At 69.8% G+C, this 115,343-nt stretch carries 95 protein-coding genes and 1 pseudogene (1 of these 96 running past the window's edge); 42 read left to right on the top strand and 54 right to left on the bottom strand.

The annotated features are described in order from the left end of the window. The 3 genes from MMF94_RS11720 to MMF94_RS11710 form a co-directional block, all read left to right on the top strand. Nucleotides 1-141: the 3' end of a Gfo/Idh/MocA family protein gene (locus MMF94_RS11720; RefSeq protein WP_241036387.1), read on the top strand. The gene continues 960 nt to the left of window position 1, outside the view; 141 of the gene's 1,101 nt are visible here — the last part of the coding sequence; the start codon falls outside the window, past its left edge; it ends in the stop codon at nt 139-141. Nucleotides 142-223: 82 nt separating this feature from the next. Next, entirely contained in the window at nt 224-556 is a 333-nt protein-coding gene (locus tag MMF94_RS11715) for a hypothetical protein (protein ID WP_241036386.1), read from the top strand. 82 nt (nt 557-638) lie between these two features. Continuing rightward, entirely contained in the window at nt 639-1,070 is a 432-nt protein-coding gene (locus tag MMF94_RS11710; protein WP_241036385.1) for a hypothetical protein, read from the top strand. 15 nt (nt 1,071-1,085) lie between these two features. Here the strand turns inward: MMF94_RS11710 and MMF94_RS11705 are convergent, their stop codons facing one another. Beyond that, complete coding sequence (locus tag MMF94_RS11705) at nt 1,086-1,658, bottom strand: three-helix bundle dimerization domain-containing protein (RefSeq protein WP_241036384.1); 573 nt, start codon at nt 1,656-1,658, stop codon at nt 1,086-1,088. 372 nt (nt 1,659-2,030) lie between these two features. Here MMF94_RS11705 and MMF94_RS11700 point away from each other — a divergent pair, with 372 nt between their 5' ends. Further along, the gene (locus MMF94_RS11700; protein WP_241036383.1) at nt 2,031-3,260 is read left to right on the top strand and encodes a phosphodiester glycosidase family protein; all 1,230 of its coding nucleotides are present in this window, start codon (nt 2,031-2,033) and stop codon (nt 3,258-3,260) included. A 155-nt stretch (nt 3,261-3,415) separates the two neighbouring features. Here MMF94_RS11700 and MMF94_RS11695 read toward each other — a convergent pair whose 3' ends face one another. Next, on the bottom strand, nt 3,416-4,513 hold the full coding sequence (locus MMF94_RS11695; protein WP_241036382.1) for a hypothetical protein: 1,098 nt from the start codon (nt 4,511-4,513) through the stop codon (nt 3,416-3,418). A gap of 617 nt (nt 4,514-5,130) precedes the next feature. Continuing rightward, nucleotides 5,131-5,262 carry a CGNR zinc finger domain-containing protein gene (locus MMF94_RS43740; protein WP_379660451.1) on the bottom strand — a complete coding sequence of 44 codons (132 nt, stop codon included), beginning with the start codon at nt 5,260-5,262 and terminating at the stop codon, nt 5,131-5,133. A 276-nt stretch (nt 5,263-5,538) separates the two neighbouring features. On the opposite strand from MMF94_RS43740, the gene MMF94_RS11685 reads away from it, so the two are divergent. Then, nucleotides 5,539-5,847, top strand: a complete 309-nt coding sequence (locus tag MMF94_RS11685; RefSeq protein WP_241036380.1) for a hypothetical protein — start codon at nt 5,539-5,541, stop codon at nt 5,845-5,847. Nucleotides 5,848-5,860: 13 nt separating this feature from the next. Here MMF94_RS11685 and MMF94_RS11680 read toward each other — a convergent pair whose 3' ends face one another. Next, nucleotides 5,861-7,516 (bottom strand): AMP-binding protein, encoded by a 1,656-nt coding sequence (locus MMF94_RS11680; protein ID WP_241036379.1) that lies wholly within the window; start codon nt 7,514-7,516, stop codon nt 5,861-5,863. 198 nt (nt 7,517-7,714) lie between these two features. On the opposite strand from MMF94_RS11680, the gene MMF94_RS11675 reads away from it, so the two are divergent. Further along, complete coding sequence (locus MMF94_RS11675; RefSeq protein WP_241036378.1) at nt 7,715-8,569, top strand: hypothetical protein; 855 nt, start codon at nt 7,715-7,717, stop codon at nt 8,567-8,569. Nucleotides 8,570-8,583: 14 nt separating this feature from the next. Here the strand turns inward: MMF94_RS11675 and MMF94_RS11670 are convergent, their stop codons facing one another. Continuing rightward, complete coding sequence (locus tag MMF94_RS11670; RefSeq protein ID WP_241036377.1) at nt 8,584-9,195, bottom strand: CGNR zinc finger domain-containing protein; 612 nt, start codon at nt 9,193-9,195, stop codon at nt 8,584-8,586. Between the two features lie 42 nt (nt 9,196-9,237). Here MMF94_RS11670 and MMF94_RS11665 point away from each other — a divergent pair, with 42 nt between their 5' ends. Then, nucleotides 9,238-10,425 (top strand): MFS transporter, encoded by a 1,188-nt coding sequence (locus MMF94_RS11665; protein ID WP_241036376.1) that lies wholly within the window; start codon nt 9,238-9,240, stop codon nt 10,423-10,425. On the opposite strand, the gene MMF94_RS11660 is transcribed toward MMF94_RS11665, so the two are convergent. Next, the gene (locus MMF94_RS11660; protein ID WP_241036375.1) at nt 10,364-11,641 is read right to left on the bottom strand and encodes an erythromycin esterase family protein; all 1,278 of its coding nucleotides are present in this window, start codon (nt 11,639-11,641) and stop codon (nt 10,364-10,366) included. The two genes, MMF94_RS11665 and MMF94_RS11660, sit on opposite strands and share 62 nt — an antisense overlap. Before the next feature lie 132 nt (nt 11,642-11,773). Here MMF94_RS11660 and MMF94_RS11655 point away from each other — a divergent pair, with 132 nt between their 5' ends. Continuing rightward, entirely contained in the window at nt 11,774-12,490 is a 717-nt protein-coding gene (locus MMF94_RS11655; RefSeq protein WP_241036374.1) for a MerR family transcriptional regulator, read from the top strand. Here MMF94_RS11655 and MMF94_RS11650 read toward each other — a convergent pair. Next, nucleotides 12,487-15,279, bottom strand: a complete 2,793-nt coding sequence (locus tag MMF94_RS11650; RefSeq protein ID WP_338104193.1) for an ATP-binding protein — start codon at nt 15,277-15,279, stop codon at nt 12,487-12,489. The genes MMF94_RS11655 and MMF94_RS11650 overlap by 4 nt on opposite strands. 209 nt (nt 15,280-15,488) lie before the next feature. On the opposite strand from MMF94_RS11650, the gene MMF94_RS11645 reads away from it, so the two are divergent. The 4 genes from MMF94_RS11645 (at nt 15,489) to MMF94_RS11630 (ending at nt 18,212) form a co-directional block, all read left to right on the top strand. Beyond that, a complete protein-coding gene (locus tag MMF94_RS11645; protein WP_241036373.1) occupies nt 15,489-16,208 on the top strand; it encodes an SDR family oxidoreductase in 720 nt (239 codons plus the stop codon). A gap of 37 nt (nt 16,209-16,245) precedes the next feature. Then, the gene (locus MMF94_RS11640) at nt 16,246-17,103 is read left to right on the top strand and encodes a DUF427 domain-containing protein (protein ID WP_241036372.1); all 858 of its coding nucleotides are present in this window, start codon (nt 16,246-16,248) and stop codon (nt 17,101-17,103) included. Continuing rightward, complete coding sequence (locus tag MMF94_RS11635) at nt 17,103-17,543, top strand: VOC family protein (RefSeq protein ID WP_241036371.1); 441 nt, start codon at nt 17,103-17,105, stop codon at nt 17,541-17,543. The genes MMF94_RS11640 and MMF94_RS11635 overlap by 1 nt, the downstream gene beginning before the upstream one ends. Nucleotides 17,544-17,627: 84 nt before the next feature. After that, the gene (locus tag MMF94_RS11630) at nt 17,628-18,212 is read left to right on the top strand and encodes a TMEM175 family protein (protein ID WP_241036370.1); all 585 of its coding nucleotides are present in this window, start codon (nt 17,628-17,630) and stop codon (nt 18,210-18,212) included. Nucleotides 18,213-18,372: 160 nt separating this feature from the next. Here the strand turns inward: MMF94_RS11630 and MMF94_RS11625 are convergent, their stop codons facing one another. The 7 genes from MMF94_RS11625 to MMF94_RS11595 form a co-directional block, all read right to left on the bottom strand. Continuing rightward, nucleotides 18,373-21,090, bottom strand: a complete 2,718-nt coding sequence (locus tag MMF94_RS11625; RefSeq protein ID WP_241036369.1) for a LuxR C-terminal-related transcriptional regulator — start codon at nt 21,088-21,090, stop codon at nt 18,373-18,375. Between the two features lie 669 nt (nt 21,091-21,759). Continuing rightward, complete coding sequence (locus tag MMF94_RS11620) at nt 21,760-22,350, bottom strand: hypothetical protein (protein WP_241036368.1); 591 nt, start codon at nt 22,348-22,350, stop codon at nt 21,760-21,762. A 107-nt stretch (nt 22,351-22,457) separates the two neighbouring features. Beyond that, complete coding sequence (locus MMF94_RS11615; protein WP_241036367.1) at nt 22,458-23,513, bottom strand: TerC family protein; 1,056 nt, start codon at nt 23,511-23,513, stop codon at nt 22,458-22,460. A 14-nt stretch (nt 23,514-23,527) separates the two neighbouring features. After that, nucleotides 23,528-23,845: a hypothetical protein gene (locus MMF94_RS11610; RefSeq protein WP_241036366.1), complete on the bottom strand. Its 318-nt coding sequence runs from the start codon at nt 23,843-23,845 to the stop codon at nt 23,528-23,530. Next, nucleotides 23,814-24,620: a fumarylacetoacetate hydrolase family protein gene (locus MMF94_RS11605; protein ID WP_241036365.1), complete on the bottom strand. Its 807-nt coding sequence runs from the start codon at nt 24,618-24,620 to the stop codon at nt 23,814-23,816. Before MMF94_RS11605 ends, MMF94_RS11610 begins: the two co-directional genes overlap by 32 nt. An 8-nt stretch (nt 24,621-24,628) precedes the next feature. Further along, nucleotides 24,629-27,592: an FAD-binding and (Fe-S)-binding domain-containing protein gene (locus MMF94_RS11600; RefSeq protein WP_241036364.1), complete on the bottom strand. Its 2,964-nt coding sequence runs from the start codon at nt 27,590-27,592 to the stop codon at nt 24,629-24,631. 64 nt (nt 27,593-27,656) lie between these two features. Further along, the gene (locus MMF94_RS11595) at nt 27,657-28,823 is read right to left on the bottom strand and encodes a pyridoxal-phosphate-dependent aminotransferase family protein (RefSeq protein WP_241036363.1); all 1,167 of its coding nucleotides are present in this window, start codon (nt 28,821-28,823) and stop codon (nt 27,657-27,659) included. A 279-nt stretch (nt 28,824-29,102) separates the two neighbouring features. On the opposite strand from MMF94_RS11595, the gene MMF94_RS11590 reads away from it, so the two are divergent. Together MMF94_RS11590 and MMF94_RS11585 are read left to right on the top strand one after the other, a co-directional pair. Beyond that, a complete protein-coding gene (locus tag MMF94_RS11590; protein ID WP_241036362.1) occupies nt 29,103-30,557 on the top strand; it encodes an SLC13 family permease in 1,455 nt (484 codons plus the stop codon). Between the two features lie 104 nt (nt 30,558-30,661). After that, the gene (locus MMF94_RS11585; protein ID WP_379660452.1) at nt 30,662-31,420 is read left to right on the top strand and encodes an IclR family transcriptional regulator; all 759 of its coding nucleotides are present in this window, start codon (nt 30,662-30,664) and stop codon (nt 31,418-31,420) included. 92 nt (nt 31,421-31,512) lie between these two features. Here MMF94_RS11585 and MMF94_RS11580 read toward each other — a convergent pair whose 3' ends face one another. Together MMF94_RS11580 and MMF94_RS11575 are read right to left on the bottom strand one after the other, a co-directional pair. Continuing rightward, nucleotides 31,513-32,262 carry an IclR family transcriptional regulator gene (locus MMF94_RS11580; RefSeq protein ID WP_277398701.1) on the bottom strand — a complete coding sequence of 250 codons (750 nt, stop codon included), beginning with the start codon at nt 32,260-32,262 and terminating at the stop codon, nt 31,513-31,515. A 204-nt stretch (nt 32,263-32,466) separates the two neighbouring features. Beyond that, a complete protein-coding gene (locus MMF94_RS11575; protein WP_241036360.1) occupies nt 32,467-33,534 on the bottom strand; it encodes a Gfo/Idh/MocA family protein in 1,068 nt (355 codons plus the stop codon). 465 nt (nt 33,535-33,999) lie between these two features. Between MMF94_RS11575 and MMF94_RS11570 the strand changes: the two genes are divergently transcribed. Both MMF94_RS11570 and MMF94_RS11565 read left to right on the top strand, forming a co-directional pair. After that, nucleotides 34,000-34,812: a serine hydrolase domain-containing protein gene (locus tag MMF94_RS11570; RefSeq protein WP_338104198.1), complete on the top strand. Its 813-nt coding sequence runs from the start codon at nt 34,000-34,002 to the stop codon at nt 34,810-34,812. Next, complete coding sequence (locus MMF94_RS11565) at nt 34,809-35,174, top strand: hypothetical protein (protein WP_241036358.1); 366 nt, start codon at nt 34,809-34,811, stop codon at nt 35,172-35,174. Before MMF94_RS11570 ends, MMF94_RS11565 begins: the two co-directional genes overlap by 4 nt. Here MMF94_RS11565 and MMF94_RS11560 read toward each other — a convergent pair. From MMF94_RS11560 to MMF94_RS11510, 11 genes are all read right to left on the bottom strand, one after another. Next, on the bottom strand, nt 35,088-36,242 hold the full coding sequence (locus MMF94_RS11560; protein ID WP_241036357.1) for a LacI family DNA-binding transcriptional regulator: 1,155 nt from the start codon (nt 36,240-36,242) through the stop codon (nt 35,088-35,090). The genes MMF94_RS11565 and MMF94_RS11560 overlap by 87 nt on opposite strands. A 63-nt stretch (nt 36,243-36,305) precedes the next feature. After that, nucleotides 36,306-39,218, bottom strand: a complete 2,913-nt coding sequence (locus MMF94_RS11555; protein WP_241036356.1) for a glycoside hydrolase family 2 TIM barrel-domain containing protein — start codon at nt 39,216-39,218, stop codon at nt 36,306-36,308. Between the two features lie 49 nt (nt 39,219-39,267). After that, nucleotides 39,268-40,962, bottom strand: coding sequence for a dihydroxy-acid dehydratase (locus tag MMF94_RS11550; protein WP_241036355.1), 1,695 nt, complete (start codon nt 40,960-40,962; stop codon nt 39,268-39,270). Continuing rightward, a complete protein-coding gene (locus tag MMF94_RS11545; RefSeq protein ID WP_241036354.1) occupies nt 40,959-41,894 on the bottom strand; it encodes a dihydrodipicolinate synthase family protein in 936 nt (311 codons plus the stop codon). Before MMF94_RS11545 ends, MMF94_RS11550 begins: the two co-directional genes overlap by 4 nt. After that, nucleotides 41,891-43,327 carry an NAD-dependent succinate-semialdehyde dehydrogenase gene (locus tag MMF94_RS11540; RefSeq protein WP_241036353.1) on the bottom strand — a complete coding sequence of 479 codons (1,437 nt, stop codon included), beginning with the start codon at nt 43,325-43,327 and terminating at the stop codon, nt 41,891-41,893. The genes MMF94_RS11545 and MMF94_RS11540 overlap by 4 nt, the downstream gene beginning before the upstream one ends. A 1-nt stretch (nt 43,328) precedes the next feature. Beyond that, nucleotides 43,329-45,116 carry a GH39 family glycosyl hydrolase gene (locus MMF94_RS11535; RefSeq protein WP_241036352.1) on the bottom strand — a complete coding sequence of 596 codons (1,788 nt, stop codon included), beginning with the start codon at nt 45,114-45,116 and terminating at the stop codon, nt 43,329-43,331. A gap of 1 nt (nt 45,117) precedes the next feature. Next, complete coding sequence (locus MMF94_RS11530) at nt 45,118-46,008, bottom strand: carbohydrate ABC transporter permease (RefSeq protein ID WP_241036351.1); 891 nt, start codon at nt 46,006-46,008, stop codon at nt 45,118-45,120. Beyond that, nucleotides 46,001-46,942 carry a carbohydrate ABC transporter permease gene (locus tag MMF94_RS11525; RefSeq protein ID WP_241036350.1) on the bottom strand — a complete coding sequence of 314 codons (942 nt, stop codon included), beginning with the start codon at nt 46,940-46,942 and terminating at the stop codon, nt 46,001-46,003. Before MMF94_RS11525 ends, MMF94_RS11530 begins: the two co-directional genes overlap by 8 nt. After that, nucleotides 46,939-48,219, bottom strand: coding sequence for an extracellular solute-binding protein (locus MMF94_RS11520; RefSeq protein ID WP_241036349.1), 1,281 nt, complete (start codon nt 48,217-48,219; stop codon nt 46,939-46,941). The genes MMF94_RS11525 and MMF94_RS11520 overlap by 4 nt, the downstream gene beginning before the upstream one ends. Before the next feature lie 596 nt (nt 48,220-48,815). After that, nucleotides 48,816-49,256: a histone-like nucleoid-structuring protein Lsr2 gene (locus MMF94_RS11515; RefSeq protein ID WP_277398699.1), complete on the bottom strand. Its 441-nt coding sequence runs from the start codon at nt 49,254-49,256 to the stop codon at nt 48,816-48,818. A gap of 790 nt (nt 49,257-50,046) precedes the next feature. After that, nucleotides 50,047-51,255: a cytochrome P450 gene (locus MMF94_RS11510; RefSeq protein ID WP_241036348.1), complete on the bottom strand. Its 1,209-nt coding sequence runs from the start codon at nt 51,253-51,255 to the stop codon at nt 50,047-50,049. A gap of 104 nt (nt 51,256-51,359) precedes the next feature. Between MMF94_RS11510 and MMF94_RS11505 the strand changes: the two genes are divergently transcribed. Next, nucleotides 51,360-52,022, top strand: a complete 663-nt coding sequence (locus tag MMF94_RS11505; protein WP_241036347.1) for a TetR/AcrR family transcriptional regulator — start codon at nt 51,360-51,362, stop codon at nt 52,020-52,022. Nucleotides 52,023-52,063: 41 nt separating this feature from the next. On the opposite strand, the gene MMF94_RS11500 is transcribed toward MMF94_RS11505, so the two are convergent. The 6 genes from MMF94_RS11500 to MMF94_RS11475 all read right to left on the bottom strand — a co-directional run bounded on the left by MMF94_RS11500 (nt 52,064) and on the right by MMF94_RS11475 (nt 57,959). Next, nucleotides 52,064-53,548: an MFS transporter gene (locus MMF94_RS11500; RefSeq protein WP_241036346.1), complete on the bottom strand. Its 1,485-nt coding sequence runs from the start codon at nt 53,546-53,548 to the stop codon at nt 52,064-52,066. Further along, on the bottom strand, nt 53,545-53,994 hold the full coding sequence (locus MMF94_RS11495) for a MarR family winged helix-turn-helix transcriptional regulator (protein WP_241036345.1): 450 nt from the start codon (nt 53,992-53,994) through the stop codon (nt 53,545-53,547). Before MMF94_RS11495 ends, MMF94_RS11500 begins: the two co-directional genes overlap by 4 nt. A 139-nt stretch (nt 53,995-54,133) precedes the next feature. Beyond that, nucleotides 54,134-55,036: a sugar phosphate isomerase/epimerase family protein gene (locus MMF94_RS11490; RefSeq protein WP_241036344.1), complete on the bottom strand. Its 903-nt coding sequence runs from the start codon at nt 55,034-55,036 to the stop codon at nt 54,134-54,136. A 42-nt stretch (nt 55,037-55,078) separates the two neighbouring features. Then, a complete protein-coding gene (locus MMF94_RS11485) occupies nt 55,079-56,164 on the bottom strand; it encodes a Gfo/Idh/MocA family protein (RefSeq protein WP_241036343.1) in 1,086 nt (361 codons plus the stop codon). Next, complete coding sequence (locus tag MMF94_RS11480) at nt 56,161-57,225, bottom strand: aldose 1-epimerase family protein (RefSeq protein WP_241036342.1); 1,065 nt, start codon at nt 57,223-57,225, stop codon at nt 56,161-56,163. Before MMF94_RS11480 ends, MMF94_RS11485 begins: the two co-directional genes overlap by 4 nt. Beyond that, nucleotides 57,222-57,959 carry an SDR family NAD(P)-dependent oxidoreductase gene (locus MMF94_RS11475; protein ID WP_241036341.1) on the bottom strand — a complete coding sequence of 246 codons (738 nt, stop codon included), beginning with the start codon at nt 57,957-57,959 and terminating at the stop codon, nt 57,222-57,224. The genes MMF94_RS11480 and MMF94_RS11475 overlap by 4 nt, the downstream gene beginning before the upstream one ends. A 242-nt stretch (nt 57,960-58,201) precedes the next feature. On the opposite strand from MMF94_RS11475, the gene MMF94_RS11470 reads away from it, so the two are divergent. The 5 genes from MMF94_RS11470 (at nt 58,202) to MMF94_RS11450 (ending at nt 64,248) form a co-directional block, all read left to right on the top strand. Then, nucleotides 58,202-59,422, top strand: a complete 1,221-nt coding sequence (locus MMF94_RS11470) for a CaiB/BaiF CoA transferase family protein (RefSeq protein ID WP_241036340.1) — start codon at nt 58,202-58,204, stop codon at nt 59,420-59,422. Then, a complete protein-coding gene (locus MMF94_RS11465) occupies nt 59,419-60,534 on the top strand; it encodes a type 2 periplasmic-binding domain-containing protein (protein WP_241036339.1) in 1,116 nt (371 codons plus the stop codon). Before MMF94_RS11470 ends, MMF94_RS11465 begins: the two co-directional genes overlap by 4 nt. Then, nucleotides 60,531-61,331, top strand: a complete 801-nt coding sequence (locus tag MMF94_RS11460; RefSeq protein ID WP_241036338.1) for an enoyl-CoA hydratase/isomerase family protein — start codon at nt 60,531-60,533, stop codon at nt 61,329-61,331. Before MMF94_RS11465 ends, MMF94_RS11460 begins: the two co-directional genes overlap by 4 nt. 82 nt (nt 61,332-61,413) lie before the next feature. Then, nucleotides 61,414-62,454, top strand: coding sequence for a LacI family DNA-binding transcriptional regulator (locus MMF94_RS11455; protein WP_241036337.1), 1,041 nt, complete (start codon nt 61,414-61,416; stop codon nt 62,452-62,454). 237 nt (nt 62,455-62,691) lie between these two features. After that, the gene (locus MMF94_RS11450; protein WP_241036336.1) at nt 62,692-64,248 is read left to right on the top strand and encodes an AMP-binding protein; all 1,557 of its coding nucleotides are present in this window, start codon (nt 62,692-62,694) and stop codon (nt 64,246-64,248) included. A gap of 100 nt (nt 64,249-64,348) precedes the next feature. Here MMF94_RS11450 and MMF94_RS11445 read toward each other — a convergent pair whose 3' ends face one another. The 3 genes from MMF94_RS11445 to MMF94_RS11435 are packed head-to-tail and all read right to left on the bottom strand — an operon-like array spanning nt 64,349 to nt 67,921. After that, nucleotides 64,349-66,523 carry a xanthine dehydrogenase family protein molybdopterin-binding subunit gene (locus MMF94_RS11445; protein ID WP_241036335.1) on the bottom strand — a complete coding sequence of 725 codons (2,175 nt, stop codon included), beginning with the start codon at nt 66,521-66,523 and terminating at the stop codon, nt 64,349-64,351. Then, complete coding sequence (locus tag MMF94_RS11440) at nt 66,523-67,482, bottom strand: FAD binding domain-containing protein (RefSeq protein WP_241036334.1); 960 nt, start codon at nt 67,480-67,482, stop codon at nt 66,523-66,525. Before MMF94_RS11440 ends, MMF94_RS11445 begins: the two co-directional genes overlap by 1 nt. Then, nucleotides 67,469-67,921: a (2Fe-2S)-binding protein gene (locus MMF94_RS11435; protein WP_241036530.1), complete on the bottom strand. Its 453-nt coding sequence runs from the start codon at nt 67,919-67,921 to the stop codon at nt 67,469-67,471. Before MMF94_RS11435 ends, MMF94_RS11440 begins: the two co-directional genes overlap by 14 nt. A gap of 226 nt (nt 67,922-68,147) precedes the next feature. Between MMF94_RS11435 and MMF94_RS11430 the strand changes: the two genes are divergently transcribed. Then, the gene (locus tag MMF94_RS11430) at nt 68,148-68,726 is read left to right on the top strand and encodes a TetR/AcrR family transcriptional regulator (protein ID WP_241036333.1); all 579 of its coding nucleotides are present in this window, start codon (nt 68,148-68,150) and stop codon (nt 68,724-68,726) included. Here the strand turns inward: MMF94_RS11430 and MMF94_RS11425 are convergent. Next, nucleotides 68,714-69,952, bottom strand: a complete 1,239-nt coding sequence (locus tag MMF94_RS11425; protein WP_241036332.1) for an MFS transporter — start codon at nt 69,950-69,952, stop codon at nt 68,714-68,716. The genes MMF94_RS11430 and MMF94_RS11425 overlap by 13 nt on opposite strands. A 63-nt stretch (nt 69,953-70,015) precedes the next feature. Then, on the bottom strand, nt 70,016-70,846 hold the full coding sequence (locus tag MMF94_RS11420) for a hypothetical protein (protein ID WP_241036331.1): 831 nt from the start codon (nt 70,844-70,846) through the stop codon (nt 70,016-70,018). A gap of 155 nt (nt 70,847-71,001) precedes the next feature. On the opposite strand from MMF94_RS11420, the gene MMF94_RS11415 reads away from it, so the two are divergent. The 6 genes from MMF94_RS11415 (at nt 71,002) to MMF94_RS11390 (ending at nt 78,990) form a co-directional block, all read left to right on the top strand. Continuing rightward, nucleotides 71,002-71,952, top strand: coding sequence for a lactate/malate family dehydrogenase (locus tag MMF94_RS11415; protein ID WP_241036330.1), 951 nt, complete (start codon nt 71,002-71,004; stop codon nt 71,950-71,952). A gap of 156 nt (nt 71,953-72,108) precedes the next feature. Then, the gene (locus tag MMF94_RS11410) at nt 72,109-73,434 is read left to right on the top strand and encodes an ABC transporter substrate-binding protein (protein ID WP_241036329.1); all 1,326 of its coding nucleotides are present in this window, start codon (nt 72,109-72,111) and stop codon (nt 73,432-73,434) included. Nucleotides 73,435-73,533: 99 nt separating this feature from the next. Continuing rightward, a complete protein-coding gene (locus MMF94_RS11405; protein WP_241036328.1) occupies nt 73,534-74,463 on the top strand; it encodes a carbohydrate ABC transporter permease in 930 nt (309 codons plus the stop codon). After that, nucleotides 74,460-75,281 (top strand): carbohydrate ABC transporter permease, encoded by an 822-nt coding sequence (locus tag MMF94_RS11400; protein ID WP_241036327.1) that lies wholly within the window; start codon nt 74,460-74,462, stop codon nt 75,279-75,281. Before MMF94_RS11405 ends, MMF94_RS11400 begins: the two co-directional genes overlap by 4 nt. Before the next feature lie 49 nt (nt 75,282-75,330). Then, a complete protein-coding gene (locus tag MMF94_RS11395) occupies nt 75,331-78,159 on the top strand; it encodes an alpha-L-rhamnosidase (RefSeq protein ID WP_241036326.1) in 2,829 nt (942 codons plus the stop codon). A 45-nt stretch (nt 78,160-78,204) separates the two neighbouring features. Further along, on the top strand, nt 78,205-78,990 hold the full coding sequence (locus MMF94_RS11390; protein ID WP_241036325.1) for a nucleotidyltransferase domain-containing protein: 786 nt from the start codon (nt 78,205-78,207) through the stop codon (nt 78,988-78,990). Here MMF94_RS11390 and MMF94_RS11385 read toward each other — a convergent pair whose 3' ends face one another. Together MMF94_RS11385 and MMF94_RS11380 are read right to left on the bottom strand one after the other, a co-directional pair. Then, the gene (locus MMF94_RS11385) at nt 78,991-81,591 is read right to left on the bottom strand and encodes a glycosyl hydrolase (RefSeq protein WP_241036324.1); all 2,601 of its coding nucleotides are present in this window, start codon (nt 81,589-81,591) and stop codon (nt 78,991-78,993) included. Nucleotides 81,592-81,665: 74 nt separating this feature from the next. Then, the gene (locus MMF94_RS11380) at nt 81,666-82,100 is read right to left on the bottom strand and encodes an Rrf2 family transcriptional regulator (protein WP_241036323.1); all 435 of its coding nucleotides are present in this window, start codon (nt 82,098-82,100) and stop codon (nt 81,666-81,668) included. Between the two features lie 130 nt (nt 82,101-82,230). Here MMF94_RS11380 and MMF94_RS11375 point away from each other — a divergent pair, with 130 nt between their 5' ends. Beyond that, the gene (locus MMF94_RS11375; RefSeq protein WP_241036322.1) at nt 82,231-82,986 is read left to right on the top strand and encodes an SDR family NAD(P)-dependent oxidoreductase; all 756 of its coding nucleotides are present in this window, start codon (nt 82,231-82,233) and stop codon (nt 82,984-82,986) included. 22 nt (nt 82,987-83,008) lie between these two features. After that, nucleotides 83,009-83,290, top strand: a pseudogene (locus MMF94_RS43735) (hypothetical protein); the annotation flags it as partial. Between the two features lie 40 nt (nt 83,291-83,330). On the opposite strand, the gene MMF94_RS11370 reads toward MMF94_RS43735, so the two are convergent. Both MMF94_RS11370 and MMF94_RS11365 read right to left on the bottom strand, forming a co-directional pair. Beyond that, nucleotides 83,331-84,704 carry an amidohydrolase family protein gene (locus MMF94_RS11370; RefSeq protein WP_241036321.1) on the bottom strand — a complete coding sequence of 458 codons (1,374 nt, stop codon included), beginning with the start codon at nt 84,702-84,704 and terminating at the stop codon, nt 83,331-83,333. A gap of 25 nt (nt 84,705-84,729) precedes the next feature. Then, nucleotides 84,730-84,924, bottom strand: coding sequence for a hypothetical protein (locus MMF94_RS11365; protein ID WP_241036320.1), 195 nt, complete (start codon nt 84,922-84,924; stop codon nt 84,730-84,732). Between the two features lie 50 nt (nt 84,925-84,974). On the opposite strand from MMF94_RS11365, the gene MMF94_RS11360 reads away from it, so the two are divergent. Continuing rightward, the gene (locus MMF94_RS11360; protein WP_241036529.1) at nt 84,975-85,133 is read left to right on the top strand and encodes an SDR family oxidoreductase; all 159 of its coding nucleotides are present in this window, start codon (nt 84,975-84,977) and stop codon (nt 85,131-85,133) included. Nucleotides 85,134-85,166: 33 nt separating this feature from the next. Here MMF94_RS11360 and pdxR read toward each other — a convergent pair whose 3' ends face one another. Further along, nucleotides 85,167-86,762 carry a MocR-like pyridoxine biosynthesis transcription factor PdxR gene (pdxR, locus tag MMF94_RS11355; RefSeq protein ID WP_241036319.1) on the bottom strand — a complete coding sequence of 532 codons (1,596 nt, stop codon included), beginning with the start codon at nt 86,760-86,762 and terminating at the stop codon, nt 85,167-85,169. A 47-nt stretch (nt 86,763-86,809) separates the two neighbouring features. On the opposite strand from pdxR, the gene MMF94_RS11350 reads away from it, so the two are divergent. Then, the gene (locus MMF94_RS11350) at nt 86,810-87,298 is read left to right on the top strand and encodes a carboxymuconolactone decarboxylase family protein (protein WP_241036318.1); all 489 of its coding nucleotides are present in this window, start codon (nt 86,810-86,812) and stop codon (nt 87,296-87,298) included. 267 nt (nt 87,299-87,565) lie between these two features. Next, entirely contained in the window at nt 87,566-88,846 is a 1,281-nt protein-coding gene (locus MMF94_RS11345; RefSeq protein ID WP_241036317.1) for an MFS transporter, read from the top strand. A 33-nt stretch (nt 88,847-88,879) separates the two neighbouring features. Here the strand turns inward: MMF94_RS11345 and MMF94_RS11340 are convergent, their stop codons facing one another. Then, the gene (locus MMF94_RS11340) at nt 88,880-89,464 is read right to left on the bottom strand and encodes a helix-turn-helix domain-containing protein (RefSeq protein ID WP_241036316.1); all 585 of its coding nucleotides are present in this window, start codon (nt 89,462-89,464) and stop codon (nt 88,880-88,882) included. A 122-nt stretch (nt 89,465-89,586) separates the two neighbouring features. Here MMF94_RS11340 and MMF94_RS11335 point away from each other — a divergent pair, with 122 nt between their 5' ends. From MMF94_RS11335 to MMF94_RS11315, 5 genes are all read left to right on the top strand, one after another. Continuing rightward, nucleotides 89,587-90,180 carry a class I SAM-dependent methyltransferase gene (locus MMF94_RS11335; RefSeq protein ID WP_241036315.1) on the top strand — a complete coding sequence of 198 codons (594 nt, stop codon included), beginning with the start codon at nt 89,587-89,589 and terminating at the stop codon, nt 90,178-90,180. Nucleotides 90,181-90,408: 228 nt separating this feature from the next. Next, nucleotides 90,409-91,476: a lactonase family protein gene (locus tag MMF94_RS11330; protein WP_241036314.1), complete on the top strand. Its 1,068-nt coding sequence runs from the start codon at nt 90,409-90,411 to the stop codon at nt 91,474-91,476. 98 nt (nt 91,477-91,574) lie between these two features. After that, nucleotides 91,575-92,786 carry a D-mannonate dehydratase ManD gene (manD, locus tag MMF94_RS11325; RefSeq protein ID WP_241036313.1) on the top strand — a complete coding sequence of 404 codons (1,212 nt, stop codon included), beginning with the start codon at nt 91,575-91,577 and terminating at the stop codon, nt 92,784-92,786. 207 nt (nt 92,787-92,993) lie between these two features. Further along, nucleotides 92,994-95,420, top strand: a complete 2,427-nt coding sequence (locus tag MMF94_RS11320) for a GAF domain-containing sensor histidine kinase (RefSeq protein WP_241036312.1) — start codon at nt 92,994-92,996, stop codon at nt 95,418-95,420. 344 nt (nt 95,421-95,764) lie between these two features. After that, the gene (locus MMF94_RS11315; protein WP_241036311.1) at nt 95,765-96,787 is read left to right on the top strand and encodes a DUF4331 family protein; all 1,023 of its coding nucleotides are present in this window, start codon (nt 95,765-95,767) and stop codon (nt 96,785-96,787) included. 51 nt (nt 96,788-96,838) lie between these two features. Here MMF94_RS11315 and MMF94_RS11310 read toward each other — a convergent pair whose 3' ends face one another. Next, the gene (locus tag MMF94_RS11310; RefSeq protein WP_241036310.1) at nt 96,839-98,185 is read right to left on the bottom strand and encodes an LLM class flavin-dependent oxidoreductase; all 1,347 of its coding nucleotides are present in this window, start codon (nt 98,183-98,185) and stop codon (nt 96,839-96,841) included. 418 nt (nt 98,186-98,603) lie between these two features. Here MMF94_RS11310 and MMF94_RS11305 point away from each other — a divergent pair, with 418 nt between their 5' ends. Beyond that, a complete protein-coding gene (locus MMF94_RS11305; protein WP_241036309.1) occupies nt 98,604-100,097 on the top strand; it encodes a GMC family oxidoreductase in 1,494 nt (497 codons plus the stop codon). Nucleotides 100,098-100,175: 78 nt separating this feature from the next. On the opposite strand, the gene MMF94_RS11300 is transcribed toward MMF94_RS11305, so the two are convergent. The 8 genes from MMF94_RS11300 to MMF94_RS11265 form a co-directional block, all read right to left on the bottom strand. Further along, complete coding sequence (locus tag MMF94_RS11300) at nt 100,176-100,379, bottom strand: hypothetical protein (RefSeq protein ID WP_241036308.1); 204 nt, start codon at nt 100,377-100,379, stop codon at nt 100,176-100,178. 289 nt (nt 100,380-100,668) lie between these two features. Beyond that, nucleotides 100,669-101,916 (bottom strand): NAD(P)/FAD-dependent oxidoreductase, encoded by a 1,248-nt coding sequence (locus MMF94_RS11295; RefSeq protein ID WP_241036307.1) that lies wholly within the window; start codon nt 101,914-101,916, stop codon nt 100,669-100,671. Next, nucleotides 101,913-102,116 (bottom strand): hypothetical protein, encoded by a 204-nt coding sequence (locus tag MMF94_RS11290; RefSeq protein WP_241036306.1) that lies wholly within the window; start codon nt 102,114-102,116, stop codon nt 101,913-101,915. Before MMF94_RS11290 ends, MMF94_RS11295 begins: the two co-directional genes overlap by 4 nt. Nucleotides 102,117-102,138: 22 nt before the next feature. After that, nucleotides 102,139-104,853 (bottom strand): helix-turn-helix transcriptional regulator, encoded by a 2,715-nt coding sequence (locus tag MMF94_RS11285; RefSeq protein WP_241036528.1) that lies wholly within the window; start codon nt 104,851-104,853, stop codon nt 102,139-102,141. Nucleotides 104,854-105,066: 213 nt separating this feature from the next. Next, entirely contained in the window at nt 105,067-105,426 is a 360-nt protein-coding gene (locus MMF94_RS11280) for a cupin domain-containing protein (protein WP_241036305.1), read from the bottom strand. A gap of 293 nt (nt 105,427-105,719) precedes the next feature. Then, nucleotides 105,720-106,205: a sigma-70 family RNA polymerase sigma factor gene (locus MMF94_RS11275; RefSeq protein WP_277398698.1), complete on the bottom strand. Its 486-nt coding sequence runs from the start codon at nt 106,203-106,205 to the stop codon at nt 105,720-105,722. Nucleotides 106,206-106,315: 110 nt separating this feature from the next. Beyond that, the gene (locus tag MMF94_RS11270) at nt 106,316-106,981 is read right to left on the bottom strand and encodes a nitroreductase (protein WP_241036304.1); all 666 of its coding nucleotides are present in this window, start codon (nt 106,979-106,981) and stop codon (nt 106,316-106,318) included. A 150-nt stretch (nt 106,982-107,131) separates the two neighbouring features. Beyond that, complete coding sequence (locus tag MMF94_RS11265) at nt 107,132-109,963, bottom strand: helix-turn-helix transcriptional regulator (protein ID WP_420852428.1); 2,832 nt, start codon at nt 109,961-109,963, stop codon at nt 107,132-107,134. Nucleotides 109,964-110,350: 387 nt separating this feature from the next. On the opposite strand from MMF94_RS11265, the gene MMF94_RS11260 reads away from it, so the two are divergent. Then, complete coding sequence (locus tag MMF94_RS11260) at nt 110,351-113,113, top strand: ATP-binding protein (protein ID WP_241036303.1); 2,763 nt, start codon at nt 110,351-110,353, stop codon at nt 113,111-113,113. A gap of 67 nt (nt 113,114-113,180) precedes the next feature. Here MMF94_RS11260 and MMF94_RS11255 read toward each other — a convergent pair whose 3' ends face one another. Continuing rightward, nucleotides 113,181-113,489, bottom strand: a complete 309-nt coding sequence (locus MMF94_RS11255; RefSeq protein ID WP_241036302.1) for a WhiB family transcriptional regulator — start codon at nt 113,487-113,489, stop codon at nt 113,181-113,183. Nucleotides 113,490-113,894: 405 nt separating this feature from the next. Here MMF94_RS11255 and MMF94_RS11250 point away from each other — a divergent pair, with 405 nt between their 5' ends. Beyond that, entirely contained in the window at nt 113,895-114,845 is a 951-nt protein-coding gene (locus tag MMF94_RS11250; protein WP_241036301.1) for a sigma-70 family RNA polymerase sigma factor, read from the top strand. Nucleotides 114,846-115,343: the final 498 nt, after the last annotated feature.

The raw sequence follows: 115,343 nt of genomic DNA, 5'->3' as shown, positions 1-115,343 counted from the left end.
GAGCTGGCGTATCACGTGCTGGACGTGATGATCTCCACCAGCGAGGCAGCAGACCGCGGTGCGCCGGTCGAGATCGCGAGCACGGTGGAACCCACGCCCGCGTTGCCCGAGGACTGGGACCCGCTCGCCAGAACCCTGTGAAGCTGCTTTCGTCATCGCACACATCACAGTCCCTGCGGGGAAGCCTGGGCGGTTCGTCGTGTCGTGCCCTACCGTCCGAGGCGTGAGACACGAGGGGATCAACGCCGCCGTCAACACGGCCATGGGGGCCATCCGGCTGGTCGTGGCCGAGCACGAGGACATGCTCGAAGGCTCCGGCAACGCGGTCGTCGGGCTCCTTCAGGCCCTCGCCAAGGAACACGGGCACCGCACCGTCGAGATCACCGCCCTCTTCCTAGCCCAAGCCGCAGCCGCAGGTTTCGAGAATCTCGCGCGCTCGCAGGGAGATCCCGTCGAGGACGTGCTGGCTCAGTACCAGGAGCACTTCGAGACGAACGTGGACTTCACATTGATCACCGCGCAGTTCGATGAGGGCGGGCGAGCTCCGAACGCGTGACCCCGGGCCCGGCGGCTAGTGCGCGCGGCCGCCGTCTTTATGATCAACGGGTCAACGCGGCGAACTGGTATCGGGGGAAATCATGAGCTGGGAGAAAATCCGGGACTTGCACGTCGAGTTCCTCGCTGAACAGGGGTTCCGGCCTAAGGTCGACGACGAGGGCGACATCCATTTCCGGTACGAGGGCCGCCACCACTTCATCATGGAGACGCAGGACGAGCACTACTTCCACCTGCTCTTCCCGAACTTCTTCCCGCTCTCGAACAAGACCGAGGTCGACGAGGCGGCGGTCGCGGCTTCCACCGCGTCGCGCTCCACGAAGGTCGCGAAGGTCTACCTCAACCCGGCACTCGACAACGTGAGCGCCTCGGTCGAGCTGCTCGTGAGCGACCCGACCGAGGTCCACGCGCACCTCGTGCGGTGCCTGGGCATCATCGGAACGGCAACCGGCACGTTCCTCGAGGAGATGAGCGCCCGGCTCGCGGCAGCCGCGCCGAGCGACCGCAATTCCTGAGGCGGCGGAACGGAGTCAGCCGCGCGCCGCCTCGTTCGGATCGAGCAGGCGGCGCACGGCCCGCTCCACCAGAACCGGCAGGTAGTCGCGCACGGTGGCCGAGTCCAGGACCCGGCGCTGGTGCGCGATGTGCTCGAGGACGGCCTCCACCTCGGCGCCGCCGCCGGGGGCGAAGTCACGGCAGAGCCGGGCGGTGACGTCCTCCCACTGCTTGGCCATGCGCTCCTCGCGCGCCCGGGCGAGGAAGTCGTCCTCGTCATCGGGTGCCCCCGCCGCAGCACCCGCCACCACGGTCCGCGGGGACGCCTCGGCGGGCGCGGGTGCTGCGCCCCCCGCAACGTCGACGCCGGCACGGGCGCCGGCGAGCTGCACCAACCGCGCCATCAGGGTCGGCGCGCCGGGCAGGATCGGGCGGTCCGACCGCGGATCGACACGGGGTGTGTTGTCCACGAGCGGCCCGCCCGACTTCAGGTTCCGGTCGATCTTGCGGTGGACGAGCTTGAGGTTCTCGTCGGTCCGCCGCGGAACGGGCTGAGCCCACCGGGACGAGGGGCTGGGGCGCTCGTGGGCGGATCCGGACGCGGTCACGGGTTGCGGTCCTCCGGTCAGGTCGGCTCGGCGCAAATGATGATCATCCGGCAGGCTACCGGACCCGCTCCGGGTGAATCATCCGTCGTGCCGGCGGGCGTCCGTAGGTTTCCTCGTGGGGGCTCGAGTCCATATCGGACTCCGAACACATAAGCCCCGACACGGCTCGGCAGAACCATGTCGCCACCGCCGGCCCACCGATCCCCGCGGCGATCGGAGGACCAGAAGTTCTCCTGGCGAGCACCTCGTCGTCTCACTTACTTCACTCAATGTTTGATCTTTTAACACTCTGTCGAGTGATCCCGCTGCGAGCTTTACGGGGCCGCTTCGTTTCGCCCGACAGGAGACTACGTGCATTTACGCTCCCTTTTCGTGGTCGTTGTCGTCAGCGCTTCGGCGCTGACCGCGTCGATCTCGACCGCCGTGGCTGCAGAGCCCTCCGCTCCCGCTCCCCCGATCCCCCAGGGCTGGCCGGTCGTCTCGTCCGCCTCCGCGACGCGGCCGGTGGAGATCGCCCCCGGCGTCACCGAGCACTCCGAGACGTACGTGACCGCCGACGGAACCGAACAGACACAGGTGCTCGAGGTCGACCTGGGCCTCGGTTCGGTGCGGGTCGACACGGTGGAGTCACACGACCGCATCGTCGATCCGCCCGATGAACGGCCCACGTCGATGGGCGATCGCACCGGCGCCGTCGCCGGCATCAACGGTGACTTCTTCGCCATCCACGCCTCGGGTGCCCCGCTCGGCGGCGTGGTCCGGGACGGGGTGCTGCTCAAGACACCGCGTCGGAAGTTCGCCGGGGAGCTCTCGATCGTCGACAACCGCGCCTCGATCGGCGAGGTCGACTTCACCGGCCGGATCACGCTCGGCGGTGCCTCCGCGACCATCGAGTCGGTCAACACCGTCGAGGACGCCGCACCCGGCAACTCCATGGCGATCACGTCCGACCTCGTCTCCAGGCTGGCGAAGCCCGTGGCCATCGACGGCATCACCGAGATCACCCCGGGCCTCGGTCCTGTTGCGACGATCCCGGAAGGCACGCTCGTCATCGCGCACCGCAGCGGCACCAGGGCTGCGGTGATCGACAAGGTGATCCCCGCCACGACATCCGTGCCTGCCCTGTCCTCCGACCAGATCGCCGTGCTCGGTGGGGGCGCCGGTGCGGACTGGCTCACCCAGCACGCCACCACCGGAGCGCGGATCACGCTCACCGACAGCCTCTCGCGCAAGGGCGTCGACACCCTGATCGGCGGGGCGACCGTGCTGGTGCGCAACGGCGCCGTCTACCACGATCCGACCGGTGCGCCGCCCAGCGGCCGCAACCCCGAGACGATGGTCGGCGTCAGCGACGGCGGGCGCCGCCTCACCATGGTCGTGATCGACGGCAGGCAGCAGTCGTCGATCGGCGTCACCCCCGCGGAGGCGGCGGAGTATCTCGTCGCGCACGGCGCGGACAGCGGGCTCCTGCTCGACGGCGGCGGTTCGAGCACCTTGGCCGCACAACTGCCCGGCTCCACGCACCTGACCGTCCTCAACCATCCGTCCGACGCCGCCGGTGAGCGGCCCGTCGCCAACGGGCTGTTCGTCTACGACACATAGCGCCGGCATCGGTCGGTCTCCACCTCCTCCGCGAGACGCGGAGACCGACTGCCTGTCGCACCGGCATCCGCCGCGTGACTGATGGCCGCCACCCAGCGGTGCTCACGAGTAGGGACAGAAACCCCGCGCTGGGCGGCGACAACGACGATTCCAGGTCAGAACGAAAATGTCGGCAACGGATTACCAGAGTTACCAGCGGACGCCGCGGTGTCGAGGTCGACGACCCGCTCCACGATGTAGGTGTTCTTGAACGGGTTCGCGAAACCAGGTTTGACCTTGCGAGTCCTACCTTCAAGAAAGTCGCGAATTTCAGGCTTTCCAATGAGCAATGCTGCGTGATTCTCGTCCTCCACAATCTCCAGCATCTTGCGCCCTATCCAGTCCCTACTCCTGGCATTCACATCGTATCCAGTGGTGTGGTTCATCCGAAGCTGTTTCTCGAGATAGTTGGAGAAATCTCGCCAGCTCCGAGGATCCGCCGTACTGAACGATGAAATGAACGGCGTCTGCACCTCTCGCTCAAGGTCAGGATGGCGATTGCCGGCTCCATCGATGAGAAAGTTGAGGTTGTCGTCGATGGCGTCCCTCCAGGTGTCGCCGCTATTGGCGAGCTCGAAGTTGACCTTGAGCGAGTTCAGGTCCGCCTCGATCACAGTCGCCCATTCGTCCCATTCAATGGCGAGCGCACGCGCGGCCACGTAGTACTTCTGTGCGCGCGCCTGCTCGAGTGTGGGCATGGGCGGGCCGCCCATCGAGCGGGGGAGGTGCGGGGCGAACGTGCTGCCTGTACGCACGGCCTCTCCCCGGTTGAGGGCGTTGTGCATCTCCCACATGAGATTGCTCCGCAATGCGTTGGGATGCGCCCCGCCGGCAGGAGCCATGATCGCATGCTGGTTCCCGACGTAAGCGACGGCGCCCCGCTGCCGACCGAAAAGCTTCAGGGAGTCGATGAGCCGAATCTGCCCGTGCGACTCCGCCAGCTGGGCGTCGAGCATTCGAAATGTCTGGGAGCCCGTCACCAGTTCGTCATAAATGGCCTTCAGATCTGGGTCCGAATCGTCCCTGGCGGCCCGCTGGATCGTATAGGGGTTCGCGTGCGCCGACAGGGCGGTGGACGAAACCGACGTCAGCGGCCCGGACCGGGCCCCATGCTCTGACGACGACGCGGCAGGGCCGTCATCCCTCGTGCCTTCGAGCGCCCACATCGCGGCGACGACAGCGGCATTACCCGCCGATCGCGGCAGACCCAGCATCCGATAGAAGCGATCGGATTCGCTCCGACCCCTCCGGGGTGTCGCACCATTGCGATGCGGCGCTCTCTCCGCACTACGCTGTATGCGTTCTATCGCCATAAATATACGCACCTTCCGAGCGTTGCCGTGACTCATCTGCCGGTTCAGTGCCGGTACAAGAGATGTTGCTGGTGGCGTGCCGGCGGGGGCCTGCCACACTCCTACGAACGCCGCACAGCCCCGCGACCAGGACATCCTGAGACCACAACCAGACTGCATCGCACGGCCCGCGCCATTGCAGGACAGGGCTTCGCCTCACTCGGCACTATCTGGCGTGTCCTCCACACTTCGGCGAACAGGAACAGCCAGCAGTCGGCTGCCCGCCGGCCAATCATCGCTTCCCTCTGGCGACAGACTTTCGACGGCGCACCGTCCGGTTAGCGTGTGAGCCTAACATGATCTTGGGTCGCACGACAGGAAGAAAGATCTTCATGGAAGCCGTCACACAGCGGCGGCGACGCCACGATCCATGCCCGAACCGGTCATTACTGCCGTCATCGGATACTCCGCGCAATCCCCACGGTCGCCGACAGTATTCGATCCTGGCCGGCCACGCAGGTCTGACGGGGGCGCCGCATTCACCGCGCCTGCGGCGGATCCTGGCGCATCTGGGCGGCGCGGGCGCGGTGGGCGGCAACTTCGGCACGGTTTCCGCATTGTGCCTTCGAGCACCACCGCTGTTCTCGCCCGACGGGCGACAGGAGAATCATCCGGCATTCTTCGGAATGGCATTCATGGAGGCGAGCGCGAAGCTCCGGGCTGCCGAGCACGTGCGCGAAATCCCGTGCGATGGCGGGGAGCACAACCTCGATGGACAGACCCGCCGGTGAGCGGCCCGTCGCCGACGGACTGTTCGTACGACACGTAGCCCCGGCATCGGCCGGTCCCCGCTCCTTCGCAAGAGACGGAGATCGGCCGCCTGTCGCACCAGCATTCGCCGCGTGACCGATGGCCACTACCCGGTGGTGCTCACTAGCGTGAGTCCGATGAGCGGATCACGAGTTCGGTCCTTCCTCGCCGGCGTACTGGTGGCCAACAGCGCCCCGCACCTCGCCACTGCGATCACCCGCCGCCGACACCTCACCCCGCTGGCCGGACGCCGCTCCGGACCGGGGGTCAACGGACTGTGGGGCCTGCTCAACCTGCTCGGGGGTCTCCTCCTGCTCACGCCGGACGCGCATCGTTCACCGGGAACGTGGGACGACGACCTCGTGGCGTTCGAGGGCGGCGTCCTCGCGCTCGCGGCCTGGATGACCGTCTCCGAACGGGTGCTGCGGACCAACACCGCACGCTGACGAACCCACCGTCTCAGCTCTGGGGGAGGTCGGCCTCGCCGCGCAGCCATCGGCGCAGCAGGTCCTTCTGCACCTTCCCGGTGCTGGTGCGGGGCAGCGCGCGCACCCGCTCGAGGCGGGTGGGTTGGTACCACTCGGTCATGGTGATCGCATCCAGGTAGTCGCGGACCTGTTCGATGGTCAGCGCGCCACGGGCCACGACGACCGCGCACGGCTTGTCGCTGTTCTCGCCGTAACCGACCAGCGCGGCGTCGTCGATGTCGGGGTGGCCCCGCAGCGCGTCCTCCACGTCGGCCGCCGGGATCATCCAGCCGACGCCGATCCGGTCCACGGCACGTCCGACGACCCGGATCCCACCGCGGCCGTCGGGCACCACCAGATCGCCGGTGTCGTACCAGCCCTCGTCGTGCTCGCCGAGCACGACGACGTCGCCGGATTCCCGGTCGATGGTGGCCAGCGCGACTCCCGCGCCGCGAACGAAGAGCTCGGCAGGCCGCTCACGGGAGATCTCACCCCCGGCGCTGCGCAGGTCGATCTCCAGAGCGGGACTCGGGCGCCCGTCACTGTGCGCGGACCAGTCCGGCGGGTCCAGCTTCGGGTCGGTACGGACCGCGGCCGCCACCTCGGTCATCGCCCACCCACCCTGCATGACGACCCCGAAGGCGTCGTGGACGTCCGTCCCGAGCTTCACCGGGATCGAGCCCCCACCAGCAACGATGACCCGCAGCGCGGGAAGCCCGGTGTTCCGCTTGTTCGCTTCGGAGACCAGGGCGGACACGTAGTTGGGATGCCCGCAGAAGTAGGTCACACCGGCCGCCTCGACCAGCGACGTGCCCGACTCGTTCTGCCAGGAGTCGGTCATGACCGCCCGGCCCCCGGTCTGCAACGGCAGCAAGTTGCCGTAGGCCAGGCCGGCGGCGTGCGTCAGCACGTGCGGCGTGAACGTCACGTCGGCGGAGGTGACGCCGTCGCGAAGAGCCGTCTGCGACAGGCCCGCGTACCACTGGTTGTGGGTGAGCAGAACGCCCTTCGGCTTACCCGTGGTGCCGGAAGTGAACAGCACGATGCCGACGCTGTCGGGGTCCTCGGCGCTGGTGTCGACGTCGCCGTCGCGGGCAGCGGACGAGCATTGCTCGAGCAACGTCTCCAGGTCGACCTGGCCGTTGCCGACGTGTTCGCCGAGAACGACCTGGTGACGCAGTTGCGGGAGCTGCCGGGCGATCTCGGCCACGGCGGCCGCATGGTCGAAGCCCGCCCAGCGGTCGACCGTGACGCACACCGGCGAGCCGAGCCGCGCCAGCATCCGTTGCAGCTCGCGCGGCCGGACGGACGGAGCGATCGTCGCCGCGGCCGCGCCGAGGCGGGCACAACCCAGCACGAGCGCATTGACCTGCCACCAGTTGGGCAACTGGATCGCGACCGCCTGGCCCGGGCCGACACCGAGCTCGCGGAGGGCAGCGGTGAACCGCTCCACCTGCTCGGCGTACTCGGCGTATGTCACGTGCAGGATCCCGGAATCGCCCCGCGCGGCGGTGATGGCGATGGCGTCCGGGGTCTCGCGGGCCCACCGCCGCAGGTCGGCGGGTGGGGACTCGTCCCGCCACAGCCCCAGATCTCGGTACTTCCGCGCCAGGACGACACTCGGTCGCAGCAGCAGCGGATCAGTCATGTGCTTGCTCTTTCGAGCCCATGAGTTTCCACCGTACGACGATGGTGCACCGCTCGACATATCCGAATGAGCACCGTCACTATGCGGAAATTCGATGCCTTCCCTGCAGATCGTGATTCTGTTGCAATACCGCGACCGGCCATGAAGGATCGTGCGACAGTCACAGGTATCCGACCGATCGCGGGTTGTGAGGTGGACATGGAGACAGCCGACCTGGAAATCATCGAGGACTTCCCATTTCCGGTGTTCTCGAGCAGGGGTGGGTCCCCCAGGGCACGGTCCGTGGCGGCCCGCTGCGACCGGGCGATAGCGTGGCTGAGTTCCTATCTCGAGATGCCGCCCACGCCGCCCCTGTTCGTGCTCGGTCGTCAGGACTGGCGTCGCATCGCGCTCATACCGCAGTACGGACTCCCGCACACGTCACGCAGACAGATCGTCATGGGCCAGGAACCCAGCGACATCTGGCCCACGATGACGAACAGGGTCTGGCCGGACCTCTCCGACGCCTCACAGAAGCGGCTCCACGACGTCTACGGCACGCCGCCGGACCTCGGCGCGTTCGCCGACCTGGTGGTCGCCCACGAGATCACCCACCTTGCGGACAACCCGGCGTGGCTGGACGAGTGGGGGCCGGGATCGGAGACGTTCTGGGGCAACACCCCGCGCCTTCTGTGGTTCGTCGAACTCTTCGCGAACGTGGGGCTGCACGGCTACATCTGCGAATGCGAGCCCGAGTCCCTTCCGACGCTGGAGACGGTGTTCGACGTCATCTGGCACACGTCGCCGACTCGATGGCCGATCACCGACCTTCACCGGATGCACGAGTCCGCAACCGAGGCGGACGCCGATGGCACGAACTATGTCTGGTTCGAGTTCGGCCTGCAGGTACTTGCCAAGCATCTCTGGGAGGAGTGCGGGGCCAGCGCGCTGGAGCTCATCAGCTCCACGCTGCACGGCCCGATGCTCTCCGACGAGCAGATCGTCGGCGTGCTCGAGGAGATGGACCCCACGGTCGCCGACAGCATTCGATCCTGGCCGGCCACGCAGGTCTGACGGGGGCACCGCATTCACCGCGCCTGCGGCGGATCCTGGCGCATCTGGGCGGCGCGGGCGCGGTGGGCAGCAACTTTGGCACGATTCCCGCATTGCGCCTTCGAGCACCACCGCTGTTCTCGCCCGACGGGCGCCAGGAAAATCATCCGGCATTCTTCGGAATGGCATTCATGGAGGCGAGCGCGAAGCTCCGGGCTGCCGAGCACGTGCGCAAAATCCCGTGCGATGGCGGAGAGCACAGCCTCGATGGACAGACGCACCGGCGCGAACCCGACTTCGCCGGCCACAGCAACGAGACACGGGGCGGGCGTGGGGAATCGTGCAACCGTGTTGATCGCCTCCAGGTCGCGCTCATCCACTCCCTCTGCACGGATGACGGCTCGGGTCAGCGCGTAAGCCTGCTCCCGCAGGTGGCGGATCCGCTCGAGAAGCTCAGCGTCGTCGACGCCCTCGTCCAGGTCGAGCCGGGAGGTCCGGCACCACGAGCGCAGCGACGCCGTGTCGGGAAGCCGTTCGATCCGCCGGCTGCCGCGACGCCCGACCGTTGCGATGAGGTTCAGTGCGAGCGAACCCGCGTCGAACCGTTGAGCCCGCAGGGCTGCGGTGACGCGCGTCCTGGGAGCCATGTCACGATAGTAACCCCGCCGAGGGTTACTAACCTAGCGCCCATGGGATCAGGTCCGGGACGACCGGCGCCGTGGATGCGCGTCGCCGTCGCGATGCTCGCCGTCGGCTGGGGTGCGAACCAGTTCTCCTCGCTCCTGCTCGTCTATCGCAGCACCTCACACCTGCCCGACACGTTCGTCTCGCTGGCGTTCGCCACCTACGCGCTCGGACTGATTCCGGCCCTGCTGGTCGGCGCGGCCCTCGCAGACCGCGTGGACCGACGCCTGCCGCTGCGACTCGCCGTGGTGCTCGCCGGTGTCGGAACGCTGCTGCTGGCCGCCGGCTCGGAGAGCTCCTGGCTACTGCTGGCGGGACGATTCGTCTCCGGCGTCGCCTCCGGTGCCGCCCTCGCTCCTGGCAGCGCGTGGATCGCCGAACTCTCCCACCACGACGGGCCGGGCGCCGGCGCGCGGCGCTCCACCATCGCCCTCTCGATCGGCTTCGGCTTCGGGCCGCTGGTCACCGGGGTGATCGCCCAGTGGGCGCCGCTGCCGGAGCTCACGCCGTACTCGGTGCACGTCGTCCTCACAGTGATCGCGCTGCTGGCGGTGTGGAACGTTCCGGACGAGCCCGGAGTGACTCGGACTCGAGCGTCCAGCCGCCGCGCCGAGATCCGCGCAACCTTGCTCTCCCCCGCGTTTCTGCGCACCACCCCGGCCACGGCCCCCTGGGTGTTCGGCACTGCAAGCACCGCCTTCGCGATCGCCCCGAGCATCCTCACCGTCCCCGGCTACGGCGTGGTGGTCAGCGGCACCGCGGCGGGGCTGACCCTCGGGGCCGGCGTCGCGATCCAACCCCTGGCCAAACACATGGAACGACAACGCCCTGGCCTGGCCCGCCGCACGGGATTGGTCCTGACCGCCGTCGGCCTCCTGATCGCAGCAGCGGCGTTCGAGGTGCACGTCGTGTGGCTGATCGCACCGATCGCGATCGCGCTCGGCGGTGCGTACGGACTGCTCCTGGTCTCCGGCCTCAGGCGGGTCGAGGACCTTGCCCACCCCGACGACCGGGCCGCGGTCAACGCGTTCTTCTACGCGCTCACCTACGTCGGCTTCGCGGCGCCGCTCGTCTTCTCCGAGCTGACTGCACACCAGCTCGGCCCGTCCGCCCTGATGATCGGCGGTGCCGTCATCGCCGCGGCGACGTCGGCTCTTCGACAGCGGCCCGCGGAGCCCGAGCCACGGGCGTGATAGTGCGCAGGAACAGGACCTGATCGATCTGACCGAGAAAGGTGTCGTCGATCGGGACGTACCGGAAGTTCGGGCTGCGGCGTGTCGTGCGCCGCTGTCGGAGAGGCTGTAGCGCGGGCGCGGACAGGAGATGGTTCCCGGGCGGCAGGCCGTGGTGAAGGTCGCCTTCGATGGTGTCCGGCGCCGGCTCCGGGATGTCGTGGTGGGTGGCTTCGCCCAGCGCGCAGGCAATCACGCGGTAGCCGTTGCCGAGGCGGTCGGCGAGGTGTGCGCCGGCGGTTTGCCACCGCAGCGTCATCGGGCCGAACGACATCGAGCTGGTTCCGGTTCGCAGGTGCTCGTTGTGGGCGGACACGAGGGTCGGGCCACGGTCGGCGATGGCGTGGAGGTTCTCGGCCATCATCGTGTCGCGGATGGCGGCGAGGCGTTGCCAGCGGTGGTCGGTGTCTCGTGCCATGGCCCTGTGATAGGCGAGCAGGCCTGCGGCGGTGCGGCCCGCGAGGAGGGCGTCCTCGAGGTCGTCGGGGCCGGTCTCGCGGCGCAGGCGAGGGATCTCGCTCGTGAGGGTCCAGCGCAGGTCGTCGGTGATCGCGCGCAGGGCAGGGACCCGGGGGTCGGTGCCGATCGAGCGGGCGGGTTCCATCGCTGCGGCTGGTTCGATCCAGGGCTCGTCGGGGCCGAGCAGCAGGTCGATGGTGTCCCACGGTGGGAGGTCGAGTTCGCTGCCGGCGCGAGTGCGCAGGAAGTCGTGCAGCACCCGGAGCGCCGCGCGCGGGCTGGGTGCTTCGGTCATCTCGGTGGGAGCATCGAAACCCGCGAACCGTAGGTGCGCGGCCTTCGGGCGGAGTCGGTTCTGCTCGCGCATCCACCGGATCAGCATTCGGTTGGCGGGGAATTCGCCGAATCCGTGGGTGAAGCCGGCGGCCATGATGTCGTCCTCGACGCCGTCGCCCCCTCTGATGTAGGCGTCGACGATACGACCGTGCCAGGCGCTGGTTTCGAGTGCGATCGACGTGAAGCCTGCCTGCTCGACGAGGGCGGCGAAGACGGTGTTGCGGAGTCGGGGGAACTCGTCCTCGCTGTGCATGGGCTCACCGAACCCGAGCAGTCGTGGCCGGTGCGGCAGGTGGGTGATCTCTGCGGCGATGGCGTCGCCGAGCGTCTGATGGTCGGCGCTGTCGGCGCTGATCACGGGGGTGGGGACGGCGCTGGTCATGCGGGGCCTTCCAGTCTGTCGGTGAGCGCGTTGACCAGCTCAACCGTATCGTTGAACAATCAATTGAAACTTCAGAAGCGCTAGCGGCAGGTGAGCGCGAAGAAACCTTCAATCGGACGGTAAGGCAGGCGGATGCGGCCGATCGATCTGGCGCGGACACACAGGCTGTCGACTCAAGCGGTGCGCAACTACGAGGACGCAGGTCTGCTGCCGCCGGCCGCGCGAACCGCGTCGGGGTACCGGCGCTACTCCGAGCGCCACGCGCTCGCCCTGGCCGCCTTCGTGGCCCTGGTCCCCGGTCACGGCCACCCCGCTGCCCGCGCGATCATGGTCGCCGTCAACGCAGACCGCTTCGACGACGCGCTCGACCTGATCGATCGAAGCCATGCCTCGCTCGTCTCGGCGCGCGCGATCGTCGATGCGGTCGAAACCACCCTGAGAGACATCACCGTCCAGTCGTGGGACGGTGCCCCGGTCCCGATCGGGCCGCTGGCCCATCAGCTGGGTCTGCAGCCTGCGACATTGCGCCGCTGGGAACGAGACGGGCTGTTGCAGCCTTGCCGCGACCACCAGGGTCACCGGGTTTATGTCGCCGGCGATGTGCGCGACGCTCACCTCATCGGCCAGCTTCGACGGGCCGGGCATTCGATCGCCGACATCCGGTTGTTGCTCGACGAGCTGCGGGATACTCGTGACCCCGCCCAGGTCACCCGTGCGTTGGCCGATCGGCGGCAGGCTCTGAATGCTCGGTCGCGAGCGATGCTGTCCGCAGCAGCGGCGCTGAACCGGTATCTCGACGCGTGGCCCCGCCAGAACGAACTGGGGAAGTCGAGCTCCACTGCCACCTAGCGTGGTCGCTGGACGGTGGCCGGGCTCCCCGGCAGAACGCGGTCGAGCTGGCTGCGCGAGGTGATACCGAGCTTCGCGAACACCTTGCGCAAGTGGTACTGGACGGTGTGTGCGCTGATGAACAGGCGGGTGCCGATCTCCGGGTTCGACAGCCCGTCGCGCGCCAGCCGGGCGATCTGGGCCTCCTGGGCCGTGAGTTCGTCATGCCCCTCGATCAGGGTGCGCTTGTGGGCGGTCTCGCCGGTGGCCCGCAGTTCTCGCCTGGCCCGCTCGGCGAACGCACCCACGCCCATCGCCTCGAGCATGCCCAGGGCCGTGCGCAGCTGCTCGCGAGCCTCGCCACGGCGACGCTCCCGGCGCAACCATTCCCCGTAAAGGAGGTGGGCGCGGGCGCGATCGACGCGGAGCCGGGTCTTGCCGAACCGGGCGATCGACTCGCGGTACAGGCGCTCGGCTGCGGTGCCCTCACTCACCAGCGCGTGCGACCGTGCCTGAGCCCCCAGCGCCCAATCGGTGCCACTGGCACTGGTCATCTCGGTGAGCCGGCGGCAGGCCTCGGTGGCGGTCTCCGTCATCCCGCATCGTGCGGCGGCCTCGGTCAGCTCGACCAAGGACCAGCACAGCGCGGCAGGCTCCTTGTCGTACGCGGTGGCACGCCGACCCGCGGCCGCCGCCTTGTCGTAGTGGCCGAGGCCGTTGTTCAGTGTGGCGTTCGCCCACTCGGCGAAGGTGATCCCGATGCCCTCCCCGCGCCTGGTCACGTCCTCGATGGTGGCCTCGACCAGCGCTGATGCCGCGGCTTCGTCGCCGCGCAACGCAGCGAGTCCCAGCGCGCCGTAGGGCGCGAGGCCGCTTCCGGTCGCTTCGGTGACCGCCTGCAGTTCGTCCGTCAGCGACGCCGCGGAGGTCAGGTCGCCGGCGAGCAGGAGCGTGAACGTGCGCGCGGTGAGGGCGAGCGGAAGCTCGCTGAGCGTGCCGGTCTCGCGCGCGAGCTGGACGTACCGGGCGGAGAGCACGTCGCAGCGATGGTCGTCCCAGATCCGCATGGCCGTGATGCACGCCAGAAACATCCGGCGCAGTTCCTCGTCGACGGACATACCGGCACCGAACCGGGTCAGGGCCCTCCGCAGGATCGGGACGCCCGCCGCGTACTCCGTATGAAGGGCCGCCGCCGTGCCGTCGAGAAGGAGATCGGGGGCACGCGGGTCGCGCCGCGGCGGAGGTGCCGCGCCGGCCGCGCGGGCCACCTCCACGACGTCAGCGCCGGGGTTGGCCAGCCGGCCGGCGAAGGTGGCGGCGAGCAGCGCGTCCAGATAGGTCGCACGGGAGAGATCCACGTCGATGGGCTCGAGCCGCCTGGCTGCCTTCAGCAGTAGTGCCGCGGCCTCACTGCCCCGGCTGGTGACGAACGCGAGCTGGGCCTTCATCACGTCGACACTCGCCTGCTGGACCTCGCTGAGCGGCCCGGATTCGGCCATGGCCAGCAGGTCCCGCGCCACGTCGAAGACGCCCGCCTGCGTCTTGGCCTGCGCGGCGGCCAGCGCCCGCCCGGCCCGTTGCGCAGGGTCGAGTGTCAGCGTCGCGGCCTGCCTCAGGAACGCGGCTGACGCGGCCAGCCCGCCGCGCGCCTGCGCCCGTCCGGCCGAGCGTTCGAGCTCGACCGCGATGTCCTCGTCCGGCCCTGGCGATGCCTGCGCCCGGTGCCAGGCGCGCCGGTCGGGATCGAGCCGCGGATCGGTGACCTCCGCCAAGGCGCCGTGCGCCTGTTGCCTGTCCTGCGTCGACGCCGACCGGTAGGCCGCCGAGCGGGCCAGCGGGTGACGGAACCGCACCCGCGTGCCGAACTCGGCCAGACCAGCATCTGCCGCGGGGGCCGCGGCGTCGGCACCGATCCCGAGCCGGCCGACGGCCCGCCACACGAGGGCCGGGTCGCCGGTCGGGTCGGCCGCCGCAAGCAGCAGCAACTGCCGGGTCCGGTCCGGAAGCGCGCTGACGCGCCGTCGGAAGCTCTCCTCGATGCTGCCTTCGAGCGGGACCGCACCGGGGAGCCCGAACCCGCCGGCAAGTTCCGCCACGGTCAAGCCCCGCGGCAGCTCCAGCAGCGCCAACGGGTTGCCCCGCGTCTCGGCGACGATCTGGTCCCGCACCCGCCCGTCGATCGGCCCGGTCAGCACCGAGTCGAGCAGCGCGCGGGCATCGGCCTCCCGCAGACCCCGGACCGCCAGCTCCGGCAACCGCGCCAGGGCCCCGCCCGGTACCCGGGCAGCGAAGACGAAGCCAACCGATTCCGCCCCCAGCCGGCGGGCGACGAACGCGAGGACCTGCGCCGATGCGTGGTCGAGCCACTGCTCGTCATCGACCAGGCACACCAGCGGCTGCTCCTCGGCGACATGGGACAGCAGGCTCAGTGCAGCCAGACCGATCAGGAACCGGTCCGGGGCCGGGCCCGCATTCATGCCGAACGCGGTGCGCAGTGCATCTCGCTGCGGCAGCGGCAACGCCTCCGGCCGATCCAGCATCGGCGCGCACAACTGGTGCATCCCGGCGAACGCCAGTTCCATCTCCGACTGGACGCCGGCGGCGCGCACCACCCTGCAGCCGGATGCGTGCCCGGCCAGGTAGTCCAGCAGAGCCGTCTTACCCACGCCCGGCTCGCCGTGCATCACCAGGGCGCGGCTTTCACCAGCGCGGACAGCGTCCACCAGCCGGTCCAGCACCTGACACTCGGTGTGACGGCCGGCCAGTTCCGCAGTGCACCGCCACATCGGCGAGCTTCCGGGCAGCTGCACGGGAGCCACGTTATCCGCGCGGCGGGCCCACTACCCATGACGACCAGCAACCAGGGGATACGAGCCCGGCCCAGGCGGACACAAGCTTCTTGCCTGACGCCTGCAGCCGGGCGCGCGGCTCGGCCGAAGCAGGGATAGGGAGCACAGATGACCACTTTCCGTCACCTCGCTGCGGTCGCTTCAGGCCTACCTGCGGAAAGGACACCGTCATGACCGGGCCCTTGCACGACCAGACCGTGCTGGTCATCGGGCGCGGCAGCGGGATCGCTCGCGCTGTCACGATCGCCGCCCGAGACGCGGGAGCGCGCGTCATCGCCGCCGGCCGCAACCGGGACGACCTGGCCGACGCCTACGCCGGAGAGCCCGGGATCACTGCCGAGTCCGTCGACCTCACCGACGAACCCTCCATCGCCGCCCTCGGCGAACGGCTCGGAGCCATCGGCCACGTGGTGTCCACAGCCTCGGCGCGCGCCCGCGGCCTCCTCGCCGACCTGGACCGCGACGCGATCCGGCGCTCGTTCGACACCAAGGTGATCGGCCCGCTCATGCTGGTCAAGCACCTGGCACCCCTGATGCCGGCCGACGGATCGATCGTGCTCTTCTCGGGCGTCGCCGCGTCGAAGATCGCGGTCGGGACGATGGGTGTTGCCATCACCAACGGCGCCGCCGACGTGCTGGCCCGCTCCCTGGCCCTGGAACTGGCCCCGATCCGCGTCAACGCCATCTCCCCCGGCGTGATCGACACCGGCGCCTGGGACGACTTCGGCGAGCAGCGCAAGGCGAGCTACTTCGCCGACATCAGCGCCCGCAACCCCGTCCAGCACATCGGGACCGTCGACGACATCGCGAACGGCGTCCTGTTCGCACTGACCAGTCCCTTCCTCACCGGCCAGACGCTGCACATCGACGGCGGCGAGCCACTGACCTGACACCTCCGCACCCGCGGGCTCTCCGGAAAGGAAAACGATGGGTCTGTCCTGGCAACAAGGACCGCTCGCGCCGGGCGCGATCGGCCGGTTCCTCGTGCCCGATCCGCTGCCCGAGCGACTGTTGTTCGCCGAACCGCTGCGCCGCCGTATGCGCGTCCGGTTCGGTGGCGCGTGGGTGGCCGACAGCGAAGACGTCGTTCTGCTGCACGAGCCCGGCCGCTACCCGGTGGCCTACTTTCCGCTCGGCGACATCACCGATGGTGTGCTTCAGCCCAGCACGCACACCACCCGGCACGCGGATCTCGGGGCAACAACCTGGTACACCGTCGAGGCCGGTGGGCGCAGCAAGCCACGCGCCGCGTGGCAGCACACGGAACTCGCGGCCCACGCGAGCGACCTGACAGACCGGGTCGCGTTCGCGTGGAGGGCCATGGACGCCTTCTACGAGGAGGACGAGCGCATCGTCGGTCACGCCGCCGACAGTTACCACCGCATCGACATCCGCCGGACCAGCCGGCACCTCCTCGTCCGCCACGGCGACCGCGTCGTCGCCGACACCAGACACCCTCTCGCCCTGTACGAGTCCGGGTTCGCGCCCCGCTGGTACGTCCCGCGCGCCGACGTCGACGAATCCGCGCTCACCCCCGCATCGGGCCAGACGTTCTGCCCGTACAAGGGCCTGGCCAGCTACTACGACATCGGCGACGCACATGGTGCGGCCTGGTCCTACCTGGACGCCTGGCCCGGGGTCACACGCATCTCCGGGATGGTCTCGTTCGAGCCGGACAAGGTCGAGGTGCACCTCGACGGCTCCCGGCTCCGGCTCGAGCCCGGTCAGTCCGTCGTCGCGCACGGCGTCGACCGCGACCTGACCACCGACGAGGTGTTCAGCTGATGGAGTACCACCTCGAAGTCGTCACCCTGCCCGTGAGCGACGTCGACCGGGCTGCCGCCTTCTACGTCGAGAAGGCCGGCTTCATCCTCGACGTCGACTATCACCCGAGCAATGAATTCCGTGTCGTGCAGCTGACGCCCCCGGGCTCGGCCTGCTCGATCCAGATCGGCACCGGGCTGACCGAGGCCTCACCGGGATCGACACGCAGCACCTTTCTGATCGTCGCCGACATCGAGGCGGCCCATCGCGAGCTGCGCGGACGCGGTGTGAATGTCAGCGATCTCCGGCACAAGGCCCCGATCGACGGCTGGAAGGGCGGCTGGTGCCCCGGTCCCGACCCCGAGCGCCGCGACTATGCCAGCTTCGCCGACTTCACCGACCCGGACGGCAACACCTGGGTGCTCCAGGAGATCGGCCATCGCCGGCCCGGAGGCACGTAGCACGCGGCTGCGGATGCGATGACGCCGTCCGTGTTGCGGCTCGGGCCGAGTGCGGCTCGTTCGAGAGCAGGGAGGGGACCGAGGATGACTCGGACGCCGAGCACTCCGCACCGGCTCCACCTGTTCTCGGACGCTGTTTTCGCGGTGCTCATCACCGTTCTCGTACTGGATCTGAGGCCGCCGGCGGAGCACTCCTTCTCGGCGCTCCTCTCGCTGTGGCCGACAGGGGTCAGCTACGCGGTCAGCTACCTCTTCATCGCAATCGTGTGGGCCAACCATCACCACCTGATGAGCTTCGCGCAGACATCGACACCGCGACTGGTGTGGGCGAACTTCGCCCATCTCTTCACGGTCTCGCTCGTGCCGTTCTCCACGGCCTGGGTCGCCGACTCCAGGTTGGCGGCGTCCCCCGTCAGCTTCTACGCAGCCATCTTCTTCCTGGTGGACGCGACGTACCTGGTCCTGTACTGGGAGGCGTTGGACCGGCCGAAGCTCGGCGATCCGGCCATGCGGCACGTCGTTCGAACGCGATCCTGGGTGACCCTGGCCCTCTTCGCAGCAGCAACTGTCGTTGCCCTCTTCGCTCCGGCAGTGGGCATGGCCCTGATCGTCTTCTGCTTGCTCCTCTATATCAAGCCTGAGCCCCGATTGACAGCTCCCGAAAATTAGATCAGGCACGTCGCCGCTGACGACGAACAAGGTTTCTTCGCACCTCTCGGGTCGCATCGACCGGGGAGGTGGCAGGTGCGTTCACGGGTGCAGGCCGGCGCTCGCGGCGCGACAGTTGGGCCTGCGCACCGTCGGCGGTGCAACCGGACCCGTGCGACGTTCACGGCCCCGGCCATAGCGCTGACCGGCGTAGCTGCCTGCGTGATGCGATGTTGAGCTTCCCGAAGATCTTGGTCAGATGCCACTCGATGGTCCGTGGACTGAGGAAGAGCCTGGCGGCGATCTCGGGGTTCGTCAGACCCGCGGCTACGAGCCTTGCAATCTGCTCCTCGCGTGAGCTGAGTCCGCAGTCGGTATCAACGGAGCGCCTTCGGACCGGCTCTCCGGCCGCCTGCAGCTCGCGCGCGGCGCGGCGGGCGAACGCTCTGGCGCCCATCACGGTGAACATTTCGTGGGCGAGGCGAAACTGCTCACGCGCATCAGCCTGCCGGCGCTCGCGGCGCAGCCATTCGCCGTAGAGCAGGTGGGCGCGGGCGAGCGCCCCGCGGACGTGGGTGCGGCTGAGCCGGGAGATCGCCTCGCGGTAGAGCCGATCGGCCGCCTCGTGCCCACTCACGAGGGCTCGCGAGCGGGCCTCGACCCCTAAAGCCCAGTCGGTCCCGCTGGCGCGGGTCGTCTCCGTGAGTCGTTGGAGGGCGGCGTGGGCGTGCTCGGGCCTCCCACTGCGGGCGGCCGCCTCGACGAGTTCGACCAGAATCCCCCATGCCGACAGGCCCAGCTCCGGTGGGGACACGTCACCGACCTGACTGGCCGCAACGAACGCATCGTCGTGTCGGCTCAAGCTGTTGCAGAGCAACGCTTCCGCCCACCGGGCGACGGTCAGACCGAAGCCTTCACCCCGGATCGCCACCTCTGCGACCGTGGCGTTGATCAATCTGAAAGCTTCGGCCACTCGGCCTCCCCACGCAGCGACCAACATGGCAGCCATCGGTATAGGGGGGCTTCCGGTTGCTTGAGTGGCCTCCTCCGCCTCCTCGATCAGCGGTGCTGCGGCCGGCAGCTTGCCGAGGAACGTGTAGACGACGGTTCGCAAGGTCAAGGCGAGTGGAAGCACCGCGAGCGCACCGCCGTCCCGGGCAAGCCGGACGTACCGATCGGCGAGGACAGCCCAGGTCCCGTCGTCCCACGTGTGCGCGGCTGTCGTGGAAGCGAGCCAGAGCCAGCGCAGCCCCTCGTCCTCGGGAAGGTTGGAGCCGCGGAACGCGTGGAGCGCTCGCCTCATCATCGGCACTCCCGCGGCGTATCCGTCCGTGAGCCGAGTCGCCACGGCATCGAGGAGAAGATCGCCTGCGCCCGGGAACTGCGTGGCGCGCGGTGCGGCTCGTGCGGCCTCGGCGATCTCCCGCAGGCCGGCACCGGCGAACATTGCCGCCGAGAGGCCTTCGAGGTAGGTCTCACGGGCCAGCCTGACGTCGAGCGGCTCCAGCCCCCTCGCCACCTTGAGCAGCAAGCGGGGCGCGTCGCCCCCGCGGCGCTCGGTGAACGCGATCTGGGCACACAGCAGCTCCGCCCGGGCACGCCGAAGATCGTCCAGCGGTTCCGATTCGGCCAGTGATAACAGGCCCCGGGCGGCGCCGGTCATCCCGGCCTGGTGTCTGGCCTGCGCCGCGGCCAGCACACGCTCCGCCTGGCGAGCCGGCTCGAGCGTCAGTTCGGCCGCCCGCTCGAGTAATGCCGCGGCTGCGGCTGGGCCGCCACGCGCCCGCGCCCGGCCGGCCGAACGCTCGAGCTCTGCAGCGATCTCCTCGTCCGGCCCGGCCGCCCCATGACCTCGGTGCCAGGCGCGGCGATCGGGATCCGTCCCCGAATCGGTGACCTCTGCCAACAGCCGGTGTGCGTGCTGCCGCTCCTCCAGGGACGCCGCCTGGCAGACCACAGCGCGAACCATCGGATGCGGGAACCGCACCCGAGCGCCGATCTCGATCAATCCGGCCGCAGCCGCCGGCGCCACAGCGTCGGCGCCGATCCCGAGCAGCCCGGCGGCCCGCCAGACCAGCACCGAATCACCCACCGGTTCCACCGCGGCCACGAGCAAAAGCCGCCGCGTCTCCTCCGGCAGCGCCACGATCCGTTCCAGGTAGCTCGCGTCGATCCGCCCTGGCAGCGTCCCTCCGCTCAGCAGCCCGCTGGCGAGCTCGGCCGACGTCGCTTCCCGAAGCAGCTCCAGCAGCGCCAGCGGGTTGCCCCGGCTCTCGGCAACGATCCGGTCGAGCACCTGCTCGTCCACCGGACCGCGCAGAGCAGAGCCCAGCAGCGCCCGTGCCTCCTTGTCGGGCAGCCCGCCGACGACGAGCTCCGGCAGACCGGACAGATCCAGCTCGTGGGGCTCGCGGACAGCCAGGATCACAACGACCGACTCGACGCCCAGGCGCCGGGCCACGAACGTCAACGTCTGAACAGACGCGGTATCCAGCCACTGAGCGTCATCGATCACGCACACCAACGGCCGTTCGCGGGCCACCTCGGCCAGCAAACCCAGCACCGCAAGGCCCACCAGGAACCGGTCCGGTGCTGGTCCGTCCCCCACCCCGAACGCCGTGTACAGCGCACCACGCTGCGGACCTGGCAACCGCTCCGCCCAGCCCAGCATCGGCCTGCACAAGTGGTACAGCCCCGCGAAGGCCAGCTTCAACTCCGACTGGACACCGACCACGCGCTCCACCCGACAACCCGACGCCCGTCCGACGAGGTCATCCAGCAACGCCGTCTTGCCCACACCCAGCTCACCGCGCACCACAAGTGCCCGGCTCTCGCCTCTCGTGACGGCCTTGAGCAGCCGGTCGAGCACCTCCCGCTCGTCGCTTCGGTCCAGCAGCACCAGCTCACCATCCCCGGCCACCCCGGCGCTTCGACCGCGTGGAAGCCGCCAGCGGTCGTGGACAGGCGCCGCCGGGACGGGTCGAAGCCAGTTTGGTAGGTGATCATCGGCCCGATAGCTGTTCACGAACACGGCAGTAGTTCCTGTTCTGTTGGCAGTCTGGGCGAGGCACGAGCGACGAGCAGGCCAGCCGATCCGGACAGTCCTGACGCACACGCCACACAACCGCTCTCGGCCGACACAGCCGCCCCCTGATGAGGCGACCTCCGCTGAGCATCACGCTGCCGCAGCGGAACACTCATCAATCCCGTAGAAACCCCCGGTCTCCGGCCCCGGTGGGGCCTCCAAGCGCCTCGGCGTCTGCGACGATTGCGGACCGGGCGCTCAGCTCCCGGAGGTGCTCGACCACCCGCGCAAAGCCTGCCCGCGGTAAACCCCGGCTGAGTCCGCCTATGTCTCCTGCGCTGCGCCGCTGGGTATAGAGGCCCGCTCCCGTGCGTTGCTGAGCGACGGCAAGGCTGCCGAGGGCGCATACCGCGAGTCGATCGACCGCTTCGGTCGCAGACGGACCGCCGAGACAGCCAGCGGTCTCACCAGCCAGGAGATGCAGATCGTCGCAGCCCTTTCGCTGATTCGGGCTCCCCTCCCGGCGCGAGTGGCGGTCGTCCCTCACGCTCCCACCGGAATCCAGGGCGACACCCGATCCCGGTCGAGGAGATCGGGCCGCCCCAGCGAACCCAGCATGCTGTGCACGGCGACCTCGGCGTCCCGAGTCCAGTCGTGGCACTGCTGCTTGGACCGGCACAGCAGCGGCGCACGGCCCTGTGCGGCGGCGACGATCGCTCCGGCGTCGGCCCTGACCTGCTCGTTCTCGGTGGCCGGGTCACGAAGCTGCATGCCCGCCGAGGCAACGATCTCCGCGACATCGGACAGGCGGGTCTGCAGCCACTCCCACGGCGCGGCCTTGACCGCCTTGTCCCAGTGCCGCTCACACGGCTCGACCCCCACGAAGTGCGGGTGAAAGTGCGCCGCCTCGAACGCTCCGGGGCTGCCGTCGAGACGATCGAACAGGTCCGCCCGCCACACCGGCTGATCGACCACGATCACCTGAGCAGCCGACTCGGAACCACGGCGCGGTTGGGGGGCCAGCAGGCGAATCTCGACGCGCGCACCGTGCTCCATGTGGCTGTCGGTGAGGTCGATCTCGAACCAGTGCCGTACGAGAACGGCAACCTCATTGAAGACGAAGGCATGCTGCACGTGCTGCTCCTGTCAGATCGCCGGGTTCTCCGGTTGCGGATACCTGCCTACCGCCCCGGCAGGCCGGTGGCCAGTGGCGTGATCGTGATCGACGACAGCCGACGGGTCTACGCCGACCGACCGGAGCGGCATGCCGCAGAGCCTTCTGCGGTCACCTGGGAGTCCGCGGGATCGCCGCCGTGCCCGGCCAGACTCGGGTTCAGCCGGACGGCGACCAGACTGGCGACCGTGGTGATCGCCAGGACCCCGACAATGACCAGCAAGGACACCGCGATGCTGACCTCGGAGACCGGGATCGGCTGCCCGGCGTTGAGGAACGGCATCTGGTTCTCGTGCAGCGCATGCAGCACCAGCTTCACGCCGATGAACCCGAGGATGACGGCGAGGCCGTACGGCAGGAAGACCAGTTTCTTGAGCAGCCCGCCGAGCAGGAAGTACAGCTGGCGCAGCCCCATCAGCGCGAACGCGTTGGCGGCGAACACCAGGAAGGACTCCTGGGTCAGGCCGAAGATCGCGGGGATCGAGTCGAGGGCGAACAGCACGTCGGTGAACCCGATCGCGATCATCACGATGAGCATCGGGGTCACCCAGCGCTTGCCGTCGAGCTTCACCGTGGTCTTCGAGCCGTGGAACCTCCCTGTCACCGGCAACACACGGCGCACCAGCGAGACGATCTTCGGTTCCTTCCACTCCTCGTCGTCATCGCCCATACCTTGCCGGACCATGTTGGCTGCGGTGTAGATCAGGAACGCGGCGAAGATGTAGAAGACCCAGCTCAGGGCGTTGATCGCTGCCGCGCCGACGGCGATGAACGCGCCACGCAAGATCAGCGCGATCACGATGCCGAGCAGCAGCACGCGGTGCTGATGGACCGCCGGCACCGCGAACGAGGACATGATGATCACGAAGACGAACAGGTTGTCGACCGAGAGCGAGTACTCGGTGATGTACCCGGCGAAGAACTCGCCGGCGTACTGCGCGCCGGCGAAGTACCAGATACCCAGGCCGAAGAGCACGGCGAGCGCGACGTAGAAGAGCACCCAGCGGGTGACTTCGGAGATCGTCACAGCGTGGGGTCTTCGCGAGACGATCAGAAGATCGATCAGGATGATGGCGAGGAGGCCGCCGACGGTGGCGAACCAGAGCCACAGGGGGACGTTCACGGGGACTCCAAATGTCATGTCGAGGGTTGCCCGAGGTCTCCCCCATCGATCCCGATGACCGGCGCCGGCGAGGCGTCCCGGAAGCCGGGCGCAGCGTGAGCCCCGACGAGCGGGGCGCACAGCGTGCCGGTGAACCTGTCCGGAGCCACGAGGATCCGTTCGGCGGGTGGGGAGTTCATCGCCTCGATCCAGGTCGATGGGCTGGGGGCGTCGAGCGCGGGGTCGGAAAGATCCTCGAACTCGACGATCCCGTCGATGTCGAGGCGCATCGCGATCTTGGTGATCCTCTCAAGGATGATCTCAACGACGACCGGCGCCCGGTGTTCGGTCATGAGCTCGGCGTAGGGCGACAGGATTCGGCAGCGAGCCGATTCCGTCGATCTCGACCGTCACCCGGTCACCCGGGACCATCGGGCCGACACCGGCCGGACTGCCGGTCAGCACCACGTCACCGGGTCGAAGCGTGATCCACCGCGTCACGTAGGCGAGGATCGTGTTCACCCCGAAGATCATCTGCTCGGCGCCCGACTGCTGCACCGCCCGGTCACCGAGCCGCGTCGTGATGGTGAGGGAGCCCGAGTCCGGAGGCTCGGTCTCGATCCAGGGGCCGAGCGGGCAGAACGTGTCCGCGCTCTTGGCCCGCGCCCACTGGCCGTCGGCCCGCCAGTCGTGGGCGGTGACGTCGTTCGCGCAGGTGAAGCCGAGAACGTGGTCCATCGCGTTCTCGGGCCGGACCGCCCGGGCGAGTTTTCCGATCACGACGGCCAACTCCCCCTCGTACTCCAGCCGCTCGACCTCGGGCGGCGCCTGGATGGCGGCCTCGGGACCGATAACGGAGTTGGGCGACTTCAGGAACAACGCCGGACGATCCGGCCAGGGACGTCCCTTCTCCTCGACCTGGCTGGCGTAGTTGCTTCCCACACAGACGATGGTTCGCGGGTCGCAGGGCGCCAATAAGGTCACCTCGTCGAGCCGGGCGATGACGGCTCCCGCGGTGTTGTCGCCCTTCTCATCGGAGCCGAGCGCGCGGACGAGGTCCCCCGTCGGTGAGGGCTCGATGACACCCCGGCCCTCACGGCCCTCGATGTCGTAACGGACGATGCGCATGAGGTCTCTCAGTCCCGTGGCGCCGCACCCGCGAGGGCCTCGCGGACCAGCTCGAGTGGGTGCCACGCAGTCCGGCCGACCCCGTGGAAGATCTGCTGACGACACGAGACGCCCGTTGCCGCGACGATCGTGTCCTCGGGTTCCGACTCGATGGCAGGGAACAGCCGGTCACGACCCACCGTCATCGAGGTCTCGTAGTGCTCGGCCTCGAACCCGAACGATCCGGCCATGCCGCAGCAGCCCGACTCGATCTCGACGACCTCCAACCCCGGGATGCGTCGCAGCAGCGCCATCGTTGCGGCCGTGCCCACCTCGGCCTTCTGGTGACAGTGGCCGTGGAACACGACTCTCCGCCCGCGGAGCCACGAACTCTCGTCGAGCCGGAGCCGCCCCTCGTCGATGGCCGCGGTGAGCAGCTCCTCGACCTGCCGTACCCGCTGCTTGACCTGCGCGACCTCCGGCATGTCCGAGAGCAGCGCGACCGTCTCGTCGCGCAGAGTGAACACACACGAGGGCTCGCATCCGACGATCGGCGACCCGGGCACGGTGTCCCGGGCGAGCGAGGTGACCAGGCCTGCGGCCTTCTTCCGTGCGTCGTCGAGCAGCCCCTTCGACAGGCTCGACCGGCCGCAGCAACCGCCGCCGGCCATCTCGACGTTCCACCCGGAGGCCTCGAGCAGTTCGATGGCGGCCTTGCCGATGTGCGGTTCGGTGAACGTCGTGAAGGAGTCGGCCAGCCAGTTCACCGTCCCGACCGTGCCCGCCGCCGGCCGGCTCCGTCGGCGACCGCGGCGCTTGTTCCAGCGAAGGAGGTTGTCGCGGGCGAACTCCGGCATCGGCCGCGCCGCGGCGAGCCCGACCGTGCGCTCCATGAGCGCGCGCATGACGCCCCACCGTCCCGGCAGGTTGGATATCGGGGCGGTGGCCGAGCCGAGCCGGTTGAGCAGCCGGATGGAGCCGAAGATGCGCGACCGCATCGGCGTGCCGTGCACCTCGTGATGGTGATGCAGCGTCTCGGCCTTGAGCGCCGCCATGTCGACACTCATCGGGCATTCGCTCTTGCACGCCTTACACATCAGGCAGAGATCCAGGATCTCGTGCAGCCGTTCGCCGGCAAGCGCGGCGTGGGGGTCGGGCTCCGACAGGGCCTTCACCAGCGCGTTGGCCCGCCCTCGGGTGGAGTGCTCCTCCTGCAGGGTCGCCTGGTACGAGGGGCACATGACCCCGGCCGCGGTCTTGCGGCAGACGCCGATGTTCATGCAACGGTCGGCCGCGTCACGCATCCCGCCACCGACGACCTCGAACCGCAGCATCGTCTTCAGCGGGGGCGCCGGCGTGAGCGCGTCGCGGTCCCGGAGGTTCTCGGTCATGGACGGGGCGTCGACGATCTTGCCGGGATTCATCAGCCCGGCCGGGTCGAACAGCCGCTTGACCATGCGCATGGCGTCGTAGAGCTCGTCGCCGAAGATCTCCCGGTTGAACTCGCTGCGCGCCAAACCGTCGCCGTGCTCGCTCGAGTTGACCCCGCCGTACTCGCGGACGAGGTTCTTGATCTTCTCCGCGACGTGTCGCATGGTCTCGACCTGCGCCGGGTCGGTGAGGTCGACGAACGGCCGGATGTGCAGGCAGCCCACCGAGCAGTGCCCGTAGAAGCCGGCCTCGAGCCGGTGCTCGTCGAGGATCTCCTTGAAACGCTTCGTGTACTCGGCCAGGTGCACCGGTGGCACCGCGGTGTCCTCGATGAACGCCAAGGGCCGTCGTGTCCCCTCGCCTGCGGCCATCAGCAGCCCGAGACTGGACTTTCGGACCTTCAGCAACGCGGCCTGCTCGGCCGCCGTGACGGCCTTGAGCGTGTGATAGCCGTGTCCGTTGCTATCCCACAGGGACGCGAGGTTGTCGAGCTTCTCGACGAGCTCGGCCTCATCGTCGCCCGAGAACGACACGAACAGCAGCGCCGCAGGGTCGCCGACGAGATGGTGTCCCAGGTCCGCGTACTCGATCTTCCTCCGGGACAGGTCGAGGATCGTCTTGTCCATGAGCTCGACCTGGTGCGGGTGACAGCTCAATGCGTCCTCTGTCGCCGAGATCGCCGCGTGGGTGGTCTCGAAGTGGCCTACCGCATAGACGGTCTTCCTGGGCTTCGGCACCAGGTCGACCAGCGCGCGGGTGGCGACGACAAGGGTTCCCTCCGCTCCGACGACGAACTTGGCCAGGTCGAACGGGTTGGCCTCGCCGTAGCCTGCCAGCCGATCCAGCCGATACCCGCAGGCCCTTCGCCAGAACATCGGCATTCCGGTCGCGATGGCCTTCTCATTGGCCGTCACCAACTGGGGCAGCTCGCGGTAGATGCGGCCTTCGAGGGTGTCCGCCTCGGCCCGGCGCAGGCGCTCGTCCTCGTCCACGGGCTCGAAGCGGGCGCACGACCCGTCGGAGAGGACGACGTCGAGGGCACGGATGTGATCGATCGTCATGCCGAAGGTCAGCGAGCCACTACCCGCCGAGTTGTTCCCCAGCATGCCGCCGATGGTCGCGCGGTTGCTCGTGGACGTATCGGGCCCGAACATCAACCCGTGCTCTGCGGCGGCCCTGTTGAGCTGGTCCTGTACGACCCCGACCTCGACGACCGCGGTCCGGGCGTCCGGGTCGATCTCGAGGATGCGATTCATGTGGCGGGAGAAGTCGAGCACCAGGCCGGGCCCGACGGTCTGGCCCGCGAGACTGGTGCCTGCACCGCGGGGAACGATCGGGACACCGAAGTCGGCGGCCGTCCGCACCACGGCCACCACGTCGTCCTGATGGCGCGGGAACACGACCCCGGCAGGCACGATCGAGTACATGCTCGCGTCCCGCGAGAACAGGTGGCGGGTGTAGTCATCGAAAGCGACCTCGCCCGCGACACGGGACCGGAGGACGCGCTCCAGATCGGTCCCGTACTCCGCTCGACGGGCGCTGTCGATCAGCTCGGCGGTCATGATGGTCAACCTCTCGCGTCGAATCGGGCGGGCCGGCAGTGCGACGGCGTCGGGCGCACGCCGGTCAGCCGGCCTGCAGGCGCTCCAGCGCAGCATCGAGGCCGCGCGGATCGGCGGGGATCCCCGCCAGGTTGAGCCCCATCTGCACACCGGCGAGGGTCCCCGCGAGCGTGAGGTCGTTGAATGCCCCGAGGTGACCGATCCGGAAGACCTTTCCGGCGAGCTTGCCCAGACCCGCTCCCAGCGACATGTCGAACGTGTCGAGAATGACCGCACGAATCTTGTCTGCGTCGACTCCCTCCGGCACGAGCACCGCCGTCAGCGAGCCGGAGTACTCACGTTCGTCGAGGCAGAGAACCTCCAGGCCCCAGCCACGCACGGCCGCGCGAGTCGCTTCCGCGTGACGGGCGTGGCGGGCGAAGACGTTCGGGAGCCCCTCCTCGTCGAGCAGGCGCAGAGCCTCCTTGAGGCCGTACATGAGGTTGGTGTTCGGCGTGTACGGAAAGAACCCGCGCTGATTGGCCGCAAGCATCGGCGCCCAGTCCCAGAACGTCTTGGGCAGGGTTGCCGACCTGGACGCCTCGAGAGCCTTGTCGCTCACGGCATTGAAACTCATGCCCGGCGGCAACATCAGCCCTTTCTGGGATCCGGCGACCGTGACGTCGACGCCCCACTCGTCGTGGCGGTAGTCGATCGAACCCAGCGACGAGATGGTGTCGACGAGCAGGAGGGCCGGGTGCTCGGCCGTGTCGATAGCCGCACGGACGTCGGCGACCCGGCTCGTGACGCCCGTCGACGTCTCGTTGTGCACGATGCATACGGCCTTGATCGTGTGCGCGGTGTCCGCAGTGAGCTTCTCGGCCACCACCTCGGGGTTGGCCCCGTGCCGCCAGTCCCCGGGCACGAAGTCCACCTCGAGCCCGAAGCCACGTGCCATCTCCTGCCACAGGGTGGAGAAATGACCGGTCTCGAAACAGAGGACCTTGTCTCCCGGACTCAGCGTGTTGACCAGCGCCGCCTCCCACGCTCCGGTGCCTGTGGCCGGGTACATGATCACCGGCTTCGTGGTGGCGAAGACCCGCTTGACGTCGCGGAGCAACTCGAGGCCGAGGGCTGCGAACTCGGGCCCGCGATGGTCGATCGTCGGCGCCGACATCGCCCTCAGCACCGAGTCCGGGACGTTCGTCGGGCCTGGGATCTGCAGGAAGTGTCGGCCTGTGGCAGTGGTCATGTCTGTCCTCCGGACTGCGGACGTGAAGCTGGCTCGGCCTAAATCCGCATAGCGGAAAAGTTATACCGTCTGGCGAACTGTAGCCGTAGCCTTGCTTCGCGTCGAGACCCGTCGGCCGCCCTGCCGTTCGGACGGCAACGACGGGCGGCACCCGTCTTGACGGGTCGGCGTCACGTCGACGATACTCGATCCCGGAATTGTTTTTCCGCATCGCGGATCAAATGAGGTTCTCTCGCGCGCTCCCCGACATCGCGTCACCGCCGACCCCAGGGGGATCACATGTCGATACAACTCGTCACGATCGTGGCGTTGGCTCTGGTCTTCGTGATAGCCACGGTGCTACCGGTCCACATGGGCGTGCTGGCGTTCGTCGCGGCGTTCGTCGTGGGGATCGCCTTCGCCGGTCAGAGCACCGACGACATCGTGGCGGGCTTCCCCGGCGATCTGTTCGTCATCCTCGTGGGGGTGACGTTGCTCTTCGCCATCGCCAAGGGCAACGGAACCGTCGACTGGCTGGTCCAGGTCGCTGTCCGCGCGGTGGGAGGCCGGATCGCCCTCATACCGTGGGTCATGTTCATGGTCACGGCCGCCCTGACGGCCGTGGGCGCGGTCGTACCCGCCGCCGTCGCGATCATCGCCCCGATCGGCATGGGTTTCGCGACGCGGTACCGGATCAACCCCATGCTGATGGGCCTGCTGATCATCAACGGAGCCAGCGCCGGCGGATTCTCGCCGATCAGCATCTTCGGCAGCATCGTCAACGGTGTCGTGGGACGGAACGCCCTGCCGAGCGACCCAGGCCTGCTGTTCCTGTCCTCCTTCCTGTTCAACCTCGTGCTCAGCGGCATCGTGTTCTTCCTCTTCGGCGGTCGCGAGCTGATGAATCGCCAAACCCCCACCATCAGCATCGTCCCCGCGCGCGACAAGGCGGACATGCTGCAGGTCAGCGCGTCACAGACCGCGCACGTCGAGCACGTCACGCGTACCGCGACCGCGGTTGGCACCGGCGGCGCGGGCACGCCGAGCAGTGGCGGCACCGGAACAGCACCGGACGCGTCCGAACCGACTCCCATGAGGGACATCCCCGCCGGTACCGAGCCCGGGAGCCGGGACGAGACCGATGAGAAACCTGCCTCCCTGACGCGCGACCACGTCCTGACTCTCCTGGGCCTGGCCGCCCTTGCGATCGGAGCCCTGGCGTTCGGACTCGACGTGGGTTTCACCGCCCTCACCGTGGCCGCGCTGCTGTCACTCGCCTCGCCGGCGTCGGCGAAGGCCGCGATCGGTCAGGTGGCCTGGCCGACGGTGCTGCTGATCTGCGGCATCGTCACGTTCGTCTCGCTGATGGAGAAGGTCGGGACGATCGACTGGCTCGGCCACTTGGTCACGACGATCGGCGCACCCCTACTGGCTGCGATCATCATCTGCCTCATCGGGGCCATCGTCTCCGCGTTCGCCTCGACCACAGGCATCCTCGGGGCGCTCATCCCGCTCGCCGTGCCATTCCTGCTGGCAGGCCACATCGGCGCGGTCGGCCTGATCATCGCGCTGTCGATATCGGCGTCGGTGGTCGACTCGTCTCCCTTCTCGACGAGCGGGGCACTCGTCGTCGCCAACTCCCCGGAAGCCGGGCGCGAACGGGTCTTCCGGGGATTGATGGTGTGGGGCTTCAGCATGTGCGCCCTCGCTCCGATCGCGACATGGCTGATCTTCGTCGTCCCGGGATGGTTGTAGCGCGACCCCGGCGGCGCGGCTCTGCTCCCCGGAGCCGCGCCGCTTCGGCTTGTAGGCTCCAGCTCAGTGGCCCTCGGCTCGGACATTCGGAGGGGAACGACGTGGTGCGACCCGCCAGCAGCAGTGGCTCGAACGGAGTCCAGTCGATCGATCGCGCCTTCGTGCTCCTCGACGTACTGGCGCAGGCCGGGAGCGCCATGGCCGCAAACGAACTGGTCACCGCATCCGGCCTCCCCCAGCCCACCGTCCACCGCCTGACCCGCACGCTCATGGAGTCCGGCCACGTGCGCCAGCTGGACAACCGTCGCTACACGCTGGGCCCGCGGCTCATCAGCCTCGGCGAGGGCGCAGCACGCATGCTCGGGGCGCGGGCGCAGCCGGATCTCGCTGTGCTCGCCGTCGAGATCGGAGAGACGACCAAGCTGGCGCTGCTCGACGGCGAACGCGCCGTGTACGTCGCGCAGGTGCCGGGCCGTCACTCGATGCGCATGTTCACCGAGGTCGGTCGCCGGGTCTACCTGCACAGCACGGGCGTCGGCAAGGCAATCCTCGCGCAGCTACCCGCCGAGTCGGTGCGGAGGGCGCTGCTGGCCGCCGCGACGCCGCGGCTGACCGACCGGACACTGGTCGACGTCGAGGAGATCCTCGAAGAACTGGAGAAGATCAGGCAGACAGGGTACGCCGACTCCGACGAGGAGCAGGAAGTCGGCCTTCGGTGCATCGCAGTGGCGGTTCCAGGCGCTCCGACGCCGGCCGCCATCTCGTTGTCGGGCCCCACGTACCGGCTGACCCCCGACAGGACAGCCGAAGCCGTCCGTCACCTGCACTCCACAGCTCAGCGAATGTCAGAATACTTCTCGTGAGACCGCCCTACCCGGCCCTCGACATTCCGGGTCACGAGGTAAGCGGTCGGAATCAGCTTGCTGTCACCAGAATCGGTCTCGCACTGGCGTTGTCAGGCGAAACGTTTGGCCACGGCGGTTGCGGTCGCGCGCAGTAGCGGCACCACTCTCTCCATCACTTCGGCAGTGAGTCGACTTTCCGGCCCGGACACCGAGATCGCCGTCAGCGTCGGCGCGTCGGGTACGGGAACCGCGACGCAGCGGACACCGAACTCGTGTTCTCCGTCGTCGACCGCGTGGCCTCGTTCGCGGATCTCGGCCAGGACCTGCAGGAGAACGTCGAGATCGGTGATCGTCCGATCCGTCATCGCAGGCATGCCGGTCGAAGTCATGATCCTTCGTACCGCGGAGTCGGGCATCTGCGAGAGCAGCGCCTTGCCCACGCCCGTGGCATGAAGGTGGACACGGCGTCCTAGCTCGGTGAACATGCGCATCGAGTGGTGCGAGGGAACTTGGGCGACGTACACAGCCCGATCCCCGTCGTACAAGGCCATGTTCGCTGTCTCGCCAGCGACATCAGCGAGCTCCCGCAGATCGGGTTGGGACCCGGCGGCCAGCATTCGCGAGGCGCTTTCACCGAGTCCGACAAGCCGAGGTCCGAGCGTGTACTGCCGTGAAGCGTTCTGCCGTACATGGCCGGACTCGGTTAAGGTGCGAATGATTCGGTGGATCGTCGGCAGCGGTAGGCCTGACGCCGCGGCTAGTTCACTGATGGACATCTGGCCTCCGGCCTCTGACATCAGATGCAGCAGGTGGAAGGCTCGCCCGACCGACTGCACTCCGACCGACGTTTCCGCGGCCAATTGTTCCTCCGATCGGGTGCGGAGGAGCTGACGTCTCAATAACTCCTCGGCGGAAGTCTACTCGTGCCGCTCCTACCGACTACTGGTCCGCCGCGAGTCCTCCTGAATCCGACGAGCACCGCGACGACGGTCATGCGGGACGAGTCCTGCCCGCAGCAGCCGCTTCCCGCATGGCGGAGTCCCGGGACGGGCTGATCCGGATCATCAGTCGATGCCGGGAACCGGGACGGGTCGCGATCCGATCGCCAGCGACTGGGCGCCCATGACGCCGACGAGCGATGCCGCCACCGCCGGACGCACCGGAACCAGCGGCAGCGCACCGTGCTCGATCGTGGCGCGGAACGCGGTGAGCATCAGCGCCGTCCCCTCGGCGCGCCTTTCGACCTTGTCACCCGCCAGAAACAGCGGCGGCGGTGTTCGCTCCTCGTCGCGGACCTCTCCGTCGTCGCTCGCCCAGCCCTCGGTTCGAACCCGGATCGACCAGGCCCGCTCTCCCGGGCCGCGTCCGGACTCGACCAGCCCGCGGCTGCCCCGCACCGACACCCAACTCCAGTGGCTGTCCGCTTCGCCCTGCAGGAACCCGTGCCGGGTCACGGCCAGCGCTCCGGTGGACAACCGGACCATCATGACCACCGCGGCGCGTCGGTTCGTCTCGTCCACGGCGAATGCGCTGACCTCCACGGGTCGCGCCCCGGTGATCGCCAGCACCGGGGACAGCGTGTGGGTGCAGTACGCGGTGGCTGCGATGCGCCCCCTCCAGTGCGACGGGTCCCCGATCAGCGCGTCCACCATCTCCGGTGACATGCCGTGCAGGTAGTCCGCCTCGATCAGCTCGACCCTGCCCACCTCGCCGCGGTTGACCACCTCCCGGATCGCGCGAACGTGTGGGTGGGCGACGTAGTTCTCCGCCAGTGAGTAGGTCGCAGCCGAACCGTCGACAGCCTCGATGAGCCGGCGCCCCTCCTCCGCGGTGGTGCAGGCTGCGGACTCGGACAGCACATGCACACCCTGTGCGAGGAACGCCATCGCCGGCGGCGCGTGCGCGTCGAAGTCGTTCGCCAGCACCACACCGTCGAGGTCGAGGGTGAGCAGGTCCTCCCACCGAGCGGTCAGGTCCGCATCGGGCAATCGGGCCGCCGCAGCGGCGCGGGTCTCGGGGTCGCGATCACAGCCGGCCACCACCTGCAGACCGACGCGCCGCGACCAATCCGCCAGGTAGAGGCCCATCTTGAGACCCACGACTCCCAATCGCGGGCCACTCGCCATCGTCATCGGATCCGCACCGTCCCCCCGCTGCGACATGCGTGGCGGACCAGGGTGCCAGGTTCACCGTCCTCCGCGAGCTGATTGGGAACGCCCCCAGAAGTCGGTTGCAGCGATTACGTAAATTCGTAATATCGGCACCACTAGGGGGAGGAAGCACCGTGACCAGCTCATCGACCATCTCGCCGCACGCACCACCACCATCCCGGCCCCGCTCCAGAGCAGCTGCTGTCGTCGTGGCGGTGTGCGCCGCGCTGGCTCTTGGGGTCGGGCTCGTGGCACGGCCCGCCCCGACCCGGCTCCCCGACCACCACGTCGGGGACGCGGCGCTCGCGACGCTCGCCCGTGACGTCGTCGGAGAGGAGCAACCGGCGCTCGCCGTCGCCGCCGTCACCAGGGACGGCACGCGCACCGTGGCGATAGGCGCCGGTCTCGACGACCGATTCGAGATCGGATCGATCAGCAAGGGCCGGCCTGCTGTTCGCCGACATGATCGGGCGCGGCGAGGTCACGGCCGACACGCGGCTCGGCGATCTCGTCCCGGTCGACGGACCGGTCGCCGGGGTGACCCTCGCCCAGCTCGCCACGCACCACTCGGGCCTGCCCAAACAGCCACCGACCGTCGCGCAGTATCTCCGGGGCGCCTGGAACGGGCTCTCGGCCGGGAACCCGCACATCGCGACGCTCCCGCAGCTCCTCGCCGAACTCGCCGGCGTCGATCCCGACGCCCCGCCTGCCACGTACTCCAACGTCGGTTTCGAGTTGCTGGGCGCCGCGCTCGCCGCGGCCGGCGGGGCGCCCTACCCACAGCTGCTGGCCGAGCGCGTGCTCACCCCGCTCGGAATGGACGACACCATCGTTCCCGTCTCCGCCGCTGAGCTGGGCCCGCGCGACCTGCGGGGCGAGACGGAAGGCGGCCGCCTCGCCGACCAGTGGCTCGGCGAGGCACTCGGCCCCGCAGGCGGTGCCAGGGCTCACATCACGGACATGGCCGCCCTCGCCCGAGCGCTGCTCGACGGCAGCGCGCCCGGCATCGGCGCCCTCACCTCTCGAAGCACCTTCGACGCCGAGGACAGCATCGGATGGGCCTGGTTCACGAGGCCCATACCCGCGACCGGAACCACGGTCGTCTGGCACAACGGAGGCACCGGCGGGTTCTCCTCGTTTCTCGGGATCGACCGGGAGGCGGGCGCCGCCGTCGTGGTGCTGTCCGCCGCGGGGGAATCGCTCAACCGGCTGACAACGACGGGGTTCGCCCTGCTGGAGCGCATCGGAGGCGAGGCATGATCGCGGTGCTGGGAATCGGGCTGTGGTTGTTCGCAGGAATCATGATCGGCATTCAGGTGCTGCGGGCGTGGTCCCGGGGGGCTTTCGCGGCGCCCAGCAGATTCGTGCTCGTCAGTTCCACCGTGGACGCCGTCGTGGCGCTGGCGTTCATGCGTGCGGTCGTTCCGCCGCCGGGCCTGCTGTCCTGGGTGTGGGTGATCGCGGCGGTGGCTGTCGGGATCGGGATCGCCGGGGTGATCCTGCGCTGGCCCACGGTGGGCTGGGACGCCCCGACCTCACGTCCCTCGCGGCCGGCCATGCGGGCGGTCCTCACCGGCATCTACGCGGCCGCCGGCGCCGGGCTGGTCGTCGTGCTCGCCTGACCCGACCATCGGCGATGGTGGTGCGGTGCTCCGGCGCACCACGAGCCGGTTGGGAACGATCGTGAAGCCGTGCTCGGGCTCGTCGGTGCGGATCTGCCGCAGGACGCCTTGTACGCACTGGCGGCCGACCTCGGCGAAGTCCTGGTGCACCGTCGTCAGCGGCGGGAAGAACGAGGCCGCATGCGGAATGTCGTCGAATCCGACGACGCTGACGTCGCCGGGCACCGCACGGTCCCGCTCGTGCATCGCGCGGAGCACCCCGAGCGCCATCTCGTCGTTCGCCGCGAACACCGCCGTGCAATCGGCTTCATCGGCGAGGCGGAGCCCCGCGCGGTATCCGGACTCGGGGGTCCAATCGCCGCGGACCACCGGGGGTACGTCCAGCCCAGCGGCTCGGAGGGTCGCCTCCCAGGACTCCTCGCGGCGCTGCGCGGCGAAGGACGCAGCCGGGCCGGCGACGTGCCAGACCGTGCGATGACCGAGGTCCAGGAGGTGCTGCACGGCGGCACGTGCTCCGCCCGTCTGGTCGGTGTCGACGACGCTGTATCTGGCACCCGCGTCGTAGTCGCCGACGACCACGGGCATTCCCCGCGGCAGGTCGATGGCGGCGCTGTCGAGGAGGTGCATCTCCATGACGATGATCACCGCGTCGACCGCCAGCTCTTCGAGGCGGGTGAAGGCACCGCGGAGGCTGCCCTGCGTCGGCACCGCGACGGGCAGCAACGTGATCGCATATCCCGCTTCGGCCGCCGACGTGGCGATGCCCTCCACGGTGCGCGTGCTTCCCGTGGTGGACAACGAGAAGACGATGACACCGATCGTGCGGAACTCCCCGCGTTTGAGGGCGCGGGCCGCGCTGTTCGGCCGGTAGCCGAGTTCGGCCATGGCGGCCAGCACCGTGTCCCGGGTCGACTCGACGACGCCGGGGAAACCGTTCGAGACGCGGGAGACGGTCTGGGCGGACACCCCGGCGCGGCGGGCGACGTCGGCTATCGACACCCGCCGCCCGCGCCGCACGGGCGGCACGACCGCGGCGCCGTCCACCACCGTCAGCTCGCCGTCGTTCATGCTCGGAATTCTCGACCCTCCCCTCGTCGGGCGATCCGCGTGGCCGGACACGCCCGCACGACGTCACCGCATCGCCGCCAACGGCAGCAGCCGTAACGAGAAGGTGGTGGGGGCCGCCATGAGCAGGTGCTCCGGCGACGGGCCAGGTCCACACGATGCCGACCCGAGCCCGCTCTGCCCGACGTCGAGGTTCACCCACAGCCGGTCACCCGCGACCAGATCGTGCGGGTGCGCGGCCGCGTCGAGCTGCTCGCTGGTCCACCGCCGGGCGGTGAGGTCGATCGTCGGCAGGCCCTCCACCCGCAGCCCGCCTTCCGGGCCGGTCAGCTCCGCCCAGCGCACCCCACGCCGGTTGCCGTTCTCCTGCGGGTGCACATACGGCGTCTGGAGCTCGGCCACGGTGGCCCGGAACCGGCCGACCCGCACCGCTTCGCCGCTGTCGGCGTAGGACTCCCCTGGGCCGGTACCGAACCACGTCACGGTGTCGAGCGCGGCAGGCAGGCCGGTGCGCAGGCCCAGCCGGGGCAACGGCACGTCCCACTGCCCGTGCGGCTCGACGGTGACGTCCAGGCGCACGGCCGTCTCGGCCTTCTCGCCGTCGGCGGTCCACCGGTACCGGACCCGCATCGCCACGTCCGTCGCGGCTGCCCCGACCCAGGTGGTGACGACGAGCGCGCCGTCGGCGAGCCGGACGTCGTCGACCCGGTGCTCCAGGCGGTCGAGGCCGATCGCCTGCCACCGAGCGAGCAGCGAGGCACCCTGCCCGGCCGCGGCTCGCTGCGGATGGCCGCGGTCGTTGTCGGTGGGCGCTCGCCACAGGTCCAGGCAGAGCCCGCCGACGGGCAGGTTCCCGACCCGGCGCAGCGCACCGTCGGCATCGAGCTCGGCCGGCCCGACGAGGTGTTCTCCACTATGGACGGTTGCCGCCCACCGCGCAGGGGCACCGGCCGGCGGTGCCGGCGCAGCAGGCGTGACGAGCAGTTGGCCCTGGCCTAGGACATGCCCGGCAGGCGCCCACGGTTCGTCGGCAGTGAGCTCCGCCCGGACGGTCAGCCAGCTCTCCCCCGTGGTGAGCGGCAGGTCCGGAACCTCCAGCACGGCGGTCTCCCCCGGATCGAGCGCAGGGGTGGGGAGCTCGCCCTTGGCGATCTCCGCTCCCTCGGTCTCCAGCGCCCAGCGCAGGGTCACGTGGGTGAGATCGCGGACGTCGTACCGGTTGGTGACGGCGATGCCCGAGCCGGACGCCGGGGTGATCCGGACCGGGGCGATCACGGCGGCCAGCTCCATCAGCCCGGGCGAGGGCGTGCGGTCGGGGAACAGCAGCCCGTCGGCGATGAACGTGCCGTCGTGCAGGCGTTCGCCGAAGTCGCCGCCGTAGCCGAAGAACTCGGTGCCGTCAGCGGTACGGGTGCGCAGCCCGTGGTCGATCCACTCCCACACGAACCCGCCGTGGCAACGCGGGTAGCGCTCGAACAGCGCCTGGTACTCGGCGAGGCCGCCCGGCCCGTTGCCCATGGCGTGTGCGTACTCGCACAGCACGAACGGCAGCGTGCGCCTGCGGGCGTCGGCAGCGTGATCCGGATGCGGTTCCTCGGCGCGGCGCCCGATCTGCTCCACTTCGGACGGTGGCGCGTACATCCGGCTGTAGACGTCGGAGTTCACGGCGGAGCGGTCGTGCTCGTAGTGCAGCGGGCGGGAGGGGTCGATCGACCGGATCTCCGCCGCCATCGCCGCGAGGTTGACTCCGCTGCCGGCCTCGTTGCCCAGCGACCACATCACCACCGAGGGGTGGTTGCGGTCGCGGTGCACCGTCCGACGGGCGCGGTCCAGGTACGCCGCGCGCCAGCGGGGGTCGTCCGACGGGTTGTTCCGCCACTCGACCAGGACGAACCCGTGGGTCTCGAGATCGCACTCGTCCACCACGTAGAGGCCGTACTCGTCGCACAGTTCGAGGAAACGCGGATGCGGTGGATAGTGGCTGGTCCGCACGGCGTTGACACCGTGGCGTTTCATCAGGAGGACGTCGGCGAGCATCGTGCCCTCGTCCACGGCGCGGCCCGTGTCCGGGTGGAACTCGTGCCGGTTGACGCCTCGGAAGAGCAGCCGCCGGCCGTTGACGCGCAGCTCGCCGTCCTCGATCGAGGCGGTACGGAAGCCGATCCGCAGCGGCACCCGCTCGGCGGCCGTCGCCAGCTCGCCGTCGTAGAGCCGGGGCACCTCGGCCGACCACGGCTCCACGCCGGGCAGCGTGAGCTGCTCGCCGGCGGGCACGTCGACGCCCAGTTCGGGCACCCGCAACCGCGCCGGCGCTCCGCCGCCGGTGACCGCGTCCACGCGCAGCTCGCCCGTGCCCGTCGCGGAGTCGAACCCAGCGTGCACGGCCACGTCCGTGATCCCGCCCTCGGGACGGGCGAGCAGGGCGGCCTCGCGGAAGATCCCGGACAGCCACCACATGTCCTGGTCCTCGAGATAGCTACCGGCCGACCACTGCTGGACCCGCACCGCGAGCAGGTTGCGCCCCGGCCGCAGCACCGCGGACACGTCGAACTCCACCGGCAGCCTGCTCCCTGTGGACCAGCCCACCTCGGTGCCGTTGACCCACACCTGCACCCGCGAGTCGACGCCCTCGAATCGCAGCACCGTGGTGCCCGACGGCCACTCGGCGGGCAGCTCGACCCAGCGTCTGTACTCGCCCGTCGGGTTCTCCAGCGGCACCCGCGGCGGATCGACGGGGAAGGGGTAGGCGACGTTGGTGTAGGCCGGGCTGCCGTGACCGTGGAGCTGCCAGTGCGCGGGCACCGGCAGGTCCGTCCAGCTCCCGTCCCTACCGTCGTCGGCCGGGTCGGCGCCCGTGTCGGCCCGCGGGAACAGCCGGAACCGCCACGACCCGCAGAGGTCCAGCCGGGGTGCGTCGGAGCGGAACCAGGCTCGCGGTTCCAGCGCGTGCGCCAAGGGCTCGTACGGATCCGGCGTCATCGGCAAGTATCCCTTCAGCGGGTCGTCCGGTTCGGCGACGGGCGTGCCGTCAGGCACGGGGGATGCAGAAATCGAAGTCGCAGCCACGGTCGGCGCCCGTGACGTGCTGGTGGAACAGCTTGCGGTATCCGGTCATCGGCGCTGGCGGGGGCGACGGCAGCTCTGCCTGGCGGCGCGCCAGCTCCGCGTCGTCGACGAGCAGGTCGAGGCTCGCCTCGCTGACCGACAGCCGGATCCGGTCCCCCGTCCTGACCAGCGCGAGCGGACCGCCGATCGCGGCCTCGGGCGTGACGTGCAGGACGATCGTGCCGTATGCGGTGCCGCTCATTCGCGCATCGGAGATGCGGACCATGTCGCGCACGCCCTTGCGCGCCAGCTTCGCGGGAATGGGCAGATAGCCGGCCTCCGGCATCCCGGCTCCGCGCGGGCCGGCGTTCTGCAGAACGAGAACGTCCGACTCCGTCACGTCGAGGTCCGGGTCATCGACGCGCTCCGCGAGGTCCTCCAGCGACCGGAAGACCACTGCGCGTCCGGTGGTCTCGAACAGCGCCGGATCCGCGGCGGACCGCTTGATCAGCGCGCCGTCGGGCGCCAGCGAGCCGCGCAACCACACCAGCCCGCCCTTGTCCCGGCTCGGTTCCGCGGCTGTCCGTACGACGCTGCGGTCGACCCAGTCGGGCCCCTCCCCCAGCACCTCACCGAGCGTGGCGCCGGTGACGGTGGGCGCGGACAGATCCAGCAGGTCCCGCAGCTCGTGCAGCACTGCCGGGAGTCCACCGGAGGCATGCAGGTCCTCCATGTAGTGCGCGCCCGTCGGCTTGAGCTCGACGAGCACGGGCGTCGTCTCGCTGAGCGCGTTCAGCTCGTCCGGATCGATCGGGATCCCCAGCCGCCCCGCCATCGCCGTCAGGTGGACCAAGGTGTTCGTCGAGCCGCCGATCGCCAGCAGCACCCGCAGCGCGTTGCGGACCGATGCCGGGGTGACCACCTGGTCCGGCGTGCGCCCCGCTGCGGCGGTCTCGACCGCGGCCGTGCCGGTCGCCTCCGCGATCCGCAGCCGGTCGGAGTGCACAGCAGGTGCGGTGGCGCTGCCCGGCAGCGCCATCCCCAGCGCCTCGACGACACACGCCATCGTGCTGGCCGTGCCCATCACCGCGCACGTGCCCGCCGTGGTGGCGAGGTTCCGCTCGACCTCCGCGATCTCCTCGGCACTGACGTCACCGCCGCGGTAGTTCGCCCAGAACCGGCGGCAGTCGGTGCAGGCACCGAGGCGTTCCCCGTGGTAGCGCCCGGTCGACATGGGCCCGGTCACGAGCTGGACGGCCGGGCGCCCGGCGGAGAAGGCGCCCATCAGCTGCGCCGGGACGGTCTTGTCGCAACCACCGACCAGGACGACGGCGTCCATGGGCTGCGCCCGCACCATCTCCTCGACGTCCATCGCCATCAGGTTGCGGAACATCATCGCCGTCGGGTTCAGGAAGCCCTCCCCGAGCGACACCGTGGGGAACTGCATGGGCAGCCCACCGGCCGCGGTCACGCCGCGCACGACCGACGCGACCAGCTCCGGCATCGCGCGGTGGCAGGGGTTGAAGTCGCTCGCCGATGTGGCGATGCCGATCACCGGGCGTTCGAGCGATTCGGGCGCGCGCCCCGTCGAGTGCAGGAACGTCCGGCGTAGGTAGCGGGAGAAGTCCCGGTCGCCGTAGTTCGTCAGGCCACGGTAGAGCCCTCTCTCCTCCGTCATCCCTCCCTCCCGGACGCCGCTGCGCCCTCGAGCACGTCACCCGGGGTACTGCGCAGATGTTCCGCGAGCAGCTCGAGGATGCGCGGCGGGATCGCCCGTGCGGGCGGGCGCACCGCGTCGTGCCGGATCAGCCCACGCAGCACCAGGCTGTGCTTGCGCAGCCCGAGCGCGATGCCCTGCTGGAACTCGAAGTTCACCAGCGGCAGGTAGTCGCGCCACACGTCACGAGCGGCTCCGAACCCACCGGACCGATATGCCGCGACGCAAGCGAGCAGCCCCTCGGGCACGGAGAAGCCGGTCATCGCGCCGGCCGCACCGACCGCGAGCTCGTCGAGCAGGCACGTGCCGCCGAGCCCGCCGAACACGGGAACCTCGACACCCGCGACGAGCTCAGCCACGGCGGGCGGGCTGGGCGAGGACTCGGACTTCACCGCCGTCACCGCGTGCACTCGCCGGACGGCGTCGACCAGATCGCGCGCGGCGATCGAGACACCGCTCATGATCGGGTAGTCCTGGACGACGATCCCTTGTCCCGTCCGGTCGGCGACCGTCGTCAGCTGCCGGGCGAGCTCGGCCGGGTCGGGCGACGCGACCTGCACCATCAGCCCGGCCAGCCGCCCGTCCACCAGGTCGAGCACGTTGTCCGCCTCGGCGCAGGCCGCATCGGTCTCGAGCGCGCTGACCCCGACCACCAGCGGCAGCTGCGGGTCTGCCGCCACCACCGTCTCCACGACGGTCCGCCGCTCGTCGGGCGTGAGCCGGGCCGCCTCGCCGAACACGCCGAGCACGGTGAGCCCGGTGGCGCCGATCCGCGCGTAGTGCTGCACCTGGCGGGCGAGGGACTCGGTGTCCACGGCGGATCCGTCGGCGCTCAGCGGCGTGGCCAGCACTCCCCACACCCCGGCAGAAAGCGGTTCCCTGCTACTGCTCACGGCCTTCCCCTCGATGTCACTGCGGTGGCGACGGTGTACGCCTCGATGCTCTCGGTGCCGCCCTCCCGGCCGTAGCCAGAGAGCCCGACTCCTCCGAACGGTGACGCGGCCGAGGCGAGTGCCGTCTCGTTCACCCCGATCATGCCCACGTCCAGGCCCGCCACCGCGGCGTCGGCGCGACCGAGGTCGGTGGTGTAGACGTACGCCGCGAGCCCGTACGGCACGTTGTTGGCACGGTCGAGCCCTTCGTCCAGGGTGCCGAACCGCAGCACGGGAAGGACCGGCCCGAACGGTTCGTCGCGCAGCACGGCGGCGTCCGCGGGAACGTCGGTGAGCACCGTGGGCAGGAAGAAGAAGCCCGGCCCGTCCGGCGCCCGGCCGCCACACCGCACGGTGGCTCCGCCGGCCGCGGCCTTCTCGACCAGTTCGGCCACGGCGGCGCGCCGCCGCGCGTTGGCGAGCGGGCCGACGTCGCTGCCCGGGTCGGTACCTGGCCCGACCCGCAGCTGCCCGACCAGCCGTTCGACCGCGGCGACGAGCCGGTCGTGGACGGCGTCCTGCACGAAGATCCGGCTCGGCGAGATGCAGACCTGGCCCGCGTTGCGGAACTTCGAGCGGACCACCGCGGCAGCGGCGCGGTCGACCGCCTCGTCGTCCAGATCGTCGAGAACCAGCACCGGGGCGTGGCCGCCGAGCTCCAGCGTGAGCGGTTGGAGCCGCTCGGCGGAGAGCCGCACGAGCTGCCGGCCCACCGGCACCGAGCCGGTCAGGCTGATCTTCGCGATCACGTCCGACTCGATCAGCCGCGCACTGACGCGGGGCGGCTCGCCGGTGATCAGGTTGACCACGCCGTCCGGCACGCCGGCGTCGGCCAGGGTCGCCACCAGCTCCATAGCCGTGCGCGGTGCCTCCACAGCAGGGCACACGACGATGCTGCAGCCGAACGCGACGGCGGGCGCAAGCTTGCGGGCGGGCAGCGACGCAGGGAAGTTCCACGCCGTGAACGCGGCCACCGGGCCGACCGGCCGCCGCTCGACCCACGACCGGCGCCCCGGCTCGGTGGCGAGCACCCGCCCGTAGGCGCGCACGGCCTCGCCCGCGAACCAGCTGAACTGCTCGGCGGACTGACGCACCTCCGCCCTCGCCTCGTCGAGCGGCTTGCCCTGCTCCTGGGTCAGGACGGCGGCGATCTCCTCCGTGCGCTCCAGCAGCAGCGATGCCGCGCGGGCGAGCACCTCGGAGCGCTGGGTAGGAGACGCACGCCGCCATGTGTCGAACCCCGAGTCCGCCGCGGCGAGGACGGCGTCGAGGTCGGCGTCGGATGCGTCCGGCACCGTGGCCACGACCTGCTCGGTGGCCGGGTCGAGGACGTCGATCGTGCGGCCGTCCGACGCGTCCCGCCATTCACCCCCGATGAACAGCTGGTCGGGCACGTCAGGCGCCCTCTCCCGGGATCAGCACCAGCAGGCTGAGCGAGGGCAGAGGGAGCTGCACCTGCAGCGTCAGCGCGCCGCCGTCGGCCGTGACACGCACGTCGTCGGCGAGCCGCTCGAGCCCCTGCCGCTGCGTGATCGTGGCGAGTTGCTCCGCCGTCGGGTCCTGTGGGGCGCCGACGCTCTGCCACACCGTGTGGCTGTTGCTGTGATCACGGTCGATCCGCCAGTGCTGCAGCGTCCAGGCACCCGGCGTCAGCCCGTCGACCTGCAGGTCGACGACGGTGGGCGCGTCGTCTTCCGCGTACTGGTCGTCGGCGTGGCGCCAGACGAGCACCGCGACGCGGCCGTCGGCCGACGACCTGCCGGCCAGCACGTCGACCTCCTCCGCCAGACCGGCGCCGACGACGGTCAGGTCGTCCACAGCCACGGCAGCGTCCGACGTGGCCCCGATGCGCCGATCACCGAGCTGGGCGAACGCCCGGTAGGCGTTCATCAGCGGCTTCTCGATGCCCGACGCGGTGACGAAGCTGCGGGTGCCCTCGAAGTAGCGCTCGCCCTCCATGGAGAAGCTCCACGTGGTCGCCTCCGCGACCTGCGCAGCGTGACGCGCGTTCAGGTCGAGGACCTTCTTCATCAGCTTCGCCTGGAACACCGGGTAGTACTCGTTGTTGCGATAGGCGAAGTTCGCGTTGTCGTAGATCCCCCAGTGCGCGGGCACCGACGCATCACACTCGTCCACGATCGCGGGCAGCCCCGTGTAGGCCGGAAACTCCTCCATCACCGCGAGCATGCGATCGATCTCCCGCAGCATCTTCGCCATCGATGGCGACTGCTTCGTCGGTGCCGGCGCGCCGATCGGCCCGTAGGTGCGCCACGGCGAGAACGCCGCCCCCTTGGTGTGGAACGAGACGAAGTCCAGCGGCAGGTCCCGCTCCGAGCACGCGGTCAGGAAGCCACGCAGGAACGTGACCCCCTTGTCCCCGCCGGTCACGGTGGGCCCGCCGACGCGCGCGGTGGGCAGCACACTGCGGATCGCCTTCGCGGCCACCTCGTACAGATCGTGGAACTCCTCGGGGGTGCCGCGCCAGTAGGAGATGTCGGGCTCGTTCCACAGCTCCCACAGCCAGTGCGACATCTCCTCCTCGCCGTAGCGCTCCAGGCAGTGCTGCGCCAGCGCCGCCACGAGCCCGCCCCACTTCGCGTAGTCCTTCGGCGGGTAGGACCACCAGCCCGCCTCGTACTCGCTGTAGAGGGTGGGGCTGCTCTCGAACGCGAACTCCTCCTTCGCCCTGTCCGGCACCAGCGCGCGCGGGGTGAACGCCAGCTCGACCAGCGGGTGATGGCCGGTCCCGACGATCGTGTCGTAGGTGAGATCGGCGATCGTGAAGTCGTAGAACGGGTTGCCGTCCGCGTCCTCGTGGTAGACGTTCCCGCTCCCCCAGTGCAGGAGACCGAGGCCCGTGCCGCTGTTGAAGATGTAGTGCGGGCGGACGTGGTAAGGCGTCTCGGCGAAGCCGCCGATCGTCCCCAGGGTCCGGCGGCCCTGCGGGGTGTAGGTCCAGTTGATCTCGTCGTAGCCGAGGCTCGCCCACGGACGGTCGAGCACGCCGCGGTCGTCACCTGCGTCGACCGTCACCCGGGCCGTGCGCACGTGCGGCGCGTCCGGGTCGGCAGGCGTGTAGGGCACGGCCTGGACGCCGCTGCCGGAGGTGTTCTTCTCGGCGGCAGGATCGGCGGCCCCGTTGCCGGAACCGTCCGTGTCGATCTGCTGCGGATCGGAGGTCATCTCAACCCTTCAGTCCTGTACTGCTGATTCCTTCGATGATGAAGCGCTGTGCGAAGAGAAAGACCAGTAGCGGCGGCGTGATCGCCAGAATCGTCGAGGCCATCACCACGCCGTAGTCGATGTCGCCGTAGGCCGACCGGAAGGTCACGAGCGCGAGCGGGAGGGTCTGCATGGCGGGCGAACTGGTGGAGATCAGCGGCCAGAGGAAGTCGTTCCAGGCGCCGAGGAAGACGAGGATGCCGAGCGTCGCCATGGCCGGGCGGATCAGCGGCACCACGATGTAGCGGTAGGTCTGCCACGCGTTGGCGCCATCGATCCGGGCCGCGTCGGTGAGGTCGTCGGGCAGGTTCACGATGAACTGCCGGATCAGCACCACACCGAGGAGCGACACGATGTGCGGCAACGCCAGCGCGCCGTAGGTGTTGAGCAGGCCGAGCTGGTTGAACTGCTGGAACAGGGGAACCAGCACCACCTCGTTCGGGATCAGCATCGTCACCAGGAGCAGCCCGAACACCACACTGTTGCCGCGGAACGGCAGCTTCGCCAGCGCGTAACCGGCCATCGAGCAGACCAGCAGCGCAAGGACGGTCGAACTGACCGCCACCACCGCGCTGTTGAAGAACGCGACGAAGATGTTCACCGCGCGCCCGCCCGGGTCGACGAGCATCCCCCAGTTGTCGAGCGTGGGGCTCTGGGGCACCAGCCGGTTGCCGTCGTCGTCGGCCGCCTCGAACGAGGAGGACAGGGCCCACAGCAGCGGAAGCGCCCACAGCACGGCCACCACGAGTGCGGCGCCCGTGGCGATCCACCGGGCGCGACGCCGGGCGGCGGGTGGCACCTGCACCCGCCCTGCTGCGGAAGCCGGACGCGTCATGCTCGCGGTGTCAGCCATTGCCCGAGCTCCTCCGGGTCAGGATCTGCTGGACGATCGCGACCACGAGGATCACGAGCGCGAGCGTCCATCCGATGGCGGCGGCGTATCCGGTACGGAAGTCGCGGAAGCCCGTCTCGTAGAGCATCTGCAGGACCACACGGGTACTGCCGCTCGGCCCGCCCTCGGTGAGCAGGTAGACCTGCTCGAACACCTTGAACGAGTCGATCAGCCTCAGCAGGATCACGAGCCCGAGCACCGGCGCGATGCCGGGCAGCGTGACGTACCGGAACTGCTGCCAGGGGTTCGCCCCGTCGATCCGGGCCGCCTCGTACAGCTGCTTGGGGATGTCCTGCAGCGCGGCGAGCAGGATCAGCAGGGGGAACCCGACCCGCCACCACAGCGTCAGCAGCACGACCCCGCCCATCGCCTCGCCTGGCTGGGAGAGCCACTGCTGTGCGGGCAACCCGATCGCCTGCAGCACGGTGTTGAGCGAGCCGTTGACGGGGTTGAGCACGAGATTCCAGATCAGGGCCACAGCAGCGCCGGGCAGGAGATAAGGCGACACGAACGCGGCCCGGATCGCGTTGCGCCCACCGAGGTCGCGGTTCAGGAGCAGCGCGAGCACCAGCCCGGCCGCCACGAGCACCGGCACGTTCAGCACGACGAAGAGCAACGTGTGGCCGAACGCGGCGTGGAAGTCGGAGTCTCCGAACAACGTCACGTAGTTGTTCAGGCCGACGAACCCGCCGGTCCCCTCGGCCACGTTGACGTCCGTAGCGCTGAGGTACAAACCGTGCACCACCGGCACCGCCCACAGCAGCAGGTAGAGCACGGCGAACGGCGTCAGGAAGAGGACGGCGGCTCGCCACGGACGCCTGCGCCGATTCCTGCGGGTCCGCGCCCCGGTCCCGTCTCGGGTGGTCGCGCCGATCCCGGTGGTGACGGCACTCACGACGGCTCCTTCATCGTCTCGGTCGCCCGGGCCGTCGCGGAGCGGAGCTCGGATGCCACGTCTGCGCCCTGGTAGACGATGTTGTCCATCGCGTCGTTGAGGTACTGGAAGGCCTGGTTCCAGCGGTAGGCGTAGGGCGCGAAGTGCGCGTACTTCGCCTGGTCGATGAAGAGGCTCATCTTGCGGACCACCGGGTCGGTGCTCGCGGCGATCGGCGCGGCGGCCGCCGTGCTGGCCGGCGCCTGCGCACCCGCCCAGTCGACGCTGCCCTCGCGGAACAGCCAGCTGATGAACTTCTGCGCCTGGTCCCGGACCCAGTCGTCGTTCGTGCGCTGAATCGGGATGGTGTAGATGTGCGAGGTCGCGATCATGGCCCGCGGCCCGTTGAAGAATTGCGGCAGCGGTGCAACGTCGAGCTCCATGCCGGTCTCGGCGTTCGTCTCCAGCAGCTGCTGGAGCCCCCAGGGGTACGTGCAGACCATCCCCACCTGCTGGGCGCGGAACATCTGCCCGACCTGGAGCCCGTCCACCAGCTGCTGCGGCGACACCTGGTAGCGGTGCACGAGGTCCTGCTCCAGCTGCGCCGCCGCAATGCCCGCCTCGCTGTCGAACATCGCACGGCTCTCGCCGTCGATCAGGTCGCCGCCGCCTTGCCAGTTCATGCTCTGCCAGGGCATGTACGTGCCGGTCTCCCGGACGAAACCCCATGGTCCGGACGCCTTCAGCGCCTGCGCGGCCACGAGGAACTCCTCCCCAGTGGCAGGCGGGCGGTCGGGATCGAGGCCGGCCTTCGCGAACAGCTGCCGGTTGTACCCGAGCGCCTGCGGCCCCGTGCTCATGGTGACGCCGTACAGCTCGCCGTCGATCTCAGCGAGCTCTCTCGTGCCGTCGACGAAGTCCGGCTCGGCGAGCCCGAGATCCCCGAGCCGGATCGTGTGGAGGAAGCGCCGCAGCGGCTGGATCTCATAGCTGTGCAGCGCGACGATCGCGGGCGGTGCCCCGGCCAGTGCGGCCGTGAGGACCTTCGTCAGGTAGTCCCCGCCGTAGGCGGGCGCGCTGAACCGGACGAACACCTCGTCCTGCGAGGAGTTGTACCGATCGACGATGGACTGCATCAGGTCGCCGTCGCCACCGGTGTAGAACGTGACGAACTCCAGGACCCGACCGCCTCCGCGGGTGGTCTCGTCGAATGGCGATGAGCAGGCGCCGAGCGCGACACTCGCGGCGCTCCCGGCCGCAAGCGCCAGCAGCCGGCGCCGGGACAGCGTGGGCAGCATCAGTCTCCCTCAGACATCGATGTCGTGGGCGGGTGTACTGGGCTGGGACCCCTCACGGGGACGGGTCAGCGGGCGGCCGAGCTTCCGAGCACGAAGTACGGCTGATTCGACAGATCAGCAGCAGGGCTGGGATGTGGGGGCGTCGATACCGGGCGGGTGGATCTCCACCCGTGGAACGGCCGTGGCGATCCGGACGGACCGCGAACATGTGGACGCCCGGCACGCGCTGCTCGCCTCGCCCGCCGCGAACGGGCCGAGCGCGATCTTGACAGGGAGTTCATCGACCAACCGATCACGCATCCCCCTCGACACGTTGTTAGCGCTCACAATGTTAGCGTTAACAAGGTTTGTCAACCGGGAGCGCCGGCGAACTATCGATCGTCAGGCGATGGGGAGGCCGAGCCTCGCCGGCCCGCGGGTTCGTTCGGTCTGGCAACCGCGGCGTCGCAGCCCGCCGTGCATCGTCACAGCAGGCCGGCGCACTGCGAGGTCACCCCACGTGCTGCGAGGTACGAGGCGCCAGGTGGCGTGGCCGAAACAACACGGCGAGGGTCCGGAGTCTTCGACTCCGGACCCTCGCCGTGTCTGGGTTGAGATCAGTTGCCGGTCGCGAACGGGTTGGCAACCTTCTTGCGCGGCCGACGCTGCTTCGGCTTGGCTTCGGCCTCGACTCCGGCCGCTTTCTTCGTCGCAAGGGCCGCTGTCGCGCCCCGGTTCTCATACGCCTGGATGACCGCGGCGGAGATACGACCTCGCGCCGAAACCTGGTGGCCATGAGCAGCGGCCCACTCCCGAATTGCAGCGGTGTCGTCTCGCCGAGGCGACGAGGCACCCGTGCCGCGCCGGCGGCGAATGGTGCTGCCACCGGCACGACGGGCTGCCCCTGCGTACGGAGCCAGAATGCCTCGCAGCTCCGCAGCGCGTTTCGCGCTCAGATCGATCTCGAAGCTCTTGCCGTCGAGGGCGAAGGAGACCGACTCATCGGCCTCGCCACCATCCAGGTCGTCGACGAGCCGTACACGCGTGACGCTTGCCATCTTTCACTTCCATCCATCAAGCCTTCAAGGGTCACGCAATTCTCCATGCCTGCCAGGAAATGTCAAACCACGCGAGGATGCGGAGAGCCCAGGGATCCCCCATCGGCGTGATGAATTACCGTCGATGGTCGGGCGGTACTCGAGAAACGAACAGCAACCGCCCGGTGACACGGCAGCCACCGTCTGTGCAAGGCAGCAGAACCCCAGGTAGATGCGGCGACCACGCCAGCCTTAAGCGCCGCCCTCAGCGGAGACGTCGGGTAGTCGCCAGGGTCGAAAAATGATTCGATCGGGTGCTCGAAGAGCCGTGCCATGCGGACGGCAAGGGGCAGGCCGGGGTCGTAACGACCGGTTTCCAGCGCATTGACGGTCTGGCTGGACACCCGAGCCGATCAGCCGACACGCCCCGGCTCCAGCCACGACCCCCTCAGGTCCCTGAGCCGATTCCTCACCGCCGTTGAACCTTCCGAGTGAGGTCTTCGCCGGCGACGGGTCGGCCGAGCATTCGCGCGCCGTAGACGACCCGGCATCCCGCGGTCAACGGCAACGGCTGCATGCGAAGCCGAGAAATCCCCCGGTCACCGCAACGACCATCGTCGGAATTCATCCATCCTGTGCAGGTGACCCACGACGGCGCGCACCACTCACGCCCCCGCGCCCGATTCGGCCACCGACGCGACCCGCCGACCTGTCGAGGTTGCTCGTCATGCACCGAGCGTTTTCCAACCTGGCAACGGCGAGGTCGACGGGCAACCGTCGAGAACTTCCAGATCCATCGAGGCTTGTGGACCTACCAGGTCACGGGCAGCTCGTGAACGCCGTGCAAAAGGGTGCGGTGCTTATAGGGCAGCTCGTCCACCGGCACCGCGACCCGCAGGGTGGGGATGCGCGAGAACAGGGTGGAGAACACGATCTCCAGCTCCAGCCGGGCGAGGTTCTGCCCGAGGCACTGGTGCACTCCGTAGCCGAAGGCGACGTGGTGCCGGTCGCCGCGGTGAACGTCCAGCCGCTCGGGCTCGGGGAAGACTCCGGGGTCCCAGTCGGCCGCGGCCAGCAGGGCGATGACCCCCTCGCCCGCGCGGATCGCCACGCCGCTGAGCTCGGTGTCCTCGGCCGCGATCCGGATGGTGATGAGGTCGGCGATGCTGAGGTAACGCAGCAGCTCCTCGACGGCGTCAGGAAGCAGATCGGGGTCCGACCGCAGCGCGGCGAGCTGGTCGGGGTGCTCCAACATCGCAACCGTGCCGAGCGAGATCATGTTCGCCGTAGTCTCGTGCCCCGCGCTGAGCAGCATCAGGCACATCATCAACAGCTCATCCCGGCGGAGCCCGCCGGCGGGCTCCAGTTGTTCGGTGGCCAGCTTGCTCAGCAGGTCGTCGCCGGGCTCCCGCTGCTTTCGGGTGATCAGCCCGTCCATGTAGGCGCGTAGCCCACCCAACGCGGCTGCGGCCTGCTCCGCGGTGCTCGCCCCCGACAAGATGACTTTGCTCCTGCTCTGGAAGAACTCGCGGTCGTCGTAGGGCACACCGAGCAGTTGGCAGATCACCAGCGACGGCACGGGGAGCGCGAACGCCTCGACCAGGTCCACCGGCGGGGTCTGGGTGAGCAGGTCGTCCAGCAGCCGATCCACGGTGGCCTGGATGCCGCGCCGCATCGTCTTGATGCGCTTGACCGTGAAATCTTGGATGAGCATGCGCCGGTAGAAGCTGTGCTGCGGCGGGTCCATCCGGATGAACGGCGGGCGCTGCATGATCTGCTCGAGCCCCGGGAAGAGCGCGGGGAAGCCGGGGCGGGTGCTGTCGGCACTGAACACCGGGCCGCTCAGCACGGTCCGGACGTCCTCGTACCGCGTCACCAGCCAGGCGGTGTCGCCGGTGGGCAGCTGCACCCTGGAAACGGGTTCCTTGGCGCGCAGCCGCTCGTACTCCGACGGTGGGGCGAACGGGCACTGCCGCTGGAGCGGGAAGCTTCGGCTGCCAGGGGTCGCGGTCTGGGACATCAACCTCTCCTCATCAAGTGAAGGAAAACCCTTCGTTTGCGGCCGTGAGTAAGCTAGCACAATCGAAGGGTCACCCTTCACTTCATGAGGAGATGGGTACCGGCTTGACCGAGAGCACGACCCGGCTGCGGGCAGACGCCCGCCGCAACCGCGAGCAGATCATCACCGCGGCCCGCGAGGTCTTCCTCGAGAGGGGCATCCACGCACCGCTGGAGGAGATCGCGCGCCGCGCCGGCGTCAACATCGCCACCCTGTATCGCCGGTTCCCCGACCGCCACACGCTCGTCCAGCAGGTCGCCCTGGACAACCTGACCCTGGTCGGCGAGGAGCTGACCCGTGCCACCGTCGAGCACCCTGACGCCTGGGGCGCGCTGGCGCAGCTTTTACGCCGCCTGGTGGAGCTGCGGATCAGCGTCATCATGCCGGAGCTGGTCCCCGGCCTGGAAAAGGACATGCGCGGCGAGGGGGGACCGCTCAAGGAGCGACGCAACCAGCTCTTCGAGCAGATGGAGCAGCTCACCCGCGCCGCCCAGCAGGAGGGGCAGCTCCGCCAGGGCATCAACCCGATCGACCTCTGGCTCGGCGTCATCAAGCTCTCCCGACCGCTGCCCGCCATCGGTGCCGAGCTGAACGAGCTGATCATCGACCAGCAGTTGGAGCTGTTCCTCGGCGGCATCCACGCCGTGGCGCTCGACGCCTCCGAGCCGCTGCGCCGGCAGCCACTGACCCTCGACGCGCTGGACCGCTACTTCAGGATGGTGGAGTAGCGGGCGCGGTTCCTCTCCGCCCTGTCGGCCGTTCGTGCTGGTCAGGGTCGCGGAGCCTGCCCTGGAGATCGAGATGTGCAGGGGCCTGCGGGTACGGGGTCGTGGTCGGCGGGCGCCTCGGCGTCCTTCGACCCACCGATTCGACGCAGGGAGCGATCGGCGAGGGTCACCGCCAGGAAGAGGAGAGCGCAGGGGCCGAGGAACAGGGCCAGGTGGTGCAGGCCGGCCGTGTCGGCGCGGTCGGCCAGGAAGGCGCCGTTGGCGGCGGCGGCGCTGATCGCGCCGAGATAGAAGAACGTGCGGTACAAGCCGGCCGACGAACCGGTCCGAGTGGGGTCGGCCTGGTGGTACATGGCGTTCTGGTTCGCGAGGTTGTTCAGCCCCTGCGGGATGCCCAGGATCAGGGCGAGACCGACGAGCCACCAGATCCCCGTGCCGGGGCCGAGCAGCAGCAGCCCGCCGCACGCCACGACCTGGGCGACGGCTCCGACGACGAGCTTTCCCCGCACCTCGGTACGGCGTCCGGTGACCGCCGAGACGACGACCCCGATGGCGAACATCGGGATCAGGACGAGCCCGGCCACGGTCGGCGTCAGCCCGCGCCCCTGTTCGAGCCACTGCGTGTATCCGTAGAGGAAGGCGTACGCCACGACCGCCGTCAGCAGGGTGCGGGTGTAGGTGGCGAGCAGCGGGAGGTTGCCACCGAGCACTCGCAGGTCGATGAACGGGGTCGCCGCGCGCAGCTCCCACCATCCCAGCCCGGCGGCGGCAGCGACGGTGATCGCGAGCAGGTAGGCGTGCGAGAGCTGCGGGGTGGTCAGAAACAGCAACAGCGAGACGAGCATCGCGGCGAACAGGGCGATGCCGGCGAGGTCCACTGTGCCGGCCAGCCCTGTCGTCCGTGCCGATGCGCGGGTGCGCGGCAGACGCAGCGCTCCGAGGACGAGACAGGCCAGGGCCAGCGGAACGTTGACGGTGAAGGTGGCCCGCCAGCCGCCGAGGCCGATCAGCAGCCCGCCCAGGCTGGGCCCGACGACGGCGATGGTCTGACTGGCGATCACGAGCAGGGTCAGGACGCCGTTGGGGCTGTCGCGCCCGGTGCGGGTGGCCTCGCTGCGGATGAGGTACATCGCGGCCGGGTAGCCGGCGCACGTGCCGAACCCGAGCAAGACCCGGGCGACGACCAGCGCCCCCACGGACACGGCGAGGGCGCCGAGAATTCCGGCGATCCCCACCAGGGCGGTGCCGGCCAGGTAGAGGCGGCGAGGTCCGTAGATGTCGACCAGCCGCCCGACGACGGGCTGACCGATGGCGGTTGCGAGGTACAGCGCGGAGACCAGCCAGGCCGTCTCGGACGGTGGCGCCCCGAGATCGATACCGATGGGGATGAGCGCCACGGCGATCATCGAGGAGTTCACGGGATTCAAGATCGACCCGAGGATCATCGGGGCGATCAGCTTGCGGTCGAACGTGTCATCCGTCGGAATGGAACGTCCGGGCCTGGTCAGGCGGGTCAGCCAGGTCATGCGTGGGTGAGCCGTTCCAGGAGGGCCATCGCCTCGATGACGGCGCGGCGCTCGGCTTCGGTGAAGCGCTCGTGGAGGGCGCGGGCCAGCCACTCCTCGCCCGCGTGCCGGCTGTCGTCGATGAACTCGCGGCCGGCTGCGCTCAGCGACACCAGTTGGCGCCGGCCGTCGCCGGGGTCGGGCCTGCGCTCGATCAGCCCTCGCTCGTCCAGCACCGAGAGGACCGCCGCCACCGACTGCGGACGGACCCGCTCGGCCGCCGCCAGCGCGCTCGCCGTGGCCGCTCCGTCCTTGTCGAGGCGGCTGAGGATCGACGTCTGGGACGGAGTGAGGTCACCACTGTCGTAGGTCTCCCGGAGCCGACGTCGCAACCGGCCCACAACCACCCGGACATCACGCGCCGCGCATACCGCCGACGCCGCGACATCGCCGCTGATCTCGGACATTCCCTGACCGTAGATTCAACAGTCCAAACTGACAAGTTCAAGCTGAGCAACACAGACTGAACAGTTTGGGTTGAGCTCCTGCCTACCCCCGAGCACGAGAACGTGCTCGGCGGCGCGGCTGCCCTGAGCGTGCGGTCGGCTACACGCCCGCGGCGACGAGCGCGCCGTGGACGAACTGCTTCGCCGCGGGCACCTCGTCCTCCGTGACGTGCTCGATGATCACGGGCATGTTCGGGTGCTGCGCGGCGAGCAGCTCGAGGTAGAGCGGGTAGTTCAGCGCGCCCTGACCGGGTCCGTGCAGCTCCATCGCCCCGACGCCACGGAACGACAGGTACTCCGCCGCACCGGTGTCGGCGTGCTTCTCGTCCGTGTCGCCGGCTCGGGCCACGTCCTTGGCGTGCGCGATCTTGATGTACGGGCTCAGCTCGGCGAACATGCGGCGCAGCACGCCGTCCATGTCGTCGATGTTGTGGTCCTCGTAGTAGTTGGTGGGGTCCATCACCAGGCCCAGGTGCGGGCTCGAGATGTCGCGGAACAGCCGCAGCGTGGCGTCGATCGTGCCGATGACGTTGTTGACGTAGGTCTCCACGCAGAAGACGGCGTCGTGCTTCGCGGCCTCCTCGACCAGCCCGCCGATCACGTCGAGGCACTCGGCGTACCCAGCCTCGGTGAGGTTGCGCGGGTCGGGGGCCCAGTCGCTGCCGGTGTTGTAGGTGCCGGTCTCGCTGATGACGTAGGGCGTGCCGAGGTGGCGCCCGCTACGGATGAGGGCGCGCAGCCGGTTCAGCCGAAGCTGCCGCTCGGCCGGGTCCGGATGAATGATGTTGGTGTATCCGGACACCGAGACGATCGGCACGTCGTGGCGGCGGTAGGTGTCCCGGATCTCCTTGCACTCCGCCTCGGTGAGCCCCTGCTCCGTGAAGCGAGGGTCGGTGAAGTCGAGGTCGAACTGCACGCAGCCGAAGCCGTGGGCACGGGCGCGCCGCGCAGCCTCGTCGAGGTCGTGCTGGTAGATGCCGGAGAAGATGCCGACGGGCAGCATGGGCCACTCCTTCGTGGAGGTCCGGAGAACGGTCGGTGGGACTCAGAGGAACTCGGCAGGCGACACCGCGCGCCGCTCGTCGATCGATCGGTAGGCGGCCTCGACGAGTGCCATGGTCTTCAGGTTGTCCCGTGCGGGGAGCGCGGGCGGTTCGCCGGTCGCGAGCGCGTGCTGCAACTGCTCCATGACGCCTGCGAAGGCGTCGGGGAACCACTGGGTGCTCCAGGTGGGCTGCACCCACCCGTCGGTCGACTCGCTGGAGTACCGCAGCGTCGACGGGCTGCCGTCTGGGTAGTCCGGCCAGCCGAGGGTGCCGGTCGCCAGCCCGCGGGTGCCCTCCACCCGCCAGCGGATCGCCACGTCGCCCTCGACGCCTTCCTGCACCGGGCCGCCCCACACGTCCTCGACGCTCACCGCGAGCACGCCGCTGGGGAACCGCAGTGTGGAGGCGACGATGCCGTCGACGTGGTCGAACGTGGTGCGCGGGTCCTTGCGGACCGCGGTGTAGACGTCCTCCGGCTCGCCGAACAGGTACCGCAACGCGTCGAGATGGTGGACGCTCATGTTCGCGATCGTGAGCCGTTCGTAGTCGCGCAGGAACGGCTGCCAGTGCGGCACCGCACGCATGTCGACCGTGGCCGTGACGATCTCACCGAGCTCACCGCGGTCGATCAGCTGCTTGAGCACGCGGATCGACTGGTCGTAGCGCATGTTCTGGTTGACCGACATGACCTTGCCCGCGGCCTCGACCTCGTCGACCAGCCGCGTGGCCTCCGCCAGGTTCAGCGCGAGCGGCTTCTGTGCGAGGACGCCGAGAATGTGGTCGTGCCGCAGCGCAGCCCTGATCACGTCTGGCTGCAGGTGCGGCGGGAACGCCACGTCGAGGATCTGCACCGTGGGGTCGGCCACCAGGTCCTCGACGGTGTCGTAGACGGTGGGGATGTCCCAGCGCTTGGCGACGGACTCGGCGCCCGCCCTGGTGCGGGAGGTGATGGCCCGCACCGGGAAGCCGGCACGCGCGTAGGCGTCCAGCTGGACGTCGGCCATGATGAAGCCCGCGCCCACGGCGCCGATGCCGAACTCGCGGCAGCGCACCGGCTGGTCGGGACTGAAGTCGGTTGCGCTCACAGCTCCCCCACCCGGAAGGCCGTCTCGTAGCGGCGCTCCTCGCCCGGTTCGAGGAACGTCATCGAGCCGTTCTCGCGCGCGGCCGCCTCGCCCTGGACGTGATGGGTGGACGGTTCGAACCCGATCGCGTAAGCGCCCTCGCGCAGGTGCAGCCACTGGAAGAACGCCGGGAACTGCGCGGTGTCGAACTCCAGCTCGAAGAAGACCCCGAGCCGCTCGTTCACCAGCCGTGGGCGCACCTTGCCCGCCGCGTCGGGCTTGAGCTCGTGCTCGTAGACCTGCTCGATGAAGCCCTTCTGCGGGGCGGGCATCTCGATGTTGGACACACCCTGCTCGGCGACGCTGTCGCTCTGCCAGGTCGTGCGCTCGAACGGGAACTCGCAGCGGGCGCCCTCGTCGAGGAACGGCCAGCCGATGTTGACGTGGTAGAGGTACATGTGCGGCGTGGGGTCGAACCCGGCGTTGCGCACCGTGTCGATCAGCCGGATCTCGGTGCCGCCGACGTCGGCCTCGATCCGGCGTGTCAGTCGCAGGTGCTCGCCGAAGATCGCCGCCTGGCGCACCTCGCCCTCGGCCCACAGCACGCACTCGCCATCGTCGCTCCAGCGCTCGCCGTAGCCGTGCAGGCGGGCCGGGATGTTGCCGACGCGGCCGTGCAGCCCGTTCCACACCGTCTCGCGGGGCGGATAGCGGTACTGCGAGGCGTCCACCTCGGCGGAGAAGAGGGTGTGGTCGAGCCCGGCTGTGAGCAGCAGCCCCGAGAAGCTGCGCATCATCGACAGGCCGTCGTCGTCGCGGTACTCGTGCAGCCCGGGGTGGCGGAATCCGGTGGCGGAGCGCCAGCCGAACCCGTTGCCGCGAAACTCCGCGGTGCCCAGGTCCATCGCGCGGTCGACCAGCACGTCGAAGGACAGCCCCGCGCCGGTGCGGAACTCCAGCGCGCGGATCCCGCGCTCGGCCCCGTCGTCCAGGACGACCGCGCGCACCCCGCCCGCCGCGCCGGTGTCCCCCGCCAGCCGGGCCAGCCCGGTGCGGTCGTAGTCGCGGCCGTTCAGCCTCATGCCATCACCCACCCTCCGTTGACCTCGATGCACTGCCCTGTGACGAAGGAGGAGTCCGGCCCGGCGAGAAACGCCACGACGGCGGCAAGCTCCTCGGGGCGGCCGCGCCGCTTGAGCGCCTGCCGGTCCAGCACGAACCGCTGGTACTCCTCTGGATTCTCGTGGATCTCCTCGGCGGCCGTGGGGAACGCGCCGGGTGAGACGCAGTTGACCCGGATCCCGTGCTCGCCCAGTTCGCGGGCGAGCGCACGGGTGAAAGCGGCAGCGGCGCCCTTCGTGGAGACGTAGGCCGCGAGGTCCGCCCAGCCGCCGTGCATCGTGATCGAGGCGATGTTCACGATCGCCCCCTCCCCTGCCGCGACCATGCGCCGGGCCGCCGCCTGCGCCGCCACCCAGTAGGCGCGCTGGTTGACCGCGACGACCTGCTCGTACTCGGCGAGCGGTACCTCGAGGAACGGTCTGCTCGGGTAGATCGCGGCGTTGTTGACCAGCACTCGCGGCCCGCCCAACTCGGCGGACGTGCGTTCCACCGCGTGCTCGACGGCGGCTGCGTCGCGGAGGTCCACGGGCAGCGGCAGGACGCTCGCGCCGGTCTTCACGACCTCTTCGGCCGTGCGCTCCAGGCCTGCCTCGTCCACGTCGAGCAGTGCGACGTCGAGGCCGTCGGCGGCCAGGCGCACGGCGGTGGCCCGGCCGAGCGCACCGGCCGCGCCGGTGACGAGCGCCGCCGTCACCGGGCACCACGGACACGGGCGGCGACTCGTGAGGGCTTCGTCCCGGTTGGTCCCTCTACTCGTGCGCGCATCGGCGACCCCATCCCCGGCCCGCGCCGGACGTCCTCGTCACAGTGCCTGGTTACGTCCGGTCTCCCGGAGTCTGATTGGGCGACACACCTGCGGTTGACACCTCGATCCGGTGCTGCCTAGCGTGATGTTAGCGCTAGCGGTAGCGCTAACACCAGGGCGAAGGAGCGACCGTGACAGGCCAGCACGAGGACCATCACCGCCCCGGAGTGCTCACCGGCTACCGCGTCCTCGACTGCTCCATCGCGATGGCGGGCCCATTCGCGGCCCAACGGCTGGGCGACCTCGGCGCCGACGTCATCAAGGTCGAGCCCGTCTCCGGCGAGTGGCAGCGCCATTCCGCCGCCGGTGGCGCCACCGGCAACCGGATCAACGTCTCGTTCCTCTCGCTGAACCGCAACAAGCGCTCCCTGGCGGTCGATCTGAAGTCCGAGGCCGGGCGCGACATCCTGCGCACGCTGGTCGCGTCAGCGGATGTGTTCCTGCAGAACTACCGGCCCGGTGTGGCCGCCCGGCTCGGGGTCGACTACGAGAGCCTGCGCGCGATCAACCCCGACCTGGTCTACGTCTCGATCTCCGGATACGGGGAGGACGGCCCCTACGCGCAGCGCCCCGGCCAGGACCTTCTCCTGCAGGGCATGTCGGGCGCCATGCTATCCAGCGGCCGCGCCGGCGAGGCACCGCGCGCGGCCGGGCAGTACCTCGTCGACGCCGTCACCGCCTCCACGGCCTTCGAGGGCGTGCTCGCCGCGCTCCTGCACCGTGAGCGCACAGGCGAAGGCCAGCTCGTCACCGTCAACATGCTCGACGCGATCACCACGCTCCAGATGCAGGAGCTGTCGGTGTTCACCGTCGGCGGCCTGCAGCAGGCCCGCTCCGAGCAACCGCACGCGCACGTCTACATCCGCTCGCCCTACGGGACGTTCAAGACCGCCGACGGCTACATCGCGCTCGCGTTCCCGCCGCTCAAGACGCTCGGCGAGCTGCTCGGCGAGGACTCCTTCCTCGACATGATCGACGAGGAGCACGGGTGGACCCACCGCGACGAGATCTTCGCGGCCACCTCCCGGCACCTGGAGACCCGCTCGTCGCAGCACTGGCTCGACGCCTTCGCCGCGGCCGGCATCTGGGCGGGCCCCGTCTACGGCTACGCGGACCTGCTGGAGGACCCGCAGATCCGCCACAACGGAACGTTCGTCACCTACGACCACCCCACCGAGGGCACGGTCACGGTGCCCGGCTTCCCGTACAAGTTCTCGGTGACCCCGCCCCGGATCGATCGCGGCGCCCCGCTCGCGGGCCAGCACACGCGAGAGGTGCTCGGTGAGCTCGGGCTCGACGTACCCGTGATCGAGGGGCTGCTGGAGTCCGGCGTCGTCGTGGAGAGCGCATGACCGCCGTGCATGCTGCTTTCCGGGGCCTGACCTGGGACCATCCCCGCGGCCACGACGCGCTCGCCGCGGCGGCCGGCAACCTGATCGCCTGGGACACCCAACCGCTCGAAGGGTTCGAGTCGCACCCGATCGACGACCTGTGCGCCCGCTACGACCTGGTCGTCCTCGACCACCCCCATCTCGGGGAAGCCGTCGCGACGGGCTGTCTCACCCCGCTCGACGAGCTGTTCACCGCCGACGAGCTCGCGGCGTGGAGCGCGGCGAGCATCGGCCCCACGATGCGCTCGTACGCCTTCGAAGGACGCCAGTGGGCGCTCCCACTCGACGCGGCCACACAGGTCAGCGCCGCACGCGCGGATCTTGTCGGCGAACCGCCCGCGACCTGGGACGAGGTGGAGTGGATCGCCCGCAGCGCGCCGGTGGCGCTCTCCCTGGCCGGGCCGCACGCGTTCCTGTCGTTCGCCTCGATCGCCGTCGCGCTCGGTGAGGAGCCCGCCTCCTCCCCCGACCACCTGCTCTCGACCGGCACCGGTCTCGCCGTGCTCGGCCTCATGGAGTCGATCGACGCGCACGCACCTACTGAGACCCGTGGGCTCAACCCCATCAATCTCCTGGAGCTGATGTCGGCCACCGACCGGCTCGCGCTCTGCCCGCTCGTGTACGGCTACGTCACCTACGCGGGGCGCCTGGCGTTCGGCGACGCCCCGGCAGTCACACCTGGCGGACGCCCCGGCTCGACGCTCGGCGGCACCGGGATCGCGATCAGCGCCCGCTGCACGCCCAGCCCGGCGCTGCTCGACCACGTGCGCCGGCTCATGAGCACCGAGGCGCAGACCCGGTTCATCCCCTCCCATGCCGGCCAGCCCAGCGCGCGGGCGGCCTGGTCCGACGACGGCGTCAACGCCGCGGCAGGCGATTTCTACCGCCGGACAGCACGCACCTGCGAAACGGCCTGGGTGCGTCCGCGCCACAGCGGCTACATCGAATTCCAATCGGACGCCTCTGCCGTCGTCCGAGCCACCCTCGCCGGCGACCTCGACCACCGCCGCGGGCTCGACCGGCTCCAGCACCTCTACCGTGCCAGCCACTCGGAACGGGAGAAGATCTCATGACAACCACGACACCCTTCGTCGATCTCGGCACGGAGGAGGTTCTGCTCGACGTCATCGACTGCGTCGCAACGCTCACGCTCAACCGGCCCGCGAAGCTCAACGCCGTGACCTCGCGGATGTCGGCGGCGATCGTCCACGCCATCGGGTGGTGCGACCGCTCGGACTCGGTGCGGGCGATCGTGGTCACCGGGGCGGGCGACCGCGCCTTCAGCGCCGGCTCGGACATCGCCGAGCTCGACCGGTACGCCACGCCGTGGGACTTCCGCAACCGCACCGACTACTGCGACGCGATCCGCGCCGCGCGGACACCGACGATCGCGGCGGTGAACGGGTACGCACTCGGTGGTGGCCTCGAGACGGCCCTGTCCTGCGACATCCGCATCGCGTCCAGCACCGCTTCGTTCGGCGCCCCCGAGATCAAGCTCGGCTGGATCGGCGGCGGCGGCATGACGAGTTTCCTCACCCGCGCCATCGGTCCGAGCAACACGGCCTACATGACCATGACCGGCGACCGGATCGACGCCGACCGGGCGCTGGGCTGGCACCTGGTCAGCGAGGTGACGGAACCGTCCGGCCTGATCTCGCGGGCCTGGGAGATCGCAGCGACCATCGCCTCGCGAGCACCGATCGCCGCGGAGACCGCGAAGATCAACCTCCGGGCCGCCTACAGCATGTCGGAGGACAAGGCGCTGGAGTACGAGCGCGACCTGCAGACGATCTGCTTCGCCACCGAAGACGCCGCCGAAGGCAGGCGCGCCTTCGCCGAGAAGCGCGATCCCGTGTTCCGCAGACGTTGATCGGACCCCTGTGGACGGGAGCACTGACAGCGAGGGCGCCAGGCCGGGGAACCCGCACCCGGGGTTGGCTACGGTTCCGCCCGTGAACCCGACGCCTCGTCGCCCGCGCAGGCGCTCCGCCACGCGTTCGGTGACCCTCGCCGACGTGGCGACGGCCGCGGGCGTGTCCCCCCAGACGGTCTCCCGGGCGCTGCGCGACAGGGAGGCCGTCGCGGTGGAGACCTACGAGCGGGTGGAGCAGGCCGTCGCCGCCACCGGGTACGTCCCGAACCTCGCGGCGAGCAACTTGGCGTCCAATCGCAGCCGCGCGGTGGCGGCGATCATCCCGCTGATGAACGCCTCGGTGTTCGCCGAGACCGTGCACGCCTTCTCCGAGACGCTGACCCCGCACGGCTACCAGATCTTCGTGGGCAGCACCGAGTACCGGCCCGACCAGGAGGAGCAACTCATCCGCAGCTTCCTCGGGCGGCGCCCCGACGGCCTGCTCGTCGTCGGCACCGAGCACACCCCCGGGACGCGGGCGCTGCTCACCACGGCGGCCATCCCCGTCGTCGAGACGTGGGGCTGGACCGACGATCCGGTCGACCTGCTCATCGGGTTCTCGAACGCGGCGGCCGCGGCCGAGCTCGTACGCCACCTGGTCGACAGGGGACGGCGGCGCCTTGTCTACGCCGGCGCACTTCAGTCCGGCGACTTCCGCGCCGCCGAGCGCCGGGACGGGTTCGCCGCGGCGGTGCGCGAGCTACTGGCCGTCGAACCGCGGATCGTCGCCGCCGACGACCTCTCGGTCAGCATGGACACCGGTGTCGCGCTGCTCGACCGGGCACTCGCCCGCTACCCGGACACCGACGCCGTGGTGTTCGCGAGCGACGTCTTCGCCGCGGGTGCCCTGCTCGCCTGCACCCGGCGGGGCATCCCGGTGCCGGAGCGGCTCGCCATCACCGGGTTCGGCGATTTCGAGGTCTCGGCGCACCTCGTGCCGTCATTGACCACTGTGGCTGTTCCCACGCAGGAGATCGGGACCCTGGCCGGCACGCTGCTGCTGGACCGGATGCAGCGCCGTCCCGTCGCCGAGCCGGTGCGCGACGTCGGGTTCCGGCTCGTGCAACGCGAGAGCTCCTGACGCAGTTCGGGCAGCGCCCCTCGTACTGTTGATAACGACTCTTCTGCGGCTAGAACGGCACGTATCACGAGGCCCGCGAGTGGCATCTGCCACAGCCCTCCCGAAATTGTCATTGCTGGTTACCACGATGGGTACCAGCAATGGCCGAGGGGGCCGCGTCCAGATCATCACCGAAGTGGCGAGCCGGTCCTTCATTTCCACCGATGATCACGCCACCGTTTCGTTGGGGGAATCACGATGATTGACCACAGTCCGCTGCCCGACGTCGAGATCCCCGACGTGACGCTGCCCGAGTACGTACTCGGGCAGGCCCGCAAGCACCGGGAGCGGACGGCACTGGTCGATGCGACGTCCGGCGAACGGCTGACCTACCGCGAGCTCGCTGAGGGCGTCGACTCAGCCGCGAGTGCCCTGTCTCAGATGGGTATCGGTCCCGGCGACGTGGTCGCGCTGATCAGTCACAACCAGCCGCACTACGCACTCGGGTCGTTCGCGGCGCTCGCCGCCGGCGCGGCAGTCACGCCGATGAACCCGGCCCTGACGACCGACGAGCTGACCAAGCAGTTTCTCGCATCGAAGGCCGTGGCAGTCATCGCCTCCGAGCAGGCATCGGCTCATGCGGGAGTGGCAGCCGACGCCGTCGGGATCACGCACCGACTCGTGCTCGGCGAGGCCGATGGCTTCCGTCCGTTCTCCGAGCTACTGACGGAGAAGGGCGACCCTCCTCGCCCGGCGTTGGATCCGAGCAGCTCGCTCGCCGTGCTGCCGTTCTCCAGCGGCACGACGGGCCTGTCCAAGGGCGTCATGCTCACCCACCGCAATCTGGTGGCCAACATCGCGCAGACCAGCGCCGGCTGGCGAGTCACCGAGAACGACGTACTGGCCGCAGCGTTGCCCTTCTTCCACGCCGTCGGCTTCACGATCGTCCTGAATGCGGCGCTGCGAGCCGGCGCGACGGCCGTGACGCTCGCGCGCTACCAGCTCGAGGCATATCTGCAGATGCTGCAGAACCACCGCGTCACCCGGGCCTATCTGGTGCCGCCGATGGTGCTGGATCTGGCCACCGCATCCGTTGTCGACGACTACGATCTTTCCTCTGTCCGGTTCGGCCTCTGTGGTGCGGCGCCACTCGATGTCGATCTCACCAGGCGGGCTGAGGCCCGGCTGGGATTCCCGATCCGTCAGGGCTATGGCATGACCGAGGCCAGTCCGACCACGAACATGGTGCCCGACGCGGAGTTCGCCACCATCCCGGCCGGCTCGGTAGGTCGGTTGGTGCCCTCGACGGAGGCCCGCGTGGTGGACCCGGAAACCGGTGCAGACGTCGCGACCGGTGAGCCCGGCGAGATGTGGGTCCGCGGTCCGCAGGTGATGGCCGGGTACCTGGACGATCCCGGGGCGACCGCTGCGACGGTCGTCGAGGGTGGATGGCTCCGCACCGGGGATCTCGTGCGGATCGACGACGCAGGGCTCTACTGGGTCGTCGACCGGCTCAAGGAGCTCATCAAGTACAAGGGCTTCCAGGTCGCACCCGCGGAACTCGAGGCGCTGCTGCTCACCCACCCCGATGTGCTCGACGTCGCTGTGATCGGCGTTCCGCACCGCGAAGGCGGCGAGGCTCCCCGAGCTTTCGTGGTCACCTCCGGGCCGATCGACGCGGGAACGCTGATGGCCTGGGTCGCCGAACGGGTCGCGCCCTACAAGAAGGTACGCAGTGTCGAGTTCGTCGACACGATCCCGAAGTCGGCGAACGGGAAGATCCTCCGCCGGTTGCTCGCCGCGCAGCCGACATGACGTGGACAGTATCCGCAGGAATGCCGATGGGCGGCTCCCCGGCGCGGGGAACCGCCCATCGTGCAGTCGGGACGGCACGCGCAGGTGCCGGCCCCAGGCGTCACTCGACCAAGAGGTCCTCGATCACGATGGGAATGTGACGGACGCGGACACCGGTGGCGTTGTAGATGGCGTTGGCAACAGCTGCTGCCATACCGACCGTGCCGATCTCGCCCACGCCCTTCGCGCCGACGGCGTTGTGCAGCGTGTCCGGGTACTGGACGAAATGGACGTCGACCTCAGGGATGTCCGCGTTCACCGGGAGCAGGTAGCCCGCGAAGTCACCGTTGGCCAGCCGGCCGTTCCCCTCGATCTCCATGCCCTCGTGCAGCGCGGCGGACACGCCCCAGATCATGCCGCCCATGATCTGGCTGCGGGCCGTCTTGTCGTTGATGATCCGGCCGGCGTCGAACACGCCGAGCATGCGCGACACCCGGGCCTCGCGCGTCCACTTGTGGACGCGGACCTCGCAGAACTGCGCACCGAACGAGCTGAACGAGTGCTTGGTCAGCTCCTCGCCGGGCGCCGACGAGCCGATGGCGGAGATCGACGGGCGGCCCACGGCCCGCAGCACCTCACCGAACGTCATCGACCGGCCGCCCCCGAGCACGCGACCGTCCGTGTACGAGACCTCCACACCGTCGAACGGCGCACCGGGAGACGACGCCACGGCCAGCAGGTCGTCGATCACCTTGACCGCAGCGATCATGATGGCCGAACCCGCGCTCGCCGTAGCGGTCGAGCCGCCGGACATGCCACCGGGCGGCAACGCCGAGTCGCCCAGCCGCGGCGTGATCCGGTCCGACGGGATGTCCAGCGATTCCGCTCCCACCAGCGAAAGCACGGTCAGCAGGCCGGTACCCGGATCCGCCCCGCTGGTCGCGACCACGGCAGTGTCGTCGGCCTGCAGCCTGACCTCGACCGAGGCCGGGAACCGCAAGGCAGGGAACATCGCGGTGGCCGTGCCGAGACCCACGAGCCAGTCGCCGTCGGTGCGGCCGTGCGGCGTGCGGTTCGCCCACCCGAACCGGGCCGCGCCGACGCGGAAGCACTCGTCGAGATGCTTGCTCGACCACTGCAGGTCCTTGCCAGGCGGCGCGGTCGAGTCGTTCCGGAGGCGCAGCTCGATCGGGTCCATGTTCAGTGCGACCGCCAGCTCGTCGATCGCGCTCTCCAACGCGAAGGACCCGGGTGCCTCGCCCGGCGCCCGCATGAACGTGGTCGGCGGGATGTTCAGCGGCACCATCTTCTGGCTGATGGCCAGGTTCGGGGTGGCGTACCACTCCCGCGAGGTGCCGTGCGACGTCGGCTCGACGAACGACCGGTCCGCCGCCGTGCTGCACCACGAGTCGTGACGCACCGCGATCAGCGTGCCGTTCGTGTCCGCGCCGAGGGCGATCTTCTGCACGGTCGCGGCGCGGCCCGCGGTCGCGGTGAAGACCTGCTCCCGGGTGAGCGCGGCCTTGATCGGCCGATCGAGGGCCCTGGCTGCTGCTGCCGCCAGGAACGCGGGCGCGGACGTGCGGCCCTTGCCGCCGAACGCCCCGCCGACGAACGGGTTCAGCGCGTGGACCGACGACGGATCGAGGGCCAGCGCAGCGGTCAGCTCCGCCGCCTGCAGATCCGACCCCTGGTTTCCGCTGTAGACGGTCAGTTGCCCGGACTCCCATACCGCGACCGCCGAGTGCGGCTCCATCGCGGCGTGGTTCTGGGTCGCGGTGCTGTACGTCGCCTCGACCACCACCGGACTCGCCGCCAGCGCGTCCTCGATGGACTCGACGCCGGGGGCGAGAACCGTGTGGGTCTGAGGTGAACCGTCGAAGGCAGGCGGCGCGTCCTCGGCCGAGGCGAGGCCGTCCTCCAGCGAGGTCAGGGCCGGCCGCGGCTGGTAGGTGACCTCGACGAGCATCGCCGCGTCCCGCGCCTGTTCGAAGGTCTCCGCCACCACGAAGCCGATCGGCTGGCCGTAGTACGTGACTTCCCTGTCCTGCAGGGGAACCCAGGTCTCGCCGAAGACCGGGGAGTTCGGCGTATGCAGCTCGAGCGGGTCGAACGGCGAGTACACGCCGATCACACCGGGCGCGCTCTTCGCCGCCGTGGTGTTCATGGCCTCGATCTCGCCGTGGGCGATCGTGCTGAGCACGATGTATCCGTAGGCCAGGCCGGGGAAGTTGTGGTCCGCCCCATACCTGGCCTGGCCGGTGACTTTCAGCGGCCCGTCCAACCGGCTGACCATCAACGGCTCCCCTCGGTCAGTTCGAGCAGTGCGCGGACGACGGTCCGCTTCAGCAACGACACCTTGAACTCGTTCTCGGCCAACGGCCTGGCACCGTCGGCCGCCACCGACGCGGCGGCCTCGAAGGCCGTCGGGGTCGCGGGCGCGCCGCGCAAGGCCTCTTCGACCGCGGTGAGCCGCCACGGCACGGTCGCCACGCCGCCGACCGCCACCCGGGCGTCGACGATCTGCGAGCCCTGGATGTCGAGCGCAACCGCGGCGGAGCACAGCGCGAACTCGTAGGACTGCCGATCCCGGACCTTGACGTACGTCGAATGTGACGCCCAGTCCAGCCGCGGTACCAGGACCTCGGCGATCAGCTCTCCGGGGCGCAGGTCGTTCTCCACCTCGGGCGAGTCGCCCGGAACGCGATAGAAGTCGCTCAGCCCGACGGTGCGGCTTCCCGTCTTGCTGACCAGGCGGACCTCCGCTCCCAGCGCGACGAGGGCGACTGCCACGTCGCTGGCGTGGGTCGCCACGCACGAGTCGCTCGTGCCCAGCACGGCGTGCATCCGGTTGGCTCCCGAGATCGCGGGGCAGCCGCTGCCGGGATCCCGCCTGTTGCACGGTGTGGCGACGTCACGGAAGTACGTGCAGCGGGTGCGCTGCAGCAGGTTTCCGCCGATGCTGGCCATGTTCCTGAGCTGCTGGGAAGCGCTCAGCAGCAAGGCGCGCGAGATCGCGGGGTACACGCCGGGGTGGACGGCGATGTCGCTCATCCGCTCCAGTGCGCCGATCCGCAGCCCGTCGCTGGTGTCGATGCCTCGCAACGGCAGCTCGTTGATGTCCAGGACATGCTGTGGCGTCAGGACGTTGAGCTTCATCAGGTCGACGAGGGTGGTGCCACCGGCCAGGAACGTGCCGGGTGACGCGAGGGCGTCCTCGACGGTGGCCGGTGCTGTGAGTTCAAAGGGACGCATCGGCGTGCCTCGCCTGTTCGATCGCCGCGATGATGTTCGGGTAGGCAGAGCAGCGGCAGATGTTGCCGGACATGAACTCCCTCACGTCCTCGACACCATCCTTGACCGCGGCGACTGCCGACATGACCTGCCCGGGGGTGCAGAACCCGCACTGCAGGGCGTCCTGGTCGAGGAACGCCTGCTGGACCGGGTGCAACCGATCCCCGTCGGAGAGTCCTTCCACCGTCGTCACCGGCTGCTTCACGGTGCCGGCCAGGGTCAGGCACGAGAGCACGGGCCTGCCGCCGACGTGCACGGTGCAGGCGCCGCATTGTCCTCGGTCGCACCCCTTCTTCGGACCGGTTATGTCGAGCCGTTCGCGCAACGTGTCCAGCAACGTCACACCGGGATCGATACTCAGTTGTTCTACCTTGCCGTTGACTTCGAGTGAGATGTCCACTGGACCTTCGTTTCCCCAGATCGTCCATGTTGGAAGCCATGACGGCACGGGTCGCGGTGGCGGCTACGTCGAGCCTCCGCGACACTGAAACGGATGCTCGTCCGCTTCAGCCGTCCAAGCTAGCGGATTATGATCCGCTTCGCAACGAGGGCACGCGGGAGCTACCCAGATCCAGGACGTGCTGCTTACATTTTGGACGAACGAGGCGAACGACCCGGGGGAGACGATGACGACGACGGGATCGGTCAGTCCCCGACGCGCGGACACCCGGCGCAACCACGAACGCATCCTCGCCGCCGCCGCCGAGTCACTGCGCAACTCGGACCAGGTGTCCTTCAACGCCATCGCGAAGAAGGCCGAGGTGGGGGTCGGCACGGTGTACCGGCACTTCCCCACCCCAGAGTCGCTGATCCTGGCGGTCTACCAGCGCGAGGTACAACATCTCGTCGACGTCGTGCCGAGCCTGCTCGAGACCCACACCCCCGAACAGGCGTTCCGCACATGGACGACCGAACACCTGGCCCATTTCCTCATGACCAAGCGAGGCCTGGCCAACGCGCTGCGCGCCGCCACGCCATCCCACGGAGAACTGCCCGCGAGCACCTACGAGACCCTGGTCGACGCGGTCGCCACGCTGTTGAAGGCCAACGTCGAAGCCGGAACGGTTCGTGCCGACCTCCACCCCGAAACCGTCCTTCGCGGCCTGGGCGGCCTCCTGTACCTCGACCGCAGCGGCGACTGGAAGGGCCAGACCGCGTGTCTCACCGACCTGCTGTGGCGCGGTATGTGCGATCACTCGGACTGAGCGCTCGGTGCGCTCTCGGCTGGTGGCTGGTCGTCGTGGCGCGCTGTGCGGAAGCCGGAGACGGCCAGCAGGAGCGCCGCGGTGGCGATGCCGGAGGCACTGAGCCAGAGCGCGGGTCCTGGACCAGCGGCGTCGGCCAGCAACCCGCCCAGCGGGGCGCCGACCACGACGACGGCGCGGTTGAGCGAGCGCATCGTGGCGTTCGTCCGGCCCTGCAGCCGATCCGGCGTGACGGCCTGCCGGTAAGCGAGCTCGATCGGTCCTTCGGCTCCGAATCCCAGTCCGTACACGAACTGGCCCGCCGCCGCGGCGGCGACGACCGCGATCCCGCCGGCCTCGAGCACGCGGGAACCCACGATCGTCCCGGGGATACCGACCCGGCGGCCGAGCACCTCCGACGCGGAACTGCCGAGCAGAGCGCCGACCCCGGCCAGGGCGAACGTGACGCCCAGGCCCGTCGCGCCGATGCCCAGCCCCAGGTAGGCGTAGGGCACGTAGACCGTGACGAACACGGCGTTGAACAGGAACCAGCCGTGCGTGGAGAGCGCGAGCGGTCGCAGTGTGGGGTGCCGGTAGACCCAACTCGCGCCCTCGCGCAGCTCGGCGAGAACCGACGTGGCGGTGGGTCGCGGTGCCGGGTCGCGCACGGGAACGGCGGCGATGAGCAGGCCCGACAGCGCGTAGCTCACGGCGTCGACGAGCACGGTGAGCGGTGCTCCGATCGCGGCCACCAGACCGCCGCCGAGCAACGGGCCGGCCGTCTGGGCCACCGCGTCGCTCTGCAGGAGGCGGGCATTGGCACGCGGCAGGAGTTCACGCGGCAGCAGGCGCGGCAGGAAGGACTGGTGGGCGGCGGCGTTCAGCACCGACAGCAGACCGAACAGCACCATCAGCGCGGCGAGCACCGGAACGTTCAGGTGGCCGGTGGCGGCGAGCAGGGGCACCCCGGCCAGCACGACCGCGCGGCCGAGGTCCGTGCCGACCAGCAGCGGTTTGCGGCGGACGCGATCGGCCAGCACGCCCGCGAACAGCCCCACCGCGAGGTAGGGGACCACGCCCGCGCCTCGGACGATTCCGACGTCGGTGGCCGTGCCCCCGAGGTCGGCGACGATGAGCACACCGACGGCGAAGACGCTGATGTAGGTGCCACCGTCGGAGATCGTGGAGGCGGCCCAGAAGCGGCGGAACCCGCGATGGCGCCGCAGCGGCACGGTCTGGTCCGTCATGTGGACCAGCCGACCATGAGGTGAGCGTAGTGCCCGCTCCGCGGCGACGACGGAGGGTCAGGGTCAGGTCGGGACTCCATCGCGCGTGTGCTCGGCGAGGTGTTCGGGAAGCTCGCCGGGTCTGTCAGTGATCGCGGTAAGGGTGGCGCTCGACGTGACGACGGTGCCGGGTGCGACCGGCCACAGCGGGTCGTTGCCGGCCGTCTCGCGCTTACCGGCGTACTGTCCGGTGGCCGGATCGATCAACAGCTCACGGGTTCGGGCCCCGATGTCGCAGGCCAATGCGACGCAGTGGCGACCGTCGAGGTCGACGGTGTGCTCGTCGATGCCGATCTCGGGGAGCTGAAGCAGACCGCGATAGAGCGCGGTGCGGAGGTCGGCGGGAAACAGGCAGCTGCGCAGCGCATCGGCCACGCGCGTCAGCGGATGTGAGAAGCGGGTAAGTGGGTGGTCGGTCTCGAGTCGGGCAAGGAGCTGATCGGGATCGCGGGGTAGCGCGGCAAGGAAGTCCGGGCTGGGGGCGCGCCAGCTGCCAGGACGCGGGCCCGGTCGCCGATTCTCGCGCTGGGCAAGGAAATCGCCGTAGGGCGCGCGGACACTGCCGGCGTGGTCCTGGTGGTCGAGGTCGATCCCGTCGGCGCAGGCTTCCTCTTCGGACCCGAGGAGCCACCATCGCCGCCCGGTGCGGCGCTGCTCGCTGATCCAGTCTCGGCTCGGCTCTCCCGGCACCCATCGGTCGGTGCGCAGCTCCTCCAACAGCATGTACCGGACGGTGGGTGTGCCGGATCGACCTCGCAGGAAACTGTGCGATCTCATCGCCCACGCGTGCGTTGACACGACCAGGTACTGGTCACGGCCCAGTGGCTCGTCGATGGCACGGAGCGCGTCGATCACCCGCTCATCCTGCCGGGGCCGGCACCGCATGTGTCCACGCTGGACGCCGCCACAGGATCTGGGTTCACGCAGTCCTCATCGACGGGTGAGGCGCCACCGCTGATGTGGGTACAGCCTTCGAGAGGCGGGTCCGGATCCGGGAGGAGCGTGTTGCTGTGAAGGTCGGTGTGGTCGGAGCGGGTGCGGTCGGAGCGGCGACGGTGTTGTCGCTGGTCGAACGCGGCGGGATGTGCCGGGAGATCGTGCTGGTCGACAAGGCCGCTGAGCGGGCCGCCGGCGTGGCCACCGACATGCGCTACGCCGCCCCACTGTCGCCCGTGGTGGACGTGCGCGCGGGTGGATATCAGGACCTCGACGACGCCGCGTTGGTGATCATCACGGCCGGAGTGAACGAGAAGACCGGTGGCGCGACCGATCGCTCCGATCCGCAGGGCCGCCTGCGCCTGCTGGACACCAACGCGAAGGTCTACGCCGACGTCGTGCCGCGGATCGTCGCGGTCGCACCACACGCGGTGTTGATGGTGGTCACCGACCCACCGGACCCGCTCGCGGATCTCACCCGCCACCTGGCCCGCCACGACCGGGTCTTCTCCACCGGCACGTTGATCGACAGCCTGCGCTTCCGCGTGCACCTGGCCGATCGGCTGCGGGTTCGGCCGTTGGACGTCCACGCGATGGTGGTCGGTGAACACGGCACATCCGAGGTTCTGCTGTGGTCGTCGGCCGAGATGGGCGGCATCCCCGTCCTCGACCTGCTCGACGACGGCGAGCAGCCGCTGGACGCGGTGCGCGCGGAGGTCGAGGAGAGCATCCGCTACGCGAACATCACGATCATCGAGGGCACCGGGGCCAGCCAGTACGGCATCGGGGCCGTCTCCGCGCGTCTCGCCGAGGCGGTGCTGCGGGACGAACGCGCTGCCCTCCCGGTGGCCGCTTACAACCCCGGCTTCGACGTCACCCTGTCCTTGGTCAGCGTGCTCGGCGCCGGTGGTGTCATCGAGATGCACCAGCCGCGGATGACCCCGGAGGAACGGGCTGCCCTCGACCGCAGTGTCTCCACGCTCCGCGACGCAACACGCCGCGCGCTCGCCGCCGTTGACCAGTAGCCCTCCTCCGGCACCAGCACCAATGCGCTCGGGGCTCACTGCGGCGATGCGCTGTGTAACCAGATCTTGACCGTTGGACAGGTCCACGCCTAGCATCCCAAGTCACATCTTGAAACGATTCAAGACCGCAGCCACGTCTGACAAAGAGGTCAAACGATGCGCAAGCCAGCGTCCCAGCGAGCGCGGGCGCTCGTCGCCCTCGCGGCAGCTGCCGTCCTCGCCACCGGGTGCAGTGCCGGCAGTCTCACCTCCAGCGGGGGCGACGGTGAGGGCGTCACGCTGTCGTTCCTCGCCAGCAACGGCCCCGAAGACATCGCCATCGCCGAAGGCTTGGCCAATGCCTTCATGGCCCAGAACGAAGGCGTGACCGTCGAGGTCGAGCAGCGCCCCCAAGGCACCGAGGGCGACAACCTCGTCAAGACGCGACTCGCCACCGGAGACATGGCGGACGTCTTCGTCTACAACTCCGGGTCGCTCCTGCAAGCCCTCGACCCGGCTCAGACCCTCGTGCCGGTCACGGACCAGCCGTGGACCAAGGACCTCGACAAGACATTCGTCGACGCGGTGTCCGGCAACGGCCAGGTCTTCGGCGCCCCGATCGGCACCGTCCAAGCGGGCGCCATCATGTACAACAAGGCGGTCTACGCGCAGCTCGGTCTCACGATCCCGCAGACGTGGGACGAGTTCATGGCGAACAACGCGGTGATCGCCGAGCGCACCGACGCCGCGCCGGTGATCCAGACCTACCGGGAGACCTGGACCTCGCAGCTGTTCGTCCTCGGCGACTTCCGCAACGTCCTGCAGACCGAGCCGACCTTCCCCGAGCAATACACAGCAGGGAAGGTGAAGTACGCGACGTCCGCGGCAGCATTGCGGGGCTTCCAGCACCAGCAGGCGGTGCACGACGCGGGCTACATGAACGAGGACTTCGGGTCCGCCACCTACAACGACGGGCTGCGGATGCTCGCCGAGGGCACGGGCGTGCACTACCCGATCCTCACCAGCGCGATCGGCGAGCTCGTCGCCAGCCATGCGGACGCGGTCGGCAACATCGGCGTCTTCGGGCTGCCGGGGCCCGACGCGGCCACGAACGGCATCACCGTCTGGACGCCGTCCGGGGCGTACACGCCGCAGACGACGCAGGGTGCGAAGCGCGACGCGGCGCTGCGCTTCCTGGCTTTCATCGCCAGCCCCGCCGGCTGCCAGGCGACGACCGAGGCGGCAACGCCGACGGGCCCGTACGTGGTGAAGGGCTGCGAACTCCCCGCGGACGTGCCGCCCGCGGTGCAGGACGTCCAGGCATACCTCAGCCGGGGCGCCGCGAGCCCGGCGCTGGAGTTCCTCTCCCCCGTGAAGGGGCCGAACCTCGAGAACCTGACAGTGGAGGTCGGCTCCGGCATCCGCTCCGCGGAGGACGCCGCGGCTCTCTACGACCAGGACGTCGCTCAGCAGGCCCAGCAGCTCGGCCTCGAGGGCTGGTGACCGGGCCGCGCTGAAAGCCGGCAGACCCGACCGGGTCGCCCGAGCCGGCTCGTCCCGACGAGCCGGCTCGGCGCCCGGACCCGCGCAGGGAGGCGCACGATGGCGACGAACACGATGGTCGAACCTGCGGCGCCGCCCGGCCGCAGCGCCCGACCCGTCAAAGCGGGCGGCAAGCGGAAGAGCCCGTACCCGCACTGGTTCTATCTCCCGGCGGCGATCGTCTACTCGGTGCTCTTCCTGGTGCCCACCTTCGCGTCCTTCTACTTCAGCCTCACCCGGTGGACGCTCTTCGACACCGAGTTCATCGGCTTCGGCAACTTCGTCACGTTCTTCGAGCAGCCACAGCTCGTCACCGGCCTGGTGAACACGATGATCTACGCCTTCGTCACGTCCGGGGCGAAGGTGGTGCTGGGCCTGCTCCTCGCGGTGTTCCTCACGTCGCAGATCATCGCCCGCGGATTCCTGCGATCGGTGATCTTCTTCCCCGTACTCGTGAGCACCGTCGGCGTCGGTATCGCGTTCCAGGTCCTCATGGATCCGCAGGAAGGACTCATCAACGACTCACTTGCCCTGCTGGGAATCGACGGGCCGGGCTGGCTCACCGATCCCGACCTCGCGCTGCTGTCGATCGCCGGGGTCGACGTCTGGAAGGGGGTCGGCCTGGCGACCGTCATCTACATCGCCGGCATCGTCTCGATTCCGCAGGAGTACCACGAAGCCGCGAGGGTCGACGGGGCCAGCTCATGGCAGAACTTCCGGCACATCATTCTCCCACTGGCGAGGCCCGCCACCGCCACGGTGATCATCCTGTCGCTCATCGGAGGGCTGCGGTCCTTCGAGCTCATCTGGGCGATGACGCGCGGTGGGCCGGGCTACACCTCGGACGTGATCGCGTCCGTGATCTACAAGCAGTACCAGGCCGGTTTCTACGGAATCTCCACCGCGGGCAACGTGGTGCTGTTCGTGGTCGTCACGGCGATCGTCCTGCCGCTGACGCTCTTCCTCAACCGGCGAGAGGTGGAGATGTGAACCGCACCTACCGCTACTGGGCCAGCACGCTCGGCCTCGTCCTCACGGGCATCATCTTCGTGGTCCCGTTCGCGTTCATCGTGCTCACGTCGCTGAAGACGCGGCAGGAGGCCAACCTCCTCGAGTTCTCCTGGCCCACCGAGATCGCTTTCGTCGACAACCTCGTCGACGTGATCCAGGCGCGCGATCTGATGCTCGTGATCGCCTTCATCAACAGCACGGTGCTGACGGTCGCCAGCGTGGCCGGCATCGTGGTGCTCTCCGCGATGGTGGCCTTCGTGCTGCAGCGGCGGAAGACGCGCTGGAACCCGTTCATCAACTTCCTCGTGCTGTCCGGGCTCATCATCCCACCGGCAGTGGTTCCAACGATCTGGGTGCTCCAGGGGATCAGCCTGTTCGACACCATGCTCGGGCTCATTCTCGTCGAGGTGGCGTTCGGCCTGTCGTTCTCGATCCTGCTCTTCCGGGCCTTCATCTCGACGATTCCGCGGGAGATCGACGAGGCCGCCATCATCGACGGTGCGGGCCCCCTGCGGGTCTTCTTCCGGATCATCCTGCCGCTGCTGAAGCCGGTGGTCGTCACGGTGATCGTCGTACAGGCGGTGCAGGTCTTCAACGACTTCGTGAACCCCCTCTACTTCCTCCCCGGCAATCCCACCGTGCAGCTCACGCTCTACAACTTCCAGAGCCAGTTCCAGACGAGCTACAACCTGCTCTTCATGGACATCCTGCTCATCACGATTCCGCCGCTCGTCATGTTCATCTTCTTCAACCGCCAGATCGTCGCCGGGATGACCTCCGGCGCCGTGAAGGGCTGAGCCAGAGCAGCCCACTCCCCTCCGCCGATCCGTTCCAGGAAGGACGTCCGTGACCGCTGCGCCGTCGACCCGCGTCATCCGCACCACCGCCGAGCACGCCACCGACCGCAGCACGGTCCCCACACCGACGCCACGCCTGTCCTGGGTGGTCGAGACCGACGTGCCGGACTGGCGGCAGGCGTCCGCCGAGGTGGAGCTCACGCCCACCGGTGACGGGGACGCGACGACCGTCCGGCTCGACGGCCCCGACTCGGTGCTCGTCGGCTGGCCCTTCGAGCCGCTGGCAGCCGGCGACGAGGTCGCCGTCCGGGTGCGGGTCACCGGTGCCGACGGTGGAACCTCCGCCTGGAGCGCCCCGCTGCCCGTCGTCGCGGGCTTCCTCGCCGACGGGCAATGGAGCGCGCGGATGGTCGGACTCGCCGACCCGCAGCAACCGGCTCAGCCGGTGCTCGTGCGCCGCACCTTCACCGTCGACCGCCCGGTCCGGCGGGCGCGCCTGTTCGCGACCGCGCACGGCGTCTACCAGGTCTCGATCAACGGGCACGACGTCGACGACGAGGTGCTGAAGCCGGGCTGGACCGCGTACCAGTGGCGACTCGTGCACGAGACGACCGACGTCACCGACCTTCTCGTCGACGGGGAGAACGCCGTCGGCGTCCGCCTGGCGGGCGGCTGGTGGACCGAGCGCTTCGGCTTCCGGGACGCCGCCGCGCGCGTCTACGGCGAGCAGCCCGAGGTCGCGCTGCAGCTCGTCGTGGATTACACCGACGGCACGAGCGAGACGATCGCCAGCGGCGAGGGCTGGCGGGCGAGCGGTGACGGCCCGACGACGCGCAGCGGGATCTATCTCGGCGAGCGCTTCGACGCGCGGCTCGAACCCGCGGGCTGGTCGAGTCCCGGCTTCGACGACCACGCCTGGTCGCCGGTGCGGGTCGACGGGGACGTCCCGGTGCCGCAGGCGCGCCGCTGTCCGGGCGCCCGCCGCGTCGCCGAACTGCCGGTCCGGGAGGTCATCACGACACCGAGCGGGAAAACGGTGCTCGACTTCGGTCAGAACCTCGTCGGGTGGCTGCGCCTCACCGCGCGCGGCGAGGCCGGAACGACGATCACGCTCAAGCACGCCGAGGTCCTCGACGACGGTGAGCTCGGCACGCGACCGCTGCGCGCGGCCGAGGCCACCGACACGTTCACGCTCGCCGGCGCGGGCGAGGAGACGTGGGAACCGTGGTCGACGTTCCACGGTTTCCGCTACGCGCAGGTCGACGGCTGGCCCGGCGAGCTCGACCCGTCCGATGTCGTCGCCGTGGCCGTGAGCAGCGACATGCGCCGCTCCGGCGAGTTCGAGTGCTCCCACGAGCAACTGCAGCAGTTGCACGAGAACATCGTCTGGGGGATGCGCGGCAACTTTCTGCACGTGCCCACCGACTGCCCGCAGCGCGACGAGCGGCTCGGCTGGACCGGCGACATCCAGGTCTTCGCGCCGACCGCCACCGACCTCTTCGACTGCAACGGGTTTCTGGCGAGCTGGCTGCAGGACCTCGCGCTCGAACAGGAAGCGGCGGGCGGCATCGTTCCGTTCGTCGTGCCGCACGTCCTCGGCAGGCCCATCCCCGCGGCCGCCTGGGGAGACGCCGCCACGGTGGTCCCGGCGGTGCTCCACGAGCGCTACGGCGACCGGCAGGTGCTCGTCGACCAGTACCCGAGCATGCGCGCGTGGGTGGAGACCATCCTGGGGCTCGCGGGCGAGCGCAGGCTCTGGGAGGGGAAGTTCCAGTTCGGCGACTGGCTCGATCCTGCGGCGCCGCCCCAGCGGCCCGGGGAGGCGAAGACCGACCCCGACGTCGTCGCGAGCGCCCACGTCTTCCGCTCCACCGACATCCTCGCTCGCACGGCCGCGCTCCTCGGGTACACCGACGACGCGCAGCGTTACCGGCGCATCGCCGAGGAGGTGCGCGCCGCGTTCCTGCGCGAGTACGTCACGGGCGCCGGGCGGATGCTCTCGGACACCCAGACCGCGTACGCGATGGCCATCGAGTACGGCATCGCCACCGACCCGCAGACGCGCACGCAGATGGGAGACCGGCTCGCCGATCTGGTCCGCGCGGCCGGGTACCGGGTGGCCACCGGCTTCGTCGGCACCCCGATCGTCTGTGACGCGCTGACGAGCACGGGGCACGTCGACGTGGCGGGCCGGCTGCTGCTGCAGACCGAGAACCCGTCGTGGCTCTACCCCGTGACGATGGGGGCGACCACGGTCTGGGAACGCTGGGACAGCATGCTCGAGGACGGTTCGATCAACCCGGGCCAGATGACGTCGTTCAACCACTATGCGTTCGGCGCGATCGCCGACTGGATGCACCGCACGGTCGCCGGTCTGGCAGCCGCCGCGCCCGGGTACCGGGAGCAGCGGATCGCGCCGCATCCGATCGCGGGGCTCGACTTCGCCCGGGTCACGCACGAGACCCCGTACGGGAGGGCGGCCGCCGGCTGGGAGCGAACCGCAGGCGGCGTCGTCGTGACCGCGGTGGTGCCGGCCGGCACCACCGCCACCGTGCACCTGCCCGACGGGTCGGACCCGCTGGTCGTCGGCTCGGGATCGCATTCCTGGACGGTCGCCGTGAACGGCCGATCCGCGCCCGGCGGCGCCGTCTCACTCGACTCCGAGCTCGCCGACATCGTCGACGACCCGGCGGCGTATGCGGCCGTCATGGGCACGCTGCGCGAGTACGACGAGGAGCAGGCGCGGGAGTTCCGCGACACCACCCGGTGGGTGCGCGGCAGCCGGCTCGCCGACGTGATGCGCCGGATCCCGCCGGTCGTCCAGACCGAGGTCGCCGAGGCCCTCGCCGGCGTGACCCGGGCCCGCCGTGCGGGATGAAACGTTCCATGCGGTGATCACGAGTCGCCGAGGCGAGGCCTGACCGTGCGCCACCACGAGGAGACGCTCGCTGCGTTCGTCGCCGACGCCCGCGGTGAACCGGACGCCGTGGGTGTCGTCGTCGTGGGGTCGGTTGCCCGGGGCACCGAGCGGGCGGACTCCGACGTCGACGTGTACCTCGTCGTCACCGACGACGCGTTCGCTCGCGCGGGCGAGCAGAACCGGCTGAGCTACGTCCGGCGGGACGTCGGCACGTACGCGGGTGGGTACGTCGACGTGAAGGTCGCGACGGAGCACTACCTCGTGGTGGCTGCCGAGCGCGGTGACGACCCGGTGCGGGCGTCCTTCGCCGGGGCCCGTGTGGCCTGGTCACGCAGCGACGACCTCGATGATCTCGTCGCGCGCGTCCCGGTCGTCCCCGACGGCGCGTGGGAGACGCGGGTGGCCTCGTTCATCGCCCAGGCCCGGCTGTACGGGGAGTACTTCCTGCCGCAGGGCGCGAAACTCGCCAACGACTTTCTCCGCCACCACGCCGCCGTCCATCTGGTGACAGCCGCTGGCCGAGCCCTGTTGGCGCACCACCGCGTGCTCTTCCGGGGGCCGAAGTACCTCGAGGAGACCCTCCGGACGCTCGACCGGCTCCCGGAGGACTACCTCGACCTCATGTCCCGCGTGCTGACCAATCCCACACCGGACGCCGGGGCCGCGCTGCTGGCGGCCGTGGAGGCCTTCCACCCGTGGCCGTTGCCGGCCGCCGAGACGCTGTCGGTGTTCGTCCGCGACAACGAGCTCGCGTGGCTGACCGGCACCCCGCCGCCCGAGTTCTCCTGACTACCGTCGCCCGAACTGCAGCGACGGCACCGCCCGTAGCCCCGACGTCGTGGGCCGCTGCGCGAGCTCCAGGTCCTGCATCGTGAACCGCTTGCCGTCGATCGAGGTCACCGCGTCGACGGTGGTGGCGAGCTCGGTGTTGGCCCGCAGCGCGCCGAGCCCGGTGCCGAGGACACGCACGACGACGGTGTTCTCGCCGGCGCGCAGCGCGTCGGTGACGTCGACGGCGTAGGGCGGCGCCCACGCCCAGCCGCAGACGACGTCGTTCACGATCACCTGGGCGACCTCGCCCACCGGTGCGGCGACGTCCGCCCGGTACGACGCTCCGCGCAGTGCCGGCTCGCCGGGGACGTCGCGTGGCTCGGCCCTCACGGGACCGAGGTCGAGCAGCACGCGCCCGCCGAGCCGATCGCCGTCGACGATCACGGTCGTCTCGTAGGAAGCGCCACCCGAATAGTCGGCCCGCCCGGGGTCGTCCTCCCAGCGGTGCGGCACTGCCACGTCGTTCCGCTCCTGGGGAGCGTCCTCGTACGCGACGGTCCACGGCCCGGTGAGGTCGACGGCGTCGGCGGGGCCGTCCGCCGAGGCGGCCGGGACATCCTGGTCGGGCGCGGGCAGCGCGACGAGGACGGCCGCCTCGTACGGCTGCAGGTCCAGCGGCACCCCGCCGTCGACGACATCGACCCGGTGCGCCCGACCGGTGCGCGCGTCCCACCGCTCGAACGCGGCGGCGTCATCGCGGGTGCGCAGCACGAAGGACTGAGGGTGCGGACCGGTGTTCGCGACGAGATAGACGTCGGCCTCCCCGGCACGGCGGTGCACGACGCCGACGTCCGGCGTCACGGGACTCGTCGGGGCGTCCGGCGGCACGACCGCGGCGAGCGCGGGCAGCAGCGCGTCGACGTCGTCCACGGCGACCCAGCCGTCCCGCTGGACGGCGCCGCCCACGGTGACGACGGCACCGCCCGCGGCGACGTGCTTCTCGAGCAGCCGTGCCGTCTCCACCGGCAGGTCCCGGACGAACGGCAGGACGACGACGCGGTACCGGCTCCAGTCGGCCTCTCGCAGCGCGATGTCGTCGACGAGGTCGTAGTCGTACCCGGCCTCACGCAACGCCGCGGGAAGGCCCTCGCCGATGTGGCCGCGGGTCGCACGCCACAGGTCGAGGTAGCCGCGTGTGCCGGGTTCGAAGCGCAGCGCGGCGTCGCGGCTGGGCGCGTAGAGAGCGACGTCGACGACCGGGTGGCCCTGGCGCAGCAGCCAGCACAGGCGGTGCAGGTAGCTCGCGAGCGCGGGCATGGCCGGCCACCACGGGTTCACGTCGCTGAGGGCACCGGCCGCGTAGAAGATCCAGCCGGGCGGCTGCGCGCTCGGTGGCGAGTACGGCCAGCCGTGCCCGATGAGCTGGTTGACGCCCAGGAGCAGGTGCTCGTGTGCCTCACCGACCAGATCGAGCGGCGTCGCGGCCAGCGACGGCGAGTGCACCCAGGTCCAGGTCTCCGACGAGACGACGGGCCGCTGGTACAGGTGCGCCGCCGACGTGGCCCACTTCGTCTGCGTGACCGACCGCCACCCCCAGCCCTCCCCCTCGGGCAGGTCCGCGTGCCGGTACGCGCTCAACGCACCGGGCGGCTGCCCGTAGCTCTGGATGCGGAACAGGACGCCGTGCCGCTGCGCCCACTCACGCACCACGGCGACGAAGTTCTCCTCGTAGAGCTCCCCGAGCGTCGTCGCGACATCGGAGCGGACCCGCTCCGAGCCCACAACGCGGGTGTGCAGCAGCGGCAGCTCGGGCAGGAGGTCGTAGCCGCGACGGGCGCGGAACTCCTCCGGCAGCGAAGGCGTCCAGTCCGCGCCGTACACCTCGAGGCTGTCGCAGAAGACCGCGGTCACGAGCTCGCTCGGGACCGCGGCGAGGATCGGGTCGGCGACGGCGCGCAGGTGCGTCTCGGTCGCCGTCCGGCTGAGGTGGTCGAGCACCGGTCCTTCCGCGCCGAGGGCCGCCCGCTTGACGTTCTGGCCGGTCGGGCTCGACAGCGCGAGAAGGACGACGCGCGGCCCGGACCCGTCCGGGATCTCGACGACGCCGCCGCGGACCGGCAGCTGCCGCCACCGCACGGGCGGTTCCTGCAGGGAGCCGTCGCCGATGTACGCGGCGATGAACCGGTCACCGGGCCAGGGCTGCGCGACGGGGATCCGGGCAGCGCGTGGCGGCACCTCGCGCATGTCCCATCGCAGCTGCCGCGCAGCGGTCTCGTCCGTGATGTGCGGGCCGCCGAACGACCACCCGCTGCCGATCGTGACGTCGAAGCGCAGGCCGAGCCGGGATGCCGTCTCGGCGGCGAACCGCAGCCGGGACAGGAACCGCTCGGAGAGGAAGCCGCCCGCCGTCCGGTCCACTTCGGACGTCGACAACGGATACGTCGAGCAGACCTCGACTCCGCCGATGCCCGCGGCTGCCATGGCCTCCAGCTCGCGGGCGAGCTCGGCCTCCTCGACGACGGGGCCGAACCACCACCAGCGCATCATCACGCGGCTGCGCGGCGGTGGGGCGGCGAAGCACTCGCGCAGCTTCCGGGCGGTCGGCTCGGCAGACGTCATCGTCGCGGGCTCCCTTGATCAGCGTCTGTGAAACGTATCAAGGTCACACTGCGCGTGGCGGGAACAATCGGGAGCTAGCGAGGTGCCGCGAGGACGTCTCGGACCACGTCCTCCAGCGTGACGCCGGCCAACTCGCGCTTCAGGGTCTCCTCGATGCCCTCGTAGATACCCTGCATCGCCGGCCGGATGCCGTAACCGACCACGCACCCCTGGTCCGGGGTGGCGCGGTGCATCGCGAACAGCGGGCCGGGTTCCACCGCCTCGTACACGTCCAGCAGGGTCATCGACTCCAGCCCGCGCGCCAGCACCCAGCCTGCGCCCACACCCCGCCGGGACTCCACGAGCCCCGCCCTGCGCAGCTCGCCGAGCAGCCGCCTGATCACCACGGGATTGGTGTTGGCGCTGGTCGCGATCTGCTCGGACGTGGCGACCTCGTGGCCCTGTCGCTGGTAGAGCCCGATCCAGGCGAGAGCGTGAGCGGCGATGGTCAACCTGCTGTTGGCGCTCATGAACCCTCTCTCTCCGCTGCAACGATCCATGTTACGACGGGCACAGTCGTAACAGAGACTGTTGCGAATGACAGTCGTAACATCTAGCGTTACGACTGTCAGCAAAACTCGACCACCGAGGTGGGAAGACATGAACAAGCCGCTCACGGGCAAGGTCGCCCTGGTCACCGGGGGATCCCGCGGACTGGGAGCCGCGACCGTACGGCTGCTGGCCGAGCGGGGCGCCGACGTCGCGTTCACCTATGCCAACTCCGAGAAGAAGGCGCAGGCCGTCGTCGACGACGTGCGCGGCACGGGCGCGAAGGCCGTCGCCTTCAAGTCCGACCAGGCGGACATGAGCCAGGCGCGGGTGCTGATCGACAACGTGGTCGCCTACTTCGGCGGCCTGGACATCCTCGTCAACAACGCGGCGATCTCGCCGGAGCAGGGCCGCACGGTGGACGACCCGGATGCCGACACCGCCGCGCTGGACCGGATGCACGCCACCAACTACCTCGGCGTGATCGCCACCATCCGGGCCGCCTCCCAGGTGATGCGCACGGGCGGCCGGATCGTCACGGTGAGCTCGGGACTCGGCACCCGGGTCGGTGTGTCGGGCGTTGCCGACTACGCGGCGACCAAATCGGGGGTCGAGAGGTACACCCTGGGCGTCGCGCGGGACCTCGGGCGCAAGGACATCACGGCCAACGTCGTGGAAGCCGGATTGATGGAGAGCGGAATGGAGCCGCCGGACGCCGAGACCCTCAAGGCCTTGCTCAGCTCCCTCTCCCTGCAGCGCATGGGCCACCCCGACGAAATCGCCGCGGCGATCGCCTTCCTGGCGAGCCCCGAGGCGTCCTACGTCACGGGCGCAGTGCTGGACGCCCACGGCGGCTACAACGCCTGAACCGGAGCCCCGCCCCGCAGGAATGGCCTCGCTCTACCGGCGATCCGCCCCCGGCGAGATGCGGGCCGCCTTCGGCCGCACCACGGGCTCCGCTCGGGGCAGCACCCGGCACAGCGCGTCCAGCTCGTCCGCCGATGTGCTGGCCCACCGACTGACGCACGTGCTGGCGGACGGGCGAACCTTCGCCATGCTCGCTGGGGCGCCGGCGGTCGGCGTCGGTCTGATCACCCTCCGACCGAACGTCTGGTACGAGGGCGAGGTCGGGCTGCTCGACGAGCTGTACGTGGTGCCCGAGCTGCGCAGCCAGGGCATCGGCACGGCGGTGATCGACTTCCTCGTTCAAGTCAGTGGGCGTCGTGGTGCGGCCAGCGGTGGGGGACCTCGATCCCCGCGCGGGCGAGGAGGGCGTCGTGGGCGGCCTGCAGTTCGGGGCGCAACGCGTCGAGGTCGACCGTCGTGCACACGCCGTCGCGGACGACGACCTGGCCATCCACCAGGACGTCCCGGACCGAGCGACCGTCGGTGCCCCAGACGAGCTGCAGTGACACGTCGCCGCGGGGCAGCCAGTTGAACATCGTCGCGTCGTGGACGACGACGTCGGCGAGCTTGCCGGGCTCCAGCGAGCCGATCCGGTCAGCCATGCCGATCGCCTCGGCGCCGCGGATCGTCGCCAGCTCGAAGGCCGTGTCGGCGCCGAACCGCATCGGGTCGCCGCGGGAATCCCGAGCGATGCCCGCGGCGGCCGCCACGGCGCGCAGGATGTCGCCGATGTCGCCGGCGTTCTCGGCGTCGCAGCCGAGCGCGACGCGCCCGCCGCGCTCGACGATGTCGGCGTGGCGGCTGCGGCTCGTCACCCCTTGGCCCATGCGCAGGTAGGACCACGGGCAGTAGGCGATCGCCGTGCGCGTGCCGAGTACCAGCTCCACCTCCGCGTCGTCGAGCCACACCCCGTGCGCGATCAGCAGGTGCTCGCCGAGCACGCCCAGGTCGGCGAGGTGCTGCAGCGGACGCTTGCCGGTCCGGGCGAGGTACTCGGTCGGGTCCGAGCTCGTCGGCGACATGTGCATCGTCATCTGCGCGCCGGCCTCGCGCGCCAGGGCGGCGGCGCCGGCGAACAGCTCGTCGCTGCCGAGGTTGTGGCCCACCAGCGTGACCCAGCCCTCGATCAGCCCGCCCTTCGGCCACGTCGCCAGCACCTCGCGCTGCAGATCGAGCGCCTCGTCGACCGGCGCGCCGTACGGCACGCCGTCGACGTCCCAACCCCAGCGACCGACGGTGCCGCGTACCCCGACCGATGCGAGCGCCTCGCCGACGCGATGCGGGTGGGCGACTGTGCCGGCCTCCACGACGGTCGTCACGCCGAGGCGGAGCGCGGCGACCGCGCTGATCGTCGCGCTCAGCGCGTCATCGTCGGCCGTGTGGGCGCCGTGCACCGGTACGGCCCACGAGAAGATCGCGTCACCGAACTGGATCATGTCGGGGATACACGACTTGATCAGCGGGTCGCCGGTGTGGTGCTGATGGGCGTTGACCATGCCCGGCGTGACGACGCAGCCCGTGGCATCGAGCACGTCGGCATCCGGGTACCGCGCCGTCAGCTCGGACGTCTTGCCCACGGCGACGATCCGGTTGCCGTCGATCGCGACGGTACCGCCGACGAGCACCTCGCGCGCCGGGTTCATGGTCACGACGTCGCCGCCGCGGACGAGCAGGGGCACGGAGGGTCCCTTCGGAAGAGTCGATCTAGAGGGTGAGGTCGTCGGGTTTCATGCCCCGCAGCTCGTCGTAATCCACCTCGACGCACGACAGCCCGCGAGACAGCGCGATCACCTTCGCCCGGGTTGATCCGCCGAGCGACGAAGACCCTGCGGATCTCGCCCAGGGCAGCAGGCTGTAGGTGGCGCCCGTCGTCAGGATCGGCGAAGGCCGCTGGCGCACGATACCTCGGACGTAAGGACATCACGGCCAACGTCGTGGAAGCCGGATTGATGGAGAGCGGAATGGAGCCGCCGGACGCCGAGACCCTCTCCCTGCAGCGCATGGGCCACCCCGACGAAATCGCCGCGGCGATCGCCTTCCTGGCGAGCCCCGAGGCGTCCTACGTCACGGGCGCAGTGCTGGACGCCCACGGCGGCTACAACGCCTGAACCGGAGCCCCGCCCCGCAGGAATGGCCTCGCTCTACCGGCGATCCGCCCCCGGCGAGATGCGGGCCGCCTTCGGCCGCACCGCGGGCTCCGCTCGGGGCAGCACCCGGCACAGCGCGTCCAGCGCACTCGACCAGGCGCTGTCCGACGGTGTGGCATAGCCCACGACCAGCGCGTCCCCGCGCCGCACGGGCTCACCGCCCGACGCCGCGTCCCCCTCCGACTCCGGTGCTGCGGCCCCGTCCCGTGCCGGCTCCCGCGCTCCGGTCGACCGGAGGGCGAAGGACCCGAGACCCTCCAGGGCGAGACCCTGCGCGGCTGCAGCAGAGACCACGGACTGCTCAGTGCCCGGCGGGAGTTCGACGACGGCGTGCAACCCCGCTGCGATGCCCGACACGCTGATGCCGGGCGCGTGCTCCGCGAGAGCCGCGACCAGCTGGTCGCGGCGGCGGCGGTACCGCAGCCGCATCGCCCGCACGTGCCGGTCGTAATCCCCGGACGTGATGAACTCCGCGAGCGTCAGCTGGTCGAGGGCGCTGGGAGCCCAGTCCACGTGCCCCTTGGCCTCCACCGCTCCGCGTACTACCGACCCGGGGAGCACGATCCAGCCGATGCGCAGCCCCGGCGCGAGCGACTTGCTCGCCGTGCCGAAGTACACGACCCGCTCGGGATCGAGCCCCTGCAGCGCACCGACGGGCTGACGGTCGTAGCGGAACTCGCCGTCGTAGTCGTCCTCCAGGACCAGTCCGCCCCTGGCGCGCGCCCAGTCGACCGCGGCCGCCCGCCGGTCGGCGCGCAACGCCCCTCCGATGGGGTACTGGTGTGCCGGCGTCAGCAGGACGGCGCCCGCGCGCTGGAGAGGGAGCTCCTCCGTGCGCGTGCCGTCCTCGTCCAGCAGGAGGGCGTGGGTGCGCAACCCCGCCTCGGTCAACAGGTCCTGGTATTGGGGGACGCCGTACGACTCGATGGCCACGGTTCGCACGCGGCGCGCGCTCAACACCCCGCCGATCAAGCGCAGCGCGTGCACGAAGCCCGCGCAGATCAGCATGCGCTCCGGGTCGGCGTACACACCGCGCGCTCTGGCCAGGTAGTCGGCGAGGGCAGTGCGCAGTTCGATGCGACCGCGCGGGTCGCCGTAGCCGAACGCCTCGTGCGGTGCGGCCGTCAGTGCTCGCCGGGCCGCCGCCAGCCACTGTGCACGCGGGAAGCTCGCGAGGTCGGGGTTGCCGGGCAGCAGGCTGTAGGTGACGCCCGCCGTCCGGATCGGCGAGGGCCGCTGGTGCACGATGCGATCCGTGCCGCTCGCCGGTGCCCTGCGGGGTTCGGCACGCCGGGCGACGCGGGTGCCCGAACCCTGCTGCGAGGTGAGCCAGCCCTCTGCGACCAGCTCGGCATAGGCATCGGCGACGGTGTTGCGGGCGATGGACAGATCAGCGGCAAGGGTGCGGGACGAGGGCAGCCGGGCGCCGGGTGCGAGGCGCCCCGTTCGGACGGCCTCACGCAGGGCGTCCATCAGGGAAGCCCGCAGGCCGTGGCCGCCGCGCAGGTCAAGGCGACCCAGGTACAGATCGGCTCCGAGGCCCTGGGAAGACGCATTGTCCCTCGGCGAATTGGCCCGCTCCCCTGCCATGGAAATGCACCATACCCCTGGCCCACTGGCCGCTTAGCCTGGGAGCCATGACAACGAACGAACGCCTTCCGGAAAACGGTCGGAGAATCGATCTCGCCAAGCTGGCGCCCGACGTCTTCAAGGCCCTGATCCGCCTCGACACCGCCGCGCGGCAGGGTGTCGACCAAACATTGGTCGAGCTAGTGAAGGTCCGCGCATCGCAGATCAACCACTGCGCGTTCTGCATCGACATGCATACCAAGGACGCTCTGGCCCACGGCGAGTCGGTCGACCGCATCGTGCAGCTCAGTGCGTGGGGCGAGTCGCGGCACTTCTACACGGCGAAGGAGGTGGCAGCGCTCGAACTGACCGAAGCGATCACCGTGCTCACAGACGGGTTCGTGCCCGACGAGGTGTACGCGAGGGCAGCGAGCCAGTTCGACGCGACCGAGCTTGCCCACCTGATCGGGGTCATCACGGTGATCAACGCCTTCAACCGCGTGAGTGTGACGGCGCGGAACGTGCCGGGCCACTACACGCCGGCACAGGCGCACTGAGCTCCCGACCGCCTGCGGCGAGCGATCCGCCGCCGTCATGCCCGGGCCGCGGGAAGCGGCCCCGCACAGCTCATCCAGGCATGCTCGGCACTCCCCATGCGGGGTCCGCGGCCGAGTGCCGTCGGACCGCTGAGCAGCGCTCCGCCTTTCGGTAATTCCGAGGGTTCGAATCAATTCCTCCCCGGCTCGACCGTGCTCATTTTCCACCACTTCACCGGCCGTACCGACCTGTTCATTCGGTCCGCGCCGGCCACAAAGGAGAGATCCATGATTTCACCCATCGTACGGAAAACCGTCGGCGAACCATCGCCCGGAATCAGCAGCAAGCTCGCGGTTCTGCTTGCCGTCGCCAGCGGGGTGGCGGTGGCCAACATCTACTACGCCCAGCCTCTGCTGGACCGGATCGGACGCGACCTCGGAGTCGGCCCGGCCGGGCTCGGGCTGGTCACGACCGTGACCCAGGTCGGCTACCTGCTGGGCCTGATCCTGATCGTGCCGCTCGGCGACCTGATCAACAGGCGGGTCCTCATCGTGGCGGGGTGTGTGATCGCCGCGGCGGCCCTCGTCGGCGTGGCGGTGGCACCGCAACCGCTGATGTTCCTCGTCGCCAGCGGCATCGTGGGAGTGGCGTCCGTCGTGCAGCAGGTCATCATCGCCTACGCGGCCGTGCTGAGCAGTCCCGAGTCGCGCGGGCGCATCCTCGGCATCGTGACCAGTGGTGTGGTCATCGGCATCCTGCTCGCCCGGACCGTGTCCGGTCTGCTCGCCGATGCCCTCGGCTGGCGCTCGGTCTACGTGGTCTCGGCGCTGCTCATGCTCGCGGTCGCGCTCGTCCTGGCCCGCAAGCTGCCGCCGGAAACCACTCGGAGCGCCGTCTCGTACCGCCGCCTGATCTCATCCGTCGTCACGCTCACGGTTCACGAGCGCGTGTTCCGCGTCCGCAGCCTGATCACGCTGTTCATGTTCGCCGGGTTCGGCGCCCTCTGGGGCTCGATAGCACTCCCGCTGACGGCCGCGCCGTGGAACCTGTCCACCACCGAAGTGGGCCTGTTCGGTCTCGTCGGCGCCGCAGGAGCGATCGGGGCCGCACGCGCCGGCACCCTGGCCGACCGCGGACTGGCCCAGTGGGTCACCGGTGTATCCCTCGTCCTGTTCCTCGCTTCGTGGGCACTGATCGCCTGGCTGCCGACCTCTCTGATCCTGCTGATCGTCGGAATCGTCGTCATCGACCTGGCGGGACAGGCCATCCACGTCACCAACCAGCAGTTGATCGTGGCGATCGACCCCAATTCCAGCAGCCGCCTCATCGGCAGCAACATGGTCTATTACGCCATCGGCACGGGCCTGGGCGCGATCGCGGCAACCATCGCCTACAGCGCATGGGGCTGGACCGCCGTCTGCATTCTCGGCGCAGGCCTCAGCACAGTGGCACTCCTGATCTGGGGCGTCGACAGGATCTCTGTGAACCGGGGCGAGTCACGAACTGCGACATCTCGGCCGGACACCGCTCCTGCCCCGGCCGGACTGTCCGAGAACCGCGCCGCGTAATGAGAGCGCATTCCCCGCAGCACCGGCGAAGCTTCACCGACTCGGAAAGCTGGCGGTGACGTGGAAGCGCTCCCCCTGTGGTCCGAGGATGCTCAGGAACTCCACCGGCCGGTCGTCGGCCCGGCCGAACCAGTGCGGCAGGTGGGTGTCGAACTCGGCAACCTCACCCGGCCCCAGCACGAGATCGTCCGTTCCGAGAACGAGACGCATCCGCCCGTCCAGGACGTAGAGCCAGTGATACCCGGCGTGCGACCGCGGCCGCGGCTCGGGCTCGTCGGATTCCGGTGTCAGGATGTGCTTGAACGCTTGCAGCCCACCAGGCCGCCGAGTCAAGGGGATCACGATCATCCCGTTGCGGGTGACCGGGCGCAGGTACACACGGGGGTCACTGGCATCAGGGGCTCGCACCAACTCGTCGAGCGGCACCCGGAACACCTCTGCCAGCGGCAACAAGACCTCCAGGCCCGGCTTGCGATGGCCCGACTCCAACCGTGACAGCGTGCTCACCGCGATCCCGGTTCGCGCCGACAAGGCAGCAAGGGTGATCCCGCGGCGGCGACGCAGCTCCCGCAACCGGGGCCCCACCGCGTCCAGCACGGAGCCGATCAGTTCGTTCATACGGCCACGGTGTCCGCCACTTGCACTTCGCTCAACTTTTGTTGCCGCTGCGACAACGCCGGATATGTACTCCGCGTCCCAGGTCGATGCGCCGGCGTCGACATCGAGGAGGAGGCACGCCCATGGACGCACCCAGGTGGGACCAGATGTATCGCACCCACGGTGACCTCATCAGTGAGAACCCCAACGCGACCTTGGTCGCCGAGGTCCGCGACCTGCGACCCGGACACGCACTCGATGTGGGATGCGGACACGGCGCTGACGCCCGTTGGATGGCCGAGCACGGCTGGGACGTGACTGCGATCGACCTCTCCGGCGTCGCTCTCACCCGAGCCGCCGCGCGAACCGAGGCCGATGCACGCGTGACCTGGCGGCAAGGGGATCTCCTCAGCATCGACCTCCCGCACCAGGCGTTCGACCTGGTGTCAGCCCACTACCTGCCGCTGCCCCGAAGCGAGGACCACGCATCGCTGCGGCGCCTGCTCGATGCCGTGGCGGTCGGCGGAACCCTGCTCGTGGTCAACCACGACCTCGCCGACTTGTCTCCGGAGACCCGCCGAGCAGCCGAGGACCACTACCTCACTCCCGACATCATCGCCTTCCTCCGCCCCGGGTGGACCGTCGAGGTGCATGAGCGGCGACCACGGACGAACCCCGCACCCGCCGGCACGAAACACACCCACGACATCGTCCTGCGGGCCCGACGTGGCCGATAACATCGGGCTCGGCCCGAACCCGGCGTCACTCAGAGATCATTGCGAGGATTCTCCTGGTGGACAACTCGCACAATCCGAGCGCATTCGCCGGAAATACCGTGCCGCATCATGTGGATTCTCCGATCGCTCGCGACCCGGCAACTCGGCAGTCACCATAGGCATCGCAGGAGTGTCGGCGGTGTCCTGAAACACAGCCCGGTCTCCGGGACGATATCGAGGGGAATCAGCGTGAGGAATGACAGACGGGCGTTCATCGGGTCGTTCACCTCGTCGGGGGGTCGAGGCATCATCGTCGCCGAGGTCGACGAGGCGACCGGCGCGTTGCAGGAACGCAGCGTCACCGACGTCGTGGCGAACCCGTCGTTCCTCACGCTCTCCCCCGACGGCACGGTGCTGTACGCGGTCTCCGAGGACGACGACGGCGCTGCCGCAGCGTTCAGCACGAGCGGCGTGGGCGCCGGCGCTGACGACGAGGAGCCGTGGACGCTGCGGCTGCTGGGCGAACAGGTTCCGGTCGGCGCCGCGGTCCCCACTCATCTGACGCTCACCGCCGGACATCTCCTCACCGCCAACTACGGCTCGGGCAGCGTGACCGTGCTGCCGCTGGGAGCCGACGGCGCCTTGCGGTCCGCGAGCGGCATCCGGCAGCACGAGGGAAGCGGCCCGAACGCCGACCGCCAACGCGGCCCACACGCCCACCAGGTGGTCACCGATCCCACTGATCGCTGGGTCCTCAGCGTCGACCTCGGCACCGACTCCGTGTGGATCAGCACCCTCGACACCACCTCCGGGGCGCTCTCGCCGCACCGCGAAACGCCGCTGCGGCCCGGCTCAGGACCCCGCCACCTCGCCTTCCACCCCGCAGGCGATCACGCGTACGTGATGAACGAACTCGACCCCACCATCACCGTCTGCCGCTGGGACCCGCAGACCGGCAGCCTCGACCCTGTGCGCGAGACCCGCGTCCTGCCCGACGACGTGTCGGTCCAGAGCTACGCGTCCGAGGTCGTCCCGTCGATCGACGGCAGGTTCGTCTGGACCGCCAACCGCGGGCCCGACAGCATCTCCGTGCTCGCACTCGACCCCACCTACGAGCATCCGCAGTTGATCACCACCGTGGAGTACGGCGGGCGCTGGCCTCGCCACCTCACGCTGGGACCCACCGGCCGGCACCTCTACGTCTCCGATGAGTACTCGGGCGACGTGACCTGGCTCGACATCGACCCGGACACCGGTGTTCCCTCCGTTGCCGGGTCGCTCCCGGCTCCCGCCGCATCCTGCGTGGTCTTCGGCTGATCCAGGTCGTCCGGCCAGGACGGGCGAAGATCGACGAGCATGGGCGTGCAGGCCGGGCTTCGGGACCCGTCCCGGCTCCCCTCCACGGAAGGAACCCCATGCGGATCACCGGCGCGGACGTCGTCGTCACCAGCCCGGGACGCAACTTCGTCACGCTCGAGATCACCACCGACGACGGGCTGACCGGCTACGGCGACGCAACGCTGAACGGTCGCGAGCTCGCGGTGGCGAGCTACCTCTCCGACCATGTCAGCCCGCTGCTGATCGGACGTGACGCCCACCGGATCGAGGACACCTGGCAGTACCTGTACCGCGGCGCGTACTGGCGGCGCGGCCCCGTGACCATGGCGGCGATCGCCGCGGTCGACGTGGCGCTGTGGGACCTGAAGGCGCAGGTGGCGGGACTTCCGCTGTACCAGTTGCTGGGCGGGGCGAGCCGCAACGGAGTTCGCGCCTACGGGCACGCGAGCGGGCGCGACCTGCCGGAACTGCTCGACTCGATCCGGGAACGCCAGGAACAGGGCTTCCGATCCATCCGGGTGCAGTCCGGCGTGCCGGGACTGGAGACGATCTATGGCATCTCCGCTGCCCCCGGGCCTGCCGGCGATCACGGGCGGCACCCACAGCCGCAGGAGGAGACCTGGGACACGCAGGCCTACCTGCGTCACCTGCCGACAGTGTTCGAGGAGGTGCGCAACGAGTTCGGCCCCGAACTGCCGCTGCTGCACGACGTGCACCACCGGCTCACCCCGATCCAGGCGGCGAGGCTGGGTAAGGCTCTCGAGCCCTACGACCTGTTCTGGCTGGAGGACTGCACGCCCGCGGAGAACCAGGACGGCCTGCGGCTGGTCCGCCGGCACACCACCACCCCACTGGCGATCGGCGAGGTCTTCAACTCGGTGGTCGACTACCAGACGCTGATCCGGGAACAGCTGATCGACTACGTGCGCTCGGCGGTCACGCACGCAGGTGGCGTCACCGCCATGCGCAAGCTGTTCGACCTCGCCGCGCAGTACCAGATCAAGTCCGGCATCCACGGCCCCACCGACATCTCCCCGGTGGGGATGGCCGCCGGGGTGCACCTCGACCTGGCGATCCACAACTTCGGCATCCAGGAGTTCATGCCGCACTGCGCGGAGACCTACGAGGTGTTCCGGCACTCCTACACGTTCAGCGACGGCTACCTGCACCCCGGCGAGACGCCCGGGCTCGGCGTCACCCTGGACCGGGCGGCCGCGGCGCGGTTCGCGTACCGCCCCGCGTATCTGCCGGTCAACCGGCTGCGGGACGGCACCATCCACGACTGGTAGCAACCGAGATCCGCCACCGCCGGACGCGGACGGGTCCTACCATGCTGTGGTCGGCGACACATTTCTCACCGCGCTGCCTGGGCTCTGCCCCGGCCGAGCACGCCACCCGGCTCGTCCGGACGCCGGCCGTCGCAGCCCGCTGGCCCCGTCGCCGACGGCGGGCACCCGGCGCCACGCCACCCGCCTGACGGGAAGGGCGACCTTGACGTGCGCAAATCGTCATCCACGAAGCCCGCCGCCACCCGACGACGGCTACCTGTGCTGTGGGCGGGGCTCTCCCCGCGGCGCCGGCTCGTCGGGGCGCTGACCGGGCTGGTCGTTCTTCCACTGCTTCCACTGGCTCGGGCCCAGCTCCGCAGCGTCGTGGGCCTCGTCACAGGGGCGGTCGGATCGGTCGCCGGCCTGGCCGAACGCCGCCGTGAGGCCACGATCCGCGCAACCGCGAACGCCCAGAGCGGCGAGGCACTACGCCGGCTCGCGCAGGAGCAGGCCGCGTTGCGCCGCGTGGCCACGCTCGTCGCCCGCGGGACGCCACCGGCCGAGGTACTCGCGGCCGTCGCGCACGAGGTCAGCGACATCCTCGGCGCCGACGGCACCAACATCCTCCGCCTCGACCCCGACGGCGGGACGACCGTCGTGGCCCGCGTCGGCGCCTACCCCGCCGAGTTCCCGATCGGCAGTCGCTGGAGGCCCGAGCTGCCGCTGGCACTGGCGGCCGCCCTGCGCACCGGCCGCTCGGCCCGCATCGACGACTTCACCGACGCCGTCGACCCGTACAGCGACGCCGTCCGCCGGATGGGACTCCGGTCGGGCATTGCGGCGCCGATCATCGTCCAAGGGCGTCTCTGGGGTGCGATCACCGTCGGGACGCGGCACGAGCGTTTCCCGGCCGACACCGAAGAACGCATGACTGGCTTCACCGAGCTCGTCGGCACCGCGATCGCCAACGCCGAGGGCCGCGCCCAGCTCGAAGAAAGCAGCGACGAACTCCGCCGGCTCGCACAGGAGCAAGCCGCACTGCGCCGGGTCGCCACGCTCGTCGCCCGCGGGACGCCACCGGCCGAGGTACTGGCGGCGGTCGCCCACGAGATCGGCCTCGTCCTCGGGGCCGAGGCCACGACCATCGCGCGCCTCGATCCCGACGGCGAGGTGACCATCCTCGCCGTCGTCGGCGCTCACTCCGAGGAGCTGGCGGTCGGAAGCCGCTGGAAGCCCGAGCCACCGCTGGCACTGGCAGTCGCCTTGCGCACCGGCCGCGCGGCTCGCTGCGACGACTACAGCGAAGCCTCCGGAGCGTTCGCGGACGCCACCGTCCGCCGGATGGGCATCCGCTCATCGGTCGCGACCCCGATCGTCGTCGAGGGGAATCTCTGGGGCGCGACCGCCTGCGGGACGCGGCACGAGCGCCTCCCGGCCGACACCGAGCAGCGCATGGCCGGCTTCACCGAGCTCATCGGCACCGCGATCGCCAACGCCGAAGGCCGCGCCCAGCTCGAAGAGAGCAGCGACGAACTCCGCCGGCTCGCACAGGAGCAAGCAGCGCTGCGCCGGGTCGCCACCCTGGTCGCCCGCGGGATGGCCCCGTCCCAAGTGTTCTCGGCCGTCGCGCACGAGGTCGGCAGCGTCTTCGGTGCCGACGGAACGGTCATCGTCCGCCTGGATCCCGACGGCGCGACGACTCTCGTCGCCAGCGTCGGCGCACACCGCACCGCGCTCCCGGCGGGGAGCCGCTGGAGGCCGGAGCCGCCCGTGGCCGTGGCGATCGCCATGAACACGCGCCGCCCGGCCCGATGCGATGACTACAGCCACGCTCCCGGCGAATACGCCGACGCCGTCCGCCGGCTGGGGCTCCGCTCATCGGTCGCCGCGCCGATCGTCGTCGAGGGAAAGCTGTGGGGCGCGATCGGCGCCGGAACACGGGGGGAGCATTTCCCGCCCGAGACGGAGCTGCGGATGGCCGGGTTCACCGAGCTCGTCGGCACCGCGATCGCCAACGCCGACAGTCGCGCCCAGCTCACCGCCTCCCGGGCCCGGATCGTCGCCGCCGCGGACGACGCCCGGCGCAGGATCGAGCGCGACCTGCACGACAGCACGCAGCAGCGTCTGGTCGCGCTCGGCCTCGCGCTGCGCCTGGCCCAGGACACCGTTCCCCCGGAGCTGCCCGAGCTCCAGAGGGAGATCGGCCGGGTCGCCGACGAGCTCGACGGAGCGCTGAACGAGCTGCACGAGATCGCGCGCGGCATCCACCCGGCGGTCCTGTCCGAGGGCGGACTCGGCCCGGCCCTGCGTGGTCTCGCCCGCCGCGCCGCGCTCCCGGTGGAACTCGACATCCGGACCACGATCCGAGCGGCGGACCCGATCGAGGTCGCGGCCTACTACGTCGTGTCCGAGGCGCTCACCAACACCACCAAACACGCCCGCGCGTCGTGCGCGCAGGTCACGGTCGAAAGGCGCGACTCGATCCTGCACTTGTCGATCCGCGACGACGGGGAGGGCGGCGCCGATCCCGCGGGAGGCTCCGGGCTGATCGGGCTTCGCGACCGCGTGCAGGCCCTCGGAGGGTTGATCGAGGTCGACAGCCGCCCGGGGGAAGGGACGGCGATCGTCGTCGAACTTCCGCTACAAGCCGACTGATCGACGACCGCTCTGCGATCCCCCCGGCATCCCCTGCTCAGCCGAACCGGGGGTCGGGCTAGCCGGTACCGTGGATTCCAGCTAGCGGGGGCGAAGCGACTGCAGTGCCACGAGAAGGCTGACATTCGGTCCGAGCGCCGTCAGGTCGCGCTCCTCGCTGTCTCGATCACCGCCCTGCGAGGAGATCCGGACCTCAGGCACGACCTTCACAGCGCGGTGGTTCCGGGGGGCTCTGTCATCTCTGGCGCACTGATGTGCCTGCGACAGCGACCGCTACCGACCGCCCGGTTCGCGACGAACTGCACGCCGACCCTTGCCGCTTCATGGAGAGAACGGATTGCCCGATGTCGCATCACCTTGACACACCTCTGGCGAGCCAGACCGGCCAGCTCTTCATCGATGACCTGTACGTCTTTACCGGCGCCGACAGCACCGTTTTCGTCATGGACGTCAACTCGACCATCACCGGCGCCCATGCCGAACCGGCCTTCCACCCGGAAGGACGCTACGAGTTCAAAGTGCACGTCGACGGCGCCGATTTCGAAGACCTGACCTACCGGCTGTCCTTCGGCGAAGCAGACTCCGACGGACGACAGGCCCTGCAACTGCACACCCTCACCGGGCGCGACGCACGCGATGACTCGGCAACCGGCGAACTCGTGCTCGACGGCAGGACCGGCGAGACCGCGACCGCACCCGACACCCGGGTCTGGGCAGGGCGCATCGCCGACTGCTTCTACATCGACCTCTCGCTGCTCGGCATCATCAACTCCGCGGTGACCACCGGCACCGCTGTGGACCTGTCGGCATGGCGCCCGGAGAACGCGCAGAACAGCTTCGCCGACACGACCGTCGAATCCATCGTGCTGGAAGTCGCCCACCAGCACCCACAGCTGAAGCCCGGCACGCGCATCGGCGTCTGGTGCGCCACCAAACTCGCCACCGACGCCGGCGGCTGGCGACAGATCAACCGCGCCGGACACCCCATGATGTGGCCGATCTTCTGGCCGAACGACACGGAGTTCACCCACCCCTCCAACACCCGCCACCCCTCCGAGGACTTCGACGCCGACGGCGCCTACACAGCGGACCTCATCGCGAAAACCGTGGCGGCCACGGGCACCTGCGACGACCCCCAGGGCTACGGCCGGGCGGTGGCCCGCAAGCTGTTCCCCGACGTCCTGCCCTACATCGTCGGAACGCCCGCGACCTACAGCTTCGCCACCTTCAACGGCCGGACACCGGCCGACAACGCCCCCGAAGCGATGCTCTCCCTCGTGGTGAACACAGCCGTGCCCTCAGGACTGAAACCGACCGCGACGAAGCACCTGCGGGACAAGAACTTCCCCTACGTCGTGCCGATGTGACCGCTCAGGGACGCTGCCGAGTGCCACGACCCGGCCGAATCGGGTGGACGATCACACCGTCTGGGGTGTGAAGTGCGGGTTGCTCGGCACCCGCAGGCCGAGCTCCTCCCGCAGCGTCGCCCCCGAGTAGTCGTCGTGGAAGATCCCGCGTCGCTGCAGCTCGGGCACGAGCAGGTCGACGACCCGTTCGAGCCCGAGCGGCAGCGTCGGGACGCTCAGCATGAACCCGTCGCACGCCCCGGAGCGGAACCAGTCCTCCAACTCGTCGGCCACCTCGGCCGCTGTGCCGGTGAACGGCGGGGTGTCGTCGGCGGCGAGCAGCCGCTGGTAGGTCTGGCGGATCGTGAGGCCTTCCCGTGACGCCATCTCCCACACGCTCTGCCGGCGGCTCGTGATCCCGTTGACCTCGGCGGACAGGTCGGGCAGCGGGCCGTCGAGCGGGTACGGGGCCAGGTCTTCCTTGACCATGCTCGACAGGTACTGGACGCCGAGCGCGGGTGAGACGAGAGCGTTCAGCTCGCGGTAGAGGGCGAGCGCCTCGTCGCGGGACCGTGCGACGTTGACGCGGACGCCCGGGATGATCTTCAGCTCGTGCGGCTCGCGGCCGTACGTGGCCATCCTGCCCTTGATGTCGCGAACGACCTCGATGCTCTCCTCCTTGGACTGCGCCACGGAGAACAGGCAGTCGGCGTGCTGCGCGGCGAGCTCTCGCCCCGACTCGGACTGGCCCGCCATGAACAGCACCGGGTAGCCCTGCGGGCTGCGCGCGAGGTTCAGTGGCCCACGCACGGTGAAGCTCTCGCCGTGGTGGTCGAGAGTGTGCACGCGGCCCGAGTCGAGGAACTGACCGGTCGTCTTGTCCTGCGGGAAGGCGTCGGGGGCCCAGCTGTCCCACAGCCCCTTGCAGACCTCGACGAACTCCTGCGCGCGCTTGTAGCGGTCGGTCTTCTCGGGGAAAGCACCGCCGAAGTTCACGGCGTCGCCCGGGTAGGAGGTGGTCACGACGTTCCAGATCGCACGACCGCCGCTGATGTGGTCGAGCGAGGAGAACTTGCGGGCGAGCAGGTAGGGCTGCTCGTAGGTGGTCGTCGCCGTGGCGAACAGCCCGATGTGGTCGGTGTGCTGCGAGATCGCGGCCAGGAGAGTGGTCGGCTCGAACGACGCCGGGCGATCCGACGGAGCGGAGGCTTCGAACAGTGCCGTCTTGTCCATCTGACGCACGGCGTTGCCGTCGGCCAGGAACAGCGCCTGGAACTTGCCGCGCTCCGCGGTCCGGGCGAGATCGATCATGGCGTCCAGGTTCATGACGATGTCGGGGTACGCGGTCGGGTGCCGCCATCCGGCGAGGTGCCCTCCCACGGGGTACACGCCGGTGACCAGGATCATCCGGTTGTCCATGCCTGCCTCTCGGGTCGAGCCGGCGACCGTTGCCGGGGTGGGGAACGGGTTGCGTGGGGTCGGACACCCATGGTCTCTCGCCGCGTGTCGCCGGAGTGTGCGGTGCGGTAGAGACCACGGCGCAGCCGTGGCCGTCGCGCGTCGGTCCGAGAAGATGCCGCGTTCACATGAAGGACAATCCGATACGGAAACTTCATAAAGGGCGGGCCCGACCTCGGCACGCCACGAAACAACACGTCGTGCACAGTCCCGCGTTCGCATATAACATCGCTTTCCGATAATCACGCCGGCGACATCGATAAACGTGATCCAATTCACCGATCCGACCGATTTACATCGCACCGGCGGTGGAAGGCTGGCAGTGCATCCGGTCATTCATCGGAGGAGGATCGTGACCACGATCAGGACTCGCCGGCCAATGCACCGAGCCGAGACCAGCGGCGCGGATGTCGTGATCGTCGGTGCGGGTTCAGCCGGAGGGGCGCTCGCCGCGCGGTTGTCACAGGACCCCTCGCGCTCGGTGTTGCTGCTCGACGCCGGCGTCGATTTCGGTCCCATCGGTGAGAGTCAGCCCCGAGCCGTGGCCGACGCCTTCGACAGCTCGGCGAGAGCGACATATGGCTGGGAGTACGCGGGAACGGCGACCGCTCTGGGTCGGTCGGTGCCGGTGCACGCCGGGCGGATCGTCGGTGGCAGTTCGGCGATCAACAGCGTCATGGCACTGCGCGGGCACCGCGCCGTCTACGACGGATGGGCCGCCGCGGGCTGCTCGGGATGGTCGTTCGACGACGTGCTCCCGGCCTTCCGCCGCATCGAGCACGACCAGGACTTCCACGACAACTCCCACGGCACCCGCGGGCCGGTCCCGATCCGCCGCTATCCAGAGCTGTCCCGGTCTCAGCAAGCGTTCCTCGAAGCCTGCGAAGCGACCGGACACGCACCGGTGCCCGACCACAACGCCCCCGGCGCGGTCGGCGCGGGCAGGCTGCCGGTCAACGAACTCGACGGGCTGCGGAAATCCACCGCGCTGACCTATCTCGCCCCGGCTCGAGATCGCTCCAACCTCACCATCCGCGGTGAGAGCGCCGTCGACCGGATCCTGCTCAACGGCGGCGACGCCACCGGGGTGATCCTCGCCGACGGCAGACAGATCACCGCCGACACCGTGGTTCTGGCCGCCGGGGCCGTGGGCACCCCGGCGATCTTGCTGCGCTCGGGTATCGGGCCCGCCGACGACCTGTCCGCCCTGTCGATCCCGGTCGAAGCACACCTGCCGGGCGTCGGAGCGAACCTGCACGACCATCCCCTGCTGCGCGTAGGGTTCGTCGCCCGCGCCCAGCCCCAATTCCCTCCGCGCCAGACGCTGCTCACCACGCACACTCTGCCGGGACTCACCCCGCCCGACCTGCAGGTGTTCCCCAGTGGACCCGTCGCGGGCAACGGCGCGCCCACGCTGGCCCTGCTCATAGCGCTCCTGACGCCTGCCTCACGCGGCGCCCTGCGCCTGAGCGGCCCCACGCCCGACATGCCGCTCCGGATCGAGCCCGGCTACCTCGCCCACCCCGACGATCTGCCCCGGCTGGTCGCCGGCGTACGGCTGGCGCGGACGCTCGCGACGTCCGCACCGCTGGCCGAACACCTCGTCGCGGAAGACTGGCCCGGCGCCGGCGTCACCGACGACAACGGCCTCGGTGGCGCGGTGCGCGCGAACCTCGTGCCGTACCACCACTACGTCGGAACCTGCCGGATGGGACCAGCTCACGACCCCGACGCCGTGGTCGACGCCACCGGCAGGGTCCACAGCACCAGCAGCCTGTGGATCGTCGACGCGTCGATCATGCCGACGATCCCCGCTGCCAACACCAACCTGGCCACCCTCATGATCGCCGAACATCTCGCGAGGACCCTCTAGGTATCGGCGGCGATCCCGTCCAGCTCTCCAACCCTCACGCGATGAGGCTCGTCCGGGCGAGGAGTAGCCCGCAGCTCGTCACCGCGGAGGGTTCTCAGCGCGTATCCGGTCGCATGTCTTCTCCACCTCGGTCCATGCCTGCCGTACGGCGGGGTCGGCGGACATCCATCGTTCCGCCGCCGAGGCCGCAGCACTGTCGCCACTCGCGGCGAGAACGTGCAGCTCGACGAGCTCGTCCAGCCAGTCCCGATTCGGCACTTCGTGCGCGTGTGCAGCACCCATGGTCACAACGGTTGCGCAACCGCAATCAAGAGGAAAGTCGGAACGCCCCGAATGTGAGCGATGTCTCTCTCACTCCCCTGCAGGGTCTGTGCTAGCTCCCACCGCACGGTCGCGGCGGTCACCCGATTCGTCAGCGGAGTCGGTCACTTCGGCGCCCTCCCGCCGCCCGCGGCCGAGCCCGGGAAGGTGACCGCGCCGCGAACAGCGCTCTCCAGCTCGCCCGTGACGACGTCGAAAGCGCACCGGCGAGGGCCTCGACGTCAGCTCCCGCCGCCTGGTGGATGAGGTTCTACGAGCTCGGCGACAGCCCCGACAGCGGGACGTCGGGGTCGGCGAGCCTGCTCGCCTCGACCTGCGCACCGGAGCGGATCAGGTCTCGGATCGGCTCGGTCACGTCCCAGATGTTGACGTTCATCGCAGCCGTGACACGTCCGTCCTTCAGCCAGAACGCGATGAACTCACGGGCTGCCGTGTCTCCTCGGACCACGAGCTCTTCCTGGCCGTCGGGGTCGGTGTAGCCGGTGTACTCCATTCCGAGGTCGTACTGGTCGGTGAAGAAGTACGGCAGCCGGTCGTAGGAGGCCGGCTCGCCCAGCATCGTCCTGGCAGCGACCTCCGGCTGGTGCAGCGCGTTGGCCCAGTGCTCGACGCGGATCTGCCTGCACAACAGCGGGTGGTACGCGTTCGCGACGTCGCCTGCGGCGAGGATGTCGTCGTCGGAGCTGACAAGGTGGCTGTCGACGAGGATGCCGTCGTCGACGTTCAGACCGCAGGATCGCGCCAGCTCGACGTTCGGGGTGACGCCGATGCCGACCACGATGGCGTCGGCGGCGATCTCGGTGCCGTCGGCGAGCAACACGGAACCGGCGCTCGACGGGTTGTCGGAGGTGGGCTGGATGGCGCTGACACCGACCTCGAAACGCAGGTCGACGCCGTGGTCGCGGTGCAGGTCGGCGAACACCGTCGCCATCTCCCGTCCCAGGACGCGCAGCAGTGGCAGTTCGGCGGTCTCGAGCACAGTGACTTCGGCGCCGGCTGTGCGGGCAGCGGCCGCCGTTTCCAGGCCGATCCATCCCGCTCCGACGATCACGACGGCGGCGCCGGAGCGAAACGCAGCCTTGAGACGGTCGCTGTCGCCGAAGTCGCGCAGGTAGTACACGCCGTCGAGGTCGGCGCCAGGCACCGGGAGGCGGCGTGGTGTGGCGCCGGTGGTCAGAAGTAGCTTGTCGTAGGCCAGCCGGTCCCCGTCGCCGATGACCAGTTCGTGGGCGCGGCGGTCGATCTCGGTGACGGTGGTGTCGACACGGAGCTCGACCCGATGCTCCGGGTACCACTCGGCCGGGTGCACGTAGGCGCTGTCGCGGTCGGCGTTGCCCAGAAGGTAGCCCTTGGACAGAGGTGGCCGCTCGTAGGGCCGGTGCGACTCGGTCCCGAGCAGGACGATGCGTCCGTCGAAGCCTTCGACGCGCAGCGCTTCGGCCGCCTTCGCTCCGGCGAGTCCGGCGCCGACGATGGCGAACGTTCGTGGATCAGTCATGCCGGATCGTCCTCATCTCCGCCGCTGCATCTCGCGGCCGCGAGCATCGGCTTCTCGGCCGCATCGTCGTGGTCGATGCCGACGTCAGCGAGCGTAACCATGACCGCGGCCGCATTGTCGTAGCCGGAACGTGTCGTGTCGCCGCGCTCGAGGCCGCGGCCGAGCCGGACCGCCACTGCGGCGCTGGTCAGGCCGCTCATCGGGCAGCCCGTCGGCCAGAGGTCACAGCTGTCGGCGTGAGGTGATGTTCAGCTTGCTGAAGATCCTGCCGAGATGCCATTCGACGGTGCGCGGGCTGATTATCAGCCGGACGCTGATCTCGTTGTTCGTGAGGCCCTCTCGGACCAGGCGCGCGATCTGCGCCTCCTGGGTCGTGAGCTCGGTGTGGGACTCGACGGGGCGTTGGCGGGCGGTTCCGCCGGCGGCCTGAAGCTCGCGGGTGGCGCGCTGGGCGAACGCCTCCATCCCCATCGCCGTGAACATCTCGTGGGCGGTGAGCAGTTGCTCGCGGGCGTCGAGACGGCGCCGCTCGCGGCGGAGCCATTCGCCGTAGACGAGGTGGGCGCGGGCGAGTTCGCCCTGGATGCGGGCGCGGGCGAACCGGTCGGTTGCCTCCAGGTAGGCGGTCTCGGCGACGTGCCCGGTGCTGAGCAGGGCGCAGCAACGGGCCTCGACGCCCAGCGCCCAGTCGGTGCCACTCGCACGGGTCATCTGCGAGAGCAGCGTGAGGGCGTCAGCCGCCTCGTCCGTTTCACCACTGCGAGCGGCTGCTTCGATGAGCTCGACGAGTGCCTCCCAGCCGCCGGCACCCTCAGCCGTCTGTTGGCGGGCCTGCCGGGCCGTGGTCAGCGCGTCCTCGTAGCGGCCGAGGCCATTGAAGAGCAACGCCTGCGCCCACCCGGCGATGGTCAGCGATAAGCCTTCGCCACGCTTCAGGGCCTCCGCCGTGATGTCGTCGATCAGCTGAGCTGTCTCGGCTTCGCGGCCCTGCCAGGCAACACGCATCAGCGCGCTGTGGGATTCGTGCCGGCTTCCGGTCGCTCGTCCGGTCGCTTCGGTGAGTGTCTCCTGTTCCTCGGCCAGCGCCGCCGCCTCGGCCAGCTGACCGGTGTACGTGTGCGCAAGGCTGCGTGCGGCGAGGGCCATGTGCAGCGTGGTGAGGGCGCCTGCCTCGCGTGCCAGTCGAAGCAGCCGCCTGGAGAGCAGGTGCCAGGTCTCGTGGTCCCACAGATCCATCGCGATCATGCAGACGAGGTGGAACCGGTGCAGTCCTTCCTCGCCGCAGATGTGGGCGTCGCGGAAGGCGCGCAGCGCAAGCGCCGTCATGGGTGCCGCAGCCGCGTATCCGTCGGTGTAGCGCACGGCCAGTGCGTCGAGGAGCAGATCGGCTGCTTGTGGCGGGTGCGGCGCGGGGGGCGCTCCGGCCGCAGCTTCGGCCATCTCACGCACGCTGACGCCATGGCCCAGTGAACCGGCGAACCTGCCGGCCCGCAGCGCGTCGAGGTAGGTCTCGCGAGCCAGCGGTACGTCGAGCGGTTCGAGCCGGCGGGCGGCCTGGAGCAACAGCGGAGATGCGTCGCGGCTGCGCTGCTGAGCGAAGACGATCTGTCCACGCACGTGTAGCACGTGGGCGCGGGCCAGTTCGTCCAGCGGACCGGCCTCGGCGATCGAGAGCAGGTTCAATGCCGTGTCGGGCGATCCGGCCTGATGTGTGGCCTTCGCCGCGGCCAGCGCGCGTTCGGCCCGGCGTTGCGGATCGGGGGTCAGCTCGACGGCCCGGGTCAGGAACGCGGCGGTCGCGGCAAGTCCGCCACGGGCTCGTGCGCGTCCGGCCGATTGCTCGAGGTCGGCGGCGATGTCCTCGTCGGGCCCCGGTGCCGATTGCGCCTTGTGCCACGCCCGGTGGTCGGGCTCCACCTCGGGGTCGGTGGCTTCTGCCAGGGCGCGGTGTACGTCCTGTCGCTCTTGTGGGGTGGCGGCGTTGTAGATCGCCGCGCGCACCAGCGGATGCCGGAATCGCACCTGCGCCGCGAGCTCCACGAGCCCGGCCGCCGGCATCGCTGCCGCAACCGTGATGCCGAGCCCCTGGGCCGCTCGCCACACCAGAACCGGATCCCCCACCGGCTCCGCCGCTGCGACCAGCAGTAGCTCCCTCGTGTCGACGGGCAACGGAGTCAGCTGCCGCCGGAAGCTGTCCTCGATCTGCTGAGGAATCGCGGTCGCGCGCGGTGAACCGAACCCACCGGCCAGTTCGGCGGGGCTCATCCCGCGGGGCAACTCCAGCAACGCCAGCGGGTTGCCCCTGGTCTCGGCGACGATCCGGTCGAGAATCCGTTCGTCCACGACCCCGGGCACTGCGGCCTTCAGCAGTGCCCGGGCCTCGTCGTCGGAGAGGCCGGTGAGGACCAGTTGCGGTAGTCCGGACCACTCCGCGGTCACCTCAGGTGTGCGGGCCGCGACGAGCAGAGCCACGGATTCGGCTCGCAGCCGGCGCGCGGCGAAGGCCAGCGCCTGCGCGGAGGCGTGATCGAGCCAGTGCGCGTCGTCGATCACGCAGATCAACGGCCGCTGCTCCGCGACCTCGGCCAGCAAGCCGAGCACGGCCAGCCCGACGAGGAACCGGTCCGGCGCTGGTCCGGCGCTCAGCCCGAATGCCGTGGCCAGGGCGTCGCGCTGAGGTGCGGGCAGCCGCTGCAGGCTCCCCAGCATGGGCGCGCACAGCTGGTGGAGACCCGCGAAGGGCAGTTCCATCTCCGACTGCACTCCTGCAGCTCGCGCCACCCGACACCCCGGGGCACGCTCGACCACGTACTCCAGCAAGGACGTCTTGCCCATGCCGGCCTCGCCGCAGACCGCCAGCGCACGGCTCTCCCCCGCTCGAACCGCCCTGAGCAGCCGCTCGAGTGCCTCGCACTCGGCTCGCCGGCCCCGCAACACCAGACGCCGTTTCAATGAAACAGCACTTTCACGATATTTCGCGCTTCAGACGGCAATTCGGAACCGGGTCGACCGCCCCTCGGACGTTCGACGACAACAGTGCTCCGGCCACGTCACATCCGATCCACGGGAGACGAGGCCAACAATACCCCCTGGCAATTATCGGCCCCGTCCCGCAGAGATCGGCCGGGCAGACCGGTCAGCCGTCGCCGCCTACATCCGATTTCCCGCCGGGTCGATCCGGTACTGCACGTTGGGCTCCGCCTTGATGATCATCACGAGGCACTCGTCGATCGAGGTCTCCACGTGCTTCTCGCCGTCGGGGACGAAGTAGAAGTCACCTGCGGAGACCTTGCGCTCCTCGCCATCGCTTTCCCACTTCATGGTTCCTTCGACGAGGTAGACAGCGACCCACGATTCGTGCTTGTGCAAGCCGAGATCGTAGTTCGGAGGCATCTTCACGAAGGAGAACGAGATTGTGTCGTCCCGCCACAAGGTGCATCGATCGATGGCGTGCCCCACCACCTCCTCGCGGATCCACTGACGCTCGTCAACGAACGTGAACTTGGACATTATTCTCCCTAGGACGTGGCAATCGCCTCATGCGGCTGTCGCCGACCATCACAGATCGGCGATCACGAAGCGGGGCATCTGCCCTTCCGGTCGGGCCACCGTCACAGCGTCGCGATCGGACGGCCCGGGCGTCTCCCGCCGACCCTCATCGTCCCCCGCGACGCGCCCCGGGCGGACCTGTGGTGCTCCCGGGAATCACCCCGGGTCTCGGATTCGGGCTGTACCTGGCCTCGGCAGCGGACCGGGATTGTGTGAACCGAATGCGTAGGTTTCACCCACACCGGACAGGATGGTTATCGCGGTTGCACTTCGATCTCTTGCAGTAGCATCCGCAATGCCCGTAATGCGTTGTGTGCGCGTGATTTCACGGTGCCGAGAGGGACACCGAGCCGGTGTGCGGTCTCGGCAAGCGATCGGCCCTCGTAGTAGATCTGGATCAACACATCACGATGCTTGGGCGTGAGCTGGTAGAGCGCATCGTCGAGCGTCTGACGCCGCAAGACCCGGTCGACGTCGTCGGCCGTGACCGCCACATCGACAGCCTCGTCGCACGACACGATTGCCGGCCGCCTGGCCTTCGCGCGCCACATATCAGTTATAAGGTTGCGGGCCGCAGCGAACAGCCACCCACGCAGCGCGTCGGAGCCGGGTTCCAGGTGATCGGCGCGGCGCCAGGCGCGCACCAGTACTTCCTGTACGACGTCCTCGGCCACGGTGCGGTCTCTGGTGAGCCGGAGAGCGAAAGAGAACAACGGTACAGCCATTTGCTCGTACAGCATTCGGATGAAGGCTTCGACTTCTTCTTCATTTCCGGCGCAGGGTCCGATGGGGATCTACTCCTGTTTCAGGGCACAGCACAGGCCATCCTCTGAGGTGGCCGGATCCCCGGCTAGCCGTCGATGAACGTGACCGTCTCGCCGAGCGGCGCCCGGCCCGTACGAGGGTGCTGCACCGTGACGTCTTCGAACCCGATCGACGTGCCGCAGAAGAGGATGAGCTCGTCCGGGGGCGAGAGGATCTCTGCGACGGTCTTGTGAAACTTCGCCCACGCCATCTGCGTGCAACTGTGCGGCCCTTCGGCGCGAAGCAGCAGCATGGTGGTCTGCAGGAACATGCCGACGTCGGACCATTGGGGCCGGCGCATGTCGCGGTCGATGTAGCAGAACAGGGCCGCGGGCGCCCCGAAAGCGTCCCAGTTCGCGGAGGCGGCCCGCTGGCGCGCCTCCACGTCCGCACGCGGAATACCGAGTGCGCCGTAACGCTGCTCGCCGAAGGCCTCCCGGCGCTCGCGGTAGGGAGATTTCAGTGCGGGCGGGTACTGCTCGTACTCCGGCTCATCCCAGGGGTCACCTGCGGCTATGCGCTCGCCGGCACGTTTCTTGAGCTCGGCCAGCGGCCCTCCGGTCAGCACGTAGGCATGCCAAGGCTGCAGGTTCGAGCCGGACGGCGCCCAGGACGCGGCGGACAGGACGCGCTGCAGCACCTCCGCCGGGACAGGCCGGTCGGTGAATCCACGCACCGCGCGCCGGCTCGTTACCGCCTCATAGACGTCCAAGGTCGCCTACCCCCATCTGCTCAAGGTGTCACCAGATGGACAGGGGAGGACCGCAGAATGTGACAGGGCGTCACGATCTCCCGAGCGACGCCCGGCCCGTGCCTACGCACCGGAGTGGAGACGTCCGCGCCGTCGTGACGCGGACGCCCGTCAGGTGTCGGCCAGCGCGCCGCGGAGCTGGCTACGCGAATTGACGGCGAGCTTGGTGAAGACCTTGTGCAGGTGCCACTCGACGGTGCGCGGGCTGATGAACAGCTCGGCGCCGATCTCGGAGTTCGTCAGTCCGTCGACGGCGAGCCGGGCGATCTGGGCCTCCTGCGCGGTGAGGCCCTCCCGTGTCTCGACCACGCGTCGGCGCACCGACTCGCCGGTTGCCAGGAGCTCGCGGCGGGCGCGCTCGGCGAAGGCTTCGGCGCCGAAGCGGTGCAGCATCTCGTAGGCGGTTCGCAGTTGTTCACGCGCGTCGAGGCGCCGGTCCTCGCGACGCAGCCACTCGCCGTACACCAGGTGGGCGCGGGCGAGGTGAACGCCGACGCGGGTTCGCCCGAGACGCTCGATGGCCTCGCGGTACAACACCTCGGCGGCGCTGCCCGTGCTGAGCAGCGCCCTGGATCGGGCCAGAATGCCGAGGGCCCACTCCGTGCCGCTGGCTGTGGCTCGTTCCTCGAGTCGGCGCAGGGCGGTCGCGGCCACCTCGGGGGCATTGCCCCGAGCGCCCGCCTCGACGAGCTCGGCGAGCGAGAAGCCGAAGCCACCCAGATCGTCGTGCTCGCACGCCCGTTCGGCGCCGGCCAGGGCGACGTCGTACCGACCGAGGCCGTTGTACAGCACCGCGATCAGGTAGTCACCGAGCCCGATGGCGCGTCCCTCGCCCCTGACGGCCGCCTCATCGACGTCGGTCTGGATCTGCGCCGACACCGCGGCGTTCTCACCGCGCCAGGCGACGAACAGCAGCGAGCCGTACCGCAGGGGCGCGTTGCCCGTCGCCTTCGTGATCGCGTCGGCCTCCTCGATCAACGCAGAGGCTTCGGCGAACTCGCCGGCGTGCACGTGCACGACGGCGCGGTAGGTCAGGGCAAGGGGAAGGACGTTGAGCGAGCCGGTGTCGCGAGCCCGCCGGACCGCGCGAGTGGTCAGCTCATGCCATGCCTCGTCGTCCCACACATCACCGGCGACCAGCCACGTCAGCCAGAGCCACCGCATGGTGTCGTCCTCGTGACGCCCGGCGTCCTGCTGGAACGCCTGGAGCGCGCGACGCAGCAGCGCCGCACCCGTGACGTAGCCCTCGGCGAACCGCGTGGCCAGACCGTCGAGGAGCACATCCATCGGCCGTGGTGGCTGCGGTCCCGGCGGGGCGGCGCGGGCGGCGTCCGCCACGTCCCGCAATCCGCCCTGTGCGTCGAGGCGCCCGGCGAAGGCCGCTGCCCCGAGTGCTTCGAGGTACGCCTCACGTGCCTGTCCCGCGTCGAGTCGTTCGAGTCGTTCGGCCGCACGCAGCAGCAACGGCACGGCATCACTGTTGCGCATGCGGGCGAAGACGATCTGGGAGCAGGTACGGGCCAGCTGCGCACGCTGAAGGTCGTTCAACGGGCCGATCTTCGCGGCCGCGAGCAGCTCGAGTGCCGCATCGGGAGCCCCGGCCTCGAGGCTGGCACGTGCCGCGGCCAACGCCCGCGCTCCACGCCTGGCCGGATCCGGCGTCAGCTCGGCCGCACGCCTCAGAAACGCGGCGGCCGCCGCGATCCCGCCACGGGCATGGGCGCGGTCGGCCGAGCGTTCCAGCTCGCCGGCCACGGCCTCGTCGGGTTCCACCGCCGCATGGGCCCGATGCCATGCTCGGCGATCCGGGTCGGATTCGGGATCGGTCGCCTCGGCCAGCGCGCGATGCACGTCCTGGCGGTCCCCGGGGCCTGCCGCGCGATAGGCCGCCGAGCGCACCAGCGGATGACGAAACCGCACCCGCGCTCCGAACTCGATCAGTCCGGCGGCCTCGGCCGCCATCACAGCCTCCGGCCCGATGGCGAGCCGCTCGGCCACACGCCTCAGCAACGGCACGTCCCCCACCGGCTCGGCGGCAGCCGCCAGCAGCAACCGTTGCGTCGCGATCGGAAGCGACCCGATGCGCCGCAGGAAGCTCTGCTCGATCTGACTCTCCAGTGGCCGCGCGTCAGGGAGCCCGAACCCGCCGGCCAGCTCCGCCGGCGTCAAGCCCCGTGGCAGCTCCAGCAGGGCCAGCGGATTGCCGCGGGTCTCGGCGACGATCCTGTCCTTGACGCGCTTGTCGAGCCTGCCGTGGACCACCGAATCCAGAAGCGCACGCGCATCGCCGTCACGCAGACCCCGGACCACGAGTTCCGGCAGCCCCACCAGCTGGTCCTCGGCCGGACCGTGCGTCGGTCCACGCACCGCGAACACCAACGCCACCCGCTCCGCCTGCAGCCGTCGTGCGACGAAGGCCAGCGTCTGTGCGGAGACCCGATCAAGCCATTGAGCGTCGTCCACCACGCAGACGAGCGGCTGCTCCTCGGCCATCTCGGCCAGCAGGCTGAGTACCGCCAACCCGACCAGGAAACGATCGGGCGCGCTACTCGAACTCAGACCGAACGCGACTGCCAACGCGTCACGTTGCGGGCCGGGAAGGCAGTCGAGACGGCTCATCATCGGCGCGCACAGCTGGTGCAACCCGGCGAACGCCAACTCCATCTCGGACTCGACGCCTGCCGCCCGCGCGATCCGACATCCCGCCGCGCTCTCCACCAGGTACTCCGCCAACGCGGACTTTCCGACCCCCGCCTCGCCGCGCAGGACCAGTACCTGACTCCGCCCGGCCCTGACGCTCGCCACCAACCGATCCAGCGCCGCGCACTCACCACGCCTGCCACGAAGCTTGCGCCGAGGGTCGCTGTTCGACAACACCACCACCGCGCTGCTCCCCGCCGACGAACCCAAGGCGCCCTTCACGACGTCCTCGGCGTCAGCCACGCCCAGCGTCCGATACGCGATCGCGAAAGCGCAAGATCCCGTACAGGAGGACGACGTGGTGCTGCGACCACGAGCAGCGGCAATCCCCCTATCTGCGGGGCGATCCACACGCGACGTCGAATTGGTGGGCTGGAATACGCGGTTCCCACCAGCGGCCCGGAGCTGACCGGCCGTGGCCGGGGCTCGCCGACGTGGCGTTGCTCACGGGCACCGCAGCATCGATCAGCCGGATTTCCGGCATTTGTCCGAATGAGGCCGCGGTCTTCTCCGGCACCTCGACTCGCCTTCCGACCACTACCCACAGCGTGATCGTGCACCGATCGGAATCCAGTCGTCGGGCGGGACGTGGTCGTTAGACTGACGGCCTGTCTAACGGCGGCGGAGGATATGTCGAGGGGTGATCGCGGGCCGAGCTTGCGTGGTCGCCGCAGCGAGTGCGAGTCGCTGGAACAGCTCATCGCGAGTGTCCGCACGGGGCAGAGCCGGGTACTCGTCCTTCGGGGCGAAGCCGGGATCGGCAAGACCGCGTTGCTGGACCACCTGGCGGCTAGCGCGGCCGAGTGCCACGTCGCGCGGGCCACCGGCGTCGAGTCCGAGATGGAGCTCGCGTTCGCCGGCCTCCACCAGCTCTGCGCACCCTTCCTGGACCGACTCGATCGGCTTCCCACCCCCCAACGGGATGCGTTGGGAACGGCGTTCGGCCTGCGCGACGGCAACACACCCGACCGCTTCCTGATCGGTCTGGCCGTGCTGAGCCTGCTGTCCGACGTCGCCGAGGACCGCCCCCTGGTCTGCCTCGTCGACGACGCACAGTGGCTCGACCAGGCCTCGGCGCACACGCTCGCATTCGTCGCCCGCCGCCTGTTCGCGGAGTCCGTCGCACTGATCTTCGCGACCCGATCGACCACTGATGATCAGGCGTTCCGGCAGCTTCCCGAGATGCTCGTCGCGGGCCTGGGTGACGCGGATGCCCGAGCGTTGCTCCGGACGGCGCTCCGTGGCCCACTCGACTCGGCCGTGCGTGACGAGATCATCGCCGAGGCACGCGGCAATCCACTGGCATTGCTGGAGTTACCCCGAAGCCGCACCCCGGCGCAGCTGGCGTTCGGGCTCGGGATGCCCCATGCGATGCCGCTGGCGAGTCGCATGGAACAGGGGTTCCTTCAACGGCTCCTACCGCTCCCGGTCGACACCAGACGGCTCCTCCTCGCGGCCGCGGTCGAACCGGTCGGCGACGTCACCGTGTTATGGGGTGCGGCCGAGCGGCTCGGTATCCCACCGGGCGCGGCGACCCCGGCCGCCGAGGCAGGTCTGATCGAGTTCGGCGCCCGGGTGCGGTTCCGTCATCCACTGGTGCGCTCGGCCGCATGGCGGGCAGCCGACGTGCGTGAGCTGCAAGAGGTGCACGGCGCACTGGCCGAGGCGACTGAACTCGATCCCGACCGCCGGGCATGGCACCGCGCACAGGCGAGCACGGATCCGGACGAGGCGGTCGCCACCGAACTCGAGCACTCGGCCGACCGCGCACAGGCCCGTGGTGGATTCGCCGCGGCAGCCGCGTTCCACGAACGCGCTGCCGAGCTGACCCCCGATCCGGTGCATCGCGCTGCCCGCGTCCTGGCGGCGGCACAGGCGAAACTCCAGGCAGGTGACTTCGACCCGGCCCTGGACCTGCTCGCGACGGCCGAGGCCGGACCGCTCGACGATCTCGGGCGGGCGAGGGTCGATCTGATGCGAGCCCAGATCGCCTACGCGTCCAGCCGCAGCAACGAGGCTCCCCGACTGCTGCTCACGGCCGCCAAGCGACTCGAGCCACTCGACATCGAACTCGCCCGCCAGACCTATCTGGACGCCTTCTCTGCTGTTCTGTACGCCGGCCGCTTCGCCCGCGCCGCAGACCTGACGGAGTTGGCGGCCGCCGTACCGCGGGCGACGACGGACCGGAACCACCGCGGCGACATACTGCTGGAGGGCCTGGCGTCCCTGGTCAGCGATGGGTACTCGGCCTCGCTGCCGATCACACGGCGAGCGTTGCGGGCGTTCCGCGCCGAGGAGATCTCGGTTGCCGACGGCCTGCGGTCCCTCTGGGTCACGTCGGTGGTCGCGGCAGATGCGTGGGACGACGAGAGCTTCCGCGTCCTGTCCACCCGCTACGTGCAGATCGCCCGAGAAGCAGGTGCTCTCAGCGAGCTTCTCCTCGCCCTCAACGCACACCTCATCATGCTGATATTCGTCGGCGAACCGGAAGCGGCGGCGTCGGTCGTCGATGAGGCGAGGGCGCTGAGGGAGGCGACCGGAAGCGAACGCCCCCTCTACGAAGTCATGGTCCTCCGCTCGTGGCAGGGCCGCGCGGAGTACGCCCTCCCGCTCATCGAGGCGAGCCTGACCGACGTCGTTGCCCGTGGCGAGGGTATCGGGGCGAGCGTCGCGCACTGGGCGAGCGCGCTGCTCCTGAATGGCCTGGGCCGCTACGAGGAAGCACTGATCCCGGCCCGAGCGGCCGGCAGCTGCCCGCAGGAACTGGCCGCGGCGAACTGGGGTCTGGTCGAGCTGATCGAGTCAGCCGCCCGCACCGGCGCCACCGACCTCGCAGCCGATGCGCTCGAACGGCTCTCCGCGATGACCCAGGCCGCCGGCACCGACTGGGCACTCGGCGTCGAGGCGCGCTCACGCGCGTTGCTGAGCGAGGGCGACCCCGCCGAGCGGCTCTACCGAGAGGCAATCGAACGACTGGGCCGCACCCGGATCCGGACCGAGCTCGCCCGCGCTCGCCTGCTCTACGGAGAGTGGCTACGCCGCGAAGGTCGACGTCTCGACGCGCGCGAACAACTGCGGGCCGCTCACGAACTGTTCACCACCATGGGCGCCACCGGATTCAGCGAGCGAGCCCGCCGCGAACTGCTGGCCACAGGCGAGACGGCGCGCAAGCGCACCGCCGAGACCCGCGACGACCTCACCGCGCAGGAAGCGCAGATCGCCCGGCTCGCCGCCCGTCAGCGTACGAACTCACAGATCGGGGCCCAGCTGTTCATCAGTCCCCGCACCGTCGAATGGCACCTGCGCAAGGTGTTCACGAAACTGGGCGTCAGCTCGCGCAAGGAGCTCTCCGGGGTGCTGCCCGACGCTGCTCAGGCGTCCGCCCCCGTCTGACGAATCCCGCCCGGTACCGCTCGAGCCGGAGACTGCGGCACAGGGATCCGCGATCTCGCAGACGTCGTCAACGCGGGACACGACGAGCAGAACCGGACTCGGCGGATCGCCGCGGTCCCGCATGCAGCTCATGAAGGGGCGGATCCGCGTGATCGTGCCGGCGCATCGCACGGCGCTCGCCCGCGCTCAAGCCGCCCCACACCCCGGTCTCCTGACCCGTCGAGAACGCCCACATGCGGCACTCGAGCAGCACCAGGCAGCGTCGGCACACCGCCTTGGCTTCGGCCAGTTGACGCAGTGCCGGCGCGCTGGAATCGGTCGGAAAGAACAGCTCCGGGTCCTCCGCACGGCAGGCGGCTCGGAAACGCCAGTCCACCTCGACCCCCTTCTGGGAATGGCTCCTGATGTCGCGCGGCCGTCGGTCGTCCGCCGGTACACAGGCCTGGGCCGGGCGCCCATCAACCGAGATCACCGTCGCCCCACCGAGCTTTGATCGCACCAGGGCAAGCCCCTGGGGCCCCTGGTAGACCGCGCCAACCCCCGTGCCGCCGGTCCCGCGACATGGACCCATCGCGGCGTCACGTGCCCACGTCGCGGCGGGCTCGTGCTGCCGAAGCTGCGGACATCGACCGGTGCCCCGGGGACCCTGGCCCGGGGTAGGCCCGGACCTCCGACGGGCGCGATCGCAGCCCGGACAAAGCGACCGTAGGTGCGTCACCACCTCGGCCGGAGAGCAAGGCCGCTCCCCCGGGGCCTCCGCCCGAACGAACAGGAACTCCTCATGCGCTTGTCCGACGTCGACGTCATAGCGAGCTCAGGTCCGTCGGAGGCAAGCACGAACGTCGACGCGGCGACGTCTGTTCTTCCCGTCATCGCGGAGGTGGTCACACCCGACCCGGTGGCGACGGATGGTCCGGCGGTCCCCGAGGTGGCCGAAGCAGTGGCGGACTTCGAAAGCGTCCGTCCGCGCCTGTTCGGGATCGCGTACCGGATGCTCGGCGGTGTGGCCGATGCCGAAGACATCGTCCAGGAGGTCTGGCTGCGTTGGCAGACCGCAGACCGGGCAGGTGTCCGTGATCGAGTCGGGTTCCTCGTGACGATCACGACGCGGCTTGCGCTCAATGCAGCCACGTCGGCCCGCGCCCGCCGCGAGGTCTCGGTCGGCCGCTGGCTGCCGGATCGTGCTTCCGATGCCGCCGAGGAACCCTCGTCGAGAGCAGAACGGATCGAGGCGCTCGAACTCGCCGTCCGGCTCCTGCTCGAGCGGTTGTCACCGGTCGAGCGCGCCGTCTACATCCTCCGGGAGGCATTCGGCTACCCGTTCTGCGAGATCGCCACCACACTCGTCATCGGCGAGTCCAACGCACGACAACTCGCGCGGCGAGCGCGCATGCATCTCGCCGAACAACGGCGCATGCCGGTCGATCCCGAGGAGCGCGGACGCCTGCTGGCCACCTTCATCATCGCGGCACAGGCCGGTGACGTGGCGCGGCTCAAATGCCTGCTCATCGACGACATCGATTCCTACCGCGACCGCATCGGGCACACGCACACATGTCGTTCGGCAATGCTGAGTGCGGGCCACAGCGCGACGGGGAAGCAAGCCGGCGCAGCAAGGCGTCATCCCCAACCCAACCGGCACGGCAGACACGACATCGCTCGCCCGCACCCTGCCCACGGCGGACGGCGGCATGCGAGTCCGGGTGGACCCAGCCCTCTCACGGAAGCATGACCAGCGAGCGACTCAGCACTCCCGCCCATTGCTGCCGCAGGCGAATTGGCGCATTCTAGACAGCCACAGCAATAGGGACGACACGTTCGTGATCTTCATCACTGCCATCGAACGTGTCTTCGTCGATTTCAACAGAATAGTGGTGATCTTCCTGGGGCCGGCCCCGTTGGCAACATTTTCTTTGCGCCTTACGGAGCCAGCCGGATCACAAACCTCGTTGTATGGTCAATCCAAGTAGACGGATGTGTGGCGAGTGGCCGCGAGTATGGCCATTACAGCGCCTCGAGCGGCGCCCGGGTCGCGCTTCCGTTGTCTCTCGGCGAAGACCTTCGGAGGCGCTATGACCATCATGAACTCGAACCGACTCGACCTGCCCACAGTCACGACATCGGAAGAGTTCGAGGTATTTCTTCCCGAGCTAGACGGCGACCTGCTCCTCGACCAGGACGAGGAGTGGTGTGAAGTGCTGGTCAACGGGCGGCGCGATCGCATCCGGTT

Source organism: Pseudonocardia alaniniphila (genome assembly GCF_022524485.1).
Lineage (GTDB): Bacteria > Actinomycetota > Actinomycetes > Mycobacteriales > Pseudonocardiaceae > Pseudonocardia > Pseudonocardia alaniniphila.
The sequence above is the reverse complement of the archived record's forward strand: the minus strand, read 5'-3'. Positions and strand labels throughout refer to the sequence as shown.

Bases quoted from the DNA above. Each gene is read 5' to 3' on its own strand.
- MMF94_RS11710 (WP_241036385.1), top strand. From the start codon at position 639: ATGAGCTGGGAGAAAATCCGGGACTTGCACGTCGAGTTCCTCGCTGAA.
- MMF94_RS11695 (WP_241036382.1), bottom strand. From the start codon at position 4,513: ATGCTGGGTCTGCCGCGATCGGCGGGTAATGCCGCTGTCGTCGCCGCG.
- MMF94_RS43740 (WP_379660451.1), bottom strand. From the start codon at position 5,262: ATGATTCTCCTGTCGCCCGTCGGGCGAGAACAGCGGTGGTGCTCGAAG.
- MMF94_RS11685 (WP_241036380.1), top strand. From the start codon at position 5,539: ATGAGCGGATCACGAGTTCGGTCCTTCCTCGCCGGCGTACTGGTGGCC.
- MMF94_RS11680 (WP_241036379.1), bottom strand. From the start codon at position 7,516: ATGACTGATCCGCTGCTGCTGCGACCGAGTGTCGTCCTGGCGCGGAAG.
- MMF94_RS11675 (WP_241036378.1), top strand. From the start codon at position 7,715: ATGGAGACAGCCGACCTGGAAATCATCGAGGACTTCCCATTTCCGGTG.
- MMF94_RS11670 (WP_241036377.1), bottom strand. From the start codon at position 9,195: ATGGCTCCCAGGACGCGCGTCACCGCAGCCCTGCGGGCTCAACGGTTC.
- MMF94_RS11665 (WP_241036376.1), top strand. From the start codon at position 9,238: ATGGGATCAGGTCCGGGACGACCGGCGCCGTGGATGCGCGTCGCCGTC.
- MMF94_RS11660 (WP_241036375.1), bottom strand. From the start codon at position 11,641: ATGACCAGCGCCGTCCCCACCCCCGTGATCAGCGCCGACAGCGCCGAC.
- MMF94_RS11655 (WP_241036374.1), top strand. From the start codon at position 11,774: ATGCGGCCGATCGATCTGGCGCGGACACACAGGCTGTCGACTCAAGCG.
- MMF94_RS11645 (WP_241036373.1), top strand. From the start codon at position 15,489: ATGACCGGGCCCTTGCACGACCAGACCGTGCTGGTCATCGGGCGCGGC.
- MMF94_RS11640 (WP_241036372.1), top strand. From the start codon at position 16,246: ATGGGTCTGTCCTGGCAACAAGGACCGCTCGCGCCGGGCGCGATCGGC.
- MMF94_RS11635 (WP_241036371.1), top strand. From the start codon at position 17,103: ATGGAGTACCACCTCGAAGTCGTCACCCTGCCCGTGAGCGACGTCGAC.
- MMF94_RS11630 (WP_241036370.1), top strand. From the start codon at position 17,628: ATGACTCGGACGCCGAGCACTCCGCACCGGCTCCACCTGTTCTCGGAC.
- MMF94_RS11610 (WP_241036366.1), bottom strand. From the start codon at position 23,845: ATGACCGAACACCGGGCGCCGGTCGTCGTTGAGATCATCCTTGAGAGG.
- MMF94_RS11605 (WP_241036365.1), bottom strand. From the start codon at position 24,620: ATGCGCATCGTCCGTTACGACATCGAGGGCCGTGAGGGCCGGGGTGTC.
- MMF94_RS11600 (WP_241036364.1), bottom strand. From the start codon at position 27,592: ATGACCGCCGAGCTGATCGACAGCGCCCGTCGAGCGGAGTACGGGACC.
- MMF94_RS11595 (WP_241036363.1), bottom strand. From the start codon at position 28,823: ATGACCACTGCCACAGGCCGACACTTCCTGCAGATCCCAGGCCCGACG.
- MMF94_RS11590 (WP_241036362.1), top strand. From the start codon at position 29,103: ATGTCGATACAACTCGTCACGATCGTGGCGTTGGCTCTGGTCTTCGTG.
- MMF94_RS11575 (WP_241036360.1), bottom strand. From the start codon at position 33,534: ATGACGATGGCGAGTGGCCCGCGATTGGGAGTCGTGGGTCTCAAGATG.
- MMF94_RS11565 (WP_241036358.1), top strand. From the start codon at position 34,809: ATGATCGCGGTGCTGGGAATCGGGCTGTGGTTGTTCGCAGGAATCATG.
- MMF94_RS11560 (WP_241036357.1), bottom strand. From the start codon at position 36,242: ATGAACGACGGCGAGCTGACGGTGGTGGACGGCGCCGCGGTCGTGCCG.
- MMF94_RS11555 (WP_241036356.1), bottom strand. From the start codon at position 39,218: ATGACGCCGGATCCGTACGAGCCCTTGGCGCACGCGCTGGAACCGCGA.
- MMF94_RS11550 (WP_241036355.1), bottom strand. From the start codon at position 40,962: ATGACGGAGGAGAGAGGGCTCTACCGTGGCCTGACGAACTACGGCGAC.
- MMF94_RS11535 (WP_241036352.1), bottom strand. From the start codon at position 45,116: ATGACCTCCGATCCGCAGCAGATCGACACGGACGGTTCCGGCAACGGG.
- MMF94_RS11530 (WP_241036351.1), bottom strand. From the start codon at position 46,008: ATGGCTGACACCGCGAGCATGACGCGTCCGGCTTCCGCAGCAGGGCGG.
- MMF94_RS11520 (WP_241036349.1), bottom strand. From the start codon at position 48,219: ATGCTGCCCACGCTGTCCCGGCGCCGGCTGCTGGCGCTTGCGGCCGGG.
- MMF94_RS11515 (WP_277398699.1), bottom strand. From the start codon at position 49,256: ATGGCAAGCGTCACGCGTGTACGGCTCGTCGACGACCTGGATGGTGGC.
- MMF94_RS11510 (WP_241036348.1), bottom strand. From the start codon at position 51,255: ATGTCCCAGACCGCGACCCCTGGCAGCCGAAGCTTCCCGCTCCAGCGG.
- MMF94_RS11500 (WP_241036346.1), bottom strand. From the start codon at position 53,548: ATGACCTGGCTGACCCGCCTGACCAGGCCCGGACGTTCCATTCCGACG.
- MMF94_RS11495 (WP_241036345.1), bottom strand. From the start codon at position 53,994: ATGTCCGAGATCAGCGGCGATGTCGCGGCGTCGGCGGTATGCGCGGCG.
- MMF94_RS11490 (WP_241036344.1), bottom strand. From the start codon at position 55,036: ATGCTGCCCGTCGGCATCTTCTCCGGCATCTACCAGCACGACCTCGAC.
- MMF94_RS11480 (WP_241036342.1), bottom strand. From the start codon at position 57,225: ATGAGGCTGAACGGCCGCGACTACGACCGCACCGGGCTGGCCCGGCTG.
- MMF94_RS11465 (WP_241036339.1), top strand. From the start codon at position 59,419: ATGACCGCCGTGCATGCTGCTTTCCGGGGCCTGACCTGGGACCATCCC.
- MMF94_RS11460 (WP_241036338.1), top strand. From the start codon at position 60,531: ATGACAACCACGACACCCTTCGTCGATCTCGGCACGGAGGAGGTTCTG.
- MMF94_RS11450 (WP_241036336.1), top strand. From the start codon at position 62,692: ATGATTGACCACAGTCCGCTGCCCGACGTCGAGATCCCCGACGTGACG.
- MMF94_RS11445 (WP_241036335.1), bottom strand. From the start codon at position 66,523: ATGGTCAGCCGGTTGGACGGGCCGCTGAAAGTCACCGGCCAGGCCAGG.
- MMF94_RS11440 (WP_241036334.1), bottom strand. From the start codon at position 67,482: ATGCGTCCCTTTGAACTCACAGCACCGGCCACCGTCGAGGACGCCCTC.
- MMF94_RS11430 (WP_241036333.1), top strand. From the start codon at position 68,148: ATGACGACGACGGGATCGGTCAGTCCCCGACGCGCGGACACCCGGCGC.
- MMF94_RS11425 (WP_241036332.1), bottom strand. From the start codon at position 69,952: ATGACGGACCAGACCGTGCCGCTGCGGCGCCATCGCGGGTTCCGCCGC.
- MMF94_RS11410 (WP_241036329.1), top strand. From the start codon at position 72,109: ATGCGCAAGCCAGCGTCCCAGCGAGCGCGGGCGCTCGTCGCCCTCGCG.
- MMF94_RS11405 (WP_241036328.1), top strand. From the start codon at position 73,534: ATGGCGACGAACACGATGGTCGAACCTGCGGCGCCGCCCGGCCGCAGC.
- MMF94_RS11385 (WP_241036324.1), bottom strand. From the start codon at position 81,591: ATGACGTCTGCCGAGCCGACCGCCCGGAAGCTGCGCGAGTGCTTCGCC.
- MMF94_RS11380 (WP_241036323.1), bottom strand. From the start codon at position 82,100: ATGAGCGCCAACAGCAGGTTGACCATCGCCGCTCACGCTCTCGCCTGG.
- MMF94_RS11375 (WP_241036322.1), top strand. From the start codon at position 82,231: ATGAACAAGCCGCTCACGGGCAAGGTCGCCCTGGTCACCGGGGGATCC.
- MMF94_RS11360 (WP_241036529.1), top strand. From the start codon at position 84,975: ATGGAGAGCGGAATGGAGCCGCCGGACGCCGAGACCCTCTCCCTGCAG.
- pdxR (WP_241036319.1), bottom strand. From the start codon at position 86,762: ATGGCAGGGGAGCGGGCCAATTCGCCGAGGGACAATGCGTCTTCCCAG.
- MMF94_RS11350 (WP_241036318.1), top strand. From the start codon at position 86,810: ATGACAACGAACGAACGCCTTCCGGAAAACGGTCGGAGAATCGATCTC.
- MMF94_RS11345 (WP_241036317.1), top strand. From the start codon at position 87,566: ATGATTTCACCCATCGTACGGAAAACCGTCGGCGAACCATCGCCCGGA.
- MMF94_RS11340 (WP_241036316.1), bottom strand. From the start codon at position 89,464: ATGAACGAACTGATCGGCTCCGTGCTGGACGCGGTGGGGCCCCGGTTG.
- MMF94_RS11335 (WP_241036315.1), top strand. From the start codon at position 89,587: ATGGACGCACCCAGGTGGGACCAGATGTATCGCACCCACGGTGACCTC.
- manD (WP_241036313.1), top strand. From the start codon at position 91,575: ATGCGGATCACCGGCGCGGACGTCGTCGTCACCAGCCCGGGACGCAAC.
- MMF94_RS11315 (WP_241036311.1), top strand. From the start codon at position 95,765: ATGTCGCATCACCTTGACACACCTCTGGCGAGCCAGACCGGCCAGCTC.
- MMF94_RS11310 (WP_241036310.1), bottom strand. From the start codon at position 98,185: ATGGACAACCGGATGATCCTGGTCACCGGCGTGTACCCCGTGGGAGGG.
- MMF94_RS11305 (WP_241036309.1), top strand. From the start codon at position 98,604: ATGCACCGAGCCGAGACCAGCGGCGCGGATGTCGTGATCGTCGGTGCG.
- MMF94_RS11300 (WP_241036308.1), bottom strand. From the start codon at position 100,379: ATGGGTGCTGCACACGCGCACGAAGTGCCGAATCGGGACTGGCTGGAC.
- MMF94_RS11295 (WP_241036307.1), bottom strand. From the start codon at position 101,916: ATGACTGATCCACGAACGTTCGCCATCGTCGGCGCCGGACTCGCCGGA.
- MMF94_RS11290 (WP_241036306.1), bottom strand. From the start codon at position 102,116: ATGAGCGGCCTGACCAGCGCCGCAGTGGCGGTCCGGCTCGGCCGCGGC.
- MMF94_RS11280 (WP_241036305.1), bottom strand. From the start codon at position 105,426: ATGTCCAAGTTCACGTTCGTTGACGAGCGTCAGTGGATCCGCGAGGAG.
- MMF94_RS11275 (WP_277398698.1), bottom strand. From the start codon at position 106,205: ATGCTGTACGAGCAAATGGCTGTACCGTTGTTCTCTTTCGCTCTCCGG.
- MMF94_RS11260 (WP_241036303.1), top strand. From the start codon at position 110,351: ATGTCGAGGGGTGATCGCGGGCCGAGCTTGCGTGGTCGCCGCAGCGAG.
- MMF94_RS11250 (WP_241036301.1), top strand. From the start codon at position 113,895: ATGCGCTTGTCCGACGTCGACGTCATAGCGAGCTCAGGTCCGTCGGAG.